At 46.8% G+C, this 115343-nt stretch carries 105 protein-coding genes and 1 riboswitch (1 of these 106 running past the window's edge); of the genes, 27 read left to right on the top strand and 78 right to left on the bottom strand.

The genetic code is table 11. The annotated features are described in order from the left end of the window. Positions 1 to 389, top strand: partial view of a DMT family transporter gene (locus ACQQ6X_RS01245; RefSeq protein WP_305167719.1) — the 3' end only. Its footprint begins 562 nt before the window's first position; 389 of the gene's 951 nt are visible here — the last part of the coding sequence; its start codon lies beyond the left edge, outside the window; the stop codon is at positions 387 to 389. Positions 390 to 508: 119 nt separating this feature from the next. On the opposite strand, the gene ACQQ6X_RS01240 is transcribed toward ACQQ6X_RS01245, so the two are convergent. From ACQQ6X_RS01240 to ACQQ6X_RS01175, 14 genes are all read right to left on the bottom strand, one after another. Next, positions 509 to 910, bottom strand: a complete 402-nt coding sequence (locus tag ACQQ6X_RS01240; RefSeq protein WP_305167718.1) for a sensory rhodopsin transducer — start codon at positions 908 to 910, stop codon at positions 509 to 511. Between the two features lie 51 nt (positions 911 to 961). Next, complete coding sequence (locus tag ACQQ6X_RS01235) at positions 962 to 1996, bottom strand: glycoside hydrolase family 88/105 protein (RefSeq protein WP_305167739.1); 1035 nt, start codon at positions 1994 to 1996, stop codon at positions 962 to 964. Positions 1997 to 2069: 73 nt separating this feature from the next. Then, positions 2070 to 3182, bottom strand: coding sequence for a rhamnogalacturonan acetylesterase (locus ACQQ6X_RS01230; protein WP_305167717.1), 1113 nt, complete (start codon positions 3180 to 3182; stop codon positions 2070 to 2072). Positions 3183 to 3298: 116 nt separating this feature from the next. Continuing rightward, positions 3299 to 4138, bottom strand: coding sequence for a carbohydrate ABC transporter permease (locus ACQQ6X_RS01225; RefSeq protein WP_025685353.1), 840 nt, complete (start codon positions 4136 to 4138; stop codon positions 3299 to 3301). A 5-nt stretch (positions 4139 to 4143) separates the two neighbouring features. Beyond that, entirely contained in the window at positions 4144 to 5052 is a 909-nt protein-coding gene (locus tag ACQQ6X_RS01220) for a carbohydrate ABC transporter permease (RefSeq protein WP_058831218.1), read from the bottom strand. A gap of 224 nt (positions 5053 to 5276) precedes the next feature. Then, positions 5277 to 6569, bottom strand: coding sequence for an ABC transporter substrate-binding protein (locus ACQQ6X_RS01215; RefSeq protein WP_305167716.1), 1293 nt, complete (start codon positions 6567 to 6569; stop codon positions 5277 to 5279). 174 nt (positions 6570 to 6743) lie between these two features. Continuing rightward, the gene (locus ACQQ6X_RS01210) at positions 6744 to 8303 is read right to left on the bottom strand and encodes a response regulator transcription factor (RefSeq protein WP_305167715.1); all 1560 of its coding nucleotides are present in this window, start codon (positions 8301 to 8303) and stop codon (positions 6744 to 6746) included. Next, positions 8281 to 10107, bottom strand: a complete 1827-nt coding sequence (locus ACQQ6X_RS01205) for a sensor histidine kinase (RefSeq protein ID WP_305167714.1) — start codon at positions 10105 to 10107, stop codon at positions 8281 to 8283. The genes ACQQ6X_RS01210 and ACQQ6X_RS01205 overlap by 23 nt, the downstream gene beginning before the upstream one ends. A gap of 71 nt (positions 10108 to 10178) precedes the next feature. Continuing rightward, positions 10179 to 10421 carry a hypothetical protein gene (locus ACQQ6X_RS01200; RefSeq protein ID WP_063211582.1) on the bottom strand — a complete coding sequence of 81 codons (243 nt, stop codon included), beginning with the start codon at positions 10419 to 10421 and terminating at the stop codon, positions 10179 to 10181. Positions 10422 to 10458: 37 nt separating this feature from the next. Beyond that, positions 10459 to 11325 carry an inositol monophosphatase family protein gene (locus ACQQ6X_RS01195; RefSeq protein ID WP_305167713.1) on the bottom strand — a complete coding sequence of 289 codons (867 nt, stop codon included), beginning with the start codon at positions 11323 to 11325 and terminating at the stop codon, positions 10459 to 10461. Positions 11326 to 11500: 175 nt separating this feature from the next. Beyond that, positions 11501 to 12502, bottom strand: coding sequence for a UV DNA damage repair endonuclease UvsE (gene uvsE, locus ACQQ6X_RS01190; RefSeq protein ID WP_305167712.1), 1002 nt, complete (start codon positions 12500 to 12502; stop codon positions 11501 to 11503). A 137-nt stretch (positions 12503 to 12639) separates the two neighbouring features. Then, positions 12640 to 12963, bottom strand: coding sequence for a hypothetical protein (locus ACQQ6X_RS01185; protein WP_063211576.1), 324 nt, complete (start codon positions 12961 to 12963; stop codon positions 12640 to 12642). Between the two features lie 103 nt (positions 12964 to 13066). Beyond that, entirely contained in the window at positions 13067 to 14155 is a 1089-nt protein-coding gene (locus tag ACQQ6X_RS01180; RefSeq protein ID WP_305167711.1) for a D-alanine--D-alanine ligase, read from the bottom strand. Positions 14156 to 14228: 73 nt separating this feature from the next. After that, positions 14229 to 15224, bottom strand: a complete 996-nt coding sequence (locus ACQQ6X_RS01175; RefSeq protein ID WP_063211573.1) for an amidase domain-containing protein — start codon at positions 15222 to 15224, stop codon at positions 14229 to 14231. A 408-nt stretch (positions 15225 to 15632) separates the two neighbouring features. On the opposite strand from ACQQ6X_RS01175, the gene acnA reads away from it, so the two are divergent. Then, complete coding sequence (gene acnA, locus ACQQ6X_RS01170) at positions 15633 to 18344, top strand: aconitate hydratase AcnA (protein WP_305167710.1); 2712 nt, start codon at positions 15633 to 15635, stop codon at positions 18342 to 18344. A 74-nt stretch (positions 18345 to 18418) separates the two neighbouring features. Here acnA and ACQQ6X_RS01165 read toward each other — a convergent pair whose 3' ends face one another. The 3 genes from ACQQ6X_RS01165 to ACQQ6X_RS01155 all read right to left on the bottom strand — a co-directional run bounded on the left by ACQQ6X_RS01165 (position 18419) and on the right by ACQQ6X_RS01155 (position 20457). Then, positions 18419 to 18766 carry a DUF1648 domain-containing protein gene (locus ACQQ6X_RS01165; RefSeq protein WP_305167709.1) on the bottom strand — a complete coding sequence of 116 codons (348 nt, stop codon included), beginning with the start codon at positions 18764 to 18766 and terminating at the stop codon, positions 18419 to 18421. Between the two features lie 44 nt (positions 18767 to 18810). Then, a complete protein-coding gene (locus ACQQ6X_RS01160) occupies positions 18811 to 19458 on the bottom strand; it encodes an SdpI family protein (protein ID WP_305167708.1) in 648 nt (215 codons plus the stop codon). A gap of 162 nt (positions 19459 to 19620) precedes the next feature. Further along, the gene (locus ACQQ6X_RS01155; protein ID WP_305167707.1) at positions 19621 to 20457 is read right to left on the bottom strand and encodes a YitT family protein; all 837 of its coding nucleotides are present in this window, start codon (positions 20455 to 20457) and stop codon (positions 19621 to 19623) included. A gap of 507 nt (positions 20458 to 20964) precedes the next feature. Here ACQQ6X_RS01155 and ACQQ6X_RS01150 point away from each other — a divergent pair. Beyond that, a complete protein-coding gene (locus ACQQ6X_RS01150; protein ID WP_010348453.1) occupies positions 20965 to 21117 on the top strand; it encodes a hypothetical protein in 153 nt (50 codons plus the stop codon). Positions 21118 to 21320: 203 nt separating this feature from the next. On the opposite strand, the gene thiC is transcribed toward ACQQ6X_RS01150, so the two are convergent. After that, the gene (thiC, locus tag ACQQ6X_RS01145; protein ID WP_305167706.1) at positions 21321 to 23135 is read right to left on the bottom strand and encodes a phosphomethylpyrimidine synthase ThiC; all 1815 of its coding nucleotides are present in this window, start codon (positions 23133 to 23135) and stop codon (positions 21321 to 21323) included. Between the two features lie 183 nt (positions 23136 to 23318). Beyond that, positions 23319 to 23430, bottom strand: a riboswitch (TPP riboswitch). A gap of 120 nt (positions 23431 to 23550) precedes the next feature. Continuing rightward, positions 23551 to 24294 (bottom strand): IclR family transcriptional regulator, encoded by a 744-nt coding sequence (locus tag ACQQ6X_RS01140; RefSeq protein ID WP_305167705.1) that lies wholly within the window; start codon positions 24292 to 24294, stop codon positions 23551 to 23553. A 297-nt stretch (positions 24295 to 24591) separates the two neighbouring features. Here ACQQ6X_RS01140 and ACQQ6X_RS01135 point away from each other — a divergent pair, with 297 nt between their 5' ends. Beyond that, complete coding sequence (locus ACQQ6X_RS01135; RefSeq protein ID WP_305167704.1) at positions 24592 to 25629, top strand: alpha/beta hydrolase; 1038 nt, start codon at positions 24592 to 24594, stop codon at positions 25627 to 25629. 131 nt (positions 25630 to 25760) lie between these two features. Here ACQQ6X_RS01135 and ACQQ6X_RS01130 read toward each other — a convergent pair whose 3' ends face one another. Both ACQQ6X_RS01130 and ACQQ6X_RS01125 read right to left on the bottom strand, forming a co-directional pair. Then, positions 25761 to 26138 carry a VOC family protein gene (locus tag ACQQ6X_RS01130; protein WP_305167703.1) on the bottom strand — a complete coding sequence of 126 codons (378 nt, stop codon included), beginning with the start codon at positions 26136 to 26138 and terminating at the stop codon, positions 25761 to 25763. Positions 26139 to 26224: 86 nt separating this feature from the next. Next, entirely contained in the window at positions 26225 to 27043 is an 819-nt protein-coding gene (locus ACQQ6X_RS01125) for a helix-turn-helix transcriptional regulator (RefSeq protein WP_305167702.1), read from the bottom strand. A gap of 256 nt (positions 27044 to 27299) precedes the next feature. On the opposite strand from ACQQ6X_RS01125, the gene ACQQ6X_RS01120 reads away from it, so the two are divergent. Next, positions 27300 to 28682 (top strand): Fe-Mn family superoxide dismutase, encoded by a 1383-nt coding sequence (locus ACQQ6X_RS01120; protein WP_305167701.1) that lies wholly within the window; start codon positions 27300 to 27302, stop codon positions 28680 to 28682. Between the two features lie 11 nt (positions 28683 to 28693). Here ACQQ6X_RS01120 and ACQQ6X_RS01115 read toward each other — a convergent pair whose 3' ends face one another. From ACQQ6X_RS01115 to ACQQ6X_RS01085, 7 genes are all read right to left on the bottom strand, one after another. Then, positions 28694 to 29539: a lipoate--protein ligase family protein gene (locus ACQQ6X_RS01115; protein WP_305167700.1), complete on the bottom strand. Its 846-nt coding sequence runs from the start codon at positions 29537 to 29539 to the stop codon at positions 28694 to 28696. Between the two features lie 136 nt (positions 29540 to 29675). Further along, complete coding sequence (folE, locus tag ACQQ6X_RS01110) at positions 29676 to 30269, bottom strand: GTP cyclohydrolase I FolE (RefSeq protein WP_063211552.1); 594 nt, start codon at positions 30267 to 30269, stop codon at positions 29676 to 29678. Between the two features lie 55 nt (positions 30270 to 30324). Further along, entirely contained in the window at positions 30325 to 30579 is a 255-nt protein-coding gene (locus tag ACQQ6X_RS01105; RefSeq protein ID WP_149035396.1) for a YneF family protein, read from the bottom strand. 105 nt (positions 30580 to 30684) lie between these two features. Next, positions 30685 to 32418, bottom strand: coding sequence for a tRNA epoxyqueuosine(34) reductase QueG (gene queG, locus ACQQ6X_RS01100; protein WP_305167699.1), 1734 nt, complete (start codon positions 32416 to 32418; stop codon positions 30685 to 30687). A 97-nt stretch (positions 32419 to 32515) separates the two neighbouring features. Next, entirely contained in the window at positions 32516 to 32953 is a 438-nt protein-coding gene (gene rnhA / locus ACQQ6X_RS01095) for a ribonuclease HI (RefSeq protein WP_063211548.1), read from the bottom strand. Between the two features lie 91 nt (positions 32954 to 33044). Then, positions 33045 to 33629 (bottom strand): signal peptidase I, encoded by a 585-nt coding sequence (gene lepB, locus ACQQ6X_RS01090; RefSeq protein ID WP_149035394.1) that lies wholly within the window; start codon positions 33627 to 33629, stop codon positions 33045 to 33047. A gap of 119 nt (positions 33630 to 33748) precedes the next feature. Then, positions 33749 to 34174, bottom strand: coding sequence for a GNAT family N-acetyltransferase (locus tag ACQQ6X_RS01085; RefSeq protein ID WP_014599477.1), 426 nt, complete (start codon positions 34172 to 34174; stop codon positions 33749 to 33751). Positions 34175 to 34695: 521 nt separating this feature from the next. Between ACQQ6X_RS01085 and ACQQ6X_RS01080 the strand changes: the two genes are divergently transcribed. Then, complete coding sequence (locus tag ACQQ6X_RS01080; RefSeq protein WP_305167698.1) at positions 34696 to 35310, top strand: superoxide dismutase; 615 nt, start codon at positions 34696 to 34698, stop codon at positions 35308 to 35310. Positions 35311 to 35468: 158 nt separating this feature from the next. Here the strand turns inward: ACQQ6X_RS01080 and ytaF are convergent, their stop codons facing one another. Then, the gene (gene ytaF / locus ACQQ6X_RS01075; protein ID WP_430493520.1) at positions 35469 to 36119 is read right to left on the bottom strand and encodes a sporulation membrane protein YtaF; all 651 of its coding nucleotides are present in this window, start codon (positions 36117 to 36119) and stop codon (positions 35469 to 35471) included. 405 nt (positions 36120 to 36524) lie between these two features. Between ytaF and ACQQ6X_RS01070 the strand changes: the two genes are divergently transcribed. Then, positions 36525 to 37013, top strand: a complete 489-nt coding sequence (locus ACQQ6X_RS01070; RefSeq protein WP_149035393.1) for a DinB family protein — start codon at positions 36525 to 36527, stop codon at positions 37011 to 37013. A gap of 85 nt (positions 37014 to 37098) precedes the next feature. Here ACQQ6X_RS01070 and ACQQ6X_RS01065 read toward each other — a convergent pair whose 3' ends face one another. Continuing rightward, a complete protein-coding gene (locus tag ACQQ6X_RS01065; RefSeq protein WP_305167696.1) occupies positions 37099 to 38538 on the bottom strand; it encodes a PTS transporter subunit EIIC in 1440 nt (479 codons plus the stop codon). A gap of 24 nt (positions 38539 to 38562) precedes the next feature. Next, positions 38563 to 40758 carry an alpha-galactosidase gene (locus ACQQ6X_RS01060; RefSeq protein WP_305167695.1) on the bottom strand — a complete coding sequence of 732 codons (2196 nt, stop codon included), beginning with the start codon at positions 40756 to 40758 and terminating at the stop codon, positions 38563 to 38565. Between the two features lie 174 nt (positions 40759 to 40932). On the opposite strand from ACQQ6X_RS01060, the gene ACQQ6X_RS01055 reads away from it, so the two are divergent. Then, positions 40933 to 41754, top strand: coding sequence for an AraC family transcriptional regulator (locus ACQQ6X_RS01055; protein ID WP_305167694.1), 822 nt, complete (start codon positions 40933 to 40935; stop codon positions 41752 to 41754). Between the two features lie 93 nt (positions 41755 to 41847). On the opposite strand, the gene mutY is transcribed toward ACQQ6X_RS01055, so the two are convergent. Beyond that, positions 41848 to 43080: an A/G-specific adenine glycosylase gene (mutY, locus tag ACQQ6X_RS01050; protein ID WP_305167693.1), complete on the bottom strand. Its 1233-nt coding sequence runs from the start codon at positions 43078 to 43080 to the stop codon at positions 41848 to 41850. A 4-nt stretch (positions 43081 to 43084) separates the two neighbouring features. Further along, positions 43085 to 43489 carry a holo-ACP synthase gene (gene acpS, locus ACQQ6X_RS01045; protein WP_305167692.1) on the bottom strand — a complete coding sequence of 135 codons (405 nt, stop codon included), beginning with the start codon at positions 43487 to 43489 and terminating at the stop codon, positions 43085 to 43087. Positions 43490 to 43672: 183 nt separating this feature from the next. On the opposite strand from acpS, the gene ACQQ6X_RS01040 reads away from it, so the two are divergent. Next, positions 43673 to 44500: an alpha/beta hydrolase family protein gene (locus tag ACQQ6X_RS01040; RefSeq protein WP_305167691.1), complete on the top strand. Its 828-nt coding sequence runs from the start codon at positions 43673 to 43675 to the stop codon at positions 44498 to 44500. 91 nt (positions 44501 to 44591) lie between these two features. Here the strand turns inward: ACQQ6X_RS01040 and nadE are convergent, their stop codons facing one another. The 3 genes from nadE to ACQQ6X_RS01025 form a co-directional block, all read right to left on the bottom strand. Further along, on the bottom strand, positions 44592 to 45401 hold the full coding sequence (nadE, locus tag ACQQ6X_RS01035; protein WP_013369390.1) for an ammonia-dependent NAD(+) synthetase: 810 nt from the start codon (positions 45399 to 45401) through the stop codon (positions 44592 to 44594). A gap of 102 nt (positions 45402 to 45503) precedes the next feature. After that, entirely contained in the window at positions 45504 to 45938 is a 435-nt protein-coding gene (locus tag ACQQ6X_RS01030) for a BrxA/BrxB family bacilliredoxin (RefSeq protein WP_305167689.1), read from the bottom strand. 142 nt (positions 45939 to 46080) lie between these two features. Beyond that, on the bottom strand, positions 46081 to 47820 hold the full coding sequence (locus tag ACQQ6X_RS01025; RefSeq protein ID WP_305167688.1) for a two-component system sensor histidine kinase NtrB: 1740 nt from the start codon (positions 47818 to 47820) through the stop codon (positions 46081 to 46083). 293 nt (positions 47821 to 48113) lie between these two features. On the opposite strand from ACQQ6X_RS01025, the gene ACQQ6X_RS01020 reads away from it, so the two are divergent. Continuing rightward, positions 48114 to 49373, top strand: a complete 1260-nt coding sequence (locus ACQQ6X_RS01020) for an NAD(P)/FAD-dependent oxidoreductase (protein ID WP_305167687.1) — start codon at positions 48114 to 48116, stop codon at positions 49371 to 49373. Between the two features lie 170 nt (positions 49374 to 49543). On the opposite strand, the gene ACQQ6X_RS01015 is transcribed toward ACQQ6X_RS01020, so the two are convergent. The 6 genes from ACQQ6X_RS01015 to ACQQ6X_RS00990 form a co-directional block, all read right to left on the bottom strand. After that, the gene (locus tag ACQQ6X_RS01015; protein WP_305167686.1) at positions 49544 to 51214 is read right to left on the bottom strand and encodes a ribonuclease J; all 1671 of its coding nucleotides are present in this window, start codon (positions 51212 to 51214) and stop codon (positions 49544 to 49546) included. Positions 51215 to 51379: 165 nt separating this feature from the next. Next, complete coding sequence (locus ACQQ6X_RS01010; protein WP_305167685.1) at positions 51380 to 52810, bottom strand: YfcC family protein; 1431 nt, start codon at positions 52808 to 52810, stop codon at positions 51380 to 51382. A 2-nt stretch (positions 52811 to 52812) separates the two neighbouring features. Beyond that, entirely contained in the window at positions 52813 to 54396 is a 1584-nt protein-coding gene (locus ACQQ6X_RS01005) for an amidohydrolase (protein ID WP_305167683.1), read from the bottom strand. A gap of 138 nt (positions 54397 to 54534) precedes the next feature. Next, positions 54535 to 55248: a GntR family transcriptional regulator gene (locus ACQQ6X_RS01000; protein WP_305167681.1), complete on the bottom strand. Its 714-nt coding sequence runs from the start codon at positions 55246 to 55248 to the stop codon at positions 54535 to 54537. 95 nt (positions 55249 to 55343) lie between these two features. Then, positions 55344 to 56156 (bottom strand): fructoselysine 6-kinase, encoded by an 813-nt coding sequence (locus tag ACQQ6X_RS00995; RefSeq protein WP_305167679.1) that lies wholly within the window; start codon positions 56154 to 56156, stop codon positions 55344 to 55346. Between the two features lie 28 nt (positions 56157 to 56184). Continuing rightward, positions 56185 to 57153, bottom strand: coding sequence for an SIS domain-containing protein (locus ACQQ6X_RS00990; protein ID WP_305167678.1), 969 nt, complete (start codon positions 57151 to 57153; stop codon positions 56185 to 56187). A 287-nt stretch (positions 57154 to 57440) separates the two neighbouring features. Between ACQQ6X_RS00990 and ACQQ6X_RS00985 the strand changes: the two genes are divergently transcribed. Then, the gene (locus ACQQ6X_RS00985) at positions 57441 to 58073 is read left to right on the top strand and encodes a LysE family transporter (RefSeq protein WP_305167738.1); all 633 of its coding nucleotides are present in this window, start codon (positions 57441 to 57443) and stop codon (positions 58071 to 58073) included. A gap of 19 nt (positions 58074 to 58092) precedes the next feature. Here ACQQ6X_RS00985 and ACQQ6X_RS00980 read toward each other — a convergent pair whose 3' ends face one another. Together ACQQ6X_RS00980 and ACQQ6X_RS00975 are read right to left on the bottom strand one after the other, a co-directional pair. Continuing rightward, complete coding sequence (locus ACQQ6X_RS00980) at positions 58093 to 59433, bottom strand: amino acid permease (protein ID WP_305167677.1); 1341 nt, start codon at positions 59431 to 59433, stop codon at positions 58093 to 58095. A gap of 398 nt (positions 59434 to 59831) precedes the next feature. Then, entirely contained in the window at positions 59832 to 60251 is a 420-nt protein-coding gene (locus tag ACQQ6X_RS00975; RefSeq protein WP_305167675.1) for a hypothetical protein, read from the bottom strand. Positions 60252 to 60538: 287 nt separating this feature from the next. On the opposite strand from ACQQ6X_RS00975, the gene ACQQ6X_RS00970 reads away from it, so the two are divergent. Then, positions 60539 to 61003, top strand: a complete 465-nt coding sequence (locus ACQQ6X_RS00970) for a MarR family winged helix-turn-helix transcriptional regulator (protein ID WP_013369372.1) — start codon at positions 60539 to 60541, stop codon at positions 61001 to 61003. Between the two features lie 124 nt (positions 61004 to 61127). On the opposite strand, the gene ACQQ6X_RS00965 is transcribed toward ACQQ6X_RS00970, so the two are convergent. The 9 genes from ACQQ6X_RS00965 to ACQQ6X_RS00925 form a co-directional block, all read right to left on the bottom strand. Further along, positions 61128 to 62714 (bottom strand): glycoside hydrolase family 32 protein, encoded by a 1587-nt coding sequence (locus tag ACQQ6X_RS00965; protein WP_305167674.1) that lies wholly within the window; start codon positions 62712 to 62714, stop codon positions 61128 to 61130. 104 nt (positions 62715 to 62818) lie between these two features. Continuing rightward, positions 62819 to 64318 carry a glycoside hydrolase family 68 protein gene (locus ACQQ6X_RS00960; protein ID WP_305167673.1) on the bottom strand — a complete coding sequence of 500 codons (1500 nt, stop codon included), beginning with the start codon at positions 64316 to 64318 and terminating at the stop codon, positions 62819 to 62821. A 610-nt stretch (positions 64319 to 64928) separates the two neighbouring features. Then, positions 64929 to 66443 (bottom strand): MDR family MFS transporter, encoded by a 1515-nt coding sequence (locus tag ACQQ6X_RS00955; RefSeq protein ID WP_305167671.1) that lies wholly within the window; start codon positions 66441 to 66443, stop codon positions 64929 to 64931. Positions 66444 to 66615: 172 nt separating this feature from the next. After that, on the bottom strand, positions 66616 to 68175 hold the full coding sequence (locus ACQQ6X_RS00950; RefSeq protein WP_326403442.1) for an ABC transporter ATP-binding protein: 1560 nt from the start codon (positions 68173 to 68175) through the stop codon (positions 66616 to 66618). A 54-nt stretch (positions 68176 to 68229) separates the two neighbouring features. Then, the gene (locus ACQQ6X_RS00945) at positions 68230 to 68817 is read right to left on the bottom strand and encodes an ECF transporter S component (protein ID WP_305167670.1); all 588 of its coding nucleotides are present in this window, start codon (positions 68815 to 68817) and stop codon (positions 68230 to 68232) included. Between the two features lie 154 nt (positions 68818 to 68971). Then, positions 68972 to 69730, bottom strand: coding sequence for an energy-coupling factor transporter transmembrane component T family protein (locus ACQQ6X_RS00940; RefSeq protein WP_305167669.1), 759 nt, complete (start codon positions 69728 to 69730; stop codon positions 68972 to 68974). Next, entirely contained in the window at positions 69714 to 70310 is a 597-nt protein-coding gene (locus ACQQ6X_RS00935) for a GNAT family N-acetyltransferase (protein WP_305167668.1), read from the bottom strand. Before ACQQ6X_RS00935 ends, ACQQ6X_RS00940 begins: the two co-directional genes overlap by 17 nt. A 188-nt stretch (positions 70311 to 70498) precedes the next feature. Then, on the bottom strand, positions 70499 to 70804 hold the full coding sequence (locus ACQQ6X_RS00930) for a hypothetical protein (protein WP_142613671.1): 306 nt from the start codon (positions 70802 to 70804) through the stop codon (positions 70499 to 70501). Positions 70805 to 70909: 105 nt separating this feature from the next. Then, positions 70910 to 71914: a hypothetical protein gene (locus ACQQ6X_RS00925; RefSeq protein WP_305167667.1), complete on the bottom strand. Its 1005-nt coding sequence runs from the start codon at positions 71912 to 71914 to the stop codon at positions 70910 to 70912. Between the two features lie 176 nt (positions 71915 to 72090). Here ACQQ6X_RS00925 and ACQQ6X_RS00920 point away from each other — a divergent pair, with 176 nt between their 5' ends. After that, positions 72091 to 72570: a GAF domain-containing protein gene (locus ACQQ6X_RS00920; RefSeq protein ID WP_305167666.1), complete on the top strand. Its 480-nt coding sequence runs from the start codon at positions 72091 to 72093 to the stop codon at positions 72568 to 72570. 91 nt (positions 72571 to 72661) lie between these two features. Next, positions 72662 to 73138 carry a hypothetical protein gene (locus ACQQ6X_RS00915; RefSeq protein ID WP_149035364.1) on the top strand — a complete coding sequence of 159 codons (477 nt, stop codon included), beginning with the start codon at positions 72662 to 72664 and terminating at the stop codon, positions 73136 to 73138. Positions 73139 to 73233: 95 nt separating this feature from the next. Here ACQQ6X_RS00915 and ACQQ6X_RS00910 read toward each other — a convergent pair whose 3' ends face one another. The 3 genes from ACQQ6X_RS00910 to ACQQ6X_RS00900 all read right to left on the bottom strand — a co-directional run bounded on the left by ACQQ6X_RS00910 (position 73234) and on the right by ACQQ6X_RS00900 (position 75546). Beyond that, positions 73234 to 73998: a MerR family transcriptional regulator gene (locus ACQQ6X_RS00910; protein ID WP_305167665.1), complete on the bottom strand. Its 765-nt coding sequence runs from the start codon at positions 73996 to 73998 to the stop codon at positions 73234 to 73236. Between the two features lie 239 nt (positions 73999 to 74237). Further along, positions 74238 to 74609 carry a MerR family transcriptional regulator gene (locus tag ACQQ6X_RS00905; protein ID WP_149035362.1) on the bottom strand — a complete coding sequence of 124 codons (372 nt, stop codon included), beginning with the start codon at positions 74607 to 74609 and terminating at the stop codon, positions 74238 to 74240. A gap of 76 nt (positions 74610 to 74685) precedes the next feature. Next, positions 74686 to 75546: a transcriptional regulator gene (locus tag ACQQ6X_RS00900; RefSeq protein WP_305167664.1), complete on the bottom strand. Its 861-nt coding sequence runs from the start codon at positions 75544 to 75546 to the stop codon at positions 74686 to 74688. A 303-nt stretch (positions 75547 to 75849) separates the two neighbouring features. Here ACQQ6X_RS00900 and ACQQ6X_RS00895 point away from each other — a divergent pair, with 303 nt between their 5' ends. Continuing rightward, the gene (locus tag ACQQ6X_RS00895) at positions 75850 to 76314 is read left to right on the top strand and encodes an AbrB/MazE/SpoVT family DNA-binding domain-containing protein (protein ID WP_305167663.1); all 465 of its coding nucleotides are present in this window, start codon (positions 75850 to 75852) and stop codon (positions 76312 to 76314) included. Between the two features lie 252 nt (positions 76315 to 76566). Here ACQQ6X_RS00895 and ACQQ6X_RS00890 read toward each other — a convergent pair whose 3' ends face one another. Both ACQQ6X_RS00890 and ACQQ6X_RS00885 read right to left on the bottom strand, forming a co-directional pair. Continuing rightward, on the bottom strand, positions 76567 to 76779 hold the full coding sequence (locus ACQQ6X_RS00890; protein ID WP_305167662.1) for a hypothetical protein: 213 nt from the start codon (positions 76777 to 76779) through the stop codon (positions 76567 to 76569). After that, complete coding sequence (locus ACQQ6X_RS00885) at positions 76776 to 76979, bottom strand: helix-turn-helix transcriptional regulator (RefSeq protein WP_149035359.1); 204 nt, start codon at positions 76977 to 76979, stop codon at positions 76776 to 76778. The genes ACQQ6X_RS00890 and ACQQ6X_RS00885 overlap by 4 nt, the downstream gene beginning before the upstream one ends. A gap of 303 nt (positions 76980 to 77282) precedes the next feature. On the opposite strand from ACQQ6X_RS00885, the gene ACQQ6X_RS00880 reads away from it, so the two are divergent. Then, positions 77283 to 77936, top strand: coding sequence for a hypothetical protein (locus ACQQ6X_RS00880; RefSeq protein ID WP_305167661.1), 654 nt, complete (start codon positions 77283 to 77285; stop codon positions 77934 to 77936). A 109-nt stretch (positions 77937 to 78045) separates the two neighbouring features. On the opposite strand, the gene ACQQ6X_RS00875 is transcribed toward ACQQ6X_RS00880, so the two are convergent. After that, on the bottom strand, positions 78046 to 78612 hold the full coding sequence (locus ACQQ6X_RS00875) for an NAD(P)H-dependent oxidoreductase (RefSeq protein WP_305167660.1): 567 nt from the start codon (positions 78610 to 78612) through the stop codon (positions 78046 to 78048). Positions 78613 to 79113: 501 nt separating this feature from the next. Here ACQQ6X_RS00875 and ACQQ6X_RS00870 point away from each other — a divergent pair. After that, on the top strand, positions 79114 to 79419 hold the full coding sequence (locus tag ACQQ6X_RS00870) for a DUF1330 domain-containing protein (RefSeq protein ID WP_149035356.1): 306 nt from the start codon (positions 79114 to 79116) through the stop codon (positions 79417 to 79419). Between the two features lie 63 nt (positions 79420 to 79482). Further along, on the top strand, positions 79483 to 80277 hold the full coding sequence (locus ACQQ6X_RS00865) for an SDR family oxidoreductase (protein WP_305167659.1): 795 nt from the start codon (positions 79483 to 79485) through the stop codon (positions 80275 to 80277). A gap of 153 nt (positions 80278 to 80430) precedes the next feature. Here the strand turns inward: ACQQ6X_RS00865 and ACQQ6X_RS00860 are convergent, their stop codons facing one another. From ACQQ6X_RS00860 to ACQQ6X_RS00830, 7 genes are all read right to left on the bottom strand, one after another. Continuing rightward, positions 80431 to 81849 carry an aldehyde dehydrogenase family protein gene (locus ACQQ6X_RS00860; RefSeq protein ID WP_305167658.1) on the bottom strand — a complete coding sequence of 473 codons (1419 nt, stop codon included), beginning with the start codon at positions 81847 to 81849 and terminating at the stop codon, positions 80431 to 80433. Between the two features lie 44 nt (positions 81850 to 81893). Then, positions 81894 to 82322 carry a universal stress protein gene (locus tag ACQQ6X_RS00855; RefSeq protein ID WP_305167657.1) on the bottom strand — a complete coding sequence of 143 codons (429 nt, stop codon included), beginning with the start codon at positions 82320 to 82322 and terminating at the stop codon, positions 81894 to 81896. A 27-nt stretch (positions 82323 to 82349) separates the two neighbouring features. Next, positions 82350 to 83561 (bottom strand): MFS transporter, encoded by a 1212-nt coding sequence (locus tag ACQQ6X_RS00850; RefSeq protein ID WP_305167656.1) that lies wholly within the window; start codon positions 83559 to 83561, stop codon positions 82350 to 82352. Between the two features lie 40 nt (positions 83562 to 83601). Further along, positions 83602 to 84057 (bottom strand): MerR family transcriptional regulator, encoded by a 456-nt coding sequence (locus ACQQ6X_RS00845; RefSeq protein ID WP_063211455.1) that lies wholly within the window; start codon positions 84055 to 84057, stop codon positions 83602 to 83604. 351 nt (positions 84058 to 84408) lie between these two features. Next, positions 84409 to 84510 (bottom strand): hypothetical protein, encoded by a 102-nt coding sequence (locus ACQQ6X_RS00840; RefSeq protein WP_014599460.1) that lies wholly within the window; start codon positions 84508 to 84510, stop codon positions 84409 to 84411. 112 nt (positions 84511 to 84622) lie between these two features. Beyond that, positions 84623 to 85207: a TetR/AcrR family transcriptional regulator gene (locus ACQQ6X_RS00835; RefSeq protein WP_305167736.1), complete on the bottom strand. Its 585-nt coding sequence runs from the start codon at positions 85205 to 85207 to the stop codon at positions 84623 to 84625. Positions 85208 to 85449: 242 nt separating this feature from the next. Continuing rightward, positions 85450 to 86061 (bottom strand): pyridoxamine 5'-phosphate oxidase family protein, encoded by a 612-nt coding sequence (locus ACQQ6X_RS00830; protein WP_305167655.1) that lies wholly within the window; start codon positions 86059 to 86061, stop codon positions 85450 to 85452. A gap of 115 nt (positions 86062 to 86176) precedes the next feature. On the opposite strand from ACQQ6X_RS00830, the gene ACQQ6X_RS00825 reads away from it, so the two are divergent. The 4 genes from ACQQ6X_RS00825 (at position 86177) to ACQQ6X_RS00810 (ending at position 93607) form a co-directional block, all read left to right on the top strand. Further along, a complete protein-coding gene (locus tag ACQQ6X_RS00825; RefSeq protein WP_305167654.1) occupies positions 86177 to 87706 on the top strand; it encodes a PLP-dependent aminotransferase family protein in 1530 nt (509 codons plus the stop codon). A 132-nt stretch (positions 87707 to 87838) separates the two neighbouring features. After that, positions 87839 to 88267 carry a DUF1259 domain-containing protein gene (locus ACQQ6X_RS00820; protein ID WP_305167653.1) on the top strand — a complete coding sequence of 143 codons (429 nt, stop codon included), beginning with the start codon at positions 87839 to 87841 and terminating at the stop codon, positions 88265 to 88267. Between the two features lie 116 nt (positions 88268 to 88383). Further along, positions 88384 to 90012: a GMC family oxidoreductase gene (locus tag ACQQ6X_RS00815; protein WP_305167652.1), complete on the top strand. Its 1629-nt coding sequence runs from the start codon at positions 88384 to 88386 to the stop codon at positions 90010 to 90012. Between the two features lie 295 nt (positions 90013 to 90307). Further along, positions 90308 to 93607, top strand: a complete 3300-nt coding sequence (locus ACQQ6X_RS00810) for a DUF5695 domain-containing protein (protein ID WP_305167651.1) — start codon at positions 90308 to 90310, stop codon at positions 93605 to 93607. A gap of 209 nt (positions 93608 to 93816) precedes the next feature. Here the strand turns inward: ACQQ6X_RS00810 and ACQQ6X_RS00805 are convergent, their stop codons facing one another. Continuing rightward, positions 93817 to 94863, bottom strand: coding sequence for a hypothetical protein (locus tag ACQQ6X_RS00805; RefSeq protein ID WP_305167650.1), 1047 nt, complete (start codon positions 94861 to 94863; stop codon positions 93817 to 93819). A 192-nt stretch (positions 94864 to 95055) separates the two neighbouring features. Here ACQQ6X_RS00805 and ACQQ6X_RS00800 point away from each other — a divergent pair, with 192 nt between their 5' ends. Further along, positions 95056 to 95454 carry a hypothetical protein gene (locus ACQQ6X_RS00800; protein ID WP_305167649.1) on the top strand — a complete coding sequence of 133 codons (399 nt, stop codon included), beginning with the start codon at positions 95056 to 95058 and terminating at the stop codon, positions 95452 to 95454. 76 nt (positions 95455 to 95530) lie between these two features. Here the strand turns inward: ACQQ6X_RS00800 and ACQQ6X_RS00795 are convergent, their stop codons facing one another. The 6 genes from ACQQ6X_RS00795 to ACQQ6X_RS00770 all read right to left on the bottom strand — a co-directional run bounded on the left by ACQQ6X_RS00795 (position 95531) and on the right by ACQQ6X_RS00770 (position 103671). Continuing rightward, a complete protein-coding gene (locus ACQQ6X_RS00795; RefSeq protein ID WP_305167648.1) occupies positions 95531 to 96358 on the bottom strand; it encodes a carbohydrate ABC transporter permease in 828 nt (275 codons plus the stop codon). Next, positions 96355 to 97239, bottom strand: a complete 885-nt coding sequence (locus tag ACQQ6X_RS00790) for a carbohydrate ABC transporter permease (protein WP_063211440.1) — start codon at positions 97237 to 97239, stop codon at positions 96355 to 96357. Before ACQQ6X_RS00790 ends, ACQQ6X_RS00795 begins: the two co-directional genes overlap by 4 nt. A 38-nt stretch (positions 97240 to 97277) precedes the next feature. Next, the gene (locus ACQQ6X_RS00785; protein ID WP_142613653.1) at positions 97278 to 98558 is read right to left on the bottom strand and encodes an ABC transporter substrate-binding protein; all 1281 of its coding nucleotides are present in this window, start codon (positions 98556 to 98558) and stop codon (positions 97278 to 97280) included. 109 nt (positions 98559 to 98667) lie between these two features. After that, complete coding sequence (locus ACQQ6X_RS00780) at positions 98668 to 99735, bottom strand: response regulator transcription factor (RefSeq protein ID WP_305167647.1); 1068 nt, start codon at positions 99733 to 99735, stop codon at positions 98668 to 98670. Beyond that, positions 99732 to 101531 (bottom strand): sensor histidine kinase, encoded by a 1800-nt coding sequence (locus ACQQ6X_RS00775; protein ID WP_305167646.1) that lies wholly within the window; start codon positions 101529 to 101531, stop codon positions 99732 to 99734. The genes ACQQ6X_RS00780 and ACQQ6X_RS00775 overlap by 4 nt, the downstream gene beginning before the upstream one ends. Before the next feature lie 133 nt (positions 101532 to 101664). Then, positions 101665 to 103671 (bottom strand): beta-galactosidase, encoded by a 2007-nt coding sequence (locus ACQQ6X_RS00770; RefSeq protein WP_305167645.1) that lies wholly within the window; start codon positions 103669 to 103671, stop codon positions 101665 to 101667. 194 nt (positions 103672 to 103865) lie between these two features. On the opposite strand from ACQQ6X_RS00770, the gene ACQQ6X_RS00765 reads away from it, so the two are divergent. After that, positions 103866 to 104786 (top strand): AraC family transcriptional regulator, encoded by a 921-nt coding sequence (locus tag ACQQ6X_RS00765; protein ID WP_305167644.1) that lies wholly within the window; start codon positions 103866 to 103868, stop codon positions 104784 to 104786. A 13-nt stretch (positions 104787 to 104799) separates the two neighbouring features. Here the strand turns inward: ACQQ6X_RS00765 and ACQQ6X_RS00760 are convergent, their stop codons facing one another. Next, on the bottom strand, positions 104800 to 105888 hold the full coding sequence (locus tag ACQQ6X_RS00760; protein ID WP_305167643.1) for a site-2 protease family protein: 1089 nt from the start codon (positions 105886 to 105888) through the stop codon (positions 104800 to 104802). A gap of 162 nt (positions 105889 to 106050) precedes the next feature. Here ACQQ6X_RS00760 and ACQQ6X_RS00755 point away from each other — a divergent pair, with 162 nt between their 5' ends. Beyond that, entirely contained in the window at positions 106051 to 109416 is a 3366-nt protein-coding gene (locus ACQQ6X_RS00755; RefSeq protein ID WP_305167642.1) for a DEAD/DEAH box helicase, read from the top strand. 120 nt (positions 109417 to 109536) lie between these two features. Here the strand turns inward: ACQQ6X_RS00755 and ACQQ6X_RS00750 are convergent, their stop codons facing one another. From ACQQ6X_RS00750 to ACQQ6X_RS00740, 3 genes are all read right to left on the bottom strand, one after another. Next, entirely contained in the window at positions 109537 to 110496 is a 960-nt protein-coding gene (locus ACQQ6X_RS00750) for a ring-cleaving dioxygenase (RefSeq protein ID WP_305167641.1), read from the bottom strand. A gap of 38 nt (positions 110497 to 110534) precedes the next feature. After that, positions 110535 to 111161 carry a nitroreductase family protein gene (locus tag ACQQ6X_RS00745; protein ID WP_305167640.1) on the bottom strand — a complete coding sequence of 209 codons (627 nt, stop codon included), beginning with the start codon at positions 111159 to 111161 and terminating at the stop codon, positions 110535 to 110537. 120 nt (positions 111162 to 111281) lie between these two features. After that, positions 111282 to 111653, bottom strand: a complete 372-nt coding sequence (locus ACQQ6X_RS00740) for an MmcQ/YjbR family DNA-binding protein (RefSeq protein WP_305167639.1) — start codon at positions 111651 to 111653, stop codon at positions 111282 to 111284. Positions 111654 to 112089: 436 nt separating this feature from the next. On the opposite strand from ACQQ6X_RS00740, the gene ACQQ6X_RS00735 reads away from it, so the two are divergent. Beyond that, a complete protein-coding gene (locus tag ACQQ6X_RS00735; RefSeq protein ID WP_305167638.1) occupies positions 112090 to 113289 on the top strand; it encodes an MFS transporter in 1200 nt (399 codons plus the stop codon). An 86-nt stretch (positions 113290 to 113375) separates the two neighbouring features. Here ACQQ6X_RS00735 and ACQQ6X_RS00730 read toward each other — a convergent pair whose 3' ends face one another. Beyond that, positions 113376 to 113819: an Lrp/AsnC family transcriptional regulator gene (locus ACQQ6X_RS00730; RefSeq protein WP_305167637.1), complete on the bottom strand. Its 444-nt coding sequence runs from the start codon at positions 113817 to 113819 to the stop codon at positions 113376 to 113378. 170 nt (positions 113820 to 113989) lie between these two features. Between ACQQ6X_RS00730 and ACQQ6X_RS00725 the strand changes: the two genes are divergently transcribed. Further along, a complete protein-coding gene (locus tag ACQQ6X_RS00725) occupies positions 113990 to 115156 on the top strand; it encodes a serine hydrolase domain-containing protein (RefSeq protein ID WP_305167636.1) in 1167 nt (388 codons plus the stop codon). The last annotated feature ends 187 nt before the right edge of the window (positions 115157 to 115343 follow it).

The raw sequence follows: 115343 nt of genomic DNA, 5'->3' as shown, positions 1-115343 counted from the left end.
CCTACGTTACCTCCATTTTGGGATGTATCGTTTTTAATCTAGCGGCCTTAGGGTATCATGCCATGGACGGTTCCATGAGCACTTATACCGCGCCGCTCGTAAAGCCTGATTACTGGCTAGCACTGGCTTATCTAGGTATACTGTCCACCCTCGTCACCTCGCTGTTATCCAGCTTTGCCTTGAAGTGGATCGAAGCCTCTAAAATGAGTGTGATCGGTAATTTATCCACCCTTATTTCCATGATGGCAGGTGCTTATATTTTGAAGGAACAGCTTGCCTACTATCACATTATTGGTGCTGTAATGATCATTGTCGGTGTGCTGGGTACGAATTTCGGAGGGCGAAAAAGCTTCACGCCAATCAAAACAACTTCGGCAAAATCACAATGAATTAAAAGCAGACAGGGCAGACAGGTACTAATCTGCCTTCAAAAAAGAAAACTCCAAGCTGGATCATGGGACTGACCCCATTCCAGCCTGGAGTTTTTTAACTTCAGCGTTTTCGTGGACTAGACCGGGTACGCCATGACACTCATTAACGCCAGCTCCGGCTGTGTCGTGTCCAGTCTGCTATATTGTACAATGACAGGCACATCGCTAGCGACCGTAATTGCATAAGGGATACCTGTCGGAATCCGTTCGCCCGACTTTTGGAGCGAGGCTGTTCGGATATGACGGGTTCGTCTTCCTTCCACCACCTCGATCAAGCCCTCCAATGGCTCACGATCTTCAAAATAAATGTCTATACTCAGCTTTGCCGCACGGTTTCCACAGTTCAGCACGCATATACTCTCATGACTGAGCAGCTTCCCACGGCTTTCCGGTGGAATATATCCGTCGGGGATGACCCAAAATAGACCGCCTCGCGGCTGATTGGCCGCTTTTTCCTGGGAAAGTTCAGTATCTCCCATGCCATTAGCCTCCTTTCACCTATGTTTACCTCCATACCTCTAGCGCCTTTTCTACCCGTATGGATTCTCCTTGGTACGTAGCAGCTGGGCCAGAAAGGCAAGCGCCAATCCCTGGCCCCATCCCTGAATGCGCTTGTAGGGTACGTTGCGATAGCCATCTATATCGTTCATGACAGCAGTTCCAGCGGATACACCAGTCACTGTGCCGTCCTCCTTAATACGAGAAAGAATGCCGTCGATCGCCTTTTGCGTATACTTGTTAAACAGTCGGCCCTGCATAAGTAAAGCGGTTGCAATCCCTGCCGAGCCGGAGGTCTCCAGATAAGAGGTATCATCATCCAGCACTGTATGCCACAGTCCTTCGGGAGATTGCAGCCGCACCAATGCATTCAGCTGGTCACGCAGCGAGCCGTCGATGATCATATAGGATGGATGCTGCACCTCCACACATTTCAGCGCCTTGGCCATCGTGAGGGCTGCCCATGAATTGCCGCGCGCCCAGTATATCCCCGACATGCGGCTCTGGTTCGCATGATCCCAGCCGTGATAATACAAATTCGTATCTGGGTCCTGCAAAAATTCCTCATGCCCGTGATATTGCCGGATGCCATCCTCCCAATATGTCTTATTGCCTAGCAAATGACCGATACGCAGCAAATAAAAACCGGCCATAAACATCGTATCCACCCATGCTTGCTGTGGAAATACATCATGTAGTGAGTTCACTGTATGCTGCAAAATACCGTCAGCAAACCGCTCTGCTTTTTTGACCAGAAATTCTGCCATCTCGATGGCGATATCCAGGTATTTTTGCTCCCCTGTAGCCTGATGCAGCGTCAACAAACAATGGCCGACAGAAACACCGTTTACCGACAAAGGGGGCAGTCCATCCTCGATATTCTCGTCAACCCATTCTTTCAGCTGGATCAGATACTTCTCATTGCCTGTCGCTTCATACGCTTCACATACTCCATAAAAGGCTACTCCACCAGGCCAGTCCCAGCTATAGTGCATTTGAAACGTGCGTTCGACTACCCGGTCGATCACCTGTTTAATCTGTTCCTCATCAAAACTCAATGCGGGCATTTCTACGTCTCCTCCTTTGGTAAGCTTCACATTAGTTGCCCTCCTTACCACTTGCTCCAAAAAAGGTTATCTGTCAACGTAAGTACATGCGCAGCGGTTGCAAATCCAGTTCCTTCACAGCCCTCGCCACCATATTTGCAATCCGAATCGCACCATGCTCATGAAAATGCGTATTATCCTCCAGCCCACCAGAAAAGTTCATGTACTCCCCAGGCAGCAGCCACATAAAAAGCTCCTTGCTGTCTTCGGGGCCCAACTTTTCATATAACTCCTGCGTGCGAGCAGACAAATCAATGAGCGGCACGTTCGCTTCTTCCGCCAGCTCGCGAACCGCCGTTATATAGTCGCCATGTGTGTCGGACAGCGTACCATCCTCGTTAAAATAGCGACGATGTACAGGCGTTATTAGCACCGGGGTGCCGCCCTTGCTTCTTGCTCCGTCGATATACAGGCGCAGATGCTCCTTGTAGGTCGTAAAAGGCTCTGTGGCCCGCTGCGGATCAGGCTTCTGATCGTTATGGCCAAACTGGATGAACAGGAAGTCGCCTGCCTTCATCTCCCCCAAAATAGCGTCCAGCCGTCCCTCGTCCACGAAGCTTTTCGAGCTTCGCCCCGATACAGCGTGATTATCCACGCATACATCATGCTTGAACAGGGCTGGCAAAGCCTGGCCCCAGCCTGTATACGGATAGCCGGACAGCCCTTGATCCGTAACCGTGGAATCTCCGGCTAGGAACAGCCGGAGACTCTGCGGTGCTGGCGCAATCTCCAGCGCATTAATTCGCGGTGCGGTGCCAGATATGGTCAGGCGCAATTTGCCACCCCGGACAGGCACCGCAAACATCGCCTCCGTGAACTGGCCCGGCAGCGTGTGCACTGGGGGCAGCATATGCTTGCCCTCACCAGCTTGAAGCCGCGTGAGCGTTTCCGCCAGTGGATCACCAAGCAGTACGGTGACCAAAACTATTCCGTCCGGCACATCTGTAATAAACGAAGCGTTCAGTGGAATACAAAAGCTGTTTCGCAGCCGTGTACGTGCATCCTTGGCTGAATTCTGCCTTTGTCGCCCATACACATGTTCCGTAGTCTCGAAGCCATACCCCTGTTCAGCTGTATAAATGCAATCCGGGGGCACGGCCTTGTAGCCATCCGCAGACTCCCCCGGACCAAAATCAAACTTCCACATTTTACTCACTCCTCAGCCATCACCCCAAAAACTCATCATTCAATCGTATGCATATTCAGGTGCAGCCTATTTCTATGCACAAGCTTAATATCCTCACGCTATGCAATTTTTGGGTCTTAGCCCTTCAAGCCACTTGTACTCATTCCTTCTACGATTTGTTTTTGGAAAGCGAAGAATACAGCGATTACAGGCAGCAGGCTTAAGATAGACATCGCAAACATTCCTCCCCAGTTGGAGGCTGACTCGCTGTCGAGGAACATTTTGAGTGCAATCGATACGGTATATTTCTCTGGCGAGTTCAAATATAGCACCGGACCTAACAAGTCCTCCCACTTCCAGTAGAAAGAGAAGATGGCCGCCGTAGCCAGCGAGGATTTGAGCAAGGGTAAAATAATCCGAAAATACAATCGGAACTTGCCGCATCCGTCAATCGTCGCCGCTTCATCCAACTCTGCTGGAATTGTACGTATAAACTGCACCATCAGGAAGATAAAGAACGGCATCCCGAAAAAGGATGGCACCACCAACGGCAGGATCGTATTGATCCAACCAAGCTTAGTAAAAATGATATACTGTGGCACCAGCACCACATCGCCCGGCAGCATCAGCGTCACCATCATCAGCGCAAACCACAAGTTGCGCCCTTTGAATTTCAAGCGTGCGAAGCCAAATGCGATCAATGAGGAAGATAGCACGGCGCCAATCGTGGAAATCACTACGATCGTGAGCGAATTCATGATATATGTGCCGAAGTTATAGCCCGTTGTGCCTTTCCAGCCTGTTACATAGTTTTGCCAAATCCATTCTGTAGGGAAAAGCGAGGAGGCCGTGACGAAGATCGTCCGACTTTCTTTAAATGAGCTGAACAGCATCCAGAACACGGGGTATAGCATCAGGAGCGCCAGCGCAGCAACCAGAATATGATAAATTGGCCATTTGAACGTTTTCCATGCCATTGTTATCAGCGCCCCTTTTCCGTTTCATAAAACACCCAGAATTTGGATGTTATAAATAAAATCGCTGTCAGTATCGCAATCATTATGAGCATGACCCAGGCCATAGCCGCCGCATATCCCATATTGCTGAACATAAACGCCTGCCGGAACAGATACAGTGAATGCAGCATCGTTCCATCCATTGGGCCTCCCTCACCCTTGGAGATGACATAGGCCGGAACGAAGGTCATAAACGCACTGATCGTCTGCATAATCAAGTTAAATAAAATGATCGGACTTAGCAGCGGCAGCGTAATACTGAAAAATTTTCGTACTGGTGTAGCGCCGTCTACACTGGACGCCTCGTACATTTCATGCGGAATGTTTTTCAGCCCTGCCAGAAAAATAAGCATGGATGAACCAAATTGCCATACAGACAAGGTAATTAGCATCATTAGCGAAGCATTCGGATCACCAAACCATTTTACCGGGGTTGCCCCCAAGGCCGAAAGCAAGCTGTTAACAATGCCCTCATTACTGAAAATGTTGCGCCACATGATGGACACTGCCACGCTCCCCCCGATAATAGAAGGCAGATAGTACATCGTCCGGTAGGTGCCCACCATGCGTGACTTGGTATTCAAAATCATCGCCACAAACAACGCAAAAATCAGCCGCAACGGTACACCGACCAATACATACGTAAACGTGACCCTGATCGAATTCCAGTACTTCGGGTCGCCTGTGAACATTTTTTCGAAGTTACCCAGACCAATCCATTTGGGCGGGGTGAACAGATTGTAGCTGGTAAAGGACAGATACAGCGAAATAAACATTGGAATTAACGTAAATGCCAGAAAGCCCACAATAAACGGGCTGATAAACGCATATCCGGTCATATTGGCTTTCAAGCTCTGATGATTTCGCAAGCTCATCAAGCCTCCCTTCTCTTGCAATTTAAAATTGGCGATTTCAAATGTGTCCATCAACCGTTGTTATATGAATTTTATTTTGATATCTACAAAGGGAGCTTCTGCGATGGGCTCGTCGGATCAACCGTGCGCAAACATGCTTTGTACTACGCACGGTTAACCTAACGAAACAATCCTTCAACCCTAGGCTTAATCGTTGTCAGATATCAAAAGCCCACGTTGCATTGTTACTGCTTGTTATTCGCAAGGATGGTATTCGCATCAGCCCGGAATTTGACCGCTGCGTCTTCAGGTGTCATCTGTCCGAAATTGACCTGCTCAATATAATCGGTCAGAGTAGCAATCACTTCCGGCGATCCAACCGGTGGCGGTGGGCTCATGGGAGAAGCTTTTGGCTCCATGGAAGCCACAAATTCAAACACCTGCTTCGTTGCCTCGCTCAACTCCGGTGCTACAGCTTCCTTGATTTTGGCAGAAATCGGTACGCCGCGTTCGCCTTTAATCAATTTATTCGCTTCTGTATCGTTCATCCAGAAATCAATAAACTTGGCGGCCTCATCCTTCACCTGTGAACGGGAAGCCACTGCCCAGTACATTGTAGGCTGCATATACACGCCTTTTTCCATATTCGGTCCAAACATCGGAGCAAGTGCCATGGGACGATTCACGACCTGCTGTAAGCCTACATACTGATTGGACCACTGCCAAATGCCGATGCCCGTTCCTTTTACGATATCCGATTCCTCAAGAATGCCCTTGGTTTGGTTCATGACTTCAGGAGTTGGTGTCGCTCCCTTCTTAATCAGCTCAGCCAAACCACCGAAGAAATCAACAAACAGCTTATCGTCGTCATACCCCAATCCTGTTCCTTCGGTATTGTAGAGAGATTTTCCATGTGTCCGCAAATAGTAGTGGAAGAAAATATCCGCAGCCATGGAACTGTCAAAATAAACTTTATTGGAGGCTGCCTTCAAAGCCAGCTCTTTGTATTGATCCCATGTCCAGTTATCAGGAATTTTGTCTATGCCGGCTTTTTTGAGCAATGCCGGATCATACTGGAAGCCCAGCACATTGACACCTGTTGGGATGCCATATTGTTTTCCGGCAATGATTCCGGTTTTGAGTACATTTTCGTTCACATCAGCGACTTGGATTTTCTGATTCAAGTAAGGCGCCATATCTTCCAGTTGGCCGTTCTTCGCATATTGGCTAATATACGAAATGTCCATCTGCACGATATCCGGCAGTTGATTGGCCGCCGCCTGCGGTGCAAGCTTCTTCCAATAGTCATCGAAAGAGGCATATTCCACATCAATCGTTACATTCGGATTTTTTTGCTTATACAAGTCGATAACCTTTTGCGTATATTCATGGCGCGTATCCGATCCCCACCAAGCGATTCGCAACTTTACTTTCCCGTCTGCACTTGTGCCCGAATTGCCTCCGCCGTCCGCTCCACTACATGCCGTCGTCAACACGAGCAGCATTGCTATGATCAGAAACCATCCCTTTTTGCCCACCTATCTCTCCCCTTTTCGCTGTTCTAGAAAGGAGCCCTATGACAAATAACAATGTACTCACGCTTACTTGATAGCGTTTACATTTGCTCCTGTCGTTATTTTCCCAAAAGCAGAGAAACATTGGAATACACAAATCAGATTTCAAAGGTTTAAAAAACAGAGGGACTCAGCAGCTCATCCCCGTTCGTGTGATTTAATGTACTCGGAGGGTGTCATACCTGCCCATTTTTTGAATACCTGGCTAAAATATTGCGCGTTACCGCCGAAGCCGAACCATTCCGCCAGCTCAAACACCTTTACGTCTCCCGTCTCCCGAATATGCTCAGCCGCGCGTTCGATCCGGTAACGATTTACATAATGTGAAAAGTTTTCACCTGTCACTTTTTTGAAAATTTTCCCTAAGTAGTCGGAATTCATATAGAGCATTTGCCCCGCCACTCCGTTCAGCGAGAGATCGGATTTTCTATAGTTTTGTTCAATAATCGTGATCATTTTATCGACCGTGGAAGATTGGCGGTATACATTGTTTTTATAATAGATTGCAGTCATTCTTTCAGCTGCTTCCTGTACAAAAGATTTGAGACATGCCAGCGTTTTCTGCTCCGCCAGCACGACCATTCGGCTCGTAAACGCCGCCCGCTCTTCTTCAGGACATATACGGATCATGGCCGCATAGAGCTGTAGCACATAGGAACGGGTTACGGAGATTTCCAGCTTCATACGGGACAGGATGCCGAATAGCCGATCCACCTCCTGTACAACTTCCTCCCTATTTCCAGCCTTGATCAGCAGACCGAACTTCTCCTCGTCCAGCTCCAAGTCTGCCATCTCCCGGGTATCCTCAGCCGCCAAATCGTCCTTCGTAATGAGACTGCCCTCCCCGGTGTAAAAGCGGTGATTCATGCAATGCAATGTCTCCCGGTACATTCCCCGCGAATGCTGCATGCTATCCGACTCGCTGACTGCTACGGTCACCTCCAGCTTATAAAAACGGTGAAATGTCGTACGTACCGCTTCAATCTGTTTCATAAATCGAGACGTGTCATCTTCACTTTCCAGCACAATCAGTAGCTGCCCTTGCATGGTCGTACTGAGCAAGACATGGTCCATTAAATCTCCTGCTATATTTTGCAACGCAAACAAATGCTCCGGCTCGTGTGACTCCTCCACCCGCAGCAGCAGCATTCGAACCTGCTTATTTTGCAACTCCAGACCGAACAAACGCTCATAAAAAGCGATATCACGGCTGCCGTAAGTTTTATAGGAAATAAACTCCTTCAAAAAATGCTCCTTCACATGTGGCAGCATACGCTGAAAATCAAGCTTCATCCGATTCACAAACTGCTTGCGTTCTTCCTGTTCCTCCCGCTCCTGTCCCAGCTCGGTCAGAGCCTCATGAATTTGCCGCTCATTGCAGGGCTTCAACAAGTAGTGCTTCACCCCGTATTGCATGGCCCGACAGGCATAGTCAAAATCTTTGTAGCCAGACAACAAAATAAAACGAACGTCTGGAAAATGCTCCGTCGTTTTGGCAACAAGCCCGATACCGTCCAGTCCTGGCATAGAAATATCGCTGATCACAAAATCAGGCGGGCTGGCCTGGATTTGATCATAGGCCTCGATCCCATTACGTGCCGTTCCTACCAGCCTTGTTCCTGCCTTGCCCCAATCGACCACCTGTGATATGCCTTCCAAAATCATACGCTCATCATCAACCAGTAGCACCTTGTACACGACCCTGATCCCCTTTCACATATGGAATACAGACATGAATTAACGTTCCTGTTCCTGACTCGCTATGCAGCTCGATCCCCCAGGGTGTACCAAATGTCAGGTTAATCCGTTCTTGAATATTCGCAAGTCCAATGCCCCGCCCACGGGTGGTGATCTGTCCACTCCGCAGCCTTTCCAAAAAATCCGGGGTCATTCCAGGACCGTCGTCTTCAACCCGCAGGGACAATGCCCCCTCGCTTTCTCTCACGACTATAGTGATCCGGCACGGTTCAATACGCGGCTCCAGGGCATAATGGATCGCATTCTCCACCAAAGGCTGAAGCGTTAGCTTCGGGATTTGCGCGTCCATCAGCTCTTCCGGGACATCCAGGTGGAAATCAAGCCGCTCGTCAAAACGTGTTTTTTGGATCGTTACGTAGCTCCTCACGATATCCAGTTCTTTTTGAAGCGGAATCAACTGCTCCTCAAAGCTGACTGTGCTGCGTAATAGAAAAGCAAGTGCTTCCACCATCTCTGAAATCCGATCCTGCTTATTGGCCTTGGCGAGCCAGTTCACAGACTCTAAAGTATTGTATAGAAAATGTGGATTAATCTGTGCCTGAAGCGCCTTCAGCTCCGTTTCCCGCAGCAATAGCTGCTTGGCAACATTCTCATTAATAAGCTCGCGGATGCGGCGAATCATCTTCTTATACGTCCGATGCAAGAGGCCTACCTCATCCTGTGTGGAAAGGGGGACGGCCCCAAGCGCTTCCTCTTCCAAACGATCGAGATCGCCTTTTTCTATTTTACGCATGTTCTGGATCAACTGAACGATCGGCTGGGTAATGCTGCCTGATAACCTTGCTCCCAGCGCCAGTGCAATAAGTAGCATAATGACAAAAATTGCGCTTACAATTTCTTTGATTATCGTAATACTGCGGAACATGTCATCAAAGGGAGTGATATGTAAATATGTCCAACCCGTATAAGAGGATTTGATTTGAGCGGCAAAAAAGGTCCCGCCTGTATAGGTTGCAATCCCGTAAGGCTGCTTCCGTCCAAGCTCTGCCTGAATATCGCTCTCACTCAAAAGCGGTGTTTCGGGATAAATCATCCGTCTTCCGTCTGTAATCATCAGCTGTCCATCACGGCCGGAGGTCTGCACACGATCCGCTACAATCCGGTCAATTCGCACACGAATCGCAAGCGTTCCGAGCCCATTCAGCGTAAAATTAGAATCGGTAAAAGATTTGAATTGCCGTGCAGCCAGCAAGGAGGAATGACCTGCCGCATACCATGCATGGGAGCCGTCATATTCGTCTGCCAACTTCGTCATGGTAGATCGCAGCTCTTGGGGGATACCTTCGCGGTTGCCCGCACTCATAACCTGTCCCTCTTTGTCGATCACCATCATAGAATAGACATAGGTTTCAGAACCGGCGAAGGCAATAAGCCTATTCGTTATTTTTTTACGCAGCACCATTTTGACATAAGGTGATGTTTCCTTTTCCAACTGGAGCAAATAACGCTGAAGCTGCTCGTCCGTTATGACCTTAAAAGTAACTTTTTCAACATCCTTCAGTTCATTTTCAATGCCGATTGAAGAAATATTGAGTACTTCAGATGTCTTTTTGTACATTTGATTATCATAAATATGAAATACGTATTTAAGTATGACTGCAACAACCGCAAAGTTAACCAGCATGAGCACCGTAATCAGCAGCACCATCTTATGATGGATTCCGGCATTTTTGTAAGCGCTCTTAAAATAGGTGATCAGCACATGTCGCCTCCTTCGCTCCTCCTGCCCGGTCCAGCTCAACATGGAGAAAACTCCATATATTATACAAAATACCCCATGCCTTGGTCATTCGGCAAGAGGTATTTAGGGGGTGCTTAGCGTTGATCGGTTGCTTTCGATTTGTCCGCCTTGCTCATATATTCGTCATATCGGTCATCAAGCTCACGTGCCATCTTCCGGTATTTACGGGTCTCCTCGACAATCGGGTCCATTTGAGTCTGAACCCGCACCTCATATTTGGGGCTGAGTCGTTCCCGTTTTTTGGCCTCATTCTCACGAATTTCGCCTTCCGTCAGCAGTTCACTGAGCTGGCGTTCCAATTCTTCGGATTGGCTCATCGCGATTTCCTCCTTCAGGATGATGGTGTACGCAGTATTATAACCCAGTTGCGTCTGCTTCTTTCAGCACTTGAATAAGTTGAGAATGAATAGCTGTATTCGTAGCTACAACATGTCGTACACTCAGGTCATAAGGCCTACCCAATGTGTCTGTGATGGTGCCTCCTGATTCCTGTACCAGCAAAGCGCCCGCAGCCACATCCCAGGCATTCAAACCAATTTCGCAATAAGCAGACAGACGTCCTGACGCCACATAAGCCAGATGCAAGGCTGCCGAGCCGAGCGCTCGAATGCCACGTACCTGTGGTGTAAGAACCTGTGTAATTTTCATATTCAATGGTTGTGCATACGTACGATCCGGTGGGAAACCGATGCACACCAGACTATCTCCCAACGTTTCTTCTCTCGACGCTTGCATACGATTGCCGTGGACATATGCGCCTTTTCCTTTTTCCGCTACAAACATTTCATCACGGGACGGATCATAAATGACCCCAACAATCACCTCGCCACGATGGGCCAGGGCAATAGACACACTGTAGTACGGCAGACTGTGCACGAAATTGGTCGTGCCGTCTACCGGGTCAATAATCCATAAATATTCCTCTTCACGGGCAGCCTCTAATGCTCGTGCAGAAGCTTCGGCTCCCGGCTCTACCCCTTCTTCACCCAAAATAGCATGATCGGGAAAATGGGTGAGAATGAGTCGGCGAATCATCTGTTCTGCACCTTTATCTACCTCGGTCACTAGATCGGTCGGCGACTGCTTGGTACTCAATTGTTCAACCGTTCCCAGTTTGCTCTTAATCCATTCCCCGGCCTTGGAAGCCGCATTAATAGCCACGGCCGTATAGCTTTTTCCTGATACGATATAGGGAACCTTTTCGTTTTCATGTTCGTTCAACGTGTTCACTCTACTTTCTATATCATTGTTACGTGGTTAATGAATCCTGCGCTGTAGCACAGTCTCTTAACCATCTCTGTTTCAGTGCAAGTTTGCTAGTTTGCACATTCTAGTATACACAATAAGGTTCATAAAGTTTCACTATCTGGAAGCATTATCCGCAAAATACTACTTTTTAAGGCGTAATTTCTATGGAAGCTCCATCCAACACTTTGACCCCATTATCTTCATGAAGGCGCAGTTCATTCATTAATCCAAACAATGCTTCATCCTTAAGCTTGGCTTCGAGCATAACATCGAGTCGATCCGTATATCCAGCAATATTACGCAAAAAGGTAAGCAATGGCTCCACTTGAACACCATCTGCATGACCACGTGGGTCTTTTTCACTTTTGGGACTGGATGCATGGATTTTGGGCGGTAATGGATGATCAGCAGAAGATCCAGCTTGAGCCAATTCCCCTTTCCAGGTGTCCAATATATCCGGCCATAGCTCCCACGGCTTCTCCCCCTCGTTGTTGACCCATTGATGATGGATATCAAGAACCATCGGCAAGCCTGTTAATTTACAAGCTTCCAGTGTTTCCACCGCATTGAACGTTTTATCATCATTTTCCAATGTTATCCGTTCTCTTAATGAAAGATCCAGGGCATTCACTTGCTCTACAAAACGCTGACCTGAGGTCACCTTATCTCCGTAGGCACCACCCATATGAATGTTGTTCTTGGCTTCGGCACCGAGTCCCATGGCCTTCAGCATCGCCACGTGGTACTTCAGATCATGAATGGAGCTCTGCAACACTTCAGGTCGAGGAGTACTCAACACTGTAAAATGATCGGGATGAAACGATACCCTCATTTTATTCGCCTTGACATAGTCTCCCACCTCTGCAAAGTCAGTAGCAAGCGCCTGAAACGGGTCCCAGTCCCGCAGATCCTGATGGGTCGCGAGCGGAATCAGCTTGGATGAAAAACGATAGACCTGAATATCATTCGCACGATTATGGCGCAGCAGCCTCAATGTATTATGGAGATTTTCGGCTGCAATCCGTTCTAGCTTGCGGATCGCGGCTTCCCGGTCTCCGATTTTATTAAAGCTGGCCATGGTCATGGTTTTAGAAGGGGATGCATTTTGCACGGTAACCGACATGGCAACATAACCGAACCTTACAATCATAGTGTCCTTCCTTTCAGCAGTTCGCAGTAGATGGCAGGGCCGCTTTCTATCTGTGACCTTAACCCCTTTTCTACTGATCATACCCGGAAAAGCATCCGCTGATTCGGTGTATTGCACAAACTGTGGAAAGGAAACAACTAGGATGGCTGCTGTGCTCCAAAAAACATTTCATCCGCCAGTGCAGTCTGAATTCTGGATTCCTCTTCGTTCAGCTTACGAATGAGGGTCATTTCTACCTCGGTCACTTCGTCACCTTGGAAATTGATTTCAGCGATACAGCCCACAATCTGAACGATGGCTACTGCCACGTTATCCACGCTGTAAGCGATGACCTTCTGTCCTGTCGGAAAAACGCGCAATCCGGATTTAACCATTTTGCCACGTCCATATTCCAGCAATTCGTAAAGTTCTTGCTCGCTCTTGAATTTGCACACCGAGTTAAATTCAGTTTGAAAGCCCATGTGTAGCCGCCACCTTTCATACTTATAGGTTTAATAAAATGCTCAAGTATGTCAATATATGAAACAAAAAGGAGAGTGATTAGCTCCCCTTCGTTTTTCGTTTTTATAGGTTCTCATAGTGCAGTGCCGACCTGCGTTCATAACGCTCCATTGCAAGAGCAATCATGCGATCCAACAGACTTGCATACGATACACCCGTTTCTCTCCACAATAATGGATACATACTGAAAGGTGTAAAGCCAGGCATCGTATTCACTTCATTAATAAGAATATGTCCGTCTGAGCGTCTTACGAAGAAATCTGCACGGGAAATCCCGCAGCCTTCCAGAGCGCGGAAAGCTTGCAATGCGGCTTCACGGATCCGATCTGCCACTTCCTCATCCAATGGGGCCGGAATGAGCATTTCCGATTGACCATCGGTATATTTGGCAGCATAGTCGTAATAATCACTCGACGAAACAATTTCACCCGGTACCGAGGCAATCGGCTCGTCATTGCCAAGCACGCTGACCTCAATCTCACGGGCATCGACGTACTCCTCGACAATCACCTTCAAATCGTATTGTAGAGCCAGGTCTACAGCCTTTTCCAATTCTTCTCGGTTACTGGCTTTGGAAATACCGACACTTGATCCCAGATTGGCTGGTTTGACAAAGCAAGGATAACCTAACTCTGTTTCTATGTTGCGCACCAAGTCATGACCGGTTTGTGCCCACTGTGTGCTATTAAAATAGCAGTATTTCACTTGCGGCAATCCCGCATGCTCAAACAGCTTCTTCATGACGCCCTTATCCATACCTGCTGCCGAAGCCAGCACTCCTGCCCCGACATAGGGCATATCGGCCATTTCGAACATACCCTGAATTGTTCCGTCCTCGCCAAAAGTGCCGTGCAACAGCGGAAACAGTACATCCAGCGTCTGCTCTCCGTACAGCTTGCCGAACAACGTATCTAATGCCGCCTTGGTACCGCCCTCAGCGTGCTCCAGCTTCAATTGCTCTACAGTAGTCAGAGGCGCACTTAACAGTGTGCCTCTACGCCAATCGCCAGCCTTCGTAATATAAAAAGGAATAATCTCGTATTTCTCATAGTTAAAAGCGTTCATTACTGCATACGCCGTTTGCAGCGAAACCTCGTGTTCGCCTGATTTACCACCGTACACCAGCCCTACGGTCAATTTTTGATTTGCCATGCCTATCCTCCGCTTTCCTGCTTTCGTCATTGTGCCTGATTTGCGTCACTGTACCTGTTTTCCATCATCTCATTTAAAAATAGTCGGCGATGTGATAAAAGCGATATACCGTATTGTCCGTCCATGCATACGAATTTTTATAGTCCCAATAACGATGCCTGGAGCTTACCGTATGTGCATTGACCAGCGGCATGCCGCCAGCATCAAAGGCCGTTACCACCGTGCTGTGCTGGAAAGTTCCGTCACCATCCCAATCGTAAAAAATGACGTCCCCCAGCATGAGCTGCTCCGGTCGGCTCACCTGCTCCGCGGTCAACCCCCAGGAGCTGGAGCCCAAATACCGCTCCAGACTGTTGGAAACCGCCCAGCTATAGCTCCACAGCTCACGTCCAGCGACCCGTCCTTTATACCACCAGCCCGATTCTCTTTTACCAGTATAGTGGATCGGTGCGCCACCTGCAAAGAGGCACTGCGAGATATAATTGGTGCAATCCACATCAAATCCCTCAAACTCCGGGTTAAAGCTATCCCACCACTGATCTGCATAGGCCGCTGCTTCTTCACGGCGATATCGGCTGGGACGTGCTGACGAACCAAAGCCCAGCACACCACGATTCAGCAGCGGCAGACTTCCCCCCTGATTGAACGACGCTTGTTCAAAAGGAACCTCTCCTCCCGCCGGCTTTCGTTCTGCCGGATCGCGCTCGATCCTCGTCACCTGCCAGGCTTCGCCCTCGCGTGTAAACGTCAGACGCTCCCGTTCAATCCTATCCTCCCGGTGAGTCATGCCGCCCTTTTCATAAAAGAGCCGTACATGCAGCTGTACGTCGACCACTGCTTCATCCGGAGCATCCTGCACGATTCGCAGCGGCTTGGCACGTGTCTCGCTGCGTAGGGGAACGGCGTCCCGCTCGTTGTACCACTGCTCCAATCTGGCCGCACGTGCTGCCCGCTCCATTCGCTGGCCCACCTCCAGGTACTCATCCGGCTGTGGTATACCATTTACCTCACTGCGATTGTACTGATTGACGTAAGCAAAAAGGGCCTGTTTCCATTCCCGCTCCCCCATCCCTATCCCTCCATTTTTCGTCTCGCTATCGTTATTCGGGGATAACCACGCTGATCTATAGCTTTCTGGTCTGATATGCTCTCTATCTATAAGTATGAATCTTTAAAGCTTGGTATGAACATCGAAACGCCGGAGAATGGAACGTTTTGTTTTCAAGCCTGACACGCATAATTTAGGTCAAAAAAACTTTACGGAACCGTCTGAAAACGGTATACTTAATCCAAAAGCAATCATTTTGAAATCATGTTTCATCTAATGAAACAAATCGCATTCATCTCAAACTCTTAACTTTCCATGAACCACTGAAGATGAAATTGAGAACGTAACCAATTCAAACCAAATGTGCAAGACGTCGAAAAAAGACATTCCTATTTTCCCGCAAGCAGCCACTTCAAGGAGGTAATACTTATGTCAGGAAAAGATCAATTCTCCATTGCCCGTAGTCTGGAAGTCAACGGGAAGCCTTATCGCTACTACAGTCTTAAAGCACTGGAGGAACAAGGAAAAAGCGGTGTTGCCAAGCTGCCTTTCTCCATTAAAGTGTTGCTGGAAGCTGCGGTTCGCCAATTTGACGGACGCGCCATTACGGAAGAACATGTGCAGCAGCTGACAGGCTGGGCTGAGGATCGTGACAACAACAAGGAGATTCCGTTCATTCCGGCACGCATTGTGCTTCAGGATTTCACTGGCGTTCCGGTGGTTGTCGATTTGGCGGCCATGCGTGATACGGTGAAAAAAGCAGGCGGCGATCCGAAACAAATCAATCCGCTCGTTCCTGTCGATCTCGTAATTGACCACTCGGTCATGGTTGATGCTTTCGGTACCAGTGACGCGCTGGACTACAATATTAATGTAGAGTTTGAGCGCAACGAGGAACGGTATCGTTTTCTGCGCTGGGCACAAACAGCATTCAATAACTTCCGTGCGGTGCCGCCGTCCACCGGTATCGTTCATCAGGTTAACCTGGAATATCTCGCTTCCGTAGCCGCCACCAAAACTATCGACGGCGAAACCGTTGTTTTCCCGGATTCCCTCGTGGGAACGGACTCCCATACGACGATGATTAACGGACTGGGTGTCGTAGGGTGGGGTGTCGGCGGGATTGAGGCAGAGGCGGGTATGCTCGGGCAGCCGCTGTATTTTGTCACTCCGGATGTGATCGGCTTCAAGCTGACAGGCAGCCTGTCGGAAGGAGCTACCGCTACGGACCTGGCGCTGACCGTTACGCAAATGCTGCGTAAAAAAGGCGTAGTCGGCAAATTCGTAGAGTTTTACGGCCCAGGTCTGGCCAACATCAGCTTGGCTGACCGTGCGACCGTTGCCAACATGGCACCGGAATACGGCGCAACGATCGGCTTCTTCCCAGTCGATGCCGAAACGCTGGCTTACCTGCGCAGCACCGGACGTTCAGATGAGCAAGTCAGCCTCGTAGAGGAATATTACAAAGCACAAGGCATGTTCCGCACAGCTGATACTCCGGACCCTGTGTTCAGCGATACGATTGAATTGGACCTGGCTTCGGTTGTACCAAGTCTTGCTGGACCCAAACGTCCGCAGGATCGCGTTGAGCTGAGCCGCATGAAGGAAACCTTCGAAGGCATTATCCGTACCCCGGTGGACAAAGGCGGCTATGGACTGAGCGATGAAAAGATTGCTCAGAAGATTCCGCTGACCCATCCAGACGGCTCTACCAGCGAGCTGGGTACTGGCTCAGTCGTGATTGCAGCCATTACAAGCTGCACGAACACCTCCAACCCAAGCGTTATGGTGGGCGCAGGCTTGCTCGCCAAAAAGGCAGTACAACGCGGACTCAAAAAGCCAGGCTATGTTAAAAGCAGCCTGACACCAGGCTCCCTCGTCGTGACGGAGTACCTGCATAAGGCCGGACTGATCGAACCGCTGGAAGCTCTCGGTTTCCACGTAGCAGGCTATGGCTGCGCGACCTGTATCGGTAACTCCGGGCCACTTCCTGACGAAGTAAGCCAGGCCATTACAGACAATGATCTGACCGTGGCCGCAGTTATTTCCGGTAACCGGAACTTTGAAGGCCGTGTGCATGCGCAAGTCAAAGCCAACTATCTTGGCTCACCGCCGCTGGTTGTCGCTTACGCGCTGGCAGGTACGGTGAATATTGATTTGACGAATGACCCGCTCGGTTATGATCAGGATAATCAGCCTGTCTACCTGAAGGACATCTGGCCTACTTCCGAAGAAATCAAGGAAGCAATCAGCCTGTCTCTCAGCCCTGATATGTTCCGTCGCAAATACGAAAATGTATTTACCGCCAACGAAAAATGGAATTCCATTCCAGTTCCTGAAGGCGAACTATATGAATGGGATGAAAATTCAACATATATTCAAAACCCGCCATTCTTTGAAGGGCTTCAAGATGGTGTGCAGGATATTAAGGAAATCCGCAATGCCCGTGTACTTGCCCTGCTGAATGATTCGGTCACGACTGACCATATCTCACCAGCAGGCAACATTGCCCCTTCCAGCCCGGCAGGGCTGTACTTGAAGGAGCATGGTGTAGAGCGCAAGGACTTCAACTCCTACGGCTCCCGTCGCGGTAACCATGAGGTCATGATGCGCGGTACATTCGCCAATATCCGTATCCGCAACAATGTTGCTCCAGGGACCGAAGGCGGCGTGACCAAATACTTGCCAACAGATGAGGAAATGTCCATCTATGATGCGTCCATGAAATATCAGGCAGCCGATCAAAACCTGATCGTTATTGCCGGCAAGGAATACGGCACAGGCAGCTCCCGTGACTGGGCGGCCAAAGGTACGCTATTGTTAGGTGTTAAAGCCGTCATTGCTGAAAGCTTCGAGCGGATTCACCGCAGCAACCTGGTCGGCATGGGTGTATTGCCGCTGCAATTCCAGGAAGGCTATGGCTGGTCCAGCCTGGGTCTCAACGGTCGCGAAACCTTCGACATCCTCGGCATTGACAATGACGTGAAACCAGGTCAAGAACTTACGGTTGTAGCCAAACGCGAGGATGGCACCAAGTTCGAATTCCCAGTCACTGCTCGTCTGGACAGCACCGTCGACATCGACTACTACCACAACGGTGGTATCTTGCAAACCGTATTGCGTCAAATGATTCAAGCGTAATAATCGAGTGTATAATGAAAATCCCCTCCCAAATGCGATGTAAACTGCAATTGAGAGGGGATTTTTTACATGCTTCAAGCCTTCAAAAGAAAACATATGCCAAGGATTGAAAACACCAGGGTTATAAGAAGTGTGAAGAGACCAGGCAGGCTTTCAATGATTGCAGAACCTTCTTCGCTCTTGAACTGACGTCTGAAAAAAGGCTGGAGAAAAAGCATAATCACAAAAGCTATGAAGCTAAGTGCACACAACAACCATACTTCAGGGGAGGATTTGTCAACAAAACGGTCAGCCACATCATTGAAATTGTAGTGAATTGCTATATTTCGCGGCATTGTCGGATAGATAAACAAGTAAATGCTGAAGGGCACAATAGAAAAAAGAAAAGACAATATATTAGAAATATTTAATCTACTTCGCATGAAAATCCTCCTTTTAGAGCTAAACGATTTATATGATACACAGATCAGCAGTCTATATTTTTACTTCCCTGGCTTAGTAAGAGAGAAATAATAAAACTAATCAGCGTGGGCAAAAAAGAGGCGAGTACCATATACGCATTAACTTCTTGTCCTAATCCTATAGCGATCCCTATTAAGCCAAAAGCTATCCAAATATGAGCAGAGATGCGATGTGTCTTCTTCCATGCCCTTTCATTGGAAAGCAGCCAAGGGAACTTTAGTCCGATTAGACGATTGGGTGTTATGGTAGCAAAAGATATTCCTATTGCTAAATGTAAAGTAGCCGACAAAAATAAGGCTAATTTTAATGTGCTGAATAGAATTCCACCCGAATATTTGAACATGAGTGCAAGGAAAATCAAATCAAGTACAATAAACACACTTGCACAAATCTTACGATAAGAAGCGAGCATACGTTCAGTAAAGGTGTCTCTATGCTTTGAATACCTTGGATTCAGTACTACGATAACCAGTGTTAAAACCATAGTAACTAATGGAAAATACAACAATGCTATACGATCGCTAGCGGAATGAAACGAGGAGGAAAACAAAGAAAAATTTATAACATGCAGCACAATAAAGAAAATAGACACATGCATCCACGGCTTCTTGAATTCTTCTTTTACATCATAGTTGTTTTTACTCTCCTCCATCCCGCTTACACCCTCCATATAACAGAAATTGAGTGACTCCACTTTATTATGCATATTTTCCAAACCCAAAAATGAAATAAACATCACAACAGCAAAAAAAAGCCGACCCTCTCAGGACCGGCTTCCAACTGTACTCTCTTATATCTTACCTTCGTATGCCAATTACTTCGAAATATCCAAAAAGCCCTCTCCGAACACGTCCCGCACGTCATGAATGGTGATAAACGCTGTTGTATCGATAGCTTTTACGATCTTTTTAAGCGCTGATACCTCTTGTTTGCTAATGACAATATATAAAACTTCTTTTGGGTTTTTAGTGTAATATCCGTGGCCTGACAGGACGGTAACCCCACGATCCATTTTCGTAATGACCATCTCGGCAATTTGATCTTGGTGCTCCGAAATGATCATAACCGCTTTTTTCGGATTCAGCCCTTCAATCATGAAGTCCATCACCTTCGTACCGACATACAAAATAACGATGGTCAGCATCAATTTCTCCGGGCCAATAATAAAATAGGAAGAGAAAGCGACGATCAAATCAAAAAACAGCAAAGCATAGCTGATATTCCAGTCCAGATACTTGTTGGCAATCCGGGCTAAAATGACTGTTCCCGCCGTTGTGCCACCTACCCGTACGATTAAACCAATTCCAACCCCTATCATAACTCCGGCAAATATAGCATTAATCGTCGGCTCATGCGAATCAATCCGCCAGTTGACCGTTAAATGTAAAAACAATGAGTTAAAAGCAACCGCAATTATAGTGTACAGGGTCGTTCGCTTGTCCAAAAATTTATATCCGACAATTAACAGCAAGCCATTAATCACCAGATTGACGATCGAGGGAGACCACTGAAACAGGTAGTACAAGATGATCGTGACCCCGGTAACGCCCCCCTCGCCAAACTCATTCGGGAGCACATACAGATTAACAGCCAGCGCAAATAAAAAAGCACCTACAATAATAAATACGATATCTGCAATACTTTTTTTCATATATGTTCTAATCCTCTCTCTAACATTTCAGCGGATGAATTGCCAGATGGATTGGCTGACTCTTCTTGCCAAAATACGCTGACAACCAGTTCATGGTATCCACTCCCCAACATAAAGTCAATACAACTTTGACACTTTAATTCGCCACCAGACTGCCTTAATCCAACTTTAGAATTTGCCAAAATCCCGCTTAAACAAGCTTATTCGACAAAAAAACACAATCCCGACTGCTAAACTAAGAAAGCGGGCCTCAAGCCCTTGTTTTTATCCTAGGCACATTTTCCCCTAAAATGACCATCCTCCTAATACACATTTTGGACACCTACGACCATCTTCCTGTTTTATGGCAAAAGCGTTTTACTTTGGATAAATGCGGGTATAATGATTGAAACATTACCAAGCAACCTACACGGCATTACGACATCAAGTACATATAAATAGTCCTATACAGACGTCCTAAGCAACTCAATCTGAATTTGACAATACGGAATTGGAGGAATGACCCACATGAACACAATGAACTTAACTGTCCACACCCTGATGCCTTTTCACCACCAATACCAACGTGCCAACGCGGTGAGTATGCAGAAGAAAGAAGACAGCTCGGAGAAGAAGCTCAGCTTTCAGGACATTTTGAATGAAAAAATGGGTAAAAAATAAAGTGCCGTTTCAACCGTTTATATGATTTCGCTTTACATAAGCTGAAAAAGCCGTAGTTTCTACATCAACTGTAGAGAACTACGGCTTTTTGTTACCCATATATCCCTAGACCTAAACTCATCCGTTCATGGATCTAAGCGTCCGGCAAACTAGCCAGCGCTATCCATTGGTCTACCTGGTTGTTTGAGCTGCCCACTACCGATTTATTGTCCCGTATTCCGGTACTGTTCTGCCTTCTCACGCATCCCGGCGACGACGGCCTCCTCGGCATTCAGCCCCTTGTCAGCTGCATAGGCGCGAATGTCCTGCGTGATACGCATACTGCAAAACTTGGGACCACACATCGAGCAAAAATGGGCTTCCTTGGCCCCCTCTGCCGGTAGCGTTTCATCATGGTAGGACAAGGCCCGCTCAGGGTCAAGCGAAAGATTGAACTGATCGCGCCAGCGAAATTCAAAGCGCGCCTTGGACAAAGCATCGTCCCGCTGCTGCGCCCGTGGATGACCCTTCGCCAGATCAGCAGCATGTGCCGCAATTTTGTAAGTAATGACCCCCTCGCGGACGTCATCCTTGTTCGGCAAACCTAAATGCTCCTTCGGCGTGACATAACACAGCATGGATGTCCCGAACCAACCGATCATGGCCGCCCCGATAGCTGAGGTAATATGATCATAACCTGGTGCAATATCCGTCGTCAGCGGCCCTAAAGTATAAAAAGGGGCTTCCTTGCAAATCTCCATTTGCAAATCCACATTTTCCTTGATTTTGTGCATAGGGACATGTCCCGGCCCTTCAATCATGACCTGGACGTCATGCTTCCATGCGATCTGCGTTAGCTCGCCCAACGTTTCCAGCTCTGCAAACTGCGCTTCATCATTCGCATCATAGATACTCCCCGGACGCAGACCATCCCCGAGAGAAAAGGCCACATCATAGGTTTTCATAATTTCACAGATTTCTTCAAAATGCGTATACAAAAAGTTCTCCTGGTGGTGTGCCAGACACCAGGCTGCCATAATTGATCCACCCCGGGATACAATTCCGGTCATTCTATTTGCCGTCATCGGTATATATCGCAGCAATACACCCGCATGGATTGTAAAATAGTCCACTCCCTGCTCCGCCTGCTCAATCAGCGTGTCTCGATACAGTTCCCACGTCAGCTTCTCAGCTTCGCCGTTTACCTTTTCAAGCGCCTGATATAGCGGCACCGTTCCAATCGGTACGGGAGAATTCCTGATGATCCATTCGCGTGTCGTATGGATATTACGGCCTGTGGACAGGTCCATGACGGTGTCTGAGCCCCAACGCACAGCCCAGGTCATCTTCTCCACTTCCTCTTCGATGGAGGACGTAACCGCAGAATTCCCGATGTTCGCATTGATCTTTACGTGAAAATGGCGTCCTATGACCATGGGCTCACTTTCCGGGTGATTGATATTGGATGGCAAAATGGCGCGGCCAGCCGCCAACTCCTGCCGTACAAACTCGGGCTCTACCCCTTCGCGGATCGCCGCAAATTCCATTTCGGGCGTAATGATCCCTTGCCGCGCATAGTGCATTTGCGTCACGGTGCGCCCTTGTGAAGCCCGCAGCGGACGGTTGGTCATGCCGGGAAATTCCACTGTCTCCCGTTTGGAACCGGGTTTCAGCCCATTATCCTCCGGCTTGACGGCGCGGCCCTCGTACGCCTCCACATCCCCCCGTTCCAGCGTCCAAGCTCGCCGTAATGGGGGTAAGCCCTGACGGATATCCATCTGATAGGCTTCGTCAGTCATCGGACCACTGGTATCGTACACACGCAGTGGCTCATGATACTCCGTGCCCTGCGGCGTATGGGTGGGATGCAGCGCGATTTCGCGCTCCGGCACAGCAATATCTGGCCGAGAACCTTGAATATACACCTTGCGGCTCCCCGGGAAAGACTTAACGCTACTGGATTGCTCCACCCTTGTCTTCTCTACTTCTGCTGATTTCACTCCTGTTTCCTTCGTTCCTTCTGTTTCCATCGGTTTCATGGTCCATTCCTCCCATTTCGTTGAAATGACACACCGATCCGGAACCATTCCCAGGGTGGCGCTGATCTATGCAAAAAAGCCGGTTCCCCAGGGAACCGGCTAATTAAACGAGCCTGCTATCCAGACAGTACGCACATGGAATAAAGCCTAATGCGTCATCGTAGACAGCAGCTGCGTATACATTTCAATGGCCGATTACTTCCCTACGCTGGTATGATCCAGATCAGGTGCAAAGGGTCCGGAATCTTGCCCGATTCCATCTCAGCCCGCATTACAGGCTCCCCCAGTAACTGTGATACTTTTTTATTCACATGTATTGGCGGCTATAACAGACAGCCCGCCATCTCTATCAGACTACTTTAAATTTATATCTTTGGCAACCCTTGTATGCTGTCTATGGTATTCACTACTACCGTTACGGAAGCATAAGCCCCATTTCCTTGGCCGCTTCAATCAATATTGGAGCAAAATCATGCAACGTCTCGGGTGCAAGTCGACTGACCGGGCCCGATACAGATAAGGCCGCCGCGACCTGTCCCTTTCGGTTCACAATAGGTGCGGCGACAGCTGCTGCCCCTGGCTCACGCTCTTCATAGCTGGTCGCATAGCCCTTCTCACGGATATCTTGCAATTGGGCTTTATAAGCCTCAGGGTCTACCGAAGGCGGCCATTCTTCCCCGCTTAGCAGTACCTCCAACTCCTGCGGCGGCATAAAGGCCGCCAGCACCTTGCTGGAGGCTCCCACTGCCAGCGGCATACGCGCTCCTACAGGCGCAACCCTGCGGATCGCCTGATTGCTCTGCACGGCTTGTATTCGAATACGCATGCTGCCGTCCCGCAAATACAAGCTGACCGTCTCTCCTAAACGATCACGCAGTGCTTCCATTGCTGGCTGTAACAACACCGCCGGCTCATCGCTTTGGGACAGATGCGTGGACAGCTCCCATATACGAAAGCCGAGCTTATATTTTTCCGTTTCGGCATTTCGAACGACAAATCCCCGATCCTCCAACGTAGTCAAAAGACGATGAACAGTGCTCTTATGTAGACCAATTTGGGAGGCAATCTCCGTTAGACCAAGATCGGAATTTGCGGTAAAACACAGCAGTATATCAAGTGCACGCTCTACAGCGCGCACGGTTAATTTACGGTCTTCCATCGTGAACCGCTCCTCTTGTATCCATATTCGTTTCACACTATGAAACATGGTTACATAAATTATATAGAATAGTCGCGGCTACTGTAAACCGATGTTTTTGTGACAACCATATTACAGAACAAGAACAAACATCGACAATTCTTTGCATCATTTTTACTTTTCCGGTGGAGGCGTTGACTTTGGATAATCCCCAGCATACGATAATAGGTATCTATACGGACATACCCTACTATTTTCAAGTGAGTTTATACCTATATTCCTGATTCGAAGATCAATTTTATATAAGGAGGCTCTTACATGATTTCGACATCCCAGCGCAACGCTCAGCTACAGACCGCTGTTCAGGAGCCGTCCACCCCACTCTTTAATCCCCGTCTGCTGCGGTTCAAGCACGTTGTGATTGCTCTGCTGCTGTCGGTCGTATTTTTTCTGTTGTTTTGTTTTATTGCCTTGCACGCTTACATCGCTTGGGTGCTTACGAATCCCACGGTCGCACCATTGTACTCTAATCCGATGCAGGCCAAAGGTATGCCTTATGAGGAAGTCAGCTTTCCAGCCAAGGACGGCAGCCGCATGGTACAAGGCTGGTATATCCCGGCGGATCAATCGCGGAAAACCATTATTTTCAGTCATGGTTATGGGGCTAACCGTGAAGAAAGTTGGATTCCCATGTATGATCTGGCGCATTATGCCCACCGTTTGAACTTTAATGTGGTCATGTTCGATTACGGATTCGCGTCACAAAACAGTAAGGCTGTCGCAACCGGCGGTAAAGCGGAATCCCAACAGCTTCTTGGGGCCATCCAGCTTGCGAAACAACGCGGCTCTTCGGAAATTATCGTGTGGGGCTTCTCTATGGGGGCAGGAACCGCTCTTCAGGCGGGCTTGCAAACCAAGGATGTGGACGCAATGATTTTGGACAGCACCTTTCTGCTGGAACCAGATACGCTATATCACAACATTCACAATCAAATTAATCTGCCGAGACATCCGTCTTTGGAAATACTTGAATTGCTGTTTCCCATCTTGAACGGCACCAGCTTGCATCAGATTCCATATCAGGAGGTTAAAAAGGAGGACTATCCGTTTCCAATCATGTTTGTGCATGGTACACAGGATGAAAAGGCTCCTTACCCGATTGCGGAAAAGCTCGCTGCCAATCAGACCAACCCGCTTTCCAGTGTATGGATTGTCAAAAATGGGTTACATGAGCTCATCTTCAGAGAGCACCCTCGTGAGTATTTACGGCGGGTATCGACATTTTTAAGCAATGTGCAGGAGCTGGAGGACAAGAAAACAGCTAAAGTTTTACAAGGGGGTCCACGATCATTTTAACGAAAAAACACGCCAAGGACATGGCGTGTTTTTTCGTTAAAATGATCAGTGTGATCGTCTAATAGGGGTGGTCTCAGCGATGCTGACACCAAGTATAAAATTAAATGTAACAGTTTATAATTTGATCCGAATCAAGCGACCAGACTGATCAAATTTCCATTAGGGTCCTTTATGATTGCATAACGCTCGCCCCAAGGCGTATCGTTCGGCTCAAGATGCCCTGTATGTCCCCGTTCTTTCAGTCGGCCATATGATTCATCCAGCGCTTCCTTGCTGTCAAACTGGAAAGCAAGCTCCATCCGATAACCGGCAGGCTCCTGCTGGTCACCAAGAATAATCCCCGCTGTTTCCCACGAATCAAAAGCAAGGATAACATCATTATATACTACTTCAACATGTGGTTCTTCATTCGCGCTTTCCGGTATTTCCAAGCCCAAAATCCGATAGAAATCTAAGGACTTCTTCATTTCTTTTACGAAAATCGCAATTCTTTTTAACTTAACTGCCATACTTCACAGCTCCCATCAATGAATTAATTTTACACCTCCATTGTATCGATCATAAAGACTGTTCAAATAGGAAAAAACGGACTCTTTCATCTCTTTCTTATCAAGGCTTTAAAAGACTTTCCATAATAATGCCTAAAAGTATTGGTAAAATGCGACTCATCATAATAGCCATATTTGAGCGAAAGATCTACCAAACTGGAATAACCACCCTGATGAAACTCTTGTAGTGTGCTTTGAAACCGGACAATTCCCAGCATCTCCTTTGGACTTAAGCCGAGCTCCTGATTGAATACCCTTCTAAGCTGGCGTTCACTACAATGAACTTGATTGGCCAAATTCGTTACAGATAGATTCCCTTTGTGGTCATAAATAATCTGCATGCTTTGATACACTAGTGGGGGAATTGCTATATCGCTATCCGCCAGCATCTGAACCAAATGATGCTCGGCAACCGTTAGAATGTCAGACATCGTTTTGGCAGCTAAGATTTCTTCGACCCAATACATTCCTTTAAGGCCCAAGACATCTTCCAAATAGATACGTTCTCCCTTTAACGCCGAAGGGGGGATTTTTAGAATCGAACGAGCTGATTCCGAATATATCCGAATGCCAAATAACGAACGGGCTTCCGAGAACTGCAGTACTTCTGATTGAGTTGTAAGCCCCACCACATAGGCGGCCTTCCGACTGAAGGGAGAAAGAAGATTCACGACAATATCGACACAGCCATCCGGGATAACCCGATGCCCAAGTTTGTCCGGAACAGGACGGAAACCCATTGTCCAAAAAGAAGCCACATGCGATTCCAAGCGAGGACTAGGCGAATATTCCCGACAGTTATACCATGGCTGTAGCAGTTCTGGCTCCAATTTGGGAGAATGAACGGGATGGAACGAATGAGTCATTCTCGATCCCTCCTTGACCAAGTTAATCTGTTATATAATCCACATTATACTGGCATTAAAATGCACTTGTCGAAAATCACCGGATGCTATACTTTTCTCTTCGTAATACTGTTTCCCATTGTTCTGCACAACAGATATGGCCTGATTAAGGAAGTTCATAGACATATTCCCGATGAGGCAGCGAATATACTGGGTACATATGCGTCCAGGACAGATTTGCTGGATAGCCATAGCGGGATACGGGAGGTAAAAAACGATGCTGAGTACTTATGGGTCTTTCCTGCCCTTACGTGTACTGGAGGAAATTCGTCATTGGAAGCAGCAGGAAAGTTGGCATGTAGAAGTGATTAAGTCCGCTACTGAAGGGCTAGAACCTGCCTATGTGCGGCTGCTGGATGATTGGCGTACCGTATTTGAACAAACGGAACGGGCCGCCATAGAGCTGCTTGAAGAGCAACGGAGCGCGCTTGACCCGGTAGAACAAGCATGGCAGCATCAGGAAAAAAAAGTATCGTCTGCTCCCCAAGCTCATACACACCAGCTAGCTGAACCATCAGCACATTCAAGGGGATCAAACACATCAGCAGCTGGAGAGAAGCCGATGTCCGAATTCCCCCTGAATTCACAGCCTGCCTCACAGGAATTAAATCGTCGCCTGGACGATTTGCTGCAAACCGCTAACCGCCAATCACAAGAATATGTACGTCAGCTAGGCTTGCTGACCGAGCACAGTCAAGCATTGCGTCACCAGCCCAAATCCACTGGAGTAGTAATACACGCAGCACATGAAAGCCAGTATTTCCTGATCTCGACAACTCCCTTTCAGGAACCCGGCTCGATTGCGCGAGCTGCCGGGTTGTATCATGTAGCAGCAGAGGGTGAGAATTACCCGGAGGAAGCGTTTCGAGAACGGCAGGCAGGCCTGAGAGGAGAAGGCTCAGAACCAGCTACTAAAGGCGTACAGTCCAGCCAGGCGCAACCTTCGGCAACAGACAAATCCTTAACCAGTCGCCCGGTTCCTATTGGGGGACATCGACTTCCGCCGCTTCCTTACCCCTATAATGCGCTTGAACCCTACATTGATGAAAAAACGATGCGTATTCACCATGATAAGCATCATTTGAGCTATGTGAATGATCTGAATAAAGCGGAAAAGAAGCTGGAAGAAGCCCGAAAAACAGGTGATTTTGACCTCGTAAAGCATTGGGAGCGTGAACTGGCGTTTAACGGTGCAGGTCATTATCTGCATACTCTTTTTTGGACGATCATGAGTCCTCAAGGCGGTGGGAAACCAAGTGGACCGCTGGCTGAGCAAATAAAGAAGGATTTTGGCAGCTACGATGCCTTCAAAAAGCATTTTAGTTCGGCAGCCGAAAAGGTCGAGGGCGGCGGCTGGGCCATCCTGGTGTGGAGTCCGCGCGCCGGACGGCTTGAAATTTTGCAGGCCGAAAAGCACCAGAACCTGACTCAATGGGAGTCTATTCCGCTGCTGGCGATCGATGTGTGGGAACACGCATATTACTTAAAGCATCAGAACGAGCGCAATAAATACATCGAAGATTGGTGGCATGTCGTCAACTGGCCTGAGGTGGAAGCCCGCTACGCGCAAGCCTCCAAGCTGAGATGGCAACCATTCTAAGCTAAAACAAACTACACCTGCAAATCGTATCGCTCTCTGAGCGCTGCCATTTGTTTAGCCAATTCTTCCGGTTGCACCAGCAAGCCAACGGCAGGCAAAATGGCAGCCCGGCTCTCGACTACACGGCGCAGCGATGCTGTGTACGCCTCGACAGATGGCACACCAGCCAGCTCGGCCAGACTGCCCATCGTTGCCGGATTCACCTGGGGATAATCCGGCTGCTGCGCGCCTGCCGGCGTATCCCCGGCTGCCTCCCTATAAAACTGCTGCACCGCCTGCGCGCGCTCTGCTCCATGGCCCTCAATCATCACGAAAGCTGTGATGATATACGCCTTGGCTTGACGCCGCTGCGCAATGCCGCAAAACTTGCGTCCCCCGACGCTCACATCGTAGTCTCCGGGACAGAAGGACCCGACGATTTCTCCGGTTTGCGCCTCGTCAGACCACGGGGCCAGCGCATCGGCAATCAGCCCCGCCATGAGCCGAAAATCCTCATGCAGGCTGATGGCCCGCTGCGGATTCGGCAGGATCAAGGACAGGTTCAGTACCCCCCTGTCCAGCATGACGGCCGCTCCGCCTGAAGGACGCACGCATACCGACATTCCTGAGCTGCGTGCCCGCTCCATCGCCTGTGGAGCGTTGGGAAGCCTGCGGTCCCGGTGACCAATCACAAGCGCCGCCGGATGCCGCCATACATGCAAAATGGGCGCAGCCCCTCTCCCTACTTGCCGGCAAGCCAGCTCCTCCCAAGCCAGCGGAAACAATACATCTTCCTGAGTAGTCGCCAACGGCGCTTCCAACCATTGTAACTCAGGCAATACTGTAGTTGTTTCTGTTGAGCTATGTATATGGTCCATACGTTATCTCCTATCCAATTTTTTTCATTTCATTCTTCACCCAGCGAGCCGTTTTCTCTATTTCTGATGTTAACAAAAAAAGGCGGCTACGCCTATGCGTAGACCACCTTTTTTCATCATATCACACCGTGTTCCATCATTCCTTGATCAGGGACAAGAACTCTGCACGTTGTGCTGCATCACCACGGAATGTACCGCGCACAGCAGACGTTACCGTTTTGCTGCCAGGTTTTTTGACTCCTCTGGCACACATGCACAAATGCTCGCCTTCCACAACGACCATAACCCCATGAGGGGAGACCGCCTCATTTAGAATATCAGCGATCTGTGATGTAATACGCTCCTGTACCTGCAATCGGCGGGTCACTGCCTCCACCAGGCGGGCAAGCTTGCTTAGTCCTACAATTTTGCCGCTGGGAACATAGCCGATATGCACTTTTCCGAAGAAAGGAGCCATATGGTGCTCACACTGACTGTAATAGACAATATCCTTCACGATCACAAGCTCCTCGTGATTCTCGTCAAATGTCACACCCAGCGCATCACGGGGATCAACCTCATAACCCGCGAATATTTCCTCATACATGCGCGCGACGCGTGCCGGTGTTTCCAACAACCCTTCACGCTTGGGGTCCTCACCGATCAGTTTTAAAATCTGCTCCACATGGTACTCGATTTTATCCCGGTTATCCGCAGCTTTGCGGTTAATATAATCTTTTACGCCAGCCACAGTAATCCTCCTCTATGCAAGCAACCTCATGCGGCATCCGTGCTCACGTTGCTCATTATTTCCGACGGCCCTGATTTTTACGCGCACCAGGCTGATTCTTGGAGAACTGTTGGCTCTTCATCATCTGCTGTGCTCTTTGCATCTGTTTCCCATTCAGATTGTACCCCATCTGTTTGGCCATTTTTTGCAGCGTTTCAGGGTCGTTTTGCATTTTTTCAAGCTGTTTACGAAGATAATAAGCACCGATGAAAAATCCCCCGACCAAGCCAACAATCAGGGTAATAATCGGAATGACAATATTCCACACCACGAAGTCGTCACCTCTGTATATTTATATGAAACATCTTGAATTACACGAACCTATCATAGCAAAACATGGGACAGCTAGCAAATTACTTTTTGCAAACATATGTCCTTATTCCTTCTCCAATTCCAGCAGCTTCATCTTGACTGGCAAGCCTCCGGCATAGCCGACCAAGCTTCCATTTGCACCTGATACCCGGTGACACGGAAACAGGATAGGTAATGGATTTTTGTTATTGGCTCCGCCGACGGCACGTACCGCCTTGGCTCGTCCGATCGATTCCGCAATATCTTGGTAGGACACGCTTTGCCCGTACGGAATTTTTTGCAGTGCACGCCATACCTGCTCTTGAAAAGGAGTGCCTCTCAAATCATAGGCTATACTGAATTCCCGTCGTTCTCCTGCAAAATATTCACGCAGTTGTTCTGCAGCTTCGCGCAGCTTTTCCGGCTCCTGCACATAGACATACTCCCCAATCCATGTCCGGGCCCATTGCTGAAGCAATGCTTCCTTCGCATAAAAAGAGCCATAGTCAATTCGGCATAGCCCACGATCCGTAGCACATAGTGTCAACGTGCCCACAGGCGTCTCCATTTCATCATAATAAATCGTAGTTGGGCCCTGTGAATCCTCCGTCTTTAATTCAGAAGATGCTTGCTGTTCTACCTGCTCTTGTTCCTCTAGTTTGGAATGCGCTTGTGCGATCATTTCGCGTACTTGCTCATGTTGTTCCTTCTCTGATGCTTGCTTGATCGCTGTCATAGCGTTCTCCCCTCCTATTCGACTCAAAGCCCACGCCGCCGTGCCTCGCAGCTCGGGACGCGGATCATCCAATAAAACCTCCGTCAATTTGGGCACCGCGCTAACATCCTTGAAATTGCCAAGGCCGATGACGGCATTGCGTTGAATCGGCTTCTTCCCCCGCCAAGCCGCTGCACTTTGACCAAAACGATCTTTAAATTCACGATTGCTCAAATCCAGTAATGGCAGCAGCAACGGCTTTACAATCTCAGGATCGGGTGTAAGCTCAGGATGGTGATCCCAGTTAAGGCCTCGATTTTTGGGACATACGATTTGACACGTGTCACATCCATACAGCCGATTCCCTATTTTCAGCATAAACTCCTCGTCCAAAAAGCCCTTGGTCTGTGTCAAAAAGGACACACACCGCTGGGCGTTCAGCTGTCCCGGACCTACAAGCGCGCCCGTAGGACATGCATCCAAACATTTGGTGCACTCTCCGCAGCCATCCGTTACCGGTTCATCGGGTTGGAAAGGAATGTTCGTCAACAGCTCCCCCAGATAAATCCATGATCCCAGCTTCGGTGAAATCATCATCGTATTTTTGCCGCTAAAGCCAATTCCTGCCCGCTCTGCAACAGCCCGATCTGACAATTCTCCGGTATCCACCATGCTTTTCAACAAGGCATCAGGGACTCGCTCACTTATAAAAGCCTCCAGCTTTTCCATCGCTTCGCGCAGTACCAGATGATAATCCTTGCCCCAGGCAGAACGTGCCAAAATACCACGGTACTTGCCCTTGTCCGACTTCGGTGGGTCCTTCATTTTGGAAGGATACGCCACCGCAATGGCAATTAGCGACGCAGGCTGCGAGCCATACAGCTCCGGATAGATACGCTTATCGATATCAGGCTCCTCAAAGCCGGATTCATAGCCTTTAGCACGGTGCTCTTCCAATATAGCTTTTAGAGACAGAAAGGGGTCGGCGGATGCGAACCCGATGGAGTCAATCCCCAGCCCTGGAGCTGCCTCAATAATTTCCTGCTTGAGCGAAGCCCAAGTCGAAGCCGTTCCGGTCGCCGTCCGAGTTAGTTCGCGTTGCATCCGATACTCACCTCTCTTTCACAATTCTTCATTACAGATATGAGAACGTTGTATCGTTCTCATATATTCAAATTTCAACAGAAAATAGCAGCAGATGCTACCGTAAATTTTTAACAGCACTTGTCGCCAGAAAGTCACAACGATTATTGAGCTCGTTATCACTGTGACCTTTCACCTTCACATATTCAACCTCATGCTTACCCATCAGTTCCCACAATTCTTCCCACAGTTCCTTGTTCTCAACGGGTTGGTTTTTACTGTTGCGCCAGCCATTACGGAGCCAATTCTTAATCCAGCCTTGTTTGAAACAATTGACGACATAGGCGGAGTCACTGTGTACTTTTACACGGCACGGCTCCTTGAGCAGCTTCAGCGCTTCAATCACCGACTTGATCTCCATACGGTTATTTGTCGTCATTTTTTCGGCACCCGACAGCTCCTTGCGATGCTCTCCATACAACAAGATGACCCCCCAGCCCCCTGGACCCGGGTTACCCGAACAAGCACCGTCGGTATATACCATCACTTCTTTCATCGTTCTCTTCCTTTCCTGATCGGGAACCGCTGATCCGTTATAACCCTGATCGGTCCGCGCGGTTCCCCATTGATTTCAGACTATAGCTGCTCTATAGCCACTTCCACTCAGAGATCGGCCAAAATATAAACTCTGCACGTCCCAGTAAATCCTCGGACTTAACGCTGCCAAAATACCGGCTATCCTTGCTTGCAGCCGTATGGCGATTATCTCCCATGACAAAAAAATGCTCTGGCTCCACCGTAAAAGGACCGTAATCACCATCCTCCACGTCCGAGTTGGTGTACGGCTCATTTAGCAGTTCACCGTTCACATACAAATGATTATGCTCAATCCGAATGACATCTCCGGGAATACCTATGACTCTTTTCACTAAAAATCTTGGACTGGACAGTTGGGAATCGGGATCTCTTAAAATCACAATGTCCCCTCTCCCCGGATCATGAAAATTATAAACCAGCTTATTAACGAACAAATGCTGGCTTTCCATTAACGTCGGCTGCATTGAATGTCCTCTAACCGTGGACAAGTTAAATACAAACAGGTTCAGAAGCAGCAAGACGACCATTGCGATCAGCAGGGTGACTAACCAATCGCGTATGTAAGCAGAGCGACCTGCCTGTTTGGACGTTTCCGGTGAAGGCAGCAGGTCTGACGAAGGAGTCAAAGCGTCCATAATTAACCTCCTCAACCCTGTTATAAATAGAAAAGCATATCCCGTACCCGATTGCAACGGTTACTCAGATATGCTCTAAATGTAAATATTATACTGTGCTTCTGTATATCGATAACCGATTAATGAGGTGCTAGAATACTTAGCTTCTGAAACGCCTGTAAAATCTGGCTTGCTCCGTAGCCCATAGCTTCGTACAACGGCATAGCCGCACTGTTATGCTTGTCCCCAGCTACCCAAATACGACTCACCTTGCGTTGCTGAAAACGCTGTTCCATGAGCTCCACAAGCGATTTCCCGATTCCCATCCGACGATGATCCGGATGAATAGCAATACGATAATAACAGCCGTGATTCTGATCAATCGTGCCAATCAGGGCACCAACGATCTCTCCCTCTTCTTCGGCAACGACGATCAAACCGGAATCCCACGAAAGCTGACGGGCAAAAGCACCCACCGTCTCTTTGTAGCACTCCTCCGACAAGGCAATTTGCATGAGCTCCGTTACTGAATTCACATCACTTAATTGAAAGGAACGAACGTGCATAGTAATATCTCCCTTTTCGTAAGCATAATAAATAAATTGAGGACAGCACCGTCATTTTTACATAAATCCATAAAGCGCTTATCATGGTGTTAATCACAAGGCATTATGATAAAAATGCATACGATCTGCTATATATGAAATGAAGAACAGGAAAAGGGTGTACGCCCTCAAGTTCGTCGTGTCATAGACATGACAGTTTATAGCAGACGACAAAAAAGCCCAAAATTCTGCTTCCTTGACCATTAAACCATACTTTTTGACGGAATACATCCCTTTTTCTCATGTAAGCGCTGTATATAAAGCGTTTACATTTTAATGTTCACAATTTACCTCTTATTACCTATGTATGATGTATTCCAATTGCGTTTTTGGACATGCTATCTACCAGGCCCTAATGTCCAGTTTGGTATTTTACAAACAAAAATGTTGAAAAAATAGGCTGAATGCGGTTTAATATAACTATCGAGGGTATTATTACATAGGAACACTTACCCAACCATATAACCAGGAGGGATTTTATTATGGCATTTCAATTACCAGAACTTCCTTACGCAAAAGACGCACTGGAACCACACTTTGATGCACTGACAATGGAAATTCACCATGATCGTCACCATAACACATATGTTACGAACTTAAATGCAGCTCTGGAGAGCGCTCCTGAACTGCAAAGCAAAAGCCTGGAGGATCTGATCTCCAATCTGGACAGCGTTCCTGAAAGCATCCGCACTGCGGTTCGCAATAACGGTGGTGGACACCACAACCACAGTCTGTTCTGGGAAGTTATCGGTCCTAACGGCGGCGGACAGCCAACGGGTGCAATTGCTGAAGCAATCAGCAACGAACTGGGCGGCTATGACAAATTTAAAGAAGACTTCACTAAAGCAGCTACAACTCGTTTTGGTAGCGGCTGGGCTTGGCTGGTTGTCGGCAAAGACGGCAAATTGGCGATCACTAGCACTCCAAACCAAGATAGCCCGCTGTTCGAAGGTCTGACTCCAGTACTTGGACTGGACGTTTGGGAGCATGCTTACTACCTGAAATATCAAAACAAACGCCCAGACTACATTGCAGCTTTCTACAATGTAATCAACTGGGATGAAGTCAACAAACGTTACGAGGCTGCAAAGAAATAAGCCAGTAGCAACATTCTTATCCGAGCTCATGAAGGGCTGTCTCAAAAGTAGATTTTCTACAAATGAGACAGCCCTTTTTTTCGCCAATCACCTATTCTTATTCTACAAAAGGCCATGTTACGCTATCGCCACACGATACAGTTTTGATAAAACTGCGCTCACTTATCAAATAAAGATTTGCAGGCAATCAAAATAATGATAATTCCGCTTAAAAGTGTACTGAACTGACGTAATGTGAATGAGCCGATACGAATCGACAACATTTTTTTCCCCAAGGTTACACCAAGCCAAACTGTGATATAACTGCCGCCTGCCGCAGTCAGAGAGATCGCAATTGGTGACAGCCCCATCATACCTGCACCAATCCCATTTGTAACGGCATTAGCGGCAAGTGCAATCCCCAGCACCGCTGCTTCAAGGGTTCCTATAGAACTTGATTTGTCTTTATCCACGGTTTCGGGATTTTGTAGAACTTCTTCGAGTGATCCGCTTGACGCAGCCTCCCCGGCTTCTTCACTGTTCTGGCTGGGTTTCTGCTTCTTACGCGGTACAGCCAGCAGAATAATGCGGGCACCGACAATGAATAGCAATAACGTTCCGATCAGGACGGGTAATATGCCTGGAAGAACCTCCGCCAGCCACTGACCGGATATGATCCCTGGCATACTAAGGATGAAACAGATGACCGCAATGATTAAATTTGATACATGGTTAATACGAATCCTTCGAATCCCATAAGATATTCCAACTCCCAAATTATCCAGACTAGATAATACGGCTAAGCCAAAAATTAAAATCCAAGTAACCATCTTTATCACTCCTTGTTGTCTGTTTACAATCATACTATTGAGCATGTTGCAATTAGGTGTTCATCCATCTAAAAAAATGTTGAGATTTCCTCAACATTCTGATCAACATCAGGTGAGGCGAACTGCAATGTCCGATGAGAAGAGAAACGCCAACTGGGCGAGATACTGGCCTCCTTGCTGAAAGAACGTTCTTCGTCTATGCGCAAGCTAAGCGCCGCTTGAACATTTGGATGCTTTTGCCCTTCATCTTGATGTTCCTCCGCTCGACTCTTCCAAGCTGCTGGTTATGGCGCCCACGTCCCCCCCTAATCATGAGAACCAGCTGAACGATATCTACTAGCTGTTTTGGCATTCCATGGTAAACTGGTGGAGATGATTCTCTAATACGACTCTGGAGGTTGATGGGTGCAGACTTTTTTTCGTTATAACTGGATGGTTCGAGAACAATGGTACCGCTGGTGTGAAGAGGTGCCGCAGGAGGAACTGCTGAAAGAACGTATCGGCGGGGCTGGTAGCATTCTAAAAACACTCTTTCATATTGTTGATGTAGAATGGAGCTGGGTTCAAATCATTCAAGGCAAACCTGATTTCCAGGAGGACTTCTCTCAGCATAATACCCTGGATAAAGTCCGTGAGCTGGACGCGAAGTTTCGACTCGACGTGGAGCCATTCGTCCTCGCCTGGCATGAAGGTCTGGAACGAAAAAGGTTTGAAGATCACCGCCCGGACGGCAGAATTGCGATCGATGCCTGGGGCGAGGTGATGCGCCATGTCATTGCCCACCAAATTCATCATATCGGACAGTTGTCCGTATGGTCGCGTGAGCTCGGCAAGGCCCCGGTTTCAGCCAATGTAATTGGCAAAGGGCTGATTGAGAGCGATCCATCCATATAGGTATGATATCTGCAATTAAAAAGGAGTAGAAAAGAGCCTTCAAGCTCCTTCTACTCCTTTTTATTCATAACCTTCGATTCATTTCTTAAGATATTGCTTTTGACTTCTTATTCCTGATCACACCGTAAGCCAATGTGAATAATGCTCCACATAACAGGGCAATAAGATGGGCGATAAGATAATTCATATGACCATGATTCTCTGACGCTGCAATTGCAAAGCCGGGAAGAGCCGTGGTTCCGAATCCAATAGCTGTCAGCTTGCTTAAATATACATAGGCTCCGGCAACCATTCCTCCGAGACATCCAGCAACCAGAGGGAACTTATACTTCAAAGTGACCCCAAAGATCGCGGGTTCCGAGATTCCAAAAAGTACAGACCCGAATGCAGAGTAACCCAGTTCTTTAACCTTGGTATCTTTGCGATTCAAAAGAACATATCCCAAAACGGCGCCCCCTTGTGCCATCAAAGCGACTGATGCCAACGGGTTGATAAAATTTCTGCCTGTATCGGTTAACAGCTGGGCTTCTACCGCACCCATAACATGATGCAACCCTGTAATAACGATAATTTGCTGAATGCCTGCAAAAAACATAAAGCCGAATATTCCCAGGTTTTGCGTCATCCAAAGCAACGAAACCGTGACCAGACTGGCTAGCTCTCGCCCAAGAGGACCGATAATCGTAAACAATAGCAGGGAAGAAACAAAGACCGTCAGCAAAGGAGCCAAAAACAATTTAATCATGTCTGGAACCTTTTTGTTAAAAAACTGATCCAATTTGGCTACCACATACCCCATCATCAGAGCTATAATGATACCGCCCTGAAATCCAACCAACTGAACGGGAAGACCAAAAAGACTGATCGATTCCGGGCTTTGGCTCCCTTTAGCTACCTCAAAGGCGTCCGCCAAGGCCGGATGAAGCATAATTGCACCCAGTACAAGCCCCAGAATTGGACGACCGCCATATCTCTTGGTGGCTGAATAAACAACAAGCAGTGGCAGGATGGTGAAAATACCTGTGGAAACGATTTGAACAAAGCGATTGATCCCTTGGAAAATTGGATACATCTCCACAATCGACTTGGGACCAAATAGCCCCTTCTGACCTAGCAGCCCAGTGATCCCCATTAACAATGCAGCAGCAAGAATTCCCGGCATGATCTCAATAAAGACATCTGACAGCGATTTAATCGCTTTTTGAAAAGGATTTTGCTTTTGTGCGGACTTCGATTTGACATCACTTAATGACATATCTTCTGTTCCGGTCAGTTTGGAGAACACGGCATAGATATTATTGACCAGCCCTGCTCCAAAAATGATCTGCAGCTGATCCCCCGCTATGAACACGCCTTTAACCAGATCAACTTCTTCAATCTTTTTTAATTCCGCTTTTTCATTGTCTTTAAGTACAATTCTTAATCTTGTGGCACAATGGGCCACACCGATGATGTTCTCTTCACCACCGATATATTTTAAAATTTCTTGTGAAATTTGCTTGTACTGCTTTTCTTTTGCTTCCATCTAGCAAAACCTCCTCTAGCTGCATCAGATGATGTCTTCCTTAACAAATCTCCAGAACAGGCCCAAAAAGTCCTGCTTCACCCTGGCCAGCGTTATGCCTACATGCATTAATTCATCACCGCCGAACAGCTCACCAGTTTCTATATTTCTGTATACGTAGTCTGGATTCAGACCTTTGAATTTTAACGTTTTAATCGCGGCAGCGGGTTGAGATAAAACCTTGAAATAGCTGGCCGCCATTTCTGATTGATCCTCTGACACAAAGCTCCATGCAGCTTCATTTCCATCGAACGGATTAATGATTCTGTAGAAATTCCCAAACTGAATGAGCGATCTCATTTCCTTATATAGAGCTATCTGCTTTTTCACCACTTCTTTTTCTTCAACAGTTAATGTCGTCAAATCCAGCTCATATCCTAAATTCCCGGCCATAGCGACATAACCTCTGGTCTCCAGTGGCGTTATTCTACACACTTGATGGTTGGGTACGGTGGAGACGTGTGCGCCCATCGTAATCGGAGGGTAGACAAGACTTGTCCCCCATTGAATCTTCAATCGGCAAATGGCATCCGTATTGTCACTTGTCCAGGTCTGAGGCATGTAATAGAGCATACCGGCATCAAAACGGCCCCCTCCACTAGAGCAGCTTTCGAATAAGACATGGGGAAACTTCGATGTAAGCTCTTCCATAATACTGTAGAGTCCCAGGATATAACGATGCGCCGTCTCCCTTTGTCTCTCAGGTGGCAAGGCGGCCGAACCCACATCTGTCATGTGACGATTCATGTCCCATTTTACATAAGTAATTGGAACGTCCGATAAAATATCGGAAACCGACTTAACGATGTACTCACACACTTCCTTCCTCGATAAATCCAACATAAGCTGATTTCTTCCCAGCGTATACGGACGATCAGGGACATGGATACACCAATCGGGATGCTTTCTGTATAAATCGCTGTCTATGGATACCATCTCAGGTTCAAACCACAAACCAAATTCCATACCCAGATTTAGAATACGATTGGCGAGATCCGGCAACCCATCTGGAAGTTTGCGACGATCCACCACCCAATCGCCTAATGAAGTCTTGTCATCATCTCGTTTCCCAAACCATCCATCATCCAATACAAACAGCTCCACTCCTACACTTTGAGCTTCCTTCGCCAACTGCTCAATCTTGTCGGCATCAAAGTTAAAGTAGGTGGCTTCCCAGTTATTAATCAAGATCGGTCGTTCCTTGTCACGAAATGGTCCACGACATAATCTGTTTCTGTATAAATCATGATAAATTCTCGACATGCCGCCCAAGCCATTTTCGGTGTATACCATAACCACTTCTGGCGTTTGGAACGACTCCTCCGGTCCAAGCAGCCATGTAAAATCAAAAGGATTAATCCCCATCGTGACTCGTGTGTTCCGATAGGAATCTACCTGCGTCTGAGCCGTAAAGTTCCCGCTGTACACCAGATTAAAGGCGTATACTTCGCCCTGATCTTCATCTGTCCCTTCTCTTACAAGCGCCATAAAGGGTGCCTGATGAGGGCTGCTGGCGCCACGGCAGCTGTCAACCATTTGAATTCCGGGTAAAATTTTTCGCCTTGCTATATTTTTTTCATTATTATGCGCACCGTACAAGGTAATGAGTTCATATTCATCATCTCGAAAATCCACACTAGCACTTAACGCTCTAAGCAGTTTTAGCTGCTGCTGACCTTCATTATCAAAACGGACTGAACGGGTAATGACGTCCCACTTTTGATGTAGGCTATAGGATAGTACAATCTTTACCTCAATTAATGGATCTTCAAGGATGATTTCCAGTGTTTCTACTTCGCCATCATCCTCCGCATACGTAGAAGGAAGCCCTTTCAATTTTGGCTTGCCTTGGTAAACCCGATGTTCTTTATACCGAAAATCTGTCACCGTAGAGCCATTCTCCAATTGAAGCTGATACGCAGGAATCCTGAAATCACTATTTCCAAATGAAGGATATTCTTGTGGAATGGTATCCAGTGAAAAGGCTCGATCCGCCCCATCCGGATTGGGTGAAAATCCTCTATCCATAAAGATGATTTTATTGCTTCCCCGATAGTTCTGAATTTTCTTTCCCCAATACAGATGGGCTAAATAACCATCTCGTATAACCTGCATGACATAACTTGTATTGCTGCCTTGTAAATGGAATAAAAGCTTCTCTTTATCGATGATTATAGCCATAGTGACCCCCTTGTAGCGCCGATAGTAATATTTTCAAAAAATATAAATTATGTTGTTTCCTTATTTCTTACACCCTAATCATAATGGAATAGTTTTAATAATTATATGGAATAATGTAGACTCTATATGAAACGGTGTGATAATATGCAGAGATGAATTAAGAGGTGAAAACAAATGAGTGCGCACTTTTCCAATCATTCCTATAACAATCTAGTTCTCAATTTATACACCTGTGGCAAAGAAAGCTGTACCAGCAAACACGCTTATGGTCCAGCCATACGAAGCGGGTATATGGTGCATTTTATTTTAAAAGGAAAAGGGACCTTTAAAGTCAACGATAAAATCTATCATTTGGAGAAAAACGATGCTTTCTTTATTGAGCCGAAGGTTTTAATTTACTACGAAGCCGATGAAGTCGACCCATGGGAATATGCCTGGATTGGTTTTAATGGAATGCAAGCAAAAGAATATCTAAGCCGGACCTGTATTCATAGGGACAATCCCATTTTCCGGTTTGAAGCGGAGGGCAGCCTGGCCCGCTGTATGGAAAGTATCGTCGTCTCTTCTACTCTGAAATCCAACAAAGACCTGTTGCTCGCTTCCAAACTGTATGAATTTCTGTATCTGATGTTTGAACTTTATCCTAATCAGGAAGTCAACAATGAGGTAAGACAGCAGCGGTATATTAAAGAAGCGCTTCTCTTCATTCAGCAGAACTATTCACACTTCATTACCGTAAGTGACATTGCCAAGTACATTTCAATAGACCGTTCGTATTTGCATCGTTTATTCAAACAGCAACTCAATAAGTCACCGCAGGAATATTTATTGCATTTGAGGATTGAAAAATCATGCTCTCTCTTAAAAAATACTTCGCTTAAAATCGGAGATATTGCTCGATCAGTAGGATACAAAGATGTATTGCTGTTTTCAAAAATGTTCAAAACAGTCAACAAGATGACTCCATCCGAATACCGAAAAAATCACCAAAAATAATGCGCTTTGTTTGCAAATAAGTTAGAAATTTCTAGACCAGAAAAAAATAGCGGCAGTATGGAGCAACCTAATGTCCATACTGCCGCTATTTTATTAACATCCGTTCTCTTTTTGCTTTGCATAATACTCGGTGATCAGATCCAGGAACACCTTGGGAAACGCCATGGTGGACATATCCGCCTCGCTGATCCAGCGGTACCCCGCTGGCAAGGCGCTACTCGCCTGGTCTGCCAGCGCTACCAACGCACCCGACTTCGCCGCCGTGGTGCTATAGCTGGCCCGCTGCTCGGCAGCCAGCGGCTGTTCGCCCGCCTTCCCGGCAGGGGCGGCGACCTCTTCACACTGGAACACACGCAGGTTCCAGTGAATGTGGCTGAACGTGTGCTCCGCCTCACGTACATACCGCACCGGGCGCGCATGCACGCCCTCTGCCAACAAATGAGCTGCCAGATGATCCATGGCTGGCTCATCGGGCACCGGACCGTTGTAGCCCTCCGGTCCGGCAAGTTCATGCGGCAGCTCCCACATGCGGGCCAACAGGCCCTTGGCCGGGCGCTGGCGCACAAGCAGGCGGCCTGCGTTGTCGCCGCTGCCCTCGATAAGGGCGACGGAGCGAGGCTCCAGCCGCGGCGGCTTCGCTTTTGTTTTGACTGGCAGCGTCTCCTCGCGGCCTGCCAGCCTGCCCGAGCAATGCTCCATGACCGGGCAGGTCAGACAATGAGGCGACTTTGGCGTGCAGACTAGCGCCCCCAGTTCCATCAGCGCCTGATTAAAATCAGAAGCCCTCCCTTCGGGAATCAGCTCCCTGACTAGGCTTTCCATATGCGACCGCGTGCTGCCCTTCATAATATCCTCTTCAATGAGGAAATAACGCGACAGCACACGCATCACATTCCCGTCCACAGCAGGCTCTGGTCGATTAAAGGCAATGCTCATAATGGCCCCCGTCGTATATGGGCCTACACCTTTCAGTGCCGCCACAGCCTGCGTATCATCTGGCACCTGCCCGCCGTGAAGCTCAACTACCTGTTTCGCTGCAGTTTGCAAGTTCCGGGCCCGCGAATAATACCCTAGCCCTTCCCACAGCTTGAGCACATCCTCCTCGGGCGCTTCCGCCAGCGCTTCAATCGTCGGAAAACGTGCAATAAAGCGATTGAAATACGGAATAACTGTATCGACACGTGTCTGTTGAAGCATAATTTCCGAGATCCAGATATAAAAAGGATTGCGATGGCGGCGCCACGGCAAATCGCGTTTGTTACGTGTATACCAATTTAACAGTTCGAAGCTAAAATAACGCTTTTGTTCCAATGTATTTGTAGTCATCCCATCACGTCTCCTTATATTCGACAATCACAAAAGCAGAGGCAATGTTAGGCTGATGTGTGATACTTAAGTGAATGCTGTAATTCAAGTCACCCATATTCGGTAATTTCAGTCGATCCCATGCAGACGAAGACAAATAAACTACGGGCTTCCCCCCCGGTTCAGGTAAAATATCCATATCGCTGAAACCGATGATTTGCCCAATTCCACAGCCAAAGGCTTTCGTCACTGCTTCCTTCGCGGCAAAGCGCCCTGCTACGAACTCCGCTAGCCTTCCCTTGCGCTCCGCTGCAAGCTCGCGTTCTGCCGGGGTCAATACCCGTTTTAAAAATGCATCTGCATATTTACCTGCCAAAATATGAGCCATACGGCTTATTTCCAGCACATCATGTCCAATTCCGTAGATCATTTGGGTATTCCCCGTCCTTTTTTACTTTACTGGATCTATTGTAACAGTGCATTCACACCCTGGCGAGTCACACAGGCGTAAAAGCGTCACCAATATATGTTAAAATGAAAGAGGCATTCGGTGAATACTTCAAAATTCGCCGACATGCCAGTTTAAAAACTCCCTGTAGAAAGGAAGGATAGGATGTCAGAAAGCATTGTGGTTGAAGCAGGTACCGATGCAGGAACAGATGCGGTGATCCGTGCCTCCTGGTTTCCCGCTAAACATACGGCCAAGAGCCTGCTCGTCATCGCTCATGGCTACAAAGGATTTAAGGATTGGGGGATGTTCCCCTTTATAGCAGAAGCATTGAGTATGGATAACCATGTGGTGACCTTCAATTTTTCACATAACGGCATAGGTGAGGATCTGGAGAATTTTACCGAGCTGGAAAAGTTCGCACGCAACACCTATAGCCGCGAACAAGAGGATTTGGATGTATTGCTGTCCAATCTGAGAGCACGCCAGGAATTCAGAGAATTGCCGTTGTTTCTGTTAGGACATAGCCGAGGTGCGGGAAGCTGCTTTGTATATGCACTAGATCATCCCGGCGAGATTGCGGGCGTCATTTCATGGAATGGCGTAACCAATCTTGATCTGTTTACCTTACCGCAAAAAGAAGAAATGCGTGCCAAGGGGCGCAGCTATGTGCAGAACGCCAGAACCGGACAACAGCTTCCGCTGGATGTCGTCATTTTGGACGACCTGGAACGCAATCGCGAGCGTTTTGCCATTGTAGACAGGCTTGCCAACAGCCAGCTCCCAGCTGTGCTTATCCAGGGAACCGAAGACTCCAAACGTCTACGGGAGGGCTCTGCCCAGCTCACATCCGTCCGTCCCGACATCGAGTGGGTACAGATTCAAGGCGGCAATCATACCTTTAACACCGTTCACCCATTTCAGGGTGGCAGTCTTCAACTGGATCAGGCGATTACCGAAACCCGCCGCTTCATTGACTGGATCGTCAATTAAACGGTAGCCCCTTCAATACAAACGGCGATCCGCCGGGCGGATCGCCGCATTTTATTTACTTAAGCATTTTACAATTCCAAATGATAAATACCTACACGCCCGGAATGCTTGTCCGCTTATGCGCTGTACGTGTAAAATAGCTTTCCAGCTTTTCGCGGGCCGCCGGGTCAATTTCCTTGCCTTCCAGGTAGTCGCTGTTTGCTTCGTAGGAGATCCCCAGTTCCTTTTCATCCGTCTGGCCTTCCCACAATCCTGCTGTAGGCGCTTTGTCCAAAATAGCCTGCGGAACTCCAAGATAGCTGGCCAGCAAACGCACCTGACGTTTGTTGAGCGTGCTGAGCGGTGTAATATCGACCGCACCATCGCCCCATTTGGTATAAAAGCCCGTAATGGCTTCTGAAGCATGATCTGTACCCACGACGAGCAGGTTCAGTTCATTCGCGAGTGCGTACTGAACCACCATACGTGTTCTTGCCTTTACATTCCCTCTCACTTGCGGAGTAATGGAACGTTCCAGACCGATATCCTTTAATGTGTGCTCCACTTCCACGGCAATCGTATCCACGGCTTCCTTAATGTTCGTTTCCCCGGCATATTTCAGGTTGAACGCTTTGGCCACTGCGTAGCTGTGCTCGATATCTTCCTGTTGACCATATGGCTGGAATACACCCAACGTCTTATATTCTTGCCCTTGCTCCTGTGTCAACTCATCTGTAGCTTGCTTGCACAAGGCTGCTGCTACGGCACTGTCAATCCCGCCACTAATGGCAATCAACAGTCCTTTGCTTCCTGTTTTTGTTACGTACGATTTGAGGAAATCCACACGCTTGCGGACCTCCGCCTCTACGTTGATCGTAGGCTGTACTCCCAATTCAGCAATAATCTGTTCCTGCAAACTCATCAGATAAGCACCTCTTTTTTAGGAATTTCCTTCACAAGCCAACATGCAAAAGCCCCGGCAAGTTTCGCAGGCGAAAAATGCGGGGGCATAGCTTGAGCAGTCTTACCGGCAAAAACGGTCAAATGCACCCGTCAAATCAGCAGCAATCTGATCTGCCGAACGATCTTCGATCTGATGACGCTCGATGAAGTGAACCAGCTCGCCGTCTTTCAACAGCGCGATCGAAGGGGAAGATGGCGGATACGGCGCGAAAAATTCGCGTGCCTTTGCCGTTGCTTCCTTGTCCTGACCGGCAAAAACCGTGTACAGATGATCCGGCGTAACATCATGCTTCAGCGCTTCAGCTACACCTGGGCGGCATTGGCCTGCGGCACAACCGCATACCGAGTTCACAACCACCAGCACTGTACCTTTAGCATCAGGCAGCTTGGCCTCCACATCTTCAGAAGTACGCAGTTCCTGAATCCCAAGATTCGTCAGTTCATCGCGCATAGGCTGAACTGAATCTTTCATATATTGATCGAAAGACATAGACATATTCTTTCACTCCTTTTCAATAAATCATGTATACTACGTTTCTAATTTCATCCTTTGCCGTAGTAAAGGCATGGACATCTAATGCCCATTATACAATCTTTTTCACGTAATTTGCAAAAAATCGAGTTACATCTTTGCATAATTATTTCTGCACCGTATTTATGACAGGAGTCTCTGAATGCTCACGATAAGTCGGAATGGTTCTGCGCAAACGGACTTTAAACTGTGTGCCCATTCCTTCCACTGAATCTACGTCAATCGTACCGTGATGACGCTCCACTATACTTTGACATAAGGCCAGACCCAGACCTGTACCTTTCGTTTTGGTGGTGTAAAAAGGCTGGAACAGCTTTTCAAGCTGTTTTTGTGGAATTCCCGGACCGGTATCCTTCACTTCCAGTTCGACAAAATCCCCTTCCTCATGAGTAGAAATGGTCAGTACTCCCTTCTCCCCCATAGCTTCCATCGCATTACGCGATAAATTAAGCAACAATTGCTTGATTTCCTTAGGGTTCAGATGCAGCCTTGTCACATGGTCCTCCAGCTTTAACTCAATCGTCTGTCCCCTCAGGTTCGCATCGGCCCACAATAAAGGCGTTAGTTCACGAATGATATCGTGCAAATGACACTGCTCCTTCTCGACAATCCGGTTCTGGGCCAGAGAAAGAAAATCATTAATAATTCCGTTCGCCCGATCCAGCTCCTCCATCACGATACGGTAATAATTGCCTAGAGAATCAGGGCTTTTTTCGCGCATAAGTTGTAAAAACCCGCGCACAACTGCCATCGGATTACGGATTTCATGAGTAATGCCTGCGGCCATCTGTCCAACCAGACTTAGCCTCTCGAAATTGCCCAACTCACTGCGCAGCGTCTCCAGCTCTGTGATGTCCTGCAAGGCGATAATGACACCTGTCGTTCGATTTTTATGCTTATCCCGAATAGGGAGGAAACTGGAGAAGAATACTTTGGGAGATACATTTATTAGATCAGCACCTGCTTCTCCTTCCAACGCTTTCGCAACCCGTTCGTTGACTACAGGCGAAGTACAAAAACCGTACAACGAGTTTAAAGGACGACCTACTACCTCAGGCAACGTAATATAGGGATCGAAGTCCCGGTAGAGTTCCAGCATTGTTTTGTTCATATGTATAACTCGTTCTTCGTTGTCCAAAGTAACCAGAGATAATGGCATCAAATCCATGACTTGACGCAGCTTATCCACTTCAATTAAATATTTGCTCGTAAACTCAGTTACATTTCGCCGCAACGTCAGTTTCTCAAATGAATTATGCATCAGACTTACGACTGCAAAACTCGCCAATACACCTACAGCAACATCCCATAACGTTGTAAGTAGATCAGGAATGTATATCGAAATGTTCTGTTTGCCCCACAATAGCGGTAACAAAGCCTTAAGCAGCATATCAGCCACAACGTATGTGAAAATCAGGAGCTTTTTGTCCAACAGTGTCCCTCTTTGAAAAAACTTGACATGCAGTAGCATAAAAGGAAAAAGGATAAAAGCAGTGCCCACATACATTGGGGACATTTCTATCGACTGCGCTATAATTAGGACACCCGTCAATGCAGAAGCAGCGAGTACGAAGGAAGTGCGACGTGTACCGTACATGACACCCACAGCAAGGGGAATAATACCGAGATTGGAAGGTAGGCCATATGGAGGCTGGTATTGAAAAAGCGAGCATAGCAATATGGCTGGCAAGCAACACAGATAAAGTATTCCTTGATGAGGTCCGGGAAGCAGATGGCCTGCCCAAACCTTTTTCTTGTCCCCATAATCCGTTAATATAGAGAAAAAACCCGCCGATATAACGGCAAGGAGAACTTGGAGCACACTTTCCTTCAACGCAATTAACAAGGACTTCTCCCCCTCATCATCTTTCCTTGACGCCGTTAGTTGAATTAAAGCACAGGCTACAATATATTACAATATATGTGTTAAAATCCCGGTGCAGAACGACAAATTTTGCTAAATACCGGATATAGATAAAAGAATCGTTTTTACGCCATTCTCTTATCCTGAATAAATAGAAAATATACGCAGCTACCGTGCTTAGAGACTATCTAAAGAGACGGTATTACGATATGATGGAAAATCTGTTACGCTATTCTGAATTTTTTGAAAATTTGTCGACGAAAAGGAAGAGGTTCATGACTTACGACGTTATTGTGATCGGAGGCGGCTCAGCCGGCTTAATGGCAGCGGCTGCTGCCAGCGGCGAGGGCGCCAAGGTGCTATTAGTGGAAAAGGGAAATAAACTCGGACGAAAGCTGGGGATCTCTGGTGGAGGTCGCTGCAATGTCACGAATGCAAAAGAACTGGACGAACTCATACGTCACATTCCCGGCAATGGCCGTTTTCTCCATAGTGCCCTGGCTGCTTTCAGCAATCGGGATATCATCGCTTTTTTTGAGCAACTGGGGATAGCCTTAAAAGAAGAAGACAATGGGCGTATGTTTCCAGTAACGGACAAAGCCAAAACGGTAGTTGATGCTTTGATTAATAAAGTACGCTCCCAAGGAGTCGAGATTCGGACAAGCTGCCCTGTTCAAGAGGTGATTTACAAAGAAGGTCATACGGCTGGTGTGCGGCTGCGTTCCGGCGAAACGCTACGTAGCCGTAACGTCATTGTCGCTGTCGGGGGCAAGTCTGTCCCGCATACAGGCTCGGAAGGTGACGGCTATGCATGGGCAGAGCAAGCCGGACATACCATTACGGAGCTATATCCCACAGAGGTCCCGCTAACGTCAGGTGAGACGTTCATCCAGACAAAAGAGCTGCAGGGACTTTCCTTACGAAACATCAGCCTGACCGTATGGAATGCGAAACAAAAGAAGGTTGTCGTTCATGAAGGAGATATGATTTTCACGCATTTTGGTTTGTCCGGACCAACTGCTTTGCGTTGCAGTCAGTTTGTCGTCAAAGGAATGAAAAAGGATAAGGTAAACACAGTATTGTTAACTCTCGATTTACAGCCTCACAAACTTGCTGATGAAGTCTACCGGGAGACGCTGGAACTGGCATCGATCGATGCTAAAAAGGCGATCAAAAACGTACTAAAGCCTTATTTACCGGAACGCATGATTCCGTTGTTGCTTCAGCAAGCTGAACTGCGTGAAGATTTGACCTATGATCATATTCCCAAGCAGCAATGGCAAGAGCTCGCCCATCGAATCAAGGCGTTTCCCATTCGTGTGAATGGTACGCTCTCTCTCAAGGAAGCCTTTGTTACCGGGGGCGGTGTGAATTTGAAGGAAATTAATCCGAAAACGATGGAGTCCAAGCTGATGCCTGGTTTGTTTTTCTGCGGTGAAATTCTGGATATTCACGGCTACACTGGAGGCTATAATATTACGGCGGCGTTTACGACAGGACATACAGCAGGAACGCAAGCGGCTTTAAACCATTAAGACGCTGCGCGTAGGCTTTGCTGCATACCACCACTGCATCCTCGTTTTTTGGGGGAGATAGGAAAAGGAAATTAAAAAGACTTAAATCAGTTGTATTACTGATTTAAGTCTTTTTTTGAGCAATCGCGTTTTGAACAAGCTCTATCTTGTTTTGACGTTTACCGTTATTTCTAAACTTCAATAATGATAGGTAAAATCATAGGTCTTCTCTTGGTCTGGCTGTAAATAAACTGGCCCACATTATCTTTTAACATCTGCTTAATTAGGCCCCACTGACTCATTTCGATTGCTGTTAGCTCGTTCACTGTGGTCATAATCGTGTCGCGAATCTGATTCATCAGCTCTTCGGAATCCTTAACATATACAAAGCCCCTGGATATGACTTCTGGCGTTGCAAGCATTTGCTTCTCGTTTTTGCTCAAAGTCATCACAATAATTAGCATTCCGTCTGAGGCCAGTTTTTTACGATCCCGCAATACAATATTGCCCACATCACCGGTTACCAGCCCGTCTACCAAACTATTTCCAGATGGTACTTTGGGACCCAGAGACGCCATTCCCTCTACGATTTGAATCGTGTCACCGTTTCGGACAATAAATACGTTTTCCATTGGTATCCCGACTGACTCTGCTAGTTGACGATGCTGATGCAGCATTCTGAATTCACCATGTATAGGAATCAAATACTGGGGTTTCATCAGAGTCATCATTAATTTCAACTCTTCTTGGCTGCCATGACCGGATACGTGCATCCCTGTGGCGCTGCCTGAACCATAAATAACGTTAGCGCCCAATACGTACAGATTATCGATGACCTGGGAAAGATTCCGTTCATTCCCGGGTATAGCCCCTGCTGCGATGATTACAGTATCACCAGGCAAAATTTCGATTTTGGGATGCAAAGAATTGGCGAGTCGGGATAGTGCAGCCATCGGTTCACCCTGACTTCCTGTGCATAAAACTGCAATTTTTTCTGCAGGATAGCGCTCCGTTTCTCCAGCCTCAATCAACAAGTCTTCCGGCATATGCAAGAAACCCAGCTCCTTAGCCACAGTCACTACATTGATCATGCTGCGTCCCAGTAAGACCAGTTTTCTGCCTGTCTCGACAGCCGCGTCAATGACCTGTTGGACACGATTAACATTGGAAGCAAATGTAGAAATGAATACTTGCTGTTTGGCTCTGGCGAAAGCGTCCAAAATATGCCCGCCAACCAAACGTTCTGAAGGCGTAAATCCTGGTCTTTCGGCATTTGTACTTTCAGAAAGAAGCACTTTAACCCCTTGTTTTCCAATCTCAGCCATGCGATGAAGATCAGGGAAAGGTCCACTGACGGGAGACATGTCGAATTTAAAATCCCCAGTATGAACCACATTTCCTTCGGGTGTCTGAAAAAAGACGCCCAGGCAATCAGGGATGCTGTGTACAGTGGTGAAAAAGGACGCCTGAATCATGCCTGCCTGAACCGTTGAATCCGCATCTATAAGATGAAGCTTGGCATCACGCAAAAGGTTATGTTCTTTTAGCTTAATCTTAATCAATTCGATAGTGAGCTTTGTGCCGTAAACGGGGATATTGATCTGTTTTAGCAAATAAGGAATGCCTCCGATGTGATCCTCATGGCCATGCGTTACAATGAGCGCTCTGACTTTATCCTGATTCTCCAGCAGATAGGTGACATCCGGTACAATGAGGTCAATACCAGGCAAATTCTCATTAGGAAACTTGGAGCCACAATCAATGACGACAATATCCTGATCGTATTGGATGAAATACATGTTTTTACCAATTTCATTAACGCCGCCTAGCGCAGCAATGAGTAATCTGTTATCAGCAAGCATCGGTTTATTTCCTCCTTAGGAAAATGCTATCCATATTATTCATTTTCCACGTAAACTTATGCATCATATTGGAAAAAGAAGTGCATAGTCTTTCCTAAATAAAAGGGTTCATAGTACACAAAAAGAAACCCTTGTCTCTAACAGACAGGGGCCCTTACTTGATTGTTAGATACCCACCGCAGCTGATATCGCAGCAAATATAGCAGCAATTAGCCATAGGATCGGGAATAGTTTGAAGATTACATTCAGCCACTGTCCAAAGCTGATCCGGGCAATAGCCAATCCGGCCAGCAGCACTCCACCTGTTGGTGAAATGAGATTGGTCAACCCATTACCAAATTGGTACGCTGTGACTACAGCTTCACGATTAATGCCGACAAGCTCGCCAAGCGGCGCGAGAACAGGCATGGTTAGTGCAGCTTCTCCCGAAGAAGAAGGGACTAGGAAAGTGATGATATTATGCGCAAGCAACATAATCGTCGTGAATAAATAACTAGGCAATCCTTCCAGGACACTTGCAAGTGCATTCAATACGGTATCAATAATCATCCCCTGTTCTGCGATAATCAGAATTCCGCGGGCGAGGCCTATGATCACCGCAGCGTAGATAAATTCTCCACATCCTTTTACAAAATTCTCAGCTATTTCCTTCTGGCTCATTTTAGTAACAATCCCGACAAAAAGACCAAGGGCAAAGAAAAGAGCACCGATCTCAGTCATATACCAGCCTTTGACCAAAATTCCCCAAACAATGGCTCCAAGCGTTACAATAAATCCACCTATAATTAGTTTGTCTCGTAACGTGAAGACGACGTCCTCGCCTGTGCTTTCCTTTATAAATTGCTCGCGGTTTATAATGTCACTCTGAAATACGATGGATTTCTCCGGATTTCGTTTCACCCGGTGCGCATACCACATCGTAAAAGCAATAGATATCATCGTAAACACAAGCCATTCGATAAATCTCAGCCAAAGCTGAGGATTCCCCTCTACCCCTGCTATTCCTTGGGCAATCAACACGGAAAAGGGATTCACAGTCGAACCAACGTAGCCAATTTGTGTTCCCAGAAATAAAATCAGAATAGCTGTCATAGAATCAAAACCCAAGGCAAACATTAACGGAATAAAAATCGCATAAAGTGGAATAATTTCTTCACTCATCCCAAAGGTAGAACCTCCGAGACTGAAGATAACCATAGCAATGGGAATGAGCAAAATCCCCTTATTCTTCAACCGCCTGGCCAGTGCTGTCAGCGCACGATCAATAGCTCCCGTCTGCAAAATAATACCGAAGGAGCCGCCTACAATAAGTACAAAAGAGACAACATCGGCAGCATTGATAATCCCCTCGATCGGAGCGCTGAGGATTTGCGGGATTCCCTGTCTTAAATCACCGTTCTCCCCTGTTTTGGGTACAGAGTGATAGGTTCCTGAAACGATTGCCGTTTTGGTCACACCGTTTACTGTCACTTCATGGCGCTCAAATTGACCGCTAGGTACAATCCATGTCAACGCGGCGACTGTAATAATAATCAAAAATATCAAGGTATAACTATGGGGCAAGGATAATTTCCATTTCTTATTCTTGATGTTCATGTTTATCCCTCATTCCAAGAATGGTTATACGTAACCGTTCCTCCCATAATGGTCAATATTACTTGGGCACCCCTGATGTCGCCAGCGGATGCATTAAGGAGGTCGCGATCAAAAACGGCGATATCAGCATATTTTCCAGCCTCCAGCGTACCTGTAACCTCTTCCATATAACAATGTTTGGCTCCATTAATGGTCCATGCCTTTAAAACTTCAGATGGCGGCATCCCTTGATCTGGATACCAGCCTCCAGCAGGCGAGCCATCCGGGAATAAGCGGTGAGAGGCTGCATACAGCGAATCAGGGACACTGGTGATAAATAAAGGCAAATCAGTACCTATAGTTATCGGCACGTTAGCTTCCAGCATAGATTTATAATTATAAAAACGCTTTTCATTCTCTTTGCCTGCCACAGTAGACATATAAGCCTCTTCGTAAGAGGGATTCAGCAGTAGAATCTGGGCATAGATCTCGGCAAAAATTTCGTTTTCTCCCATTCTGATCAGGTCATCCGGATGTGGATATTCCAGATCACTGATCGAATGTCTGATAAGGTGATTGCCTTGCTGCACGCGGCATTTTTCAATCATGGATACTGCTTGACGAATTGCAGCATCGCCTTCTGCAGTGAGGCAGCATTTGATCCCCTGGCTGTCCGCTTCCAGAACAGAGGCTTCAATCTTTTCATAATTTACTGTCTTCAAATTCTTGACTCCAGGCATATCTGCGTAAGGCTCCAGCATATCCCCTGTATGATCTGCTACAACGCCGTCAAGCATCAGCTTGTAGCCTTGAAAACGTATAAGGTCTCCATTATAAAGTGCTTTATACTTGATACCAATGCCTATATTAAACGGTTCAACAACGGGTTCCAGCGAGAAATGAAATCGGAGTGGCAATTGACCTGCTGCTTTCAATTCTTCTAGAATCGGAAGCAGCTCGCTATGCCGGTCAAAACCGATATCTTTTATAGAAGTAACTCCTCGCGCAGCCAACAGGCGGCAAAACTCCATAAACTCTTGTTGAACAAGGCTGTGGTCCTGCATCATAGCTTGGAGCAGTAAAGCGCGTGCTTCAGCGCTGCATTGATCCGGTGAAAATTGATATTTCTCCTCTGCCAATCGGTTCATCCAGCAGTAGCTTTTATTGTGGTTGATAGCGATTACCGCCCGGTCGGGAAATAATCCATCCAACAGGCTTTGCTCAGGCAGCTTCCCCCATCTTTCCTCACTCCAACCGTAAGCGGTTACATCTTTTCCTGGCGGAAGGTTGCTTGCCTCTTGCAGCAGTAGTTTCACTGCTTCTTCACTTGAGCCTGTATGCGTAAGATCCACGCCCCGATGCATTGACATGTATCCAGTGAAAAATACATGGTTGTCATGAATTCCCGGCATGATAAAGGCATCGCCCAGATCATAAACAACCGTTTCCGTTCCTATCCAGGCTTGCGCCTCTTCCGGACGCCCCACTGCTGCAATACGTTCTCCTCGCACTGCAACAAACCCGGGCGAAGCTTCGTTGTCCAAGCCATTAAAAATAGCTCTGGAGAGTAAAACTTTGTCTGCAAATGTACCTTTTTCCCCTTGCACAGTATCATCACCTCATGATTGATTCATCTAACACCACATGATGTAATATAACGTTATATCAAAGCTTCTGCTTCTCCTCATTTTGGATGGAAGCAGAAGCCACACGTACCTGAACTACCTTGCACAACAGGTAGTGAATTATATGGAAAATTGGTAGCGGTCTCCGATGATATACTGCTTTCCCACATGAACCGGGCTTCCATGCTGGTCATAAATAATAGTATGCATGTAAAACAGTGCCTGCCCGATCGCCGTCTCCAGCTGCTTGGCCTGATATTCATCTGCCAAAGCAATTTGTAATATCGTCTCTCCCGGCTGGTTAGGATCAATGCTGTATTTTTGCCGCAGCAGTTCGTATACGGACCCCTCCAATTGCTCGTTCATTAGAAAGGCAAACCGTTCATAAGGATAATAATTGTTCTCCAGCATTAGGGGGCGATCATCTGCGTATCTTTTACGCTGGATATATAGCACTTTTTCTCCTTGCGACAACTCCAATTGATGTGCAATTTCCTCATCTGCTGCTATGATTTCACGTTTTGTAACCTCACTGTGTGAAGAGAGTCCATTGGATTTGCATGCCGCCGTAAAGCTGATCACATGCTCAATCTTCCGTCCAATTTTGGGTATATTGACAAAGGTGCCTTTTCCCTGACGTTTGGTCAGATAACCTTCATGAACCAATTCGGCAATTGCTTTCCTTACGGTAATCCGACTAACATTATACATCTCGCTTAACTCTGTTTCGGTCGGTATACGGCTTCCTTGCGTAAATGTTCCATTATGAATAGCGGTTTTGACCGCTTTTTGTAATTGAATATATAATGGCTCAGCTTGGTCTGAATTCAACATAATGTACCCTCACTTGTCATATAACGTTATATCACTCTCACTTAGAGTATCAAAGGTTACATATTCTTACAAGTGAAGATATTCGTAAAGGATCCTCAATAATGAACGCCGTAACCGAAGGAGCCTTCTACCAGGCAGCTCTGGGCGGCAAGCCTTGAGCCTTCTGCCATAGCAGCCTGAATGTTCCCTTTTTCCAAAAAGCTCAATAAAAATGCAGTTATATAAGAGTCGCCTGCCCCCATAGTATCCACAGCCTCAACGGAATCAGGCATTTGAAAATAGAACTTCGCACCATCATAGGCGATGGATCGGTCACCGCCACGTGTGGCGACCAGAATTTGTCCCTCTTTTATTCGCTTGGAGTGAATATAATTCTGTGTCTCTTCATCCGTCATATGGCTGCAAGAGAAAAAAGCGAAATCGGCATGCTTGATAAATCGTTCTACCTGTGAATCTGTAAAATCATCTGAAAAATCAAAAGAAACTGGGATGCCCAGCGCCTCCAACTCGGGCAGCAAGTGGCCTGTATGACTGTACAAGCCTGTATGAATAAGGTCGAATCCGCCAAGATAGTCTTTGTCCTCTTCGCTCAGTTCCAATGGATGGAGACGTGTCACTCCCCCCTCATTACTGCCCAGAAATACTCTGTCTCCGTCTTCGAGGGTTACCCGTGCACAGCCGTTCTCACCGCTGTGGTATCTACACCGTGAAATGTCGACGTCAAGCTCACGCAGGGTGTGTTCTACATGCCGCGCTTCGTGATCGTCCCCGAACACACCTATAAAGGCTGCATCCACTCCCGCTTTTTTGGCAAACACACTGAAATTAAGTGCATTGCCACCAGGGTACATCAGGCGCAGATGAACATATTTATCTACCACATTATCGCCAATGCCTAGAACCTTCATGATGGTTTCCTCCTGTTGGTAGGTGCGCTTAGTAAGCTACTTTGCCCATATAACGGCGAGTTTCCAATGGGTGATTGCGTACTTTCGCGAGTGCTTCACGATACACACATACAATGCTGTAAAATAAAACTGGGTTAAAAAACTCTACCACTTCGTCTGCAATCGTTCCAATGCCAAGCTCCTTCGCATCAATGACTTCCACTTTCTCAGCATACTGATTCAGGAATGTCTGTGCTCGCTCATCCAGCGCCCGTGTGCGTCCTTCGTTGACCATTAGAATAAACGGAGTTTCCTTATCCGTAACTTCAAACGGTCCATGGAAGAATTCACCGGAATGAATAGAAGCTGCGTGAAGCCATTGCATTTCCATCAGCGAGCAGATGGCAAAGCCATAAGCATGTCCATAAGACGCTCCGCTGGTCAGGATATAAAAGAGTTCTTCATTGCGGTATCTGTCAGCAAATGCACGGGCACGCGGTTCAACTTGAACTTTGGCCCGGTTAATAATTCCGTTGATTGCCCCCAATCCGTTCTGGAAGGCTGGGTAATGTACATAACCCTCAGCGATTTGAAGCAATTCAACCGTAAGTTCTAAAATAATGGCCATCGGGTTGTTCTTAACATCGCTCTCTTCACCCCACTCGTAAAGGAAGGAATAATCCGAATAGTTGAGCAGGTTCGCTTCACTATTGTGGGTTAAGCCGATAGTATAAGCGCCTTTCTCTTTGGCAGATTTAGCAGCTGCGACCGATTCTGGAGTATTTCCACCATGGGAACAAACGATGACCACGGATTGTGCCCCCAATCGCTTGGGCAACGCATGTACAAACTCATTCGCTGTATACATCCCTGCTACCAGTTTCTTTGCTTCACTATCCAGAAAATATTTTGAAGGATACATATCAACTAGTGAGCCCCCGCAGGCTACCAAATAAACCTCCGAAATTTTCCCATTCGCTTGTTCATAAATCGTCTGAATCGTCTGTTGTACATTCATGTGTTTATCTCTCCTTTTATATAACGTTATATAACGTATTGTTTACAAGATGAATATAAGCGCTTTCAACAAAAGTGTCAAGCCCCTTAATAAAAAAAGCTCTAATCCTTTTGTATTAAGGATTAAAGCTCCTTTTCGGATTGGTTTCATTCATTGGGTCAATACACATAACGAGGCTAAGCTTACCCTATACGCACAAAAAATATGGTCTTACACAGAGGTTTGTCCGAATAAACTATATTAGACAAATACATAACATCCCATAAACAATCAAGGAGGAAAGCACCATTAATACATTTCTCGGGTATATTTTTCTGGGTCTGTCACTTTCCGCTCCCATTGGACCCATCAATGCCGCACAGTTGGATCGAGGTATTAAGAATGGATTTTGGCATGCCTGGTTTATTGGGCTAGGTGCAATCACAGCAGACATTATCTATATGATGCTTGTCTATTTGGGAATGATCCACCTTCTTAATTCCCCGTTTGTCAAAGCTTTTTTATGGTTATTTGGTTTTTTTGTGCTTGTATATACGGGCCTTGAAAGCATCAAAAATGCAGGTGTCATTTCAGAATCGGAATTAAGGGGAAACGGGAACACCCTGGCCAACTCCTTTGTAGCAGGCTTCCTGATGTCGCTATTTAATCCTCTCTCCATCCTTTTCTGGCTTGGCATTTATGGGTCCATACTGGCTAATGTCGCTAGTACATATCCAGTCCAACAGCTATTGGTCTACAGCGGTGCAATTATATTAGGCGTATTGGTCTGGGATGTGACGATGGCAGCCGCTTCAAGTGTTTTCCGTAGATTTCTCAAACCTGGACTGCTTAGAACTATCTCTTGGATGTCGGGGTTATCCCTTATAGGCTTTGGCTTCTATTTTGGTGCACATGCATTTCAATTGCTTTTTTTACGCTAATGCTGGGCTCCTGACAAAGTTACCGAGACTTCTTGGTCTTCTTTCGGCGGACCCATTGTACAATGAGGTCACATATTGCAATGAGCAAAACCAACAGTAAGCTAATGTAAACCCCTGGGCGGCTAAGCTTATGAAAAAAGGCCCCGACCACAGCCAAAGCGATCAGCAATAATCCAATCCAGCGTTTAATATTGCTCGATGTGCTTGATTCCAGTAACTTGCCTGAAGACAGCAAAATAAAGCACCAGTTATATAGCAGCATCAAGCCCGCAGCTGTGGTGATATATTCATATACCTTTCCTGGTAATAGCACCGATAATACAATTGCTGAGATTAATCCAACAGAAATCAGACTGAGTGCATACAGCGGATATTTGTCCTTCCACTTCCGCGAAAAAAGTGTGGGCGCATCTCCTTCTTGGGCCAGCGTAATCATCATCGAAGTCTCAGCATATAGCGATGCTGTCATCGTGGAGAATCCTGCAATAATAAGGACTCCGTTAAATAAATGAGGCACAAAGGCCAGATGATCGCTACTAAGCGCAAGTACAAAGGGACTTTCCTTCGGATTAAAGGCACTTAATGGTACCATAGACACAGCCAGCCCAATCGAAAGCACATACACTGCAGCCAGCGTAATCAGCATGACCTTTCCTGCTTTGGGTGCTTCCTCCGGGTTTTGAAGTCGGTTAGACATAATTCCGAGCACTTCAATACCTCCATATGCATAAAAAGCAAAAATAAAAGATGACCATAATCCTATGCCACCGGTTGGAAAAAAGTCTTTGTAGCTGAGGGGAAATTTCGGTTCATATTTTCCTCCTTCGATCCAGCCTCCCAAAAGCGCAACCGCTAGGACCAAAAACATCACTAGAGCAGCTATTTTAATGATGGCGAGCACATTTTCCACCCGATCAAAACCCTTATTGCCAAAAAAAACAATCACAAGCCCTAAGAGCCCGAAGCCTGCCGCAAAAATCCACATGGGCACCTGAGGAAACCAAAAACGTGCAAATATAGACAAGGCGGTTAGTTGGCTCCCATTAATAAGCAATTCCGAAAACCAATACACCCAGCCACTGCCGAAGCCTGCCCAATTGCCAAAGGCATTTTGGGCATAGGAACGGAAAGAGCCCTCCTCTGGGTGGTCAGCAGTCATACGCGAAAGGGCGTCAAACACCACATACGTTCCGACTGCTGCCAAGAAATAACCAATTAGCACCGCTGGGCCACCAATGGAAATCGCTAAACTGGACCCAAGGAAATACCCTGTACCGATGGTACCCGCAACTCCTAACAAGCTTAGTTGCCACCATTTTAGTTTTTGATCTTTTTGTTTGCCCGCTGAAGACTTGCCCATGCAGAAAATCACCCTATCCTGAATTTTAGACCTTTTTCTTGTTGCTTTATGATTGCCTTCTTCTCTATATTTCATGTGAATGTTCATTCAATGTAATAAAAAAGCACCAGCAAACTCGCTCAAGTTTGTTGGTGCTTCTTTTGAGGATTTCTTTGAAACTACATCGTTAATTTTGTTCCGGTAGCTTTAATATTTCACTTTTTGGGCAAAGAAAGTGCCTTGTCTGCATTTTGAATGTCCATTTGAATTTGATTATGCACGATCCAAGAACAACCTAAGTTTTTACAAAATCCTTTTCAGCTGCTGCTCATATGCAAAAAGGGCCCTTCAAACCATCAGTCATGGTTTTGAAGGAACCCTTTTTGTTCCAAAGTGGCAGCCAGGGAAGACAGCATTATTCAGGTATGGACGCTACCCGAAAAACCGTCCACTTCGTCTTCCGGTTGTTGATCAGAGCTGACGTTGTGTTCTTGTGTTGTGTTAGTAAACGTTTGAGAAGAGCCGCTTTTATACGCCTCGCTCCAGTCTTCATTGATGATGTGCGCTGGAATAATCCAATCCTCCGGGCTATAGCCTGGATTTGGCACACCATTATTTTGATTACCTGGACGATAAGTAACAACTCCCGTCTCAATGATACTTCCTTCATAAGCTTGGCAGATCTCTAATGCAGACAGCACATCCTGGTTCTCGACGTGAACACTGAGACCTGTATCACCGTTCGTGCTGGCAGCATAACCAATCTCCTTTAATGTTTCACAGGCTTGTGCGGCTTGCTGCGGATCACGAAATTGAAACCGGAAAGAACCCGTATCCATGTGCTTCATCTCCTCTGAATTTATCTTACTTTGTTATTTGGGTTCATTAGGTATGTTATTTTTTAATATAACCAACTGGAACGGTATTTTTACATTCAAAACTTTTATTTTTTGAAAAATTTACCTTAAAGCTTTGAAATTAAATAGTTAAAAACGCAGCTACTGTGACAAATCGCATGTTTTCCCTTCGTAAATCCCTTTATGCTAGTAATAAGGGTATGGTTGCCCGGTCATCCGAACCGAGCGGTCAAAGGATGCCCAAATCCATACATAAAGGCGGAATGAAGATGATAGATTACCGAACATTGGTGACACAGCAATCCATGCATCTGTATAGCGTGTTTGCCAAGTCATTCAAAAGTGTAAACGAACATGCGGTTGCTGGCATCAAAACGGTGGGCTTCAACCCAACGGCCTTTGCCGTAATGGAAGTTTTATATCACAAGGGAGCACAGCCAATTCAACAAATTGGAGCCAAGCTGCTTCTGCAAAGCGGAAATGTTACTTATGTGATCGACAAGCTGGAGAGCCGCGGTTATTTGCACCGTCACCCATGCGACCAGGATCGTCGGATTATATATGCAGAGTTGACGGACGAAGGACAACGCGTCATGGACGAAATTTATCCAGACTATACACGTCAGATTGAACGTGCCTTTAGCGGAATCAGCGAAACCGAAAGAGATCAACTGATTGGCTTGCTCAAAAAATTGGGCCGCAGCGCTGATAATCTATCACCTTATCACAAATAGAATGAATAGCTTTTTAGCAAATTCAATTGTGAATAAAAGAACAATCCTATAGCTGTGCTAAACGAAAATTTAGATTTACACAGAAAAGTCCACCCTTATATTCAAGGGTGGACTTTTTTAATGACTAAAAATGTTTGACCACTACATTGTTAAAAATAGCTTTACCGCCATCTGCAAAAAGAGTAATTCCCTGATCCTCCAAGCGTGGAAATACTAAGGAGGAATAAGCTACTTCTCCATCATCTACGAAGACTTCAATACTGGTTTTATCGACGAGAATGTTCAAGTGGACATTTTTTTTGTGGTTATCAAAAGGCGCCTTACTTTCTACATATGTTCCACTCTGATCCGGCTGTCCGGTGTTCGCTCTATTTACATAAGAATATTGCCCCTCCAGCGAAACACCCACATCGACATGACGCTTGCCATCCGCAGACTCTCGAAGCCTCAAGCCTGTATTTTTGATCGTTGACCAAGATATATCCGCCTCTAACTGATAGGCATCACCGGATATTGAGAGCTTGTGAGTCCCGTCTACTTGGATCTTCCCCAATGATTCCGTTGCGGTAGGGAATTGCTCCAAAGCTGGTACAGGCTGTGAAACCAAGCGATAGCCTTCATCAGTTGTACGCTTTAATCGAATTTGGCGAACAACCGAATCCATTCCGTTAAAGCCTTCTTTTAGGGTAGGCGTGTTATTGGCATAATCCCAATTGTTCATCCAGGCCAGCGCATAGCGGTGACTGTATTGGTCTTTGCTATTGCCGTCCTCGAACGTAACCGCACCATACCAGTCAAAGCCATAATCCAGCCACTCCGGCTCACTGCGATTAGGCAGAAATCCTTCCCCATTAAAATCTCCGGTCCAGTAGGCATACGTGTTGGGACCGCCGTTTGGTTTGCTATTGGCGCTCGCGCCCAGAATCCAATGATAGGTCCCATCATCCGCACGCATCTGGTAAAGATCAGGACATTCCACAAGCCCGATATTTTCCGTTTGAAAGCCGCTCGTAAACTGCCAATCCTTTAAATTTTTAGACTTGTAAAAACCAATCTTCGTTCCCTCTGCCATGACCATTACCCATTGATTACGCTGAGTATCCCGGATAATCTTGGGATCTCTGAAATCCTTTGTACCAGGGTTGGACATCACGGGCTTGTTGCGGTAAGAAGTAAACGTCTTGCCTTTGTCCGTACTGTACCACAGAAATTGTTCCTGCTTTCCTCCATCTGCGGAAGGCTGTGTGACAATGGCTACTAGCGTGCCTTTGCCAAAGCCTGCGGTGCCATTATTGTCGATCACAACCGAACCCGACCAAGGATCACCGTTGGGGGTAGTGTATTTAGGAATGGCCACTCCTTCATCTTTCCAATGAACCAGGTCGGTAGATGTGGCGTGGCGCCATTCTGTACCGTTTTTATGAGGGTAATCACGATTATATAAATAGTAATAATGATATTTTCCATCCATATAAATCGGTCGCTGCGGATCATTTTTCCATTTATCCGGAACGGTAAAATGATAGGCTGCCCTATAGGTCGGTGCTGTATGCTTATTTTGGTTTGTTTGTTTTTTGGGAGTTGCAGCAGGTTTCGGGGGTTTGCCTGCATCCTGTTGGTACATATTCCATCCCATAGCTATGAATATCGTTAAGCCTGTGATGACTACTACGGATCGTATCCAAATGCTCTTGATAGCTTTTTTTCTCATTATGACGATCCTCCTTACTTCATTGCATCGTTATGTATCGTCCGAAGGACGACAGATCGGTTTGCTACCAAACTGCCGCCTTCGGACATACTGCTTATACCTACTTATTTCTTGCCATACTCATTTTGGTTTTCTTTTTTGTCATTCGCTGGATCAATCGTGATTTGCCCTTGCGCCAGAATACCGTTTTTCACAACAGAGGTTTTCGAGCCTTTAATATTCAGCAGGAAGCTTGGTGCAAAAGTAGATTTATGATCCGGGAAAAGCCCACGATTGGTCATATAACTCGAAACGACTACATTATTGCCTTTGCCTTGCGGGATAGCAAAATGGGCATACGTCCAGGTAATATCATCACGATCCAGATCCTGATGAAGAACGAGACCGGTTCCATTCAACGGTTTATAAGGCCCTGTCAAGGAAGTCGAAACATAACCGAGCATGTAAATATCATCGTCACCGATCGCATCTACAGTCACCTTGGAACCTCTTGTACTCGTAAATAAATACCACAAACCGTTCATTTTGAACACATTTGCCCGTTCGATTTCATCTGTTACCAGATTGGATGCGATCAAAGGAGGCATTACATTTTTCAACGTATAATCATCATTCAATTCAACGATGCCCAGTGCGCCGTTCGCCAGCTCAGCTCCTTTTTTCTTAGGACTTTGCAGCAGGTTTTGCTGTTCTTCTGTGAAGAATTTCTTATTGCCGCCATAATAAGCCGGGTTTTGAATCGAGTCTTCGCCTTGATAACCTGTCTCTGTGCCTGTGTTGGCTTCAAAGATAATATATTTGTGGCCTTGATCCTCGACATAGTGAGGGTCCCGAAGGGTATGATTATCCATGTCTATTCCGACGCTTTGTTGTACATTTTGGTAGGTTTTCCCATCCCCACCGTCATAGATTGATTTCAAATCCTCGACTCCATCTACTTTCAGAGTCTCGCCATCAGGCTGAGAGACATTAATTTGAGCCGTGCTCAAAGTTTGCTTACCGTATAATTTATTATTCGGATCATAAGGCTGTCTACTAGTATAGAACAAACGTACATGTCCATCAGAAGTTAAGGTAGCTGAGCCGGACCATTCTTCTGACTGATTTTTTAGAATCGGATCGTTGGAAAGCAATTTATCATTGTCCTTAAATACTCTACCCGCATTTTTCCAGCCGCTCAGTGAAGTATTACCCGCTTTTTGATAGAACAGATATATAAATGTATCTTCGCCTCTTTTAGGATCGCCTGCCAGTCCAAAAACGATATTGTATCCCTTGTAATTAGCTACTGTGCCATCGGCATTTTGTAACGGCCAGCTGTCCCAGACATCCAGATCAATCTGTTTGCCTGAGCTATCGTGACCAATAGCAGAAGGAATATTTTTAATTGTAGAGGCATCAAAGGACGGAACCTCATATTTCTCTTTGCCTTGCTGCTTGAAAATATTCAGCATGTCATTACGCGTAATTTGGGTAAATGCACTGTCTGCTTTGGAATCAGCCTTGTCATTTCCCTTTGCAAAAGCCTGTACGCCGCCTCCTAACAGTAAGGTAGTTGCTACTGTTGCCGTGGCTGCTTTACTGAACCATTTGTTAAACTTCAAGTACTCCATCTCCCTTAATCTAATTATGCCTTCTAGTTTTGAAGACCAACTTTTTCGTTGGTAGGGTCATTTTATATGGTATGTCAAACGATTGATATAGACTGAAAATCCCTTTTATTTGAGGTAAGAAAACAGGTTTCTCTATGAAGTTCATCCTCATATTTTCCTAGTAATTTTCTGAAAAATTCCATTTTTTTCATTCCTAATACATTCAGAAAAATTTGCTACTTGATTTTCTTGCATGTCTTATTTTGCTAGGTTGGTTGCTTCATTCACATGCAAAAACATCCTAAAATAAATCATAAAATGCCCGATTTGTAAGCGGGTTCAAAAAAATGGTTCCATAGTACCCTGTAACTTAATACAGAAATTAATTTTTTGTTACAATTTCTTAAGACTTTTTTACCATTTTGTTACCTATAAGATATAAATATATCGCAATCTCCAAGGGTTTTTTATTGCCTTTTTGTACACTTGAGGATTTATCGGTCCTATACGAGGTGGCTATTTGCCCAAAATAGTAGGAGAAGAGACCTTTACATAAAGAAACAGCCCGGACCCTAAAGGTGTACCGGACTGTCTCTTTATAATGAAAGAAGTAGATTATTTTTTATGCGTGTTCTCTTTGGGGTGTCTTGATACGCTGATCTGCCTCTTCCTCCGTGCCTGGTGGACGATTCCGCAAGCCGAGAACGACAAACCAGCTAATCACCGCAATAACGATCATGATCACGAACAGGGAATGCAGACTGTTTTCCAGTACAGAACGGAGTAATTCGGCAACCTTGTCACTTAGACTCTGTGAAGCATGCGGGGCCAGCAGACCATTAATATCTTCCTGTGTAACCCCTTGCTGTGTAAGCTGTCCGTCAGCTGTCTGAGCTGCAATGCGATAATTCAGCCATGAACCGAAGGCTGCAACCCCAATCGTTTGTCCCAATGTGCGCAGGAACGTATTCAAGGCTGTAGACGCGCCACGCAGCTGGAATCCGACTGAGGACTGAGCAATAATCGTGAACACGGTTATCGAGAAGCCAAATCCCAGTCCATACAATAACGTAGACAGGAACAGCAGCCAGATTGGAGTTGTTAGGTTCATCAAGGTCATGACGAAGGCTCCCAATACAATCAGAGTCAGGCCGATCAAAGAGGTTCGACGCGAACCCAGCGTCAGCAAAATGCGTCCTCCGATCATGGAGCCGAACAACCACCCTACCGACATGGGGGCCAGCGCCAGACCAGATGAGGCGGCATCTCCCCCGTGTACGCCTTGAATCCATAGCGGCAGATAGCTAGTCAGCCCGATTAGCAGGGTACTAACGAGCAGTGCAGCGGCACAGGAGAAAGCGATATCCCGTATCCGAAACAGCTTCAGGGGCACCATCGGCTCCTGAGCGCGCTTTTCGATAACCAAGAACAAAATCAGGAATAAAATCGCCACGGCAGCCAGGGCCAGCAATTCAGGAGAAGCCCAACCGATATACTGTCCCCCTAGAGCCAATACGAGCAGGAGTGCCGTCATCCCGATGGTAAAGGTAACAGCCCCCGCCACGTCGATACGTGCGGTACGCTTGCTTACCTGTTCCCGCAGGTAACGGGCGATGAAGAACATAGCCAGCAATCCAAAAGGAACGTTAAAGCCGAAAATCCATTCCCAGCCAAAATACGTGACTACGTAACCGCCCAATAGGGGCCCAGCCAGGGAAGAAATCCCCCATACCGAGCTGATCATACCCTGGACTTTACCACGTTCCTCCATTTTGTATATATCACCGATAATGGTAAAGGTAACAGGAATGACACCGCCTGCTCCAATCCCTTGAATGGCCCGGTATAAAATAAGCTGTTCCATACTACCAGCCAGCATGCAAAGCAAAGAGCCAAGCACAAATAACGAACAGCCAATTAGAAAAATGGGTTTTCGGCCAAACAGATCGCTAAGTTTGCCAAAAATAGGCGTGGTTACAGCCATCGTCAGCAAATATGCCGTAAAAATCCAGCTGAGCAAATTCACACTGCCCAGTTCACTCACAATTGTCGGTCCCGCTGGACCGATAACCGTTCCTTCAATCGCGGCCAGAAAGGTGGCCAATAGAACACCTGTCAGCACGAGTCCGCGCTTCATAGGTTTATCGTTTCCCAAGCAAATCACAAATCCTTTCCTTGTACAAACTGTGTTGTATCTGTGCAGTTTTCCCTCTCAAATGGATGATTACCCACACTGTATAATCGTAAACAGGCGGCCTATATAGGCCGCCTGTTGTATACGATGTATATATATTATTGTCTACATATCCTTAATTTTTGTCAACTGTAATCGTATGATAACTCCCGCTATCTTCCGTTTTATAGAGATACCCCTCTTCCATACGAAGAACATGGTCAGCAAAGCGTTCAGCAATCTGCAGATCGTGGGTAATGATCAAAAAAGCCGCACCTTCAGCGGACTGCTCTGTGCACATCTGGAGCAGGATGTTCGCTCCTTCGTAATCCGTTCCCGCAGTTGGCTCATCCAAAATGTAAAGCTTTTTGGGTAGGATGAATTGTGCCGCAACGCTCAAAAGCCTTTTTTCGCCTCCACTTAACAGGTATGGCGAAGCCTCCAGCCTGTGGTTCAGCCTGGCGGCTGCCAATAAGCGATGCGCCCGTTCCTCATAGGCGGCGGGAACCGGATCTCCGATCCGTAAACCAAGCTTAGCGCGCACGCTGTACAAGCACTCTTCCCACACCGTTGCAGCTGCAAACTGATGCTCTGGCTGCTGGAATACATAGCCGATCCCGGCGGCCAGCTGATGAATAGGCAGCTTCGCCATGTCCTGCCCCTCCCACCACATGCATCCCCTCGGTGCGGGGAGCAAGCCCATAAGCAGCTTGCCGAGCGTAGTTTTGCCAGAACCGTTCTCGCCCAGCATTACGGCTCGGTCGCCAGGCGCAAGGGCAAGACTCACGCCCTTGAGCGCCGGGCGCTGGCTGCCGGGGTAGGTGAAGGGCAATCCCTTCACCTCCAGCAACGGCTGCCCAGCGCAATTAGCCGCCAAGCCGGAATTCACCCCCGGCTCACGCGGCATGTCTTCCCTCCCTGCGGAAGAGGGAAGCAGCCCCCAGGCTGCCAGCTGCGCACTATGCTCGCGCAGCAGCTCTTCGGGCGGACCTTGCAGCTGCACGGTCCCGTCCTTTAGCACGATGACGCGCTGCGCTGCGCGCACGCCGTCGTCTATGCGGCCGGACGCGGTGATCACCGTCCGACCTGCGCCGTGGAGCCGCCGACATAGCAGGACGAAGTCCCGTACCGCCGGCGGGTCCAACTGTGCCGCTGCGTCGTCGAACACGACCAGCGGCGCTTCCAGCGCCAGCACCGCAGCAATGGCCGTGCGTTGGCGCTGGCCTCCCGAGAGGCGCCGCACGAAGGAGCCGCGCTCGGATGCAAGGCCGACGGCCTCCAGTGCAGCGACCAGGCGCTGCTCTATTTCTACTGGAGGCACGCGCAGGTTCTCCGGCCCAAAAGCAATTTCGTCTTCGACGATTCCCTGCACTAGCTGGGCATCCGGGTCCTGAAGCACGACGCCAACAGTAGTGGCGACTGTAGCCAATTCAGCGTTGGCGGGGTCCATTCCATACACCGTCAGCTCGCCCGTCCGTTCGCCTTCGCCAGAACGGGACAACCCGCCATGAAGCAGCTGGCACAGTGTAGACTTTCCACTTCCGCTAGCTCCGACAATGGCTACATGCTCGCCCACCCCAATGTCCAGTGTCAGACCATGTAACGCTGGCTCCACCTGGTCGTCATAGCGATAGCCAAAATCCCTCAAGGAGACAGCCGTTCTATTTTCTGCATCATGATCACTACGTTCATTCATAACCGAAATACCCTCGATCCCTATTGTTCAAGCTATAACCATGTATAACCCTGGTTATGCACGTGAAGCGCGGCCCAGTTCAAAGCGTTTTAGCAGACCTGTACGATTCAAGGCATCGCCTAGTATTTTTGTCAGCAGACCACACAGGACAATGCCGCTCAGGATACGAACGACCAGTGCGACCGTCAGCACCTTCCATCCCCAATGCATATAGCCAAACATATTGGCTGCGACAATAAACCACAGCGGAACCATGGCCCCGCCCACCAGCATCAGTGAAACTGTGCTCCAACGTCGATACCGCAATAGAGCAAATACAAGCTCTGCCGCTACCATATAGCAGACAGCCGCCGCAATGATAGATGCAATTCCATAGGCAGAGCCCATAAATGACTGCACTACCGCGCCAAAGGCATAAGCAATTACCGCTGTACCTGGTTTACGAATAACATAATAGGCCAGCAAGCCATATATCATGTATAGCCCGACAATAGCAGAAGTTGCGATCGGCCCTCCCAGACTGTTTAACGTTTTGTTAATCATCGACAAATACACAGTCATGACACCGTTCAACGTGGCCAGCATTGCCATGAACACGATATCCTGCGTTGTAAACTTTGCAAAAATACGAGATTCCTTCATATGTATTTCTTGACTCCTCTCCATAATCTACTCTACAAGGTTAGTTTTGATCCTTGTACAAGCTGTTACTGTATAAATGTATTCATCCATCGCCCCATTGTCAACCTAAATTTATTTATAAAGTTGACAATGGGAGCAAAAAAAAGGCTGCTCTTTATAATACCCACCATAAAACAGCCGTAGCGAATACAGCAAACACAGCACATACGTAGCCTAAACGTCCATTCTTCAGTGTACGAAGATACGTCCGTTCTGCATAGGCGCCAAAACCTTTGCCCTCCATAGCCAGGGCCGTCTGCTGAACCCGTCTTACAGCATTCACCAACACTGCAGCCGCATACCCGCTCCACCATGATAACCGATTGCTCCACCCTCGTGGTGGCTCCTGTCCACGAACGCGCCGTGCAGCCATAATTGTACGCCCTTCTTCTTCCAATAAGGGTAGGAACGTCAGCGCCACTGAAATACCGAACGCAAATCGATAAGGTACACGCAAGCGAAGATTCAAAGCCTGCACAAAATCTCGGGGATCGGTCGTCGAGAGATAGATATAGGATGCCAAAAACAATACAAAAATCCGCAGCGTTAACGCCCCGGCGATATCCAGTCCCTCCGCTGTAACTACCATGGGTCCCCATGATGCCACTGCGTGACCTTCGCGAATCGCTAGAATAGACAGTATAAAATACGGAATACCTAAACCAATCAAAAAAGACATAGCACGAAACTGGCGTACCAGCGTCAAACGTGCGCCCAAGCCAGCCACAGCGATCAGGACAGCCAAGAGAACCGCTTCCTGCAGCGTCGAATCCCATGCCATCGACAGGAGACTAAAGCAACCCACCCATATAAGCTTACTTAACGGTCCAAGCCTGTGCAGCGGCGACGAACCACCGTTATACTGAAATAGCATTTCGTTGTACCTCCAGTCTAAGCCATTCTTCATGCAGTATTGAATACATCAGCATATCTTTAAAACCTGTAGATGTATGCTGTACCTGCCGTAACAGGCCTTCCTGGGACCAGCCCATCGAGGACAGCAGGGCTTGTGAGCCAGTATTGCGCGGGTCCACCAGCGCTTCGATCCGATTTAATCGAATCGTGTTATATCCGAATGACAGCACCAAGCGAAGCGCCTCGGTCATATAACCGTGTCGCCAATAAGACTTGGCCAACTCATAACCAATCTCGGCTTTATAAGCTCCTTCCGTCTGCCAATAATTAAAGCCGCAGCTTCCAATCAGCTTCCCGTTCTCCTTTAGCTCGATCCCCCAGCGCAGCGCATCCTCCGTCTTGGCCAGCTCATTCAACAGCTCAATCATATCCTCTGCATCCTCGCGTCCTGACATACCAGAAAGGTTCATATAACGGTGAACCTCCGGGTCAGACCAGCAAGCGAACATCGCAGCCGCATCCCGGCTTTCCATCCTTCGCAGCCGAAGACGCGAGCTTTCCAGCAGTGGGATATGCCCCTTACATGCATATGCACACATGTTCCATCATCCTTCCACATAAAATGACACAAATATACGCTACATTTAAGCATACCCCTTCAACAAACACAACCTTCTTTCAAGTGGACAAGCCTGTATACATCAAAATAGCCCTCTCTACTTCCTGAAATCAGAAATAAAGAGGGAGTCCATTTATTGTTATAAAATATTTTGTGTCTCCAATCCTTTTAGGAAGAGGCGCGGGCCGTGACATGTGCTGGATTTTTCACAACATCCTCGTACAATACGCCCAGCATCGACTGAATTTCCTGCAACTCCTCGATCCCTGCGCCGGTAAGGCTGAACATATCATCATGCGGTGTTAGAAAGTTTTCCTGTGTCAGGTTTTCCAACTCCTGCTTGACCTCTCGTTCTCCTACACGGTACCCGCGTTCTTCGAGCAACGGTTGTACATCACTCACCGTCAAATCGTTCTGCTGTGCGTAAGAAAGCATCTGTATACGGATAAACAAGTTCTGAACATCTGCATGCATCGTTTTAGCTCCTCCCTGGCCTAGGCCAACAATATTACACTGTTTTTACCCTTGGGAGGTCAGCTGGAAACAGATACGTGATAACCCTTGCAGAATTGCTCCCTATTATTCCTTAAATTCCAGTTCATAAAATTGGCCCTTCGAATTAAAAGAACCGACTAGAGATGGAGATCCACTTTTCGTAAAATGCACGATAGCCGTCAGCTTTGGATCCAGTGTAGCTTTATAGCCCGTCAGGTCAACCTTCAGAAGCTCCTTAGATTGCCCAGCTGCATTTTTCAACAGTTGAGCCTCGCTGTATGATTTCATTTTTTTGTAGGCTTCTTTATAATTGGCAACCGGGTCCTGCAATTCATATGCCGCAACCTTGGTTACTTTATTTGTACCTTTTTCCACATTCACAAACACCGGATGCGCTCCAGTACCAAACATCAGGTTATACACGGTCTTTCCGTTCTCAGTGATCAGCTGGGTTGGTTCATTCAACGCTCCCTGTTTTACGCCCTCCAAACCAGCGAAGACACCGCTTGCCGCCTTTAGTGCATTTTCATCTATCTCCTGCTTGGCGAGCAGCTTTATTGTGCGTAGCACTTTACCCTCCCGCAGAATAATAATGTTATTATCAATTTTTGTATATAAATCTACTGCACCTTTACTTTTATCCACTGAGATATTTACTTCTTCCGGTGTTTTGCTTGCTTCTGGTTCCTGGAGAACGCTTTTCAATGCGGCTTGGAGTTGCTGTTTGTAGCTATCCTTGAGTTCTCCCCAGGATTGATCTACATATATACGTTCTAATTCACCCTTCTTGGTAACCATGACTTGACCGTGTTCCACACCTTTTATACTGAAATCCCAACCGTTCTCGTTGCCTAAACTCCATTTCTTTGCCCCACTAAACGTATAGCTTTTGCCTGTTGCTGCTTTTAAATACTCCTGTGCCTTTTGTACAATTTTAGCATCCACTTCTTTTAAGGATGATGCTCCTGTTGCAGCCTGTGCAGGTTGGGTATTTTTCGTTGAAGCTCCATATACCGTCGATACCGGAACAGCCGTCAGAATCAAACTCGCCACTACCGCTGAGGTTAGTGTGTAATATCCCTTTTTCATAATAGACTACCCCTTTTCCCCAAATTATTCTGTACAGAGATTAGATTACGGAGACTAGCAAAAGGTTACAGAGGATTTTTCAGTTGACTAAATGTATACAATCGTTATATCTTAAATTAATTAACCGATGGTAAATGAGATTTGTGGAAAATTAATGTTAGGAGCGTGGACTCTACATGTTTCAAGCAATACCTTACGAAGGTACACGTCAAGAACAATTCGAATCAGTTCTCGGACAACTTCGGGCACTTATTCATGATGAATCCAACATGATTGCCAATTTAGCAAACGCTTCTGCGTTGCTGGGTCATTTCCTCCCAGATATTAACTGGAGCGGTTTTTACCTTTATGATGGTACAGAGCTTGTACTTGGCCCCTTCCAGGGTTTACCTGCATGTATACGGATTCCACTGGGACGCGGCGTCTGCGGCACCGCAGCTGCTGAACGGCGTACACTTGTCATAGACGATGTACATGCATTCCCAGGACATATCGCCTGTGATGCTGCTTCCAATAGCGAAATTGTTATCCCTTTGGTCAAGAATAATGAGTTGATTGGGGTACTGGACATTGACAGCCCGCTAAAAGGCCGCTTTGATCACGATGATCGTGTATTCCTAGAGGAATTTACGTCTATTCTGGTGTCGAGTCTGTAGCCATAAAATTGTGCATATATATGTTCTTCCTTCGCCACAATATATGAGGGTCCTAAAACCTAAACTATCCGGCGAAGGAGATTGATGATCTATGTTCAACAACATGGCTCCACAACAACAAATTCATCAATGTGAACAAATTATTCAGCAATTGGCACAACAAACACAGCAAGGAACCGCTATGTATCAGCAGTTGCTGCAACAAGAGCAACAAAATGCATCCAGCCTTGAAAGTCTGATGCAACGTGAGCGTAATGCGGCTCAAATGATCCAAACTGCAATCCAGGACCACCAAAAAGCTATGCAGCAATACCAACAAGTTATTCAACTGTGTAATCAGTTGGAAAACACCATCCGCTCTAGCAGCCAAATGACTCAGCCTGGATTTGGCGATAACTATGCTTCCCGCAGTATGCAACCCTCCACCTTTGGTGCAGGAAGCCATATGAATCACAGTTATCCGCAACATATGGGAACAACTGGACAGCATTTCGCAGGCAATAGTAACATGCATCAGTACGGAAGTAGCAGTCAGCAAGGCATGAGAACAGCACCAAGCGGCATGTAAGCTGCTTTACACAAAAAAAGGGGAACAGCAGGCCATTGATTGGCTTGTTGTTCACCCTTTTTTATATTATTTATAGCCCTTTTTATCAGCCGTTGCTAATTTAATTCCCGTTCGGCCAGCACCTTCATGCCGTCTCGCAAATACTCCGCCAGCCCGGGGTGATAGCCTTCATACATTTTATTGAAATCCTCATGTTCTACATACAAGTCTCCCAGCCCGCTATAAATTTCTGCCGTTGGGGTATAAAATCGGCTTACCCATTGAAGATGACGGCGGATCAGCGCCTGTACTTCTGCACTGTTATGCTTCAAGCCTTTATTCATGGCTTTAGCCAGCTCCCGATGAATCTGATCTGCCTCTGCCTGCGAATCCAAATAATCCTCTTTACTCCAGTTCGTCGTGGCGGCCTTGCTCTCCTGGATCTTCTCTTCGACCTGTGAACCATAACGTTCTCTCAGATCACGTTCATACATTTCCTGTTTTTCCGGGTTAAATCCTTGATACATTTGCCCTGGTTCCATCATTTGTTCTCCTTTCAAATGGGCCACCGTTTGGTCGATGGTCTGAAGGAGAGTATGCAAGCGGAAGACCTTGGCCTCAACCTTGGCTCGATGCACCTGCAAAATCTCGGCCTTTTTTTCCTTGGTTTGCTCCAGTACATTACCAATTTCAGATAAAGGCAAATCCAGTTCTCTGTACACCATGATTTGCTGAAGTCTCAACAATTGGTCCTGTTCGTAATAGCGATATCCATTGTTTCCGATATGATGCGGCTTCAGCAATCCAATTTCATCATAATAATGCAAAGTTCGAACACTGATTCCCGACAGATCAGATACTTCCTTTACCGTATAAGCCATTCCGCTTCACCTCCCTTGCTTTCACAGTCTACAGCCTCACGTGGCGTGAGAGTCAACGCCCCCACTCCCCACCTTGGCACTACACTTTTACCCTATAAGCACGTTGTGAACCGCCCAATGGCAACGATTTTCCATACTTGCGACCTACAACAAGTATCTTCAGATATCTATGCAAAAAAAGCCCTCAAGCGTATTTCAGATAAGCTAGGGGCTCCATATATTTCTATTAGATTTGGGCATTAAGAGAAGCTTTTTCCCATGACCACATGATCGTAAAAAGCGATCTTTTGAATAATTTTCTCCAAGTTGTGCTGCGTTTGCGCCATATGCTCTTCTACTTTCTTTTTGTGGGCAACAAGGAAATCTCTTCTCTCTTGAATGGTGGCTTCTCCTTTTAGATTCAGCTCAAGGTATGCCTTAATTTCTTCAATGGTCATTCCTGTATCTTTCATAGCCATAAGGAACCTGATCCAATCGATTTGTTTCTCGGTATATACCCTTCTCCCACCTTCATCTCGACCGACATCAGGTAGAATGCCCTCTTTTTCATAATAACGAAGGGTAGATGCGGGCAATCCGCTCCTGATTTCAACTTCTTTAATGGAGTACATGGTTGATCCACTCCTGTTCTTTTATTTTCGCTTCAAGTCGGCTTTAACAACAATCCCCTATTCACTAAGTGAACAGCTAGCTCTCTTCCTGTCCTTCCGCCCGCAATTTTCTAATACAACTCCTAACATTCTCCTCCGGATGACTTACTTCCCATTGGTCCAACAGCCGATTGACCTCCTCATCCTGAGGATTCAATTGGTAATAAAATATTGCCGCTCTTAATTGGTGGTGCTCTTCGACAGGTTCATCATCAGGCCAATGGTATTCTTGCTTACCGTTCTCATCGGTAGTTCCTATCGCTCCATCCAGCAACGGAGAGCGTCCTTCTAGGCCTTCCCCACGTGCAACTGCTTTGAGAAAATCGGCATGTCCCGTGGCAACATCAGGCGAGCAACGGTACAAATGCTCAAAAATATCAAAGGCATCAATCGGATCATATTCCAGATTCTCAAGGAAGTGTCTTTGCAGCAGCGAGGCAACTTTCTTATTCCCCGTCAGTCCGGACAGAAAATAGAAGGTGGGCATCTGTGCCTCATAACGAAAATCGTCTACATGGCTGATAATATCGTCCACAATCTGGTCGGTCTGAAGACCTTCACGTGCTAACCGAGTTAGTATCCGGACTGCCTTATACTGCGTCCAATCGTAAACCCCAAATGCTACCTGATACAGCATGGGAATCGCCTTTTCCCTGTAATAGTAGATAATCTCAAAAATCGCATCCTGTTGAATATGCAGCCAGTCACCCAAACCTTCGTACTTTCCAGTCAAACTCTCCGGCTTCTGCAACTCAGTCCCAAAAAAATAACGTGGGAATAAAGGCAATGCCTCTTCCCCCAGCATAGCTGCAGAATTTTTTGCCTCGATAGTGAATTGCTCTCGCTGATCTACTAATCCGCCAACTTTTATAATGGCTGCAGGAATTGCAGTATCCAAATCGATCGCCTCCCTAGCTTTTTTATTCTTCTTCCAAAACTTAAATATTCTCATATGTAATCACAGCACCTTGACCTATATTACTAAAAATGCCCATTACCAACTAAAATACATTTTTTTGAATATATATCAGTAATAACCTGAAGTCACCCAACAGCTTTCCATCAAAAGGAAAACATATTTTGGGAATTACTTGTATACTTTTCAACAGTTTACTTAATATATGCGATTGCTCCTCTAAGCCTATTCTTTTTTATCATAATTATTTAGTATTATAAGGATATAAAAAAAGGAGGTTATCATTTGAAAAGTACAGGTATGACACGTCCCCTAGATGCGTTAGGCCGTATCGTTATTCCCAAAGAAATGCGAATTTCCATGGATTTTAATGTAGGTGATCCCGTTGAGATTTTCGCAGATGAGGAAACTGGTATTCTCGCCTTTCGAAAATATACCGGGGTGACGTGTAAAATGTGTGGTTCAGCAGAACAATTGACTTATTTTAGAGACAGTTTTATTTGTAAAGAATGTATTGAAAGTTTAAAGAAGGGGGTAAATTTTAGCCCTATCCAGAGATCGTCTAAATCAGCTTTAGCCAATGGACAACGGCCGATCAAAGAGTCCAAACGTCTGCGGCGATCGACAAAGCAGATGATTGAAAGTCTAAAAGAATTAATGCAAAAGCAACCCAATGCAGCACAGCACGAATATGCCAAAATACTTGAGGTTTCCCAAGCCCGTATATCCCAGCTCAAAAAAATGCTATAACTACAGCTTGCTACCCTACATAGGTATACACCAGAGATTTCATCATGTACAGCTAATTTTGAACCGTGATACGCAGCATCCTAGCTAACCGACAAAAAACAGGAAACACATATACGAAAATCCCCACTAGGTACAGAGAACTACTGGATGATTTGCAAGCGATTTATGTCTTATTCAAGAAAACAATGCCATTTAATAGTAATACGTAAATTAAAGGAAACGACCTTTTCTATTTAGAGAAGGTCATTTCGTTTATTTATTCATTTTTTTGTAATAGACCACCCTTGTCCAAAAATAAACGGCACACCCTATGAGTAAAATGGTCATTTGCCATCCAGAATCATCCTTGGTAAAAAAATCGTATAATGACCAACTCAGCAGTGCAATCGTATAAAAAACAAATCCAAATTTAGCAGATTGGTCGCTTTGGAACTTTTCCATTTCGTCAGCTTTTCGTAATTTCATTCCATGTCCTCCTCATAGAAAAATAATTTATCAATTTGTGTATTCAGATGTATGGATAGCTTGAATGCTAACGCTAAGGTAGGATCATATTTATTATTTTCGATGGCGTTTATGGTTTGTCTTGTAACGCCACATTTGTTGGCAAGCCCTTCTTGTGAGAGTTTCATATTCTTTCGCACATTTCTAATGTTATTTTTCAATGGATCCACCTTAACCCCAATAATGTAAAAAATATTTTACATTTATAATTATATTTTATTATTCAAAAATGTCAAATTGTTTTTACATAAAGTTGTTAATCGAGTATCTACTCCTTCTATAGAATGAACGCCACTTCTACCTTAACACCGTGGACATCGCCGCCTATTTTGTTGACAGCATAGAGCTTCCTGGTGATAGTGTTTTCCAAATAAATATCATCTTGAAGGAACATTTGCCCATTCCAATGAGTACGTTTGCACATATGATGTCACAAAATTCAATCTAAAGGAGAGATATACACCTTGTCTAAACGTTCTTTTAGTGGTTCGATGAGATCGCCACAACAACATTTCGCAACTACGAATGAAGTGAGCAATTTTGTTAATTTATGGGGAATCTTTACTGTTAACGGCCAACAGATTGTGGCTTTTGTAAAAAGCGTAGATCCCGCTAATAAATCAATGTTAGTACTATATCCTAACGGCACACAGTCTTTTATTGATGTTACTCAAATCAGTCAGGCTCAAGGCCCTTATCCAAGTATGCCTTCTATCGGAGGACAAAGCGGTGGTCAAGGTGGTGGCTCTCAGTGGCAGCCTCATGAGCAAGGCAGCGGTCAGGGCGGTGGGTCGCATTGGCAGCCTCATGGGCAAAGTGGCGGTCAGGGCGGTGGCTCCCAGTGGTATCCTCATGGGCAAGGCGGCGGTCAGGGCGGTGGCTCCCAGTGGTATCCTCATGGGCAAAGCGGCGGTCAGGGCGGTGGCTCCCAGTGGTATCCTCATGGGCAAAGCGGCAGCCAAGCCGGTGGCTCTCAGTGGCCTTCTCATGGGCAAAGCGGCGGTCAAGGCGGTAGCTCTCAGTGGCCTTCTCATGGGCAAAGCGGCGGTCAAGGTGGTAGCTCTCAGTGGCCTTCCGGTGGAACTCGTAGCGCTAAACATAAAAATCGGAAAAAATAAATATCAGACCGACCAGAGAGACAGCGCCCGCCGATCAAAGCGCTGTCTTTTGAACGGGTCATTGGCCATTTTTTTCCACCTTACGGAAATTTTCTAAAACATATTTCCATCAGGCCTTGCTGGCCATGTCTGCAATCTGATGAAGCCATTCTTTACGCGTATGTTCATCAGATTGAGGTACCGACTCAAAAAATAGATGGTACATAACATCAAGTCCGCAATATTCAAATATGCCTTTGTCGGACGTCAAGCGAAGTGCTTGATCCATGCCGTTGCTGGCATATTCCGCATGTGATTTCCCCTGGGTGTTGAGGATAATAGCTTTCTTCCCCTTGAGCAGTCCCATCTGCACCCCGTTTACATATTTGTAAGCAAATCCGTAGGAGAAGACGCGGTCAATATACCCCTTCAATATAGCTGGCATCCCCGTCCACCAAATCGGATAAATAAAGGTGATCACCTCTGCCCATTGCAAAAACCTCTGTTCCCGCACAATATCTTCTCCAATTCCTCCAATGATCTCGCTACTGCTGAGTACAGGTTGAAAGCCGATATCATATAGATCGCGAACGACTACATCATGTCCTTTTTGCTTTAGCCCCTTTACTGCTGTGGTCAAAATTGCATGATTAAAGCTTTCCCCAGACGGATGTGCGTAAATAATAAGATGTTTCATTCTTTCTCTCCTCCATTTGTTAATAAGGTGAGTGATTGATCAATTACATAACTATGTACTCCTTCAATGAACTGAATATGCTAACTTAATAGTTCCAATTAAGATACGTCCTGAGTAAACTTGAGCGGTATCCTGCTCATGAATATTACCCTCAGTTCATTGGTTAGTGATTGATCAATCACAAATTGATTGGTCTCAGTATAGTTTATTCCTTTTTACATGGCAAGTAGAAAGTGTTTTTTAATTTTTTATAAAAGTTTGTAAAAAGGTCTGCTCTAACTGCTTATACCGTACGGCACTATTCCTATAGAAATCTAAATGATCCTCTATAATATGACACCCTGTAGTCATATTATCACTGCTATGATGAGTTTGAAATGATCGCTCACAGCATACTCGGCATAGGAGGTTTAAATTACTTTCGCTCTCAATAACGATGTGTTGATTATGGATAGGGATGACACGAACAATAAAATTTTTAAATAAGAAAGGGGATATGTTATGCCCGCTTATGTTGTTTTTATTCGTGAACAGAGTATCGATCAAACTGAACTCCAACTTTATTCTGAGCTGGCACCGGCGGGTTTGGCGGGACATTCCGTCAAACCTCTAGCAATGTATGGAGCGTATCAGGTCCTCGAAGGCCCCGATATTGAAGGGCTGGCGATTTTGGAGTTCCCCACTTTTGAGGAAGCACAAGCTTGGTATTTTAGCCCAGCCTATCAAAAGGCCATAAAGCATCGACTGCGCGGAGGGCGATACCGGGGCGTCATTGTCGATAGTTTGCAGGGTTCACAAGACAAGTGAACTCGAAGTAGAGATACCTAGAGGTACTTCTCAACCACATTAATAATAGGAGGAATTAGTCACATGAGTTTTCAATTAGAAAGCATTTTAAGTGAGTTTAAAGGCAAAAGGGCCTTGGTCACAGGCGGTACCAAAGGAATGGGAGAGGCTATTGCTAAGAGACTTACGGCTGCAGGTGCTACCGTAATAACTACGGCTCGAACTACACCAGTTAATTTAGATAAACCAGACCTGTTTATTCCAGCCGATATTAGTACGCGAGAAGGTGTAGATAAAGTAGTAAACTGTGTTCTGGAGCGCCTAGGCGGTGTAGATATTCTTATCAACAATGTTGGAGGCTCGTCAGCCCCATCCGGGGGTGCTCTTATCTTGACAGACGAGCATTGGCAGCAAACTTTTAACGCCAATCTGTTTGCTGCTGTCCGTCTAGACCGTGGATTGCTGCCGGCTATGGTAGAAAAGGGTTCTGGTGTTATTATTCATATTTCATCCATTCAACGTCGCTTGCCGCTATATGATGCAACATTGGCTTATGCTGCGGCCAAAGCAGCTTTAACTACTTACAGCAAGGGGTTATCCAAGCAGTTTTCGCCTCAAGGTATTCGTATTAATACAGTTGCGCCAGGCTTTATCGAAACGAAAGCAGCACAAAATTTGATTGATCGGATTGCTGAGACGACAGGCGACCGACAAAGTGCATTAAAGCAACTGATGGACTCGTTGGGAGGCATTCCAATGGGTCGTCCAGGACTACCAGAAGAAGTCGCCGAGCTTGTTGCTTTTCTGGTTTCCGACCGGGCCGCTTCCATTACTGGAAGTGAATATAATATTGACGGTGGAACAGTTCCGACGGTCTAAAAATCAAGCCATATAAGCTTTACCAAATATTTTTCAGTCTAACATTTGATTTTCAATAGACAATCGCGTAGAAAGCGCAATAAAGCCTATCAGATGGGTACTCATACGCAGAGCGTATTTCAATATCCATCCGATAGGCTTTCATATAACTACTTACCGTTTAATAATGACCAGCTTGGTTTCCAACATTTCTTCCATGGCATACTTTACGCCTTCGCGTCCGGTGCCACTTTGCTTCACACCGCCATACGGCATATGGTCGACACGGAAGCTTGGAATATCATTAATCACCACGCCGCCAACCTCAAGCTTGTCCGCTGCATCCAGCGCGGTCGTGATATCACGAGTGTAAATTCCTGCCTGCAGACCATAGATCGAATCATTTACATGGTTTACAGCTTCATCTATAGAGCTAACGGAATGAATCAGCACAAGCGGGGCAAACACTTCGCGGCAAGACACCTTGGAAGTCGGGTCCACATCAAGCAATACGGTCGGCTCCAAGATCCCTCCTTCGGCATGACCACCCAGAGCAATCCTCGCGCCTGCTTGAACCGCTTCCTCCAGCCACTCACGAACACGCTCAACATCCTTGGCTGAGATGAGCGCCGATACGTCCGTGTCCGGATCTAACGGATCTCCCGTTTTTAACCGCTGAGTCGCTTCTATAAATCGCGATACAAATGGATCATACAATTCATCAACAACGTAAATACGTTGAACTGAAATACATACCTGCCCCTGATTAGCAAAGGCTCCACTCACACAACGGTCGATGATCGCGTCCACATCCGTATCACGGTCGATAATAACAGCAGCGTTGGACCCCAGCTCCAGCGTGACCCGCTTCAAGCCAGCCTTGGAGCGAATTTCTGTACCGACCACCGGGCTACCGGTGAAGGTGATATAGCTGACCCGTGGATCAGTGACCAGTACGTCGCCAATTGTTTTGCCGTCGCCGCTGATCACGTTAAGAGCCCCTGCTGGCAATCCAGCTTGCTCCAGCAACTCCGCGATCAAGTAAGCCGACAGCGGCGTCTGCTCCGCAGGCTTCAATACGATCGTATTGCCCGCTGCCAGCGCTGGGCCTACTTTATGAGCGACCAGGTTCATCGGGAAGTTAAATGGTGTGATCGCTCCTACTACCCCGACCGGTTCTTTGAGCGTGTAGGCCATCCGTCCTTCACCACCCGGTGCAGCATCCAGCGGAATGGTTTCCCCATGGATGCGCTTGGCTTCTTCGGCTGCAAACTTATAGGTTTGCACGGTCCGATCTACTTCGGCGAGCGCAGCCTTCCAAGGCTTGGACGCTTCGCGTGCAATGATACGCGCTGCATCCTCTCGTCGCTCTTCCAGCAGGTCAGCCAGCTTCTCCAAAATAGCTGATCGCTGGTGCGCTGGCATGGCTCGCATCTCTGCGCGTGCATCCGATGCTGCCAGAATTGCGGCCTTGGCATCCTCGGCAGTAGCCTCTGCTACTTCAGCAATGACTTCCCCGGAATACGGTGACTTCAGCGTTGTATAAGATGAAGCTGTTTTCCACTCCCCACCAATAAATAAATGCTGCTGCATACTGCTTTCCTCCTTTTTCTCTATATCAATGCTCCATTTAACTGCTATTTTACCGTCAGCACCGGACAAGGTGCATGCTGAATCACATAATGACTCACGCTACCCAAAATCAGCTCCGTAACAAGTCCTTGTCCACGGGTTCCCATAATGATCAGATCTGCCTTTTCCTGCTGTGCAGTCTCGCAAATAATACTCGCCGGATCACCATGACCCGCCAACATACGGTATGAAATGCCCTCGTCCTTCAAATAATCGGCTGCAGGCTCCAGGATATGACGACCTTCCTCCTCGATCCGCTCCTCCACATCAATCCCAACCGGGGGTTCATTCATGGATAAAGCCGGATTTACATGCAATACGGTCAGATGCGAATCCCCCTGAAGCTGCTTGGCCAACGTTTTCGCTGACTCCAACGCCTTCATAGCGTGTTCCGAACCATCAATCGCGACCAGAATATGTTTGAATTCGCTCATACTCTTTTCCTCCCCAGAAGATCAATATTAGTGTGCATCTACCTGAATATCCTGCATATGTCGGCGACGTACGATCAGCACAGCTACACCGATCAATACCATCAATGCTCCAAAATAAAACGGAGTTTCTGCTGAGTACCACTCTGACAGCTTCCCTGCAAGCCACGGCGAAATAGCCCCGCCCAAAAAGCGCATAAAGCTGTAAGCCGCAGATGCTGTGGAGCGCTCCACTGGAGCGGCCTGCATAACAGCAGTAGTAATCAATGTATTGTTAATTCCCAGAAAAATACCAGCCACAATGACGGCTACAATGACAGTCGTTGGCGAACCTGTTAAAGTCCCGATCGCCATAACCCCTAAATCAATGGCGAACAGCGTTAGCATGACACTAATGGAAGATACCACGCTAAAGCGTGCTTGAATCTTAGGAGCTACAAATACTGAAGTAAAGGCCAGCATAATTCCCCAGCCAAAAAACACATAACCCAATCCATGTTCGTCTAAATGCATGACATATGGAGAATACGCCATCAACGTAAAGAATCCAAAGTTATATAACAATGCGACAATGCCGAGCGTGAACAAGGCGGAATAACTCAGCGCTTTGAATGGGTCCGCAATGGAACCTCGTTTCTTCGGCTTTGGAATCGAAGGCAGCATAAACGTAATGAACAAAAATCCGATAACCATCAGTCCGGCTACACCGAAAAATGGGCCTCTCCAGGAAATGGAACCCAGCTCTCCGCCTAACAGCGGGCCGACTGAAATCCCAAGGCCCAGTGCCGCTTCATACAAAATAATCGCTTTAGCTGTTCCGGAAGTGGACAGGCCTACAATCGCAGACAGCGCTGTTGCGATAAACAAAGCGTTCCCCAGGCCCCATCCTGCCCGGTAGCCTACAATTCCACCAACTGTATTGGCCGTGCCACCCAGTCCAGCAAACACAATAATGAATAAAATACCGGTTAATAATGTCCATTTGACACCCAACCGACTAGAGACGACGCCCGTAATCAGCATCGCAACGCCCGTCACCAGATTATAGCTGGTAAACAGCAATGACACCTGACTTTTCGTCGCATGAAGCTGATCGGCAATGGCTGGCAGGATCGGATCGACTAATCCCAGACCCATAAATGAAATAACACAGGCAAAGGCGACCGCCCATACAGCTTTGGGCTGAGACAGCAAGCCTGAGCGTTCTTTTAACTCTTCAGGTAATGCATGTTGTGAACTCATAATACAATGTTACCTCCACATCTGAATGTAAGTGTTCTTATTATGATGGATTGTGATCAAGTTCCTCATCCAAAAGGATCTTGCGTTCACGAACCCTGACCCGCAGTTCTTCCAATTCAGTCTGAAGCATACGGATGCTGTTGATTTTTCCCTCCATTAATTCCAACTGTTCGTTCAGTGTACGTTCCATATCTTCTAACATCGCCCGTCGCTCGATCGGCTGCAAATGCTCCGTTCGCTCGCGATATTCCTCCCGCTGCCCCTTGAGCATTTCTGCTGCGGTCATGTAACGCTGAAGCTCTTGCAAAGAAAAACCAAGCACTTCCTTGGCACTCACGATTTTTTTTAGTAAATCCACATCCTCCTGCGTATACAGCCGCATATTTCCTTCACTGCGCTGCGGGGAGGGCAATAAGCCGATTTCCTCATAATAACGAATGGTTCGCTTGGTCAAACCACTTTGCTTGGCGACCTCATCAATTTTATACGTAACCATGACACCCACCTTATGAAAAAGATTATATATAAATACTACGCCTATATAACGTTAACGTCAACGTAAACTTTAAAGTAAAAAGAAACCGCCTCTGTTAGAGACGGTTCCTCTTTGGGATTGTATGATCATAGACCCGAAGCATCGGCGTTCAAGTCCATGAATATCACATTAGATGAAAAAAGTACGTGTGATGATAACCAGCAAAATGAAGAGCACCAAAATTACCCCAGTGGAAGTCCACATGCCGTAGCCGCCACCGCCACAACCTCTATCTACTTCACCCATCTCAGAATTCCTCCTCCCTCTGTCGATTACAGCAATTCGCTCGAAAACAGACTCATGAGCAATGAATCAGATGACGAATGCTTTGGAAATAATAACGAGCAGAATGAAAAGTACCAGAATCGCTCCTGTAGATGTAAAAGCTCCATAACCAGCGCCTACTCCAGACATGGTGATTCCTCCCTTCATGGTTTACAAGAGCATCTTATGCTTATGCCGCCGACCATGATAGGGACAAATGCTGAGCTTGTCGCCCAAATGTGGGTGGAGATATGTGGTTCAGTTATTCTCCGGATCCGAGCATGCCGTGATACAGGAGGTTTTGTGCCTGCTTGGCAAGTACAGACGGGCTTTCACGTCCAGGCAGCAATTTCGTTAACGTCAGCCGTTCAATCAAGCCGATCACACTTTCTGCTGTCAGTTCAGGGTCCAGCTCCTCACGACAGGAACCCCATCGTTGCGCCGCCAGCAGATGCTTCTTGATATGCTCCGCCATTTCTGCCTTGATGTGTACTGAGTCTGCCGCCTGGTAAAATCCAACACGAGTGATTGCCGGATTATTAGACAACATGCGAAAAATAGCTTCCAGAAAAGCTTGTCCCCGTCTCAAAACTTCAGCCTCGCTGAAGTCCGGGCCAATCTTCATGCTTTGTACCGTCTCATTCACTAAGGTACGGAAGCTCTTCACAAGCTCCTTATACATTTGTTCCTTGCTTTCAAAATGAATATAAAAATCCGGCTGCGTCAATCCTGCACGCGCCGCAATCGAACTTACCTTTGTTTGGTAAAACCCGGTTTGAGCGAACTCTTCAGCCCCTGCTTCCAGTAACAACCGCCGACTTTCCCGACTTCTGACTCCAGCTCTCATCACGGTCTTGCCCCCTTACACCACAAATCTATCGTATTATAAAATTCCTTTGCAGTAAGAACAACGGGCTTGAGGATGATATATACCTTTCCTTCAAAAGTCCTAATGCAGAAGGACTGAAAGTTTTGGAAAATCAAGGGCATCCCCTTCAAGGTATAATTAACCAATTAGACGGATGAGCGAGCAGGAATGAGCATATCGAAATCAAATTTTTACATCGGCATCGGCATTATACATATATATCAATGATGAGGGCCATATTTACGCATCATTTCAATTGTTGTCAGATCATCATCCAGTCCCCGTTGTTGCAAACCGTCGATAATCTGCTGACGTTCCTCCCCTTTGACATTTTGGCCGAATTTAAACTTGGCAGTCCACTCATGTGGAACGATTTTGATCAGAGCGACCCCTTTCAAACGTGAAGCATACCGTGAATCGCTGGCATCGATCGGATCATAACCGCCTTCCGGTTGCAACTTTCTCATAAAAATGGAAAATGCCGATGCCTTTTCCTCCAGATCCACTACATGCTCTGCATGACCACGCACGGTAATACTTTTGAAAAATGTAGTCGCCGGACATGCCATATGTTCATCGGTAAAATAAGACGGAATGAGCGCATACTCTTTGGCTGCTGAAAAAGTGACTCTATTGTCCTCTTTCATTAGTTCCATCTTTTCTCCAGCACGGCTGCCATGAATATAAAAGACGCCATTCCCATAAGCGAAATTCAAAGGAACCACACGCGGAAAACCATCCTCGCTGTTCATGCCTAAAAATCCAAAACTGACCTCGTTAAGAAACTCCTCTATTTCCTCTTGTTCGGCCACTGTAAACTCTTTTCTTCTCATGAGTATCTCTCCTTCCATCTATTGACCAACGATATATTTCAGATTATGTTGAAAATGGATTATTAAAAAGACCCAATATGAATGAAAATGACTGGACCAATCTAAGGAGAAACGTATGGACATTACGATAGCTTACCAGCGTACGCTTCAAAAATATCATTTGAAATACTTGGCATTGTATCACGCTCTTCGAGAGGGAATTCTGACTGGCTCCCTTGCCAGTGGTACGCGCCTGCCTTCCAGTCGCGATCTGGCTGTGATGTATGGAATTTCGCGCGGGAGTGTTAAAGAAGCATACGATATGCTGTTGGCAGAAGGATATGTAAATTCGGTAGTAGGCAGAGGAACCTTTGTTATGGAGCAGACTGTAATGCTGCCAGACGAATCTCGAATCGACCTGCAGAACCAAAACCCGCCTATTGCAAAACAAATAGCCCCTGCTCTGTCAGCATGGGGACAACGAATAATGCAGCTCGAAAAAGAACGAGTCTTATACTCGACTCCTGTGTTTGCTACGGATCGAGACGATGCGAACCTGCCTTTGATTTCTTTTCAAGCCGATGAAGTTGTATTGGAGGGTAGCTCACAGATCGCATGGAAAAGTGCATTGGCTGCCGCTGGCAAGGACTTGCAGAAGCCTTCAGATGATTCGGCGCCTGCACCAGTGAACGGTGATCAATGGCTGCGTGAAGCGATCTGCCAGCATGTTGGCAGAACACGCGGAATTACGGCCACACCGGATCAAGTCGTATTATGTAGCGGTTCCATGGAAGCGATCACGCTGCTAACTCAGCTGCTTATTCATGAACAAGATAACATTGTACTGGAGAATCCCTGTTATTCCGGCATCTATCGTGCAGTTACCGCCTCAGGCGGACGTATACGCGCTGCTGAACTGGATCAGCAGGGACTTATTCCACAGGATTGGGATGCCAAACTCCTGTTCGTTACGCCTGGAAGGCAGTTTCCAACCGGTGCTGTACTGCCATTAGCACGCCGGCAGCATATTTTGCAATGGGCAACATCCAAGGGGGCGTGGATCATTGAGGATGATTATGACAGTGAATTCCGCTGGGCAGGACGTCCCATCGAACCGTTAAAAGCTCTGGATCGCGCAGAATGTGTCATCTATGTTGGTTCCTTTTCCAAAAGTATGTTTAGCAGCCTTCGACTCGGGTATGCCATCCTGCCAGTTGAATTGGCGCAAGCGCTGACTGCAGCCAAACGACTATACGATCCCCTGCCGCCTGCCCGCTTGGAGCAGCGCGCGCTGGCGCGTTTTATGATGCGCGGAGACTACGTTCGTCATTTACGGCGGATGACTCGAATATACAGATTACGCTACGACGTGTTCCAGCATGAAATCCAGCCGTTAAGTGAGCTGTTTCACTGGCATCAGACCGATTGTGGTCTGCACGCCTATGCGATCTGGAAGCATGGGTCTGCCCAGTACCATCATTTCCTGCAGACAGCACGTTTTTACGGAGTCACATGGCGTGATGCCGCTGATTACCAGCTGACACCAGGACCTCCCTCAGCCTGCTTTAACTTTGCTCACTTAACGGAGCAGCAAATTATCGAAGGTGTTAAGCGCCTGCGCCAGGCCTGGGACAGTATCAAACATAGTATCACGGAGCTCAGCTGAGGCTTTAAAAGGGGGCTTTATTTGCACCTTGTGTATAGCAAATTAGACAAACAATAAAGAAGAATTGCCCCTTCCCACTCCCTTACTTTTTCATATGATGCTAGTAACTTAAAAGAATTGGAGTGAGAAGAAATGGCAATTAGTCCACTTTGTAAAAAGTTTGCCGCTATATTAAAAGCAACACCTCAAATTATTAACGGAGTTTGTACTGCTTCTAATGTCAGAAATAACATTAAGCCGGTCATTTTAGGTAAAAGGGCCAGATCCTTCCTTGCCATACCCCAGGCTTTTTCTTTCGAAAGTATTGGCCGTAACGGAAAAGGACTATGTCTTGGTGAAACCGTGATTTTGACCGCAGAAATTAATCCGTTTATTTCCCGGCTTCGCAAACATGGTGTCAAAGTGACGGCACTGCACAACCACTGGCTATTCGATAACCCCAATCTTTGGTACATCCACTTCGAAAAAGTAGAAAAGCCGCTTGTTTTCGCCGCAGAAGTGCGTGACGCGCTTAATGTCTTGACGACGAAGATTGTCCGGCCGGTGGTTACAAAGAAATAAGCTATTCATAAATGCAAGAGGTCCGCTTAGGCGGATCTTTTTTTGTTATGGGCGGAACATAGGACAAAACAAATTAATATTCTACATTAGCCCATTTATCTATAAAGGAGAGCTGTATGAAAAACAAATTAGTCTATGATTATATTGTTGTGGGAACAGGTCCTGGGGGTGCTGTAATAGCGAAAACCCTTACGGATGATAAGCAAACATCGGTTCTTGTGCTGGAAGCAGGGGAAAATAACGATAAAGACAAACCCATTAGGGACTCTACCTTTGCCCCAGAGCTGGAGGAACAATTTTTCCCTGAATACTTTTGGCAAGGGGAAGGCATTCCACAAAATGGAGTAGACGATCGGTCATTCGAATGGACCACAGGACGGCTGCTAGGCGGCGGTTCTTCTATTAACGGCGAGCAGTATGTACGGCCTACTTCGGCTGTGTTTAGAGAATGGGAAAAGCTTTTAGGCCCATTATGGTCACCTAGAAGAGCCATTCGCCGATTCAAAAAACTAGAAAAATATAATGGAGAAACGAATAACCCAAGGGTTCACGGATATAGCGGACGGATTGATATCAGGCAAGCCCCTGTAAATCCCACGTCTATGGCACAGAAACTAACTTTGGCCATTGAACGTGCGACAGGGTTTCCGGAAATCCTCGATTATAACGATCCTAAAACTCCCCTTGGTCCCTTTACCCGATGGCAGTTGTTCCAAAAACCAAATGGACGCAGGGAAAGCTCTTCAACCGCTTTTCTCTCGCCAGGCATCATGACTTCTTCCGGACAGGGCGTAAATGGCCGGAAGTTGAGGGTTTTCTTTAAATCAACAACTTTGCGCGTTCTTTTTACTAACAAGCGCGCTGTAGGAGTGGAATTCCTCCGTGAAGGAATATGTACACGAGCTTATGCACGGAAGAAAGTTATCGTCTCAGCAGGCATTAACAGCGCCCAGTTATTAATGCTATCCGGAATCGGACCTGAGAAATCGCTTAAAGACAAAGGGATTCATGTAGTATTTAATAATCCCAATGTAGGCAAACGCCTGCGTAACCATACACTGAACTTCGCCTCCTTCTCAACCAATCCCAGGGACCGCGCACTGCCTTCTAACGATCCAAATGCTCTATATACGGGTGGAGCCTTCTTGCCTGATCCCAATGGAACGGAGGACCATCGTCGGGCGGTTCAAATGCTAGGCATAGGTTCGGAAGGCATGCTTACCCTAGGATTGATTTACTTACGCCCTGCAAGCTGGGGATCGATCAAACTGCAAAACAATGACCCTCTGAAAATCGTACTTGCAGATGAAGGCTTTCTCTCGAATCCCGAGGACATGGAAGCGGTGAAAAACATATATAAAAATTATGTCAAGAACATAGCGGCAGAGCTGACGGCCATTGATCCATCATATCAGCTCGTTTCTCCTACGCTTGACGTTATTGATAACGACTCTAGCCTGGAGGAATTTATCAAGCAAAATTTTGGCCATAATCATCACCAGCAAGGCTCTCTTCGCATGGCCCCATTAAATAGAGGAGGCGTCGTGGATCGCAGAGGTAACGTGCATGGAGTCAAAAATTTAATCGTTGCCGATGCTTCCATCATCCCCTTCACGGTCGATGGCAACACATCCGCTGCTGCATACCTGATAGGGTACACCATAGCACGACAATTAAAGCTGCTGGATAAAAATATACGCGCTCGAAAGTGGATACGGCCACGATATGAAGAAAATGAAGAGTAGCCTTATGCGGTGAGATGACGCAGCCATTCAAATCTTCTATCTCCACTTGTAATCCATCAAATTCGCAATCACTGAATTGGACAGATCACATTTATCAAAAATAAGATCTGTCCATTCACCTTCTGGCAATGATGATTCTATGATAGGCACCTCTACCTCCATTATGAATAGACTTCTAGGATATCTATATGAATCTATTTTCTATTCATTCTCACGCATAGGGTAGCAAAAATATTTCTGACACATATATTAACATGTGAGTACACTCACGAACCTTTGTTAGGAGGTGGATAGCATGGCAGTACAGCTATCGAATCAAATATTCTCCATCTCGATCGGGGATTATGGGGATATCTCTTCCTTACGTCTGACAGGAGACACCTTTAATACGAATTATGTCATGAACGGCTCCAACGCACCTAAGCAAAATACACCAGATCATCAGTGGCTGGGTGAACTCATGTTCACCTATCGTCTAGGTAATGGGGCGTGGACTCGGGCATGGACAAGCAATTCTGCTGATGCGCGCCAGATGACCTCTTCTGGTAACAGCGTCCAGGTATCCTACCAAAATTCCTCAAACCCTCAGGGAATACGCAACTTCACTTTACATGAAACCTATTCGTTGGTTAACGACTATTTACATTGGCAAATGAAAGTAATGAATACCTCTAATCAAACGCTGGAAATCGGAGATTGGGGGCTGCCGCTTCCTTTTAATGAATACTGGTCTGGCGGCAATAACGAACAAATCTATGAAACCAGAGTACTCTCTCATTCCTTTGTAGGTCATCACAGTTCCTTTATTACCGCTGGACGGCCTAGCGGCATCGGCCCGTATATCCTGCTGCTGCCTGATGCCTCCACGGGCGCCGGTCTCGAATATCAGGACCACTGGAGAGTCGAGGAGCATCCAGGCAGTACATGGGCTATGGAGCAAGGCGGCTGGTCTGAAGGGCTGAATGTATTCTATATCCACTCCAATGTCATCAAAAGCACTAATCGCGGCTATCTGGAGAACACTAGTTTGTCGCTGGCCCCTGGTGAAAGCAAAACGTACGCTTTTAAATTTTTCAAGGTAGCAGACGAGCAGGCTGTAAAGGACAGGCTATACAGCGAGGGACATGTGGATGTGACCGTAGTTCCGGGTATGATTGTCCCGACCAATCTGAAGGCTAAATTCGATCTGCATACCCGCAAATCCATCACCTCTGTCACCGCGCAGTATCCCTCCGAAACGACTATCAGCTATTTGGAAACCGCCCCTACAAACCACAAAATATATGAACTCAAACTAGGTAGATTGGGTCACAACAATATTACAGTGAACTACGGTAACGGTGAAAAAACCGTTCTCCAGTTCTATGCCATTGAGCCAGTCGACACTGCGCTTCAGCGCCACTCCACCTTCATGGTCAACCGTACGCAATGGAACGTGCCAGGAGACTTGCGGGACAAAGTGTTTGATGACTGGATGATGCAATCTAAGGCCAGACGCAATAGCTTTGCCGGCTACTGGGGCTGGGGAGATGATTGGGGATTAACTCACGGCCAGTTTCTGGCGGAGAAAAATGTCCAGAAGCCCGTGGCCTCTGAAATCAAGGCGGTCGACGATTATCTGGAGGTGGCTATCTGGACGAATCTGATGGAAGGCCATCATACGGATTATCTCGTCCCTGATTTTCTGATGCCGCAGCCTAATACGACACCTACGTATCGGGGCTATGCCTATCCGCACATCTATAATACATTTTTCAGCATGTATAAACTCGCCAAGCTGTATCCTAACCTGATCAGCTATCGCAATAGCAAAAACACATATTTGCTACGCGCTTACCGTATTTTTAAAGCGTTGTATGAGGGTCCTGTTGCTTATAACTGGAATACGGGACTCATGGGTGAGCTGACCACGCCGGATATCATCAAAGCACTTCAGGAAGAAGGCTTGACTACCGAAGCTAACGACCTGATTGCCAAAATGGCTACCAAATACAATAATTTCAAAAATACCACCTATCCCTATGGCTCTGAGTATAACTATGACAATACAGGTGAAGAGGCGGTGTATACACTAGCCAAAATGAACGGCAATACGACCATGATGGGCAAAATCAATGCCAAAACACGCGCTGCACGCGGTCATATGCCTGTCTGGTACTATTACGCCGATCCCGTCACGATTACCGGAGAAAATTGGTGGAACTTCCAGTACACGACCTCACTGGCGGGGTACGCGATGGATGACTGGACACGTCGTTATTCGTCCAAGCCCGAAGTGGACCAGCGCCTATCCTACGCCGCCAAGCTGGCGAACATCGGGGCGATTAACTCGGGACAGATCAGCTCTGATCCTGCCAATATTGGAGCCGTATCGTGGACCTATCAGGCAGGCAAAGGCAATTTCGGCGCCCTTGGTCTGGACGGCGGCCCCCTCTTTAACGGATGGCGCGGTATGTCCGGGGAAGCCGATCTGGGGCTATTTGGAGCCATTAAAATCCTAAGCTCGGATGTTGCTGTCGATCCCATATTCGGCTTATTGGGCTATGGCTGTGACGTTACAGAAAGCAATAACAGCTATACGATCACTCCAAAAGACGGCGTCTTCCAACGTCTGCATCTGATTACCCAGAAGCTAAGTCTGGAGATGAATCGGGATCAATATAGCTTGGCCGACGTGTCCAAATCCAAGAACAACATCCGTCTGATGTTAAAAAATACGACACCAGGCACAGCCCATACGACTGTTGTGACGATGACCGGGCTTGCGGCAGGTACGTATGATGTACTCATAGACGGCACCAAAACCGGATCAGTCACAGCCGTTAACAATGCTGCGACTATAGCCAGACTGAATATCGGTACAGCAGCCAACTACGATATCCGTATTCAGTCCAGTTCAGGCAATCCGGCTCCCCCCGGAGACATTATAGCCCATTATGAATTTAATGAAACGGCCGGATCAACCGCAGCCGATTCGTCAGGTTATGGACAGCAGGCCAGTGTACATGGCGGCACGTGGGGTGCGGGACGAAATGGCAATGCTCTGCGCCTTAACGGTATAGACGGCTATGCCAGCCTGCCGAGCGGAATAGTTAGCAGCATTAATGACTTTACCATTGCCGCATGGGTACGGGTGAACACGCATAACGGCTGGGCTCGTCTGTTTGATTTTGGAGCAGGAACAGATCGGTATATGTTTTTGACCCCGAAGGCTGAAGGGACAGGTATGCGTTTTGCCGTCACTGTCTCAGGGAACGGAGAGGAACAGCAACTGAATGCCCCAGAACTAGCGACAGGTGTCTGGAAGCATGTAGCCGTGACTTTGTCAGGCACTATCGGAATTATGTATGTGGACGGCATAGAGGTGACACGTGACACGAATATGACGCTGAAGCCTGCCAGCCTTGGACTGACAAATTGGAATTACATTGGGAAATCCCAGTTTGATGATCCTTATCTGAATGGTGCAGTAGATGAGCTGATCATCTACAACAGAGCTCTGACCGCTCAAGAAATCTGGGGCTTAGCCTCGGCAAGCAGCACCATTATAACCCATGATGCGCGAGTCCAGGCATATGCTGGAGGGGCAGATTAGAATGTAGTATGCATTCATTTCATGTCGTTAACGTTTTGTATTATGAATGATTTGTATTGTGAATGATTTGTATCGTGAAACATTTGCCTCATAAATGATTGGCATTGTGAATTTATTCTTGCTGGTGCTTCCCATCGCCTCCGCCCGGATTTCTTGAATTCATTCTGTAATCAGGAGAGAAATCCGGGGAGATGATGCTTTCGAAGCATTTAACTCCGTTTAATGCGGGTCGTTCTTGGTCTTAAGCGAACGAGCTCCTCATTGGTGAGTTGTCTAGTATAGGAGCCAGGGGAAGATCCTGTATCTACCGTGAGCACTTTGCCTGCCCCGCTGGGGCGGGCTACTCGTGTGTTGAATACCTGCATGAACCACTGCACTGGAAAGGCTATGGATAAGCGGCCATCTGCCGTGCCTGCATAGTTGACCGCAGCTGCATAATTATCGGACTGCCTGAGCCATACAGAGCCGGAATCCCCGGGTAGGGATACAGGAGTCGTACCTCTAATAACCGTCTGATCTTCGAAGGTCAGTAGGCCCAACTCGCCGCCATAATTGATTTGCAGGTCTGTATAGACCGACTCTACCGTACCATTGACCCGGCCAGTCGTACGTCCTACCTTCTTTAATTTTTCCCCTACACGATAAGCGGTAACATGCCCGGGAATCGCTCCCACTGTAGCATAACGTGGATTGAGCAGATTGTTGCGGGTCGGAAGCGAAAGCGCCACATCAATCAGGTTCGTTCCGGTGGGCTTCAAGCGCACGTAACGATACAACCTTCCTGTACGATCCTGGGCAACCGTACCTCCATCGGCTCCGCCTGGCTGAATTGTAGCCTCCCGATTATCTGTATTGGAGGGATTGAGGACATGGTTATTGCTAAAAAGGTAACGTGTAGCTGGCGCTCCAGTTGGGGCGACGATGAGTCCGGTGGTACCGGAGCCTTCAATCGTCCCGACACTGTAGCCAGCGATGACCGGTCGGATGCGCACTTTATAGTCCGTAGCGTGGGCTCTGATCTTTCCAGTCTTTACAATTCGAACAGGAACGCTCAATTTCTTTCCTAAGGCAGTGGCCGACAGGAGTCCAGTAGAGGCCGATACTAGACGGTCCGTGTACACAATGACAGCGGCTCCCTTTTTGGGGTGGGCAGGGTCCCTGTAGCCTACGCCAATGCCGTGGACACCGGACATTTTTAAGACTCGCTTGGCCATCCGCTTTTTCACTTGAAGCGCGACCGAGAAGGTAGCCAACATCATCATCTCCTTTTACATTCAGATGAAATATTGTATGGCTAAGGCCGCTCTGCGTTCCATGTGTTCTTACGATCACTATTGCAAAGTGATACTTGTTATTGAAAGTCATATGAATACATTCCAAAATATGGTATACTAATTCCCGAAATTGGCATCTTATCATTGGGTTTTAGATGTTCGAGGAGGTACTCCATGTTTTTAACGATATTGACCTACAGCATACAAGCAATTGCAATTTTACTGATTATCTTTGCATCGGTGAGAAAAAACAAAAAGAACATAGGCCGTGGATCACTTTCACTGCTTTTATCTCTTCTTGGTCTAGCTGCTTCTTACAAACTCGGCAAGTACACGTTTGGGGATCAGTTGTTTTCCTTTTTAGGCTTGCCCGCATGGTCTAATCGTGTTGACAATACTGGATTTCACTACAGCCTTCTACTATCCAGTATTTTTTTCATTCCCAGTATAATCATTGGATATAAAAATCCTAAAGATTTTGGAGCTCTAATGGGAAAATGGATTTCTGGTATTTATCTATTTGTAATCATCATTTCGCTTTTACTTTTTATGATAAGTAATTTCTTGAAGTAACGTTGGATGTGCTGTTAATCCAAAACAAAAGCCTCCCTATAAACAAGGAAGGCTTTTTAGCGATGAAAAGCACGCCTTATCCCTTAACCGCTCCCTCCGCAATGCCTTCCATAATGAATTTCTGAAAGAAGGCATAGATCAGGATCACCGGGATGGAGGTCAGCACAAGCGCGGCCAAAATAAGCGACCAATCCTTGTTGTACTCTCCAAACAGCATATTGGTCGAAAGAATTAGAGTGTAATGGTTCACGTCCGTCAACATCAAAAGCGGAAGCAAAAAGTCATTCCAAATCCACAGGAAATCCAAAATAGCAATCGTGACGGTAATCGGCAACAGCAAAGGAAATATAATGCGAAAGAACGTTTGGAACTCATTGCACCCGTCCATTTGCGCGGATTCCTCCAGCTCACGCGGAATGGATTTGACGAATCCGTGATATAAAAAGATCGCCATGTTCACACCTAAGCCGATATAGATTAGAGCCAAGCCATACGTACTGCCTTGAACAGACAAATCCTTTGCCATCCGTGTGAGCGGTATCATTATGGAGTGAAACGGCACCAGCATGGAGGCGACAAACAGGAAGAAAATCGCGTTACTTAGTTTTCCACTGGTGCGAGACAGCTTGTAGCCTGCCAGTGCAGAACAGACCACGATCCCGCCAATGCCGATAAAAGAAATAATCGTAGAATTCAAAGCGCTGTTCAGCAAATGGGTCTGATGGAAAGCCTGACTGTAATTTTCAAAGTGAAGCTTTGTCGGCAGCGCCGTAAAGGATGCAAACATCTCACCCTGTGTTTTAAACGAATTAATGACCGCCATGTAGATCGGGAAGAAGGACACGACTGCGCCCACACACAGCATCAGCGTGATCAGCAAGGAATTAGCTTTTCTCAGCCTCATGCCTCCACCTCCCTCTTCTTCATGACACGCAGCTGGATCAGAGTAAAGATGAGCACAATGGCAAACAAAATAACGGATTTAGCGCTCGCATAGCCGTAACGGAAGTTGTTGGAGAACGCCTCTTCATAAATGTTCATCGTAATCACCTGTGTGCTGCGTCCCGGTCCTCCGCCAGTCAGTCCATACACGACCTCATACACCTTGAAGGCACCGTTGAGTGTCAGGAAGAAGCAGATCGTAATCGCGTGGGTAATCATGGGCAGCGTCACACTTCGCAATGTCTGAAAAGCATTCGCCCCGTCAATAATAGCGGCCTCCTTCAAGCTCTGCGGTACCCCCTGAAGCGCAGCCAGATAGATGATCATCATATATCCCACACCATTCCAGAGCGAGACAATAATGATGGAAAAGAAAGATACCTTCGGATCGCCCAGCCAGGATTGACCTAAAAAGGCGATGGCCGTCTTTTCAGCGATTTGCGGCAGCACAGAGGAAAAAACGAATGTCCACATAAATGCGCTAATAATGGTACTGATCATATTAGGCATAAAAAAGATCGTCCGAAAAAATCCTTTGCTGCGTGTGCGTGACTCAATCAACACTGCCAGTACCAGTGCAAGCGCATTTTGCAGCACAATCATAACCAATACGTATTTAAGTGTAAACCACAGGGAATTAAGAAAATCGGGGTCTTCCTTCAAGGATTCCACAAAATTCCCCAAGCCGATAAAGTTGTAATTGGGATTCAATCCGTTCCAGTCTGTAAAGCTGTAGTACATGCCGCTGATCGTTGGGATAAGTAGGAAGATGGCGTAAAAGATCAAGGCCGGGGCAGTAAATGCCAGCAGCATGACGTATTTTTTGTAGATTTTAAAAGGCATGGAGTCTCTCCCTCCCGATGTCATTCTGTAGGTTACCGCTACTTGTTCACTTTGTTATACGATTTCCATGCCTTATCCAGCGCCTTAATGACGTCATCCTGCGAGAGCTGGCCAGCATAATAAGATTGGAGCGACTTGCCTGCCTCGTCCTTGACCGCCTGCGGAATCGATGGATCTTGGTACGACTTGCCTGCCTTCACATATTCGGTAGCATCATTAACCCATGGATAGCTTTTAAATGTATGCACTTTGGAGATGGGGTTAAATTTCAATGCTTCATAGAATGCGCTGGAATCCTTGTCGTCCAACACATAGTTAACAAAATCGAGCGCAACCTCCTTATTCTTGCTTGAAGAGGATACGGCTAGCGAAGTCGAAGTGGACAGATTGATCAAGGTCGCATTCGGATCGTCATTGATCGGCAATGGTGCTACTCCAAAATCCATCTTCGGATCAGATTTTAAAATCGTTTCCGCAAACCACGGTCCCTGAATCCACATCGCCGCTTTACCTGAAGCAAATGCTGCTGATCCATCATCCCCGCCGATTTCCAGCGCCTTGTCTGTACCATTGCTGTTCACCAGATCAATAATATCGAACATGCTCTTCATTTCGGAAAAAGAGCCTTTGTCCTGATTCATCCGTTCGATAAAATCCTTATTCTGTGTGTTCATCATCGCACCTGCTGTGAGCGGCACGAACAGCTGTGGAATCCAGGATTCCTTGTAGGACAACAAGAATGGTGTCACATGATTCGCTTTCAGCTTCTCGACCACAGCCTTCATTTCGGTCAACGTTCCCGGCGGTTTCAAGTCCAGATCCTTAAATATTTTTTTATTGTATAAATAGCCCCATGATATTGTTTCCAAAGGAACCGCTACAACTTTGCCATCTTTCGTCGTCACCGAAGGCTTCACACTATCCATTAATTTGCTGACAAACGGCTGACCGGACAAGTCCTCCAAATAACCCGCTTTATAAAACGGAGGAATTTCATTCACCGCATGTAACGCGAATACGTCTGGTGCATCGTTGGAAGCGAGTCTTGTTTTCAAAATCTGCGCGGCATTGTCAGCAGGTGGCATCTCCAGTTGAACGGTAACGTCGATATTTTTATCTTTCTTTTCTTTGGCTATAAATGCATTAATGTATTTATCGTAGTGCTCCTTCAAACGGGGCTGAGCAATAAACATTTTGAGATTTACAGTTTTGCCGTCTCCACCGGAACCACTGCTGTCACTGCCTGAAGAATTCGCTCCACATCCGGCCAACAACGTGCCAACCAGCATCGTACTCAATACACCTTTCCACATTTTCATGCAAAATGACCTCCCCTAAGTTGAAAATCTCATTTTGTATACGCTTTCATTATAGAGTGGGAGGTCACTTCTGCCATTGGACACTCTTAGCTTATTGGATTGGATTTTTTTAAACTTCCTTTCTCATTTCACCGGGGGCCACGCCAAAATGCTTTTTAAATACCCGATAAAAATAAGACACATCCTCATACCCAGCCATCTCTGCAACAGCTTTAATGGAAATCTGCTTATTGGCCAGCCATTCCCGCGCCTTTTCCATTCTCCGCTCTACAATGTAGTCCGTTACATTTTGACCGTACTCCTGCTTGAATACTTTGCTCATATACTCTTTGCTCACAAAAAAGTTTTTCGCCAACTGCTCCAGTGTGATCGGCCCAGCAAAGTGACTATCGATATAACGCCGTACCTCCTCCAAATTCAGTTTATTTTTGTATTTCCGCTGCCGAATGAGCTGATCCAGTTCTTGAGCATAACATGACGATACGAATTCCAGTGCATCTTCTACAGAGGATAGGGCAGCCTGGGCAAGCGGAAATCCTCCTTTTGCCGGAGAAGTATCCAGCCCATTATCCGTTGCCAGCTCTTTCAGCAGAGAAAGCAGCTCCTGCACCAGTCGGCCCAGCATATGTGGACTTGGTGTTCCATAGCTCTCCAGCTCCTGTACAACCTGACTGCAGATTAAGATCACCCCGTCACGATTCAGCTCATTAAAATAAAGACGCAGCAGTTGTTTATACTGGGTTAACCTGTGAAAAAACTCATAATCCAGCTCTGTCGCTTCCTGCTGCTGTTCGGCTATCTTGACCTCCAGATCGGTTTTGCATTTGAGCAGCACCGCATTTAGCTCGGCAGGATTGACAGGCTTAAGCAAATAATCGACAGCCTTGTAACGGATCGCATGTTTGGCATATGCAAAGTCATCATATCCGCTCACGACAATGATGTTCACATCCGGACATTGGCTATTTAGCGCTTGCAGCAGCTCTACTCCGTCCGCACCTGGCATGTGCATATCCGTTATCACAATGTGGGGAGCTAACTCCCGGACCAGCCTGAACGCCTCGTCTCCGTCCTCAGCCTCACCTACCACTACCATTCCAAGCTTTTCCCATGTGCCAAACACCTTCAAAATATCGCGGTTCCACGGCTCATCGTCAACGATTAATACTCTGATCATACTTTGCCCTCCTCTGCTGAGGTGAATGGAATACGGATAGTGACACATGTACCGACTCCCTGCTCACTATCTATAGTCATTCCGTCATGCACTCCAAAATTCATCTGTATGCGTGAAGCCACATTGCTTAATCCGATATGACTGCCCTGCATCCAGATCGGTTCCTCGGATGCATTTTCCAGCTTTAGCCGAACCTTTTCCAGCTTGTCCGGGGCCATGCCGTTACCATTATCGCTAACTGTAATACATACATCTTCTTTCATAATCTGCACATGGACGCCCAATCGCCATGCCCCTGCCTTGCGATCAAGACCATGCTGAAACGCGTTTTCCAACAAAGGTTGAAGCGATAGCTTGGGCAAACGAATATCCATCGCCTGCTCTTCGGTCTCCACCTGAAACACCAATCTTTGCGGAAAGCGACGCTGCTGAATGCGCATATAATGCCCCACATGATCGAGTTCTGCACGTAGAGAGGCCATATCCTGAGGCTCCCGTACCACGTAACGAAACATCTCACTCAGGGAACGAATGACTTCATAGGTATCCTCCGGCTTTTGCGAAAACACCATACTTCCGATCATTTGCAGTGTATTTTGCAGAAAATGCGGATGAATCTGCGCTTGAAGCGCTTTCAATTCAGCCGTCTTTTTTTGCAAATTGATACGGTATTCCGTCTGGATATGCTGGCGGATTCGGCCTGCCATCCCATGCAGACTTCTTTCCAGCAGCCCAATCTCATCCGGTCGTGTGCTTGGCTCTCCAACCGGCCCCTTGATCATATCCAGCTCCTGCACCGAACGCGCCAAATGAACAATCGGGCGAGCGGTCCGCCATGCGATGAAAACGGCGATACAGATCGAAACCAGGATTGAAATCACGCCTACGACAATACCATACAGCATGGTTGAAAAGGCACTGTGGTTAATGGAGGAAGTCGGTACGATTTTGACCAGTTTCAATCCAGCCACATCCAGATCATTGTAGAACACATAATGTTCGGCAGTTTGAAGCATCCCGGGACCCGGCTTAACATCACGAAGAGCTGTCAGTACTTCTGCAGGAGGAGGCGACTGACGAGCCTGTGCTGGATACATGACCCTGCCATCCCCATCTGTAATCAACACCTGATGCTGATCCCCTCGTCCCAGCAGACCCAGCGTCTGATCGAATTGTGACCACAGCACCTCCAATGAAATAGCTCCCGTCTGCTTATGATCTTCAAAACGCCGAATACTGCGTGTCAGTGTAAAGCGTTCCGGGTCAGCAGAGCTTGGCCGAATCGAATAATCCTTGTTCGCTTGCCACATCTCTGCGTACTGCGGGGGAATATCGCCCACTGTCGCAATATCATTTTGCATACTATTGAAGGTAAACAGGGTTTGCGATTGCTTCAAATACAGCTGAATACCGATGACATGACTCCCGGCTGAATAATATACATTCGCCAGCGTGTTTAACATTTTTCGCTGGGCATTAAATTGGCTAGAAAGATTGTCAGGCTCTCGTTCATTCAAATAATCGCTTAGATCAGGGCTGATCTGAATGCTGTAAATCAGATGATTCAGACGATCTAACTGGTCGCTGATATAAATGCCCGTCCATTTCATATTGGACATGTTCGTTTCAACCACTTCGGTTTCCATAGACGATCTGCTTTTCTCCGCAGCCAGCACCGTAACAGCAATGACCGGCAGCACAGATAAAACAATCATCGTCAAAATCAGCTTGAGCTGAATACTGCGTCGATACGGGGCAGTCAGCGCCCGGAACCAGTGGGCTGCTCGGGTTGGCATAGCGATGCACTCCTCTATTCAGCTATATGCGAAAACGCCCCGCAATTCGCAGGGGCGCTTCATATGCCGGATTTTCCGGTGGGGTACCTATTATGATATATTCGTACGTCGATTTCAACACATTATTGATCATTTACGCTTCTTCGATAATTATAACACTCCAAGGCTTCAATTGGAGTAATTGTCCTTGGATAACCGTCTGCTCTCCGATCAGTTCCTTGCCGTCTCCATGCGGATACACCACCGAGCCTGCCTGTTCGGAATAGTTAAAATAGTACCGGATCGTCCGTCCCAAATCATTCGTACCGGATTTAACAATGATCGGATAAGAAGCCTCCTGATCCAGTCCCCATACGCCTGCCTTTTTGGCTACAGAGCTCAATAATTCGCGAATGACCGCCGAACTAACAATACAGCCGATGTAGGTCGCCGTTCCCTGACCATAGCGATTTTGCGTAATCGCGGCATATTGGCCCCAATGCGGGTGATCGTAATAGGCTAATACTTCGGCAGTTGTCGGGGTTATTAGCTCCATCCACGTAGCTACCTGATTGTCCTCTGCTGCCACCTTAAAGGGATTATCCTTAAGTGTCACATTTTTCGGCTCCACAAACAAGCTGTAATAAATACCACACGCTTCGCTAATCACGCCCGGCTGACGGGATGTTCTCACCTGTACATGCTCGTCAGTAAATCCGCTGCGGGAGGTGTATACCACATGACCGCCTTGTTCGACGTATCGATTCAGCTTTTCCAGCAGTGCATCTGGCGCAGAATAGAGACTCGGAACGATCAAGAGATCATAGTCATCCAACGATTCTGTACCCGGATGGACGATATCTGTCCCGATATTCAGTTTGTACAACTCGTCATACAAACAGCGTACGATGTCATTGTAATTCAGTGGGCTGTTCATATTAAACTTGAACCAGTTAATGGATGTCAGTGCTTCGTTGCTGACCAGAATGGCTGTTTTATTGTTCTTTTTCAGATTAACCAGATGGGGGGATAATCTCGCAAAATCCTTCCCTATCGTTTGTGCTTCCTCATACACAGGGTTCGGTTCAAAATCATGGCTAAGCAGACCCTTCCAGTAGGTTTCGAAGGAATTATGAATGGAATGCCAGTGCCAGTAAGCTACCATATTGGCCCCGGAAGCCAGATGACTGAACGCTTGCAGACGCAATTGTCCCGGATAAGGAACCCAGTGGGTAAACGCCTGCGCCTCCGTTTCCAGTACCAAGTAATTATTCTGTTTTGTCGAACGTGCCACATCACCACCAAAAGAGATTTCAATTCCAGTCAAATCATCTTGTGATGGATGGTAAATATCGACCCCTGTCACATCAAAGGCTTGAGAAGCTGCAAAATGATCCACGTCCGGCTGGATTCCAAAGGAATGACCTCTCCACTCAAAATCAAAATTTTGCGTAACAAATTGGTCTTCCCGCTTATATTCATTGACAATCGCGACCTGCCAGGCCAGGAAGTCCGTCACCAGCTTGCGTTGGAACTGGGAAAAGGCCGCGCCCAAGCTTCCATTAATCGTTCCGACCACCGAAGGGAAGTCCTCCCAGCTATTGATGCGATTGCTCCAGTAGTCCAGGCCAAATTTGCGGTTCAGCTCCTCCAGTGATTCAAACCGCTCCCGCAAATACTTTACAAACTGTAATTGCACATTGGGACCGCTCGTATGGTAATGCTTCGTCTCATTGTCTGTCTGATACCCAATAACCGCCGGATGCTGGCTCACCCGTCCAATCAGCTTGCGTATGATTCGCTCAGCATGGAACAGGTACACCGGGTTCGTAATGTCCATAATCTGGCGGGCCCCGTATTTGCCTGGTCCCTGAGGCGTTATCGCCAATACATCGGGATGCTCCTTCACCATCCATGTGGGTACGGCATAGGTTGGCGTGCCCACAATGACCTTAATACCAGCCTTATGCATAGCGTCCAGCACCCGATCCACGGAGGTGAAATCAAATACTCCGTTCTGCGGTTCATGTGTACTCCAAGTGGATTCGGCAATCCGCACTACATTAATTCCCGCATCCTTCATCATTTGGATATCTTGGTCCAAACGGTCATAGGGCATATATTCATCATAATAAGCAACACCGTACAATAGCTTTTTCATCGAGTCGCCCTCCAATAAGTTTAATGCTCCCTGATTACAATATGGTACCGCTTTCAAAAATACTATAAATAATCGATTTTTTAAGTAAAAGCATGTATCAGAGTACGTGTAAGCGCTCTTTTATTATAGCTAAATGTTAGGTACAATGAGATTGTCTAAGCGGTGTAAAATTTGCCCTAATCGAAGGTGATCTGATGATATTAAATCCAGATGTCGATCCAGCTCTATTTCATGATTGCCAATGGCTACCCATTATCGACTGGAATGTGAAATTTTTTGGCGCTCATATTCATCGGGTCAAAGCGGATTGGTGCATGCCTGAGGAGTCTCATATTGGTTTTGAAATTGCACTCATTTTGGAAGGTCGTCAGGAAACCATTATGGAGAACAACGTATACTCGGTTGGAAAGGGTGATATTTTAATGATCCCGCCGGGATTTAAGCATGTGAGTCAGTGTGTATCTCCGGATGGTATGTATTATTTTAGCACCCATTTTAATATCGATGATCCACTGTTCCGTCAAGAAATGATCAAGAACAATCAGCTCTTTTTCCCGGCAGGCACTGAAACCAACACCAAGCTGCAAAAGGTCGTCCATAGCTGGATCAGCATGGTGCGTGAGAGTGGAGAATATACGACAGCGGACCGCTTTCGCATGCAGATTGCCTTGTTCGAGCTGTTCGGGATATTCTCGCAAATGATCTCCACGGGATTGGAGCCCAGAATTGCACCTTCATCCGTTCAATACGCCAAGGCCATTATGGAGGCTATTCAATCGAGATTCAAGCCTTATCGGGAGGATGAATCTGGCGAGCAGACGTTCCGGCTTGAAGATGTGGCGGCTTCCCTCGGGATCAGTCCAGGCTATGCCCAGGAAGTGTTCCGCAAAGTTTACGGCTATTCGCCACGTCACTATCTATCGGAGACCAAACTGCATGAGGCTAAGGTGCTAATTCAGCAGCCCAATCTGCCGCTAAACAAGGTAGCTTCCCTGCTGGGATACTCCAGTCTGGCTCATTTCAGCAGACAATTCAAGCGCTGGACAGGCATCAGCCCGCTTAAATACCGCCAGACGTTAAAAGCAATTACGGATGAGCAAAGAAGCTACACGTAAGTTATCCTTCGAATCACAGCCTGATATCTCCAATGTGCTGATGTACTACATACATCATCCCTATCAGGAATACGGCCAATCCCAAATACCCGATGCCGAATTTCCAGCGTGATGCTGCGGGAACTTCGTAATATTTATCATTTTCAAATGGAATATAGTCAATCTCACACAGCAATCTGAGCTGGTATGCATCCGGTGTCGGTATGTGTTCTACCCCGTTCAGCCATACATGCTGGACAAGACACTGCTGCGGCAACAGAAGCGTATGCTCCACATCCAGACTTTCCATATAAATCGTCACATATTGCTGCCCCTCCAGATCCGAGTAGGTATTAAAGGATAGTCTGCGCGTATGCTCCGGTCCAGGCAGCGGATATCCTTGTTCATATAAATGCTGTACGTCAACTACCGGCTTCTGTAATAACGATTGAATTTTGACATCTTCTTTATTGCGTTTGACATATTTTTTGTATAAATCATAGGCAAATAGCGCCCAAATAAAGAAAAATAAAATGGATTTCAAATACACAATTACTACAATCCCACCCAATAGGCCCACCAGCCATAACCAGCGTGTCACTGCTGTAGAAATCCGTCCACCGTCGAGCGGATGAATCGGCAACAAATTAATCAGATTTAGGAAAAAACCGACATATGCCAGCGCGTATAGTAGCGGACTTTCTGTTGCATAGGCTCCTGCGTATACTGCCAAAGCCCCGACCGTTCCCAATAACGGTCCGCCCATAGCCACATACGCCTCTGTCTGGGCATCCAAGGGATGTCGTTTCATGGTAATCAGCGCCCCGAGAAAAGGAATAAATAACGGCGTCGACACCGGAAGCCCCTTGCGCTTGGCAGCCAATACATGCCCCAGCTCATGCACAAATAACAACAACACAAATCCGACCGCAAATCCCCACGGGTATATGATCGCATATGCGCCAATCGTAAACGCCATAGAGATCAGCGCCCCACCAAATTTACTGAATTTTAAAAGAGCAAGCAACGACTTGCCTTTCAGCAAAAGTAATGCTGCTGCACTACCAAGATACCATTTGGATGATCCGGATTTGGAATCGGTCTTATTGTCTTCTTTTTGCAAAAGTACCCGTCTCCTTTCTCTATCACTTCCATTGTATCCTGCAATGTGCAGCTTGTAAAAATTATCATCCATTTATTTCATACCCATTCCTCAAGTGTCTTTCCACCTATCTGTTCTGTTATCATGTAGGAAACGGAATAACTCAGGAAAGGATTACGAACCATGAGTTTTGAACTTACCCGGCGAGCGATCAGACAACTATGCAGTCAATCTGCTTACGACGACGGGGATGCCTGTTACCGGGCCAAAAAGGTGGCCTTTACCCAAATAGATCATCATGAAGGTGTGTACGAAGCTACAGTCAAAGAAAGCGGCTTTTATGCGGTTGCTGTATTGATTCGGCCCAACGGCAACATACGCGCCGAATGCACCTGTAGCTCATTTCAGACCACCGGACGATATTGCAAACATATTGCCGCTGTTCTCCTTAACGCCTATGATATGCGGCGTGGAAAAAGTGTGTCCGTACGTTCCTATGTCTCCAGACTTCATCCCGGTACTGCTCCCGATCCAGCAGGAAGTATAGGTTCAGACGAGATGTACACATCTACAGATGACCCAAATGAACACACAACCAGAACGTCACGGTCCTCCGGCATTACACAAGGCGATCTCCATTTAACCGACAGTATGTTAAAACTATTCGGACGCAAGAGACCGCTTCGCAGCACACCTGCGCTGCTGGATACTCGCGCAATTCTGGATTTTCAGTTCGTCATCCGTCCGTTTGCCTACGGTTACCAAAAATATATGTTTGGCGTGGAAATGAAGGCCGGTCCCAAACGATTATACATTGTTCAGAAAATCCGCCCATTTCTGGATAGTATCGACCGCGGAGATAGTTATATGTTCACGAAAAGCTTCACCTACGAGCCTGAGCTATACCGCTTCCGAATTGAACATGACGCTATTCTCCAGCAATTATCCCAGGTGTGCTATCAGGAGCGCATGATTCGGGAAACCTCAGGCACGTATTCATCCTCCGGAAGTCATATGAGCGGCGAGCGAATGCTTCTCATTCCGCCTGCGGCTTGGGATAAGCTGCTCCCCTTGCTGACAGCGGCGCAGGGCGTCTATTTTGAAATTCACGGAAACATGAGCGAGGGTATTCCCCAGTCTGATCTAATGCTTCCGCTGCAATTTGAATTTGATGAGACCGAAGCCACAAGTGAAGGCTATCAGCTAAGCATTCAAGGATTGGATGACTTGACCGTCATGGAGGACTACGGTGTCGTCATTGCCGATGGCAAGCTTGTCAAGCAGAAGGCTGATTCCATACGGCGTTTGTCCGAGCTGAAACGGATGGTCGAAGTACATCACAGACGAAAAGTTCAGATTGCGCCAGAGCAGATGGAAGCTTTTATGGATAAGGTCGTGCCTGGGTTAATGAAGCTCGGACGTGTCCATATGACACGTGCTGTCTCAGAGCGAGTCACACAGCAGCCGCTGAAAGCCAAGCTGTATCTGGACCGGGTAAGAGACAAGCTGCTGGCAGGACTGGAATTCCAATATGGGGATATCATCATCAACCCATTGGAAACAGATGCACGAACACCAGGTAACGACCGGATTTTGATACGTGATGGGGAACAGGAGCAGCGAATTTTGGAACTGATGGAGCATAGCTCCTTTGCCAGAACAGACAGCGGATATTTTATGGAAGATGAAGATGCAGAATATGACTTTTTGTACCATACGGTTCCACAATTGGAAAAGTTGCTGGATGTCTATGCCACAGGTGCAGTCAAGGCGAAAATTAATAATACACTGCCTGTCCCAAGAATACGGGCAGAGTGGGATGAACGCACAGATTGGCTTGAATTTAAATTTGATATTGAGGGTATACCGGAATCGGAAATTCGCAAGCTGCTCCAATCGTTGGAAGAAAAACAGAGATATCATCGTCTGCCGAATGGTGCCTTGCTGCCGCTGGAAACAGAGGAGTACAAGGAATTAATTCGGTTCATGAACGAAACAGGTATCCGCAAAAGCGATCTGGATGCAGCGCAAATTCGAATCCCGGTCACGCAGGGTCTGTATTTAATTGATCCTAATGATCATGTGAAAAACCTGACCTTGGGTAAAACCTTTCGCCAATTACTGGAAAATATACGCAATCCTGATCATCTCGACTTTCCCGTACCCGGTACGCTTGCTCCAATCTTGAGGGATTATCAGGTCTACGGTTTTCAATGGCTCAAGACCTTGGCACATTACCGTTTTGGGGGCATTTTGGCAGATGATATGGGGCTGGGCAAAACACTGCAAAGCATTGCCTTCCTCGTCTCTGTATTGCCAGAGATTCGCAGTCAACAGCTTCCAGCCATGGTCGTATCCCCTGCATCGCTGGTGTACAATTGGCGGAATGAACTGGAGAAATTCGCCCCGCATATCCGCGTCATTATTGCCGATGGCAGCCCTGAAGAACGGGGCCGGATTATACGGGATGCTGCCAGTTATGACGTTATTATTACTTCCTACCCGCTGCTGCGGCGCGATGCAGATATGTACAGTAAGCCATCGTTTCATACGCTTATTCTGGACGAGGCACAAGCGTTCAAGAATCATGCCACTCAGACGGCACAGGCGGTTAAGGATGTACAAGCCCGCTACCGCTTTGCCCTGACAGGAACGCCGATCGAGAATACGCTGGAAGAGCTGTGGTCCATCTTCGACGTTGTATTTCCTGCGCTATTTCCCGGCGGAAAAAGAGCGTTTCACAACCTGCCTCGAAATGTGATTGCCAAGCGGGTTCGTCCGTTCCTGCTGCGCCGTCTGAAAAGCGATGTTCTTAAGGAACTGCCGGAAAAAATCGAATCCGTGCAGATATCACGGCTTCTGCCGGAACAGAAAAAGCTATACACGGCTTATCTGGCCAAGCTCCAGCATGAAACGTTGAAGCATCTCAACGAAGAAGGCTTTCAGAAAAACCGGATCAAAATCCTCGCAGGTCTAACCCGGCTTCGTCAGCTCTGCTGTCATCCAGGGTTGTTCATCGAAGGATATACAGGTAGCTCGGCCAAATTCGAGCAACTGCTGGAGATTATTACGGAATGTCTCAGCTCCGGGAAGCGGATGCTTATTTTTTCACAGTTCACTACGATGCTTCAAATGGTCGGACGCGAGCTTTCCCGTGAAGGGGTTCCCTACTTTTACCTGGATGGACAGACTCCCGCCCCCGAACGAGTCGAGCTGTGCAGTCGCTTTAACGAAGGAGAACGCGAGCTGTTCCTGATTTCCCTCAAGGCAGGAGGCACGGGTCTGAACCTCACCGGCGCAGATACCGTCATTCTGTATGATCTGTGGTGGAATCCCGCTGTAGAGGAGCAGGCTACCAACCGCGCACATCGAATGGGCCAGAAAAAAGTTGTGCAGGTTATTCGGCTTGTCGCCCAAGGTACGGTAGAGGACAAAATGTATGAGCTACAGCAAAAAAAGAAAAACCTAATCGACCAGGTCATTCAACCAGGGCAAGAAAGCCTTTCAGCGCTGACCGAGCTGGAGATTCGTGAGCTGCTCATGATCTAAACAGCTCTTCCACAATTATTTTTATGATTCTGAAAATTCAAATACCAAAAGGTCCAATGAGGGTGAAAATCTTCCCGCATTGGACCTTTTCTTGTTCCATATGTGATTGTACTGTACTACTCAAATCGATTCATCCCGTTTGAGCACTTTAGGCTCAATGGGAATCAGATTAGATTCAATCTGGGCGCGTTGAGGCTCATACCATTCAGGCAGCATCAGCTTGTGCCCCAACTCATGCAGTTCCTCATCCACGGTAAATCCGGGCGGATCGGTTGCGATTTCGAATAGAATACCGCCTTGCTCGCGGAAGTATACGGCATTGAAGTATTGACGATCTACAATGCCACTGGTCCCAAAACCATGCTGGCGAACCCATTCGTTCCATGCCTGATGTTCTGTATCATCCTGCGCGCGCCACGCAATATGGTGAACTGTACCGGCGCCGCCATTCCCCCACGGTACATCTTTGACCGGAATGTCGATCAGATTGCCCAAATCCCCAGTCGTCTGGTAACGGATATAGCCTGCAGCTGCGTCTTCTCCGATGAGCGTCATGCCCAGGACATTCTCCAGCACGCTTTGGGTATGCTTGGAATCCGCACTATAGAGCACGGCTCCTCCAAAACCCTTGATCGCTTTATCTGTAGGCACGCCTCCGGCTGTCCATGTGTTCACTGGCCCTTTTTCCCGCTCCACCAGTTCCAGATGCAAGCCCTCATTGTCTCGAAACTGGATAAATGACTCGCCAAAACGAGTAGCCTTTGTGAAGGACACCTTCAAGCTGTGTAGACGGTTCTCCCAGTAATCCAGCGAGCCCGGCGGCACGACATATGTCGTAATCCCGACCTGTCCGCCTCCAATCTTGCCTCTGCGTGTACCCGGAGCCGGAAAAAAGGTAATGATCGTGCCCGGGCTGCCTTCTTCATTTCCAAAATACAAGTGATATACTTCTGGAGCGTCAAAGTTGATTGTCTTTTTGATCAATCTCAAACCAAGCACACCTGCGTAAAAGTCAACATTGCCCTGCGGATCGCCTGCAAAGGACGTAATATGGTGGATTCCAGCGGTTTTCAAAGACATCTCAGTCACTCCCTAATGAACATAATGATTTACAAAATTCAAAATCCATTGTAGCTAACAAACTGTCCAACGGGCTTGCGGTACCCTCTTGCCCGCTGACCCGATTCGTCCTCTTTCCCCAGGGTAATCATCATCACAGGCACAAATTGCTCTGGAATATTCAATACCTCCTGCACCTTCGCCGGGTCAAAACCGATCATCGGACATGTATCCCAGCCTTTGTCCTTGGCAATCAACATCAATTGCATAGCCGACAGGCTGGCATTACGGATCGCTTCTTCTCTCTGGAAGACAGGTCCCCGCTCGCGATAAAACTGAGTCACCGATTCTACTGTGCTATCATATTCCTGCTTGCTCAGAACACCCAAGTTCAGGAACCCTTCGTTAAGATCAGCTACCTTGGTATAAGCCTCTGTATCACCCAGCACTATAATAGTGGCTGAAGAGGTTAATATTTTATACTGCTTACTTGCCTCATCATGCAGTCTTTGTTTGACCACTGCATCCTGCACGACGATATAACGCGCATGCTGTAAATTAAAAGCCGATGGAGCAAACTTTACCAGCTGGAATATCTCTTCCAGTTCTTTTGCATCTATAGTAACATCAGGAATAAATTTAGAAGCCGATCTTCTCTCTTGAATAACATTCACCAGTTCGCTCATATTCAGGTCCACTCCTTGATATTATTTTCAAATAAATTATCTTTAAATTAAGAATATATCTTTCATTGTTTTCTGTCAAGTAAAACTATAAGAGTGTTATATAAGGGCTTCACCAGCCCTTTACAGATCCGTTGACCGTATCCTCATCGTAATCGCTTCGCGTTGCGCTTTGGTTAAGCTCTTAAAGACCAGCTCATACGAATGATCGATCATACTATACAAATCCTCCAACGGGAAGCTGTCGTCAACCTCTATCGTATTCCAATGCTTTTTGTTCAAATGATAGCCTGGTTTAATTGCCTTGTTCTGTTCCCGCAGGTTTTCCGCAATGACCGGATCACATTTTAAGGATACATGGCTAATACCATCTTTTTCAGTCAGGAGAGCAAACATCTTGCCCCCTACTTTGAGTACTAGGGGATCAGCACCAAATGGATAATCCTTAACGGCCTCTTTTTGACTCAAACCATATGCTACAATTTTCTCAAACACCAGCCTTCTCTCCTCTGTTCCAAGTTATTTGTTCTACGAACCTACCTATTAGCGCCCTATTATATCACCTTCATACGCTCCATATACACTAGGTCCGTGCTACATTTAGGGGAACTGTGCTAAAGGTAGCGCCTATTTTTAATCTAGAGTAAGAAAAACTATCGTATTACATTCATTCAGCTTCACGACTCCTTTATTTTCAGAGCTGGATCTTCTCAAGCTCGTCGATTTACGATTTATCATGAGGCGGCATCTGACGATGCTGCCTTTTTTGCTTTTAAAATCATGGAATTTTCATGAGAATAAAAGTATTTTCCTCTTAATTCACTTCATCCCCCTTTAATCATCCATGTAAAAAAGTGTTTTATTTATATAAGCTTATACGGAAGCGAAAGCTTTTTTAAGCGACGAAAAATAAATAAAGGAGATTTTTTTCGTGAACTCAAACACTGCTCTTATAAGAAAAGGCGGTGCAAATGTGTCGTCTTCCAAACGTCTCCCGTGGGTCGGGTTGCTGGCTTTAGCCATGGCGGGATTCATCTGCATTCTTACGGAAAGCCTGCCTGCTGGATTACTGCCGCAAATTGCACAGGATCTCGGGGTCACAAAAGCTCTTGCCGGACAATTGGTCACTCTCTATGCGGTTGGATCTCTTCTGGCCGCGATTCCTTTGACAACAGCTACCCGTGGGTGGAGGCGCCGACCGCTTCTACTGCTGTGCATCATCGGCTTTCTTGTATTTAACACCATCACCGCGTTATCTTCCGTTTATGTGCTGACGCTTATCGCGCGTTTCTTCGCAGGTGTCTCAGCAGGTGTTCTGTGGGGGATGACGGCCGGTTATGCGCGGCGCATGGTGCCTGATTCGCTGAAAGGAAGAGCGATGGCCGTAGCCATGGTCGGCACCCCGCTGGCATTGGCGCTGGGCGTTCCGCTTGGTACTTTTTTCGGAACATATACAGGATGGCGTCTCATTTTCGGAGCTGTATCATTACTGACAGCAGTCCTTATTGGCTGGGTGCTCTGGAAGGTGCCTGATTATGCAGGTGAGCCTGCCGGTGATCAACTCCCTTTTCACAAGGTTTTCCTGATTCCCGGTGTACGGACGATTCTGTTTGTCGTTTTGGCATGGGTACTAGCTCATAATATTTTGTACACTTATATTGCACCGTATCTTGCGAAAACCGCGTTTGCTCAGCGAGTGGATTTGGTTCTTCTTATTTTCGGAATTACCTCGGTAGTCGGCATTTGGGTGATAGGCATGCTGATTGACCGTTTTCTAAGAATGCTGGTTTTAATCAGCATCACAGGATTTGCTTTGGCTTCTGCAGCCTTGGGAATCGGAATAAATCAACCTGCAATCATCATTCTTGGTGTTATGGCGTGGGGGCTTACATTTGGCGGGGCAGCCACTTTACTACAAACAGCAATAGCACAAGCTGGGGGAAAAAGCGCAGATATAGCCCAATCGATGCTGGTTACTGCATGGAATGTGGCAATCGGCGGAGGAGGCATTATCGGCGGGTTGCTTCTCGAACTGCTTGGAGCCGGATTTCTTCCGGGCTCATTAATCATCCTGCTGCTTCCCTCTTTGCTTGCAGTTTGGCTAGCTAAAAAGCATGGCTTTCCTTCCTAAAGGAATCCATGAGTATGTGTAACATAAGCAAAAAAATGAATCCGCTGCATGGCGGATTCATTTTTTTGGGATTAGAGAATTACATTTTATACGAGCAAATTCGTTTCTCCAATGAGATTCTTATAAGCGATCGGTGAAGACATCACGATCAGAGTCGTATAGGTTCCGTATTGATCGCACCGGTTTTCAAACTCTTCCAGCTCCTGGGTTGTTTCCGTGAGGACCTTCAATAAATAATTATGCTCTCCGCTTATCCGGTAACATTCCGTGACCTCCGGTGATGAACGACAAAAATCAAGGAAAGGATAGCAATTCCGGGTCCGAACAAGCATATAGGCTGTGCATTGCTTACCCACTTTTTGCGAAGAAATGACGGTTCGGTATTCCTCGATAACCCCCTTTTCTTCCATGCGTTTTACACGTTCCGTTACAGCTGGCTGAGACAGTCCCACCAGCTTTCCTAAATCTGTCATTGATAATCTCGCCTGGTTCTGCAAATGAAGCAGGATGTTTTTATCGATTTCGTCCAAAAAAATCGACTCCTTTGTTTTAAAAGTTATTTCTTCTAAATACCTTTAGAATCATCGAAAATTTCTTTATTTAACTTGTTTGTTTTATGCAAGACGGAAGAAATTATTTATATAATAAACACACTTGCTATAAATAATCAAGTAAATTACAGTAGGAGAGGGTGAGAAGCATGAGAAAAATAGATCTGGAATTGCTGCATAAAAGCATCAATGAGGTAATAGACCACACACTTGAGGAAAAAAGGATCGTGGGTACCGTCGTCCAAATTGCATTAGGCGGAAACCTTGTTTACAACAGACCTGCTGGTTGGGCCGACCGCGAGCAGAAACGACCGATACAGGAGAATGCTTTGTTTAGATATGCTTCGGTAACCAAGCCGATCGTATCAACGGCAGCCTTAGTATTAATTTCGCAAGGGAGATTGCAGTTAAACGATCTGGTGGAAAAATGGTTGCCCGCCTTTCGTCCCAAACTGCCAAACGGAAAATATGCCTCCATGACCGTTCACCATCTGATGACGCATACCGCCGGCTTAACCTACCGTTTCTTCCAGAAAGGAAAGGGAACTTATGAACTTGCCGGGGTATCGGACGGCATGGATCTGGCGGGAATTACACTTGAAGAGAATCTGCAAAGACTCGCTTCTGTCCCGCTTCTATATGAGCCGGGGAAAATGTGGAGGTATTCCATAGCAACAGACGTGCTCGGAGCGGTCATCGAAAAGGTAACTGGAATGCCGCTAAGTGAAGCTGTACGGTTGCTTGTAACTCATCCGCTTTCCATGATGGACACGGATTTCAAGGCCGTGGACACGGACAGATTGACCACGGCTTACGCAGATAGCGCAGGAGAGCCCCGGCGCTTGCAGGATTTTGATACCGTTCCTTTCGTGGAAGGGACGGCAGGATTCCTCCTTTCACCCAACAGGTTTACCGATAAGACAGCTTATCCTTCCGGAGGAGCCGGCATGATTGGCAGCGCAGGAGACTTTCTTAAACTGCTGGAAGCTTTGCGGCAGGGAGGAAATCCGATTCTGCCGAAGGCTCTTGTCGCAGAAATGACAACCAACCAAATTGGTAACCTTGAGATGCCCTATTGGCCGGGAAGAGGCTTTGGACTTGGTTTCACGCTGCTTAAAGACCCAGCGGATGCCAATACACCAGAATCGCCGGGAACATGGCGGATGGGCGGTACCTATGGTCACTCCTGGTTTGTTGATCCGAGTGAGGAGCTTAGTGTTGTAGCGTTCACCAATACAGCACTTGAAGGAATGTCAGGCAGGTTTACAACGGAGCTGTGCGAATCTGTCTACAAAGGTATTCGAGGAGTTAAGTAAAGGGTAAAAACGTTACCTTCTTTATACATTTATAAAGCAAAAAGGCCCCGCCGACCAATTTGAACCGCACCCCAAATCTTAGACACATGATATAATCCTCTAAGAAGAAAGGGTGCGGATTTTACTTTATGGTCAAATACAGCGAAGAAATACGAATAAAAGTTGCTATAGATGTACTTGAGGGAGG

This window comes from Paenibacillus ottowii (assembly GCF_050516475.1).
Classification (GTDB): Bacteria; Bacillota; Bacilli; order Paenibacillales; family Paenibacillaceae; genus Paenibacillus; species Paenibacillus ottowii.
The sequence above is the reverse complement of the archived record's forward strand: the minus strand, read 5'-3'. Positions and strand labels throughout refer to the sequence as shown.

Bases quoted from the DNA above. Each gene is read 5' to 3' on its own strand.
- ACQQ6X_RS01240 (WP_305167718.1), bottom strand. From the start codon at position 910: ATGGGAGATACTGAACTTTCCCAGGAAAAAGCGGCCAATCAGCCGCGA.
- ACQQ6X_RS01235 (WP_305167739.1), bottom strand. From the start codon at position 1,996: ATGCCCGCATTGAGTTTTGATGAGGAACAGATTAAACAGGTGATCGAC.
- ACQQ6X_RS01230 (WP_305167717.1), bottom strand. From the start codon at position 3,182: ATGTGGAAGTTTGATTTTGGTCCGGGGGAGTCTGCGGATGGCTACAAG.
- ACQQ6X_RS01225 (WP_025685353.1), bottom strand. From the start codon at position 4,138: ATGGCATGGAAAACGTTCAAATGGCCAATTTATCATATTCTGGTTGCT.
- ACQQ6X_RS01220 (WP_058831218.1), bottom strand. From the start codon at position 5,052: ATGAGCTTGCGAAATCATCAGAGCTTGAAAGCCAATATGACCGGATAT.
- ACQQ6X_RS01205 (WP_305167714.1), bottom strand. From the start codon at position 10,107: ATGTTGAGCTGGACCGGGCAGGAGGAGCGAAGGAGGCGACATGTGCTG.
- ACQQ6X_RS01200 (WP_063211582.1), bottom strand. From the start codon at position 10,421: ATGAGCCAATCCGAAGAATTGGAACGCCAGCTCAGTGAACTGCTGACG.
- uvsE (WP_305167712.1), bottom strand. From the start codon at position 12,502: ATGATTGTAAGGTTCGGTTATGTTGCCATGTCGGTTACCGTGCAAAAT.
- ACQQ6X_RS01185 (WP_063211576.1), bottom strand. From the start codon at position 12,963: ATGGGCTTTCAAACTGAATTTAACTCGGTGTGCAAATTCAAGAGCGAG.
- ACQQ6X_RS01180 (WP_305167711.1), bottom strand. From the start codon at position 14,155: ATGGCAAATCAAAAATTGACCGTAGGGCTGGTGTACGGTGGTAAATCA.
- ACQQ6X_RS01175 (WP_063211573.1), bottom strand. From the start codon at position 15,224: ATGGGGGAGCGGGAATGGAAACAGGCCCTTTTTGCTTACGTCAATCAG.
- acnA (WP_305167710.1), top strand. From the start codon at position 15,633: ATGTCAGGAAAAGATCAATTCTCCATTGCCCGTAGTCTGGAAGTCAAC.
- ACQQ6X_RS01165 (WP_305167709.1), bottom strand. From the start codon at position 18,766: ATGCGAAGTAGATTAAATATTTCTAATATATTGTCTTTTCTTTTTTCT.
- ACQQ6X_RS01160 (WP_305167708.1), bottom strand. From the start codon at position 19,458: ATGGAGGAGAGTAAAAACAACTATGATGTAAAAGAAGAATTCAAGAAG.
- ACQQ6X_RS01155 (WP_305167707.1), bottom strand. From the start codon at position 20,457: ATGAAAAAAAGTATTGCAGATATCGTATTTATTATTGTAGGTGCTTTT.
- ACQQ6X_RS01150 (WP_010348453.1), top strand. From the start codon at position 20,965: ATGAACACAATGAACTTAACTGTCCACACCCTGATGCCTTTTCACCAC.
- thiC (WP_305167706.1), bottom strand. From the start codon at position 23,135: ATGAAACCGATGGAAACAGAAGGAACGAAGGAAACAGGAGTGAAATCA.
- ACQQ6X_RS01140 (WP_305167705.1), bottom strand. From the start codon at position 24,294: ATGGAAGACCGTAAATTAACCGTGCGCGCTGTAGAGCGTGCACTTGAT.
- ACQQ6X_RS01135 (WP_305167704.1), top strand. From the start codon at position 24,592: ATGATTTCGACATCCCAGCGCAACGCTCAGCTACAGACCGCTGTTCAG.
- ACQQ6X_RS01130 (WP_305167703.1), bottom strand. From the start codon at position 26,138: ATGGCAGTTAAGTTAAAAAGAATTGCGATTTTCGTAAAAGAAATGAAG.
- ACQQ6X_RS01125 (WP_305167702.1), bottom strand. From the start codon at position 27,043: ATGACTCATTCGTTCCATCCCGTTCATTCTCCCAAATTGGAGCCAGAA.
- ACQQ6X_RS01120 (WP_305167701.1), top strand. From the start codon at position 27,300: ATGCTGAGTACTTATGGGTCTTTCCTGCCCTTACGTGTACTGGAGGAA.
- ACQQ6X_RS01115 (WP_305167700.1), bottom strand. From the start codon at position 29,539: ATGGACCATATACATAGCTCAACAGAAACAACTACAGTATTGCCTGAG.
- queG (WP_305167699.1), bottom strand. From the start codon at position 32,418: ATGCAACGCGAACTAACTCGGACGGCGACCGGAACGGCTTCGACTTGG.
- rnhA (WP_063211548.1), bottom strand. From the start codon at position 32,953: ATGAAAGAAGTGATGGTATATACCGACGGTGCTTGTTCGGGTAACCCG.
- lepB (WP_149035394.1), bottom strand. From the start codon at position 33,629: ATGGACGCTTTGACTCCTTCGTCAGACCTGCTGCCTTCACCGGAAACG.
- ACQQ6X_RS01085 (WP_014599477.1), bottom strand. From the start codon at position 34,174: ATGCACGTTCGTTCCTTTCAATTAAGTGATGTGAATTCAGTAACGGAG.
- ACQQ6X_RS01080 (WP_305167698.1), top strand. From the start codon at position 34,696: ATGGCATTTCAATTACCAGAACTTCCTTACGCAAAAGACGCACTGGAA.
- ytaF (WP_430493520.1), bottom strand. From the start codon at position 36,119: ATGGTTACTTGGATTTTAATTTTTGGCTTAGCCGTATTATCTAGTCTG.
- ACQQ6X_RS01065 (WP_305167696.1), bottom strand. From the start codon at position 38,538: ATGGAAGCAAAAGAAAAGCAGTACAAGCAAATTTCACAAGAAATTTTA.
- ACQQ6X_RS01060 (WP_305167695.1), bottom strand. From the start codon at position 40,758: ATGGCTATAATCATCGATAAAGAGAAGCTTTTATTCCATTTACAAGGC.
- ACQQ6X_RS01055 (WP_305167694.1), top strand. From the start codon at position 40,933: ATGAGTGCGCACTTTTCCAATCATTCCTATAACAATCTAGTTCTCAAT.
- mutY (WP_305167693.1), bottom strand. From the start codon at position 43,080: ATGACTACAAATACATTGGAACAAAAGCGTTATTTTAGCTTCGAACTG.
- acpS (WP_305167692.1), bottom strand. From the start codon at position 43,489: ATGATCTACGGAATTGGACATGATGTGCTGGAAATAAGCCGTATGGCT.
- ACQQ6X_RS01040 (WP_305167691.1), top strand. From the start codon at position 43,673: ATGTCAGAAAGCATTGTGGTTGAAGCAGGTACCGATGCAGGAACAGAT.
- nadE (WP_013369390.1), bottom strand. From the start codon at position 45,401: ATGAGTTTGCAGGAACAGATTATTGCTGAATTGGGAGTACAGCCTACG.
- ACQQ6X_RS01030 (WP_305167689.1), bottom strand. From the start codon at position 45,938: ATGTCTATGTCTTTCGATCAATATATGAAAGATTCAGTTCAGCCTATG.
- ACQQ6X_RS01020 (WP_305167687.1), top strand. From the start codon at position 48,114: ATGACTTACGACGTTATTGTGATCGGAGGCGGCTCAGCCGGCTTAATG.
- ACQQ6X_RS01015 (WP_305167686.1), bottom strand. From the start codon at position 51,214: ATGCTTGCTGATAACAGATTACTCATTGCTGCGCTAGGCGGCGTTAAT.
- ACQQ6X_RS01010 (WP_305167685.1), bottom strand. From the start codon at position 52,810: ATGAACATCAAGAATAAGAAATGGAAATTATCCTTGCCCCATAGTTAT.
- ACQQ6X_RS01000 (WP_305167681.1), bottom strand. From the start codon at position 55,248: ATGTTGAATTCAGACCAAGCTGAGCCATTATATATTCAATTACAAAAA.
- ACQQ6X_RS00995 (WP_305167679.1), bottom strand. From the start codon at position 56,156: ATGAAGGTTCTAGGCATTGGCGATAATGTGGTAGATAAATATGTTCAT.
- ACQQ6X_RS00990 (WP_305167678.1), bottom strand. From the start codon at position 57,153: ATGAATGTACAACAGACGATTCAGACGATTTATGAACAAGCGAATGGG.
- ACQQ6X_RS00980 (WP_305167677.1), bottom strand. From the start codon at position 59,433: ATGGGCAAGTCTTCAGCGGGCAAACAAAAAGATCAAAAACTAAAATGG.
- ACQQ6X_RS00975 (WP_305167675.1), bottom strand. From the start codon at position 60,251: ATGGATACGGGTTCTTTCCGGTTTCAATTTCGTGATCCGCAGCAAGCC.
- ACQQ6X_RS00970 (WP_013369372.1), top strand. From the start codon at position 60,539: ATGATAGATTACCGAACATTGGTGACACAGCAATCCATGCATCTGTAT.
- ACQQ6X_RS00965 (WP_305167674.1), bottom strand. From the start codon at position 62,714: ATGAGAAAAAAAGCTATCAAGAGCATTTGGATACGATCCGTAGTAGTC.
- ACQQ6X_RS00955 (WP_305167671.1), bottom strand. From the start codon at position 66,443: ATGAAGCGCGGACTCGTGCTGACAGGTGTTCTATTGGCCACCTTTCTG.
- ACQQ6X_RS00950 (WP_326403442.1), bottom strand. From the start codon at position 68,175: ATGAATGAACGTAGTGATCATGATGCAGAAAATAGAACGGCTGTCTCC.
- ACQQ6X_RS00945 (WP_305167670.1), bottom strand. From the start codon at position 68,817: ATGAAGGAATCTCGTATTTTTGCAAAGTTTACAACGCAGGATATCGTG.
- ACQQ6X_RS00940 (WP_305167669.1), bottom strand. From the start codon at position 69,730: ATGCTATTTCAGTATAACGGTGGTTCGTCGCCGCTGCACAGGCTTGGA.
- ACQQ6X_RS00935 (WP_305167668.1), bottom strand. From the start codon at position 70,310: ATGTGTGCATATGCATGTAAGGGGCATATCCCACTGCTGGAAAGCTCG.
- ACQQ6X_RS00930 (WP_142613671.1), bottom strand. From the start codon at position 70,804: ATGCATGCAGATGTTCAGAACTTGTTTATCCGTATACAGATGCTTTCT.
- ACQQ6X_RS00925 (WP_305167667.1), bottom strand. From the start codon at position 71,914: ATGAAAAAGGGATATTACACACTAACCTCAGCGGTAGTGGCGAGTTTG.
- ACQQ6X_RS00920 (WP_305167666.1), top strand. From the start codon at position 72,091: ATGTTTCAAGCAATACCTTACGAAGGTACACGTCAAGAACAATTCGAA.
- ACQQ6X_RS00915 (WP_149035364.1), top strand. From the start codon at position 72,662: ATGTTCAACAACATGGCTCCACAACAACAAATTCATCAATGTGAACAA.
- ACQQ6X_RS00910 (WP_305167665.1), bottom strand. From the start codon at position 73,998: ATGGCTTATACGGTAAAGGAAGTATCTGATCTGTCGGGAATCAGTGTT.
- ACQQ6X_RS00905 (WP_149035362.1), bottom strand. From the start codon at position 74,609: ATGTACTCCATTAAAGAAGTTGAAATCAGGAGCGGATTGCCCGCATCT.
- ACQQ6X_RS00890 (WP_305167662.1), bottom strand. From the start codon at position 76,779: ATGAAATTACGAAAAGCTGACGAAATGGAAAAGTTCCAAAGCGACCAA.
- ACQQ6X_RS00875 (WP_305167660.1), bottom strand. From the start codon at position 78,612: ATGAAACATCTTATTATTTACGCACATCCGTCTGGGGAAAGCTTTAAT.
- ACQQ6X_RS00870 (WP_149035356.1), top strand. From the start codon at position 79,114: ATGCCCGCTTATGTTGTTTTTATTCGTGAACAGAGTATCGATCAAACT.
- ACQQ6X_RS00865 (WP_305167659.1), top strand. From the start codon at position 79,483: ATGAGTTTTCAATTAGAAAGCATTTTAAGTGAGTTTAAAGGCAAAAGG.
- ACQQ6X_RS00860 (WP_305167658.1), bottom strand. From the start codon at position 81,849: ATGCAGCAGCATTTATTTATTGGTGGGGAGTGGAAAACAGCTTCATCT.
- ACQQ6X_RS00855 (WP_305167657.1), bottom strand. From the start codon at position 82,322: ATGAGCGAATTCAAACATATTCTGGTCGCGATTGATGGTTCGGAACAC.
- ACQQ6X_RS00850 (WP_305167656.1), bottom strand. From the start codon at position 83,561: ATGAGTTCACAACATGCATTACCTGAAGAGTTAAAAGAACGCTCAGGC.
- ACQQ6X_RS00845 (WP_063211455.1), bottom strand. From the start codon at position 84,057: ATGGTTACGTATAAAATTGATGAGGTCGCCAAGCAAAGTGGTTTGACC.
- ACQQ6X_RS00840 (WP_014599460.1), bottom strand. From the start codon at position 84,510: ATGTCTGGAGTAGGCGCTGGTTATGGAGCTTTTACATCTACAGGAGCG.
- ACQQ6X_RS00835 (WP_305167736.1), bottom strand. From the start codon at position 85,207: ATGAGAGCTGGAGTCAGAAGTCGGGAAAGTCGGCGGTTGTTACTGGAA.
- ACQQ6X_RS00830 (WP_305167655.1), bottom strand. From the start codon at position 86,061: ATGAGAAGAAAAGAGTTTACAGTGGCCGAACAAGAGGAAATAGAGGAG.
- ACQQ6X_RS00825 (WP_305167654.1), top strand. From the start codon at position 86,177: ATGGACATTACGATAGCTTACCAGCGTACGCTTCAAAAATATCATTTG.
- ACQQ6X_RS00820 (WP_305167653.1), top strand. From the start codon at position 87,839: ATGGCAATTAGTCCACTTTGTAAAAAGTTTGCCGCTATATTAAAAGCA.
- ACQQ6X_RS00815 (WP_305167652.1), top strand. From the start codon at position 88,384: ATGAAAAACAAATTAGTCTATGATTATATTGTTGTGGGAACAGGTCCT.
- ACQQ6X_RS00810 (WP_305167651.1), top strand. From the start codon at position 90,308: ATGGCAGTACAGCTATCGAATCAAATATTCTCCATCTCGATCGGGGAT.
- ACQQ6X_RS00805 (WP_305167650.1), bottom strand. From the start codon at position 94,863: ATGTTGGCTACCTTCTCGGTCGCGCTTCAAGTGAAAAAGCGGATGGCC.
- ACQQ6X_RS00800 (WP_305167649.1), top strand. From the start codon at position 95,056: ATGTTTTTAACGATATTGACCTACAGCATACAAGCAATTGCAATTTTA.
- ACQQ6X_RS00795 (WP_305167648.1), bottom strand. From the start codon at position 96,358: ATGAGGCTGAGAAAAGCTAATTCCTTGCTGATCACGCTGATGCTGTGT.
- ACQQ6X_RS00790 (WP_063211440.1), bottom strand. From the start codon at position 97,239: ATGCCTTTTAAAATCTACAAAAAATACGTCATGCTGCTGGCATTTACT.
- ACQQ6X_RS00785 (WP_142613653.1), bottom strand. From the start codon at position 98,558: ATGAAAATGTGGAAAGGTGTATTGAGTACGATGCTGGTTGGCACGTTG.
- ACQQ6X_RS00780 (WP_305167647.1), bottom strand. From the start codon at position 99,735: ATGATCAGAGTATTAATCGTTGACGATGAGCCGTGGAACCGCGATATT.
- ACQQ6X_RS00775 (WP_305167646.1), bottom strand. From the start codon at position 101,531: ATGCCAACCCGAGCAGCCCACTGGTTCCGGGCGCTGACTGCCCCGTAT.
- ACQQ6X_RS00770 (WP_305167645.1), bottom strand. From the start codon at position 103,671: ATGAAAAAGCTATTGTACGGTGTTGCTTATTATGATGAATATATGCCC.
- ACQQ6X_RS00765 (WP_305167644.1), top strand. From the start codon at position 103,866: ATGATATTAAATCCAGATGTCGATCCAGCTCTATTTCATGATTGCCAA.
- ACQQ6X_RS00755 (WP_305167642.1), top strand. From the start codon at position 106,051: ATGAGTTTTGAACTTACCCGGCGAGCGATCAGACAACTATGCAGTCAA.
- ACQQ6X_RS00750 (WP_305167641.1), bottom strand. From the start codon at position 110,496: ATGTCTTTGAAAACCGCTGGAATCCACCATATTACGTCCTTTGCAGGC.
- ACQQ6X_RS00745 (WP_305167640.1), bottom strand. From the start codon at position 111,161: ATGAGCGAACTGGTGAATGTTATTCAAGAGAGAAGATCGGCTTCTAAA.
- ACQQ6X_RS00725 (WP_305167636.1), top strand. From the start codon at position 113,990: ATGAGAAAAATAGATCTGGAATTGCTGCATAAAAGCATCAATGAGGTA.